This window comes from Pseudomonas sp. (genome assembly GCF_048269965.1).
Lineage (GTDB): Bacteria > Pseudomonadota > Gammaproteobacteria > Pseudomonadales > Pseudomonadaceae > Aquipseudomonas.
On record NZ_JBLWTV010000006.1, the window covers coordinates 115,044 to 226,905 of the forward strand.

The window sequence follows — 111,862 nt, forward strand, 5'->3', positions numbered from 1 at the left end:
CCACGCAGATGCTCGGACGCCAGCTCAGCCACACCGAACAACGAGTCGAAACCAAAGCTCGGGCCAAAGTTGTAGATCGTACCCAGCGAAGTATTGAATGCTTCGACGCGGGTGTAGTTGTGAATCTGATCGCCCAGCTGCACTTGCTGGCCACCGATATTCACAGCACCACCGCCCGCCAGTTGAGGCGCCTGGGTCAGCAGATCGCCGAGCAGGTCGTTGGTAGCGGCGATGCCAACCGGCAGGTTCGGACGGTAAGACAGCTCACCGAACACCGAAGCGTTGCCGACTGTGGTGTTGAAGCTGAAGCCGTACATGCGGATATCTTCGACATATTCGCGACGAGCATTGACATTGTTGGCAACGTCAATCGTGGCGAGACCACCTGCTGCCTCAGCAAAACCAGCAATTACCGCAGGGTTAGCACAAGCAGCGCCAAGGCCAGAAGCGACACATGCACCTTGCGCAATAGTGGTCAAATCCAGCCCCTCGTAGGCCCCCAAATCCGCATAAATGGTCGGTTCTTTGGCGTGGTAATTGACAAAGTAGAAACCAAACTCGGTGGAGTTCAGTTCTTCAGCGATATAACGGAATGCGACACCGAACTGACCATCGTTCTTGGCATTGATATCCTTACCAACACTGGCCACCTTGATATTACCGTTGGCATCAACAGTACGCCCCCCCGTCAAACCACCCGTCCCCGCATTACCGAGGCCAGAGTACAAGCCTGCGAGCGGAATGAGCGCCTCCTGAGTCGAGTAGGCAGTATTACCACCATCAGCAAACAGGTCGGTCTCGGAGAAGTAGGTCCCCACCGGGTCGATGGCGGTCTCTTTCCAGTTGAACTGGTAGAAAGTCTCCATCGACAGATTGTCAGTCAGGCCGAGGTTGAAGCTCAGCGCCTCCACCGGCACCAGCACTTCCTTCACCTCGGAGCCCGGCAAACGGAACTTGGCGGCGTCGACCGGGTTGGTGGTGTTGATGCCGTTGCGGTAGAACAGACCTTCACCCCAGTTGAACACCTGCTTACCCAGACGACCGGAAACCGGCATGTTGCCCACATCCCAGTTGCCATAAACGTAGGCGTCGAGGATCTGCGCATCACGGCCAGCCTTGTGGCGGGTTTCGCGGGTGAAGCTGTTGTCGCGAGGAGCGCTCTGGCTCGGCTGACCAGGCGAGTTGTTGTCGTAGTAATCGTTGCGCTTGTCCATGATCTGGGTGTCATAGAACGCAGTACCGCGAATGAACACCCCGTAGTTCTGGTAGGAAGCTTCCAGATCACTGGTGATCTTGAACACTTCGGAAACCAGGCCGGTATCGAAGTTGCGATTGCCGTCGTTGGTGTTGATGTCGTCGTTGGTCTTGTCCTGACCCTGTACGCGCCACAGCTGGCCGTAGGAGACGGTGGTGTCGATGGAACCGGTGATTTCGTTGTCGGCGAAGCTGAACTCCACCGCCTGAGCCTGAGCGGCGACCAGCAAAGGCAGAACGCCAGCGAACGCAAAGCCGGCCTTGGCCGGGGCAAAACGTAGAACGGGCTTGCGGGACTTAATTTCCATCGAGACTCACTCCGTGGACAGATCATTCTTTTGGGCGATCCCGTATCCGGGTCGCGATTGCCGTACTGACGACGGCTTCTGTTTTTATTTGCAGCGACATCTTCCTGCGACCAGCGCGCGCTCGCACGCGGTCAGATCCAGCTCGGTACTGCAACCATGGTGCCAATTCAAACAGGTGTATCAGCGCAAACAGGCTTGGAAGAGCTGTTGGCCAGTTTCTTTTCGTGACTGATCAGCCACCGACCAATGCGTCAGAAAAACTGGCGCATTTTGTCCTACGATCCGACGCTTTATGCCACTGACCACGCACCTTGCCGCGCAGCAGAGGGACGAAGATCGCCTCGCTGTCAAGCGACGAACCCCGAACTTAAGTGTGCAAAGGCATAAAGAACTGCATGCATATTTCATTGGGTAACAAAAAAGTGTTACCAACCAGAGATCGGTAACACTTTTCTTGGAGCAAAGCCCGTTCAGGCCTGATGCCATCCAGTCAGGCGTCGACATGCCGAATCTGCAGGAGCGGCGCCCCGAGGCGCGGCTCCCACGAAAGATCGCTTCGGCAGCCCTATCCGATCGGCATCGGACTCAGGCCAGGCTCTTGCTCACCACTTCATAGACATCGCTGGACAACTCACCGCAGGCGAGAATGCGCTCCAGCTCGGCCTTCATCAGCGCCTGGCGGGCAGGTGCATACTTGCGCCAGCGGGTCAGCGGCGCCAGCAGGCGCGAAGCGATCTGCGGGTTGAGGGCGTTGAGGGTGATCACCTGGTCGGCGAGAAAACGATAGCCCGCCCCATCCGCCCGGTGAAAGTTGATCAGGTTCTGGTTGGCGAAGGCACCGATCAGCGCACGCACCTTGTTCGGATTCTTCAGGGTGAAGGCGTCGTGCTGCATCAGCGCATGCACTCGCTCCAGACCGCCCGGCAGCGGGCAGCCGGCCTGCACGCTGAACCACTGATCCATGACCAGCGGGTTGTCCTTGAAGAAGTCGGCGAACATGGCCAGGGCCTTGCTCTGCTCCTCCTGGAACGGCGAGTTGACCAGCACGGCCAGGGCCGCCAGGCGCTCGGTCATGTTGTCGGCGTTCTCGAACTGGTCGACGCAGGCTGCCAGCACTTCAGGCTGCTCGCTGAGCATCAGGTAGGACAATGCGATGTTCTGCAGGCTGCGGCGGGCGAAGTGCGCCGCCTCGGCCACGTAAGGCGTGTCCTTGGAGACGTCGCGGTTGGCCTGGTAGCGCGCCCACAGCGGCGCGAACAGCGCGTCGGCCAGCGCCTTGCGGGCGAACTCGCGCGCGGCGTGAATGGCCTCGACATCGGCCACTTCGCTGATCTCGGTGAGATAGGCCTCGCCCGGCAGCGAGAGCATTTCCGCGACCATGGCCTGATCCAGCGACTCGTCCTCGAGCAGGGTGCGCAGCGCGGCGACCAGGCGCTGATCCAGCACCAGGGCTTCGCCACGCTGGTGCTGGCCGATCAGTTCCTGCAGCACTTGTACGGACAGCTGCTGGCCGGCTTCCCAGCGGTTGAAGCCATCCGAATCGTGCTGCATGAGGAACATCAGTTGGTCACGGCTGTAGGGGAAGCTGAGCTTGACCGGCGCACTGAAGCCACGCAGCAGCGACGGCAGCGGCTTCTCGGCAATAGCCTCGAAGGTGAAGGTCTGCTCGGCTTCGGTCACCGACAAAACGCGACTGGTGCCCTGCGCCGCGCTTTCGCCCTGCAGGCGCAGCGGCAGCTCGTTGCCTTGGGCATCGAGCAAACCGAGCGCCACCGGAATCACGAACGGCAGCTTTTCGCTCTGCCCCGGCGTGGCCGGGCAGCTCTGGCGGAAGCTCAGGCTGTAGCGCTGCGCAGCGGCGTCATAGGCCTCGCTGACCTCCAGACGCGGCGTGCCGGCCTGGGTGTACCAGCGCTTGAACTGGGTCAGGTCGATACCGCTGGCATCCTCCATGGCCTTGACGAAATCGTCGCAGGTCACGGCCTGGCCGTCGTGGCGCTCGAAGTACAGGTCCGAGCCCTTGCGGAACAGCTCCGGGCCGAGCAGGGTGTGGATCATGCGCAGCACTTCCGAACCCTTCTCGTAGATGGTCAGGGTGTAGAAGTTGGAGATTTCCATGTACGCATCCGGACGCACCGGGTGGGCCATGGGGCCGGCGTCCTCGGCGAACTGGTGGGTGCGCAGATAGGCCACGTCCTCGATGCGCTTGACGGTGCGCGAGTGGGTGTCGGCGGAGAACTCACTGTCGCGGAACACGGTGAAACCTTCCTTGAGCGACAGCTGGAACCAGTCGCGGCAGGTCACGCGGTTGCCCGACCAGTTGTGGAAGTACTCGTGTGCCACCACCGCCTCGACGCGCTGGTGCGCGGCGTCGGTGGCGGTCTCGGCCTTGGCCAGCACGCAGCTGGAGTTGAAGATGTTGAGGCCCTTGTTCTCCATGGCGCCCATGTTGAAGTCGTTGACCGCGACGATCATGAAGATGTCCAGATCGTATTCACGGCCGTAGACCTCCTCGTCCCACTTCATCGAGCGCTTGAGGCTGTCCATGGCGTGCTGCACCTTGTCGATGTTCTCCGGCTCGACATAGATGCGCAGCGCCACCTCGCGGCTGCTCATGGTGGTGAAGCTGTCTTCCACACACCAGAGGTCGCCGGCGACCAGGGCGAACAGGTAGGCCGGCTTCTTGAACGGGTCTTCCCAGGTGGCCCAATGACGGCCACCCTCCTCGCTGCCGCTGGCAATCGGGTTGCCGTTGGACAGCAACACCGGGTAGGCATGCTGTTCGGCGCTGACCGTGGTGGTGAACCTGCTCATCACGTCCGGGCGGTCGAGGTAGAAGGTGATCTTGCGAAAGCCCTCGGCCTCGCACTGGGTGCAGAACATCGTGCCGGACTTGTACAGGCCCTCCAGTGCGGTGTTGCTTTCCGGGTGGATGCGCACGCTGCTGTCGACCACGAAACGTTCCTGGGTCGGCTGCAGGGTCAGGTGGCTGTCGGTCAGGGTGTAATCACCTTCACCCAGCTCGCGGTCATCGAGCTTGAGCTCCAGCAGTTCCAGTTGCTGGCCATCCAGCACGAGCTTCGGCAGCCCGGCACCCGCTTCGGGGTTGCGCCGCATGACCAGCTGCGCATGTACCAGGCTGTGATCCTCGAACAGCTCGAAGGTCAGGTGGGTTTCGTCGATCAGGTAGTCGGGAACCTGGTAGTCCTTGAGGTAGATGGTCTTGGATTGTTCGGTGCGCATGGCGGTGGCCTCTTCGAGGCAGCTGCAAGCTTCAAGCCGCAAGCTGCAAGGTGGTGGTCAGGCGGCGATCTCGTGGACGGCCAGCTGATAGGCGGTGTACTTGCGGATATTGATCACGCCGGTGTCGAACATCAGGTACTGGCCCTTGATACCGAGCAGGGTGCCTTCGGCCAGGGGCTGCTTGTCCAGGTTGAAGCTGGTGATCTTGGCCGGATAGGCCTCGATGGGATAGCGAATCTCCAGCACCTCGGCTGCGCTCAGCGGCTGAATGGCTTGCAGGCCGAAACGCTGCTGCAGTTCGGTGATGCCCGCGCCACAGCTATCGAACAACTGCTCGCGAATAGTCAGCAGATCGACCGGCACAGCGTCGCCCTTGAGCAGCGCGCGCCAGTTGGTCTTGTCCGCCACCTGGCTGCGCAGCAGGTCTTCGACGAGACCGGACTGCTGCCGGGTAGCCACGCGCAGGATGGGCAACGCCTGGGTCGCACCCTGATCGATCCAGCGCGTCGGCACCTGAGTTGCACGGGTGATGCCCACCTTCACGCCACTGGAGTTGGCCAGGTAGACGATGTGATCGGTCATGCAGAACTGCTCGCCCCAGCTCGGTTCGCGGCAGGTGCCGGCGTCGTAATGACACTTCTCCGGACTCATGATGCAGACGTCGCATTGCGCCAGCTTCTGCATGCAGGGGTAGCAATAGCCCTGGCTGAAGCTGGTCTTGGTCCTGCGCCCACAGTGCGTGCAATGGATGGCGCCGAGGTATTCCAGGCGCAGGTGCTTGCCCACCAGCGGGTTGACCGGTACCTCGATATCGCCCAGGCGAAAGGCGTACTGCACCGGCGCGCCCAGGTGCGCCTTCATCTTGCTCAGCGAGCCACGTCCAAGTTCGGCCATCAGTGCAAGGTATCCGAGGACTTGAACAGCAGGTTCGGCACCGGCTCGGACTTGCTGCTGCACTCCTGCGGGCCCATGTAGCCGGTGCGCTCTTCCTCCGGCAGGTTCTGCACTTCCCAGGCGATCATCGCCTGCAGGCTCAGTTCCTTCTGTTCCTGGGTCAGCTTGCGGCCGTCCGGCCATTTGCCGATTTCCACGGCCAGCTTGAGGCTCTCGTAGATTTCCGGGGTGATGTTTTCAATCGCATCGAGAAAGGACGACATACAGGTCTCCAGGTAAATTTCAGGGCGGGTGAAACCCGCCAGAACTCCGCGTTGACGGGTTGCACCCGCCCTACAGTCGAATCAAGCGCTACGTCGGGCCAGCATACCGCCAAGCAGCCCGGTCAGGCAGCCGGTGAGCAAGCCGCCGACATGCGCGGCATTGGCGATGGCGCCGAACTGCAACAACTCGAAGATGCCGGTCATGCAGATCAGCAGCCAGGCCAGCATCATCACCAGCACGCCAGGCGGCAGTCGATAGGCAGCGTTCGGCGCCAGGCGCTGGTAGATCCAGCAATGCCCTAGCAGGCCATAAAGCACACCGGACAAGCCACCGAACAACGACGGCCCGGCCCACCAGTATTGGGCGAAGTTCGACGCCAGGCCGAACAGCAGGGTCAGCCCCAGCAGGCCGATGGCGCCCTGGCGAAATTCGATGCGCCGCCCCAGCTCCCAGTACCACAGGCTGTTCATCGCCAGGTGCAGCCAGCCGAAGTGGATCAGCATCGGCGTGATCAGGCGCCACCACTGACCGCTGCCCAAGGTGGCATCCAGATAGGTCAGATAGAGGTGCTCACCGTCGAGGCGAAAATCGACGAAGCTCAGCCAACGGATGGTGGAAAAGTTCTCGCCCGCCAGGGTCACGGCGAAGACGATGAAGGTGGCGAGCAACACCAGCGCCGTGACCGGGCTGCGCCGCAGTTGAGTGGCGAAGCTCTCGCGTACAGGGACGACGCTTGGCGGCAACTCTCCGGCGTCATCGCCCTGCGGATGACGCGCGTACAGTTCACGCACCTGCTCGGCAAGCTCCTGCCCCGGCACCCACAGCACCTGCTCGCCGCCCTCTTCCGCCACCCGGTGTGGCACGTTCAAGCGCTGCAGCAGAGCGACGAAACCACTCAAATCGCGATCCAGCGGCAAGCGCAACACAACCACTGCCGTCATCGCGGCGCCTCCAGCGGGTCGACATCGACCCAGACGAATTTACCCGCATCCAGACGCGTTTCCTGATCCAGACGATAAGCCACCAGGCGGCCACCGACCACCGCGCTGTAATCCAGGCAGGCCAGGTTGGGCCTGATCGGCGCCGGTTTGCCACGCCGCCAGTAATGGCCGACGAACAGCAACGGCTCGTGTGCGCCATACCTGAGCAGCTCGTCCTTCTGCAGCTCGGATAGCGGCGTCTGCGCAGCCATCTCCGGCAACGCATCGGGCTGGAAGACGATATCGCCGTAGGTCTGCGGATCCTCTTCCCAGAATTTGGTGCGAAAGTACGAGCGGGTGAAGCCGTCACCGCTGGTCAGCGTCAGACCGTGCGGCAAGCGCATGTCGGTGCCACGCAGCAGGCGATCGAGCGCCATGTTGGCGAAGCTGCCGGGCACGGCCGAGGCCTGCAGGAAGTGTTCGTCGATGCAGCCATCGGGAAATTGCGCCTTGAGCGGAGTGATCAGCTCGTCATCCCAGCAGGCGTGAACGACGCGAAAGCGTCCGGCATCGATGAACAACGGCATCTCGTAGAACCAGCGCAAAAATTCGCGCCACTCCTGCGAATGATCCTCGAACTGTGCCAAGGTTTCGCGCATCAGGCGCTGGTGCCGTGGGTTGTGCTCGCGCACGTACTGACGGCCACTGCCCGGCGGGGCTGGCGTGCTCCACCCCAACGCATTGAACTCGTGGTTGCCCATGATGCATAACGCCTGGCCGGCGCGAACCATGTCGTGCACCAGATGCAGGGTTTCGCGGATGCCCGGGCCACGGTCGACCAGGTCACCCAGGAAGATCACCATGCGCGTCGGATGGCGCCACACGCCACCCTGGCGGCTGTAACCCAGCCGCTCGAGCAGACGTTCGAGGGTTTGCGCACAACCGTGGATATCACCGATCAGGTCATAGCCACGATGGGGGTCGAGGGACATTCAGTCCTGCCCTCCCAGGCGGCTGCCCCATCCGAGCTTGGTGCGGCAGACCTCATAGTAGTTGTGATCCAGCGGATGGATCAGGCGCAACTTCTGCGCCTTCTTGGCCACGTGCAAGGTATCCCCCGGTGCACAGGTGAAGTGGTTCTGGCCGTCGCAGGACACTTGCGGGTAGATGGTCATGTCCGAGGACACCACCACCTTCAGCTCGCTGTTGCCATCGACCACGATGGGCCGACTGGACAGCGTATGCGGGTACATCGGCACCACCACGATGGCATCGAGCTTGGGATGCATGATCGGCCCGCCAGCGGACAGCGCGTAGGCCGTCGACCCCGTGGGTGTGGCGACGATCAGACCGTCGGCCTTCTGGCTGCAGACGAACTGACCATCTATATACAGCTCGAACTCGATCATCCGCGTCGACTTGCCGGGGTGCAGCACCACGTCATTGAGCGCGTCGCCCTGGCCAATGGCCTCGCCCTGGCGACGCACCTCGGCTTCGAGCAAGAAGCGATTCTCGGTCAGGTACTGGCCTTCGAGCACCTGCGCCACCTTGAGTTCCAGCTCGTCAGGGCGGATATCGGTGAGAAAGCCCAGGCTGCCACGGTTGATCCCCAGCACCGGCACCTTGTGCCGCGCCAGGGCGCGGGCGGCGCCGAGCATGCTGCCGTCCCCCCCGACGACGATCACCAGGTCGCAGACCTCGCCAAGCATCTTGCGCGAGGAGGTTTGCAGGCCGTGTCCCGGCAGCACGTCGGCGATGGTGTCCTCGAGGATTACATGCAGGTGGCGGTCGATCAGAAAGCGCTTGAGTCGCCGCACGGTTTCCAGCACCCGCGTACTACCCAGGCGCCCGATGATGCCGACATTGCGAAATTGCTCCATGGGACTCCCGCCAGACAGATAAGAAACGAAGAGGGATTATCGGCCAAAGGCCAGGGCGGCAGCAAACCAGCACTGTTACTGGGCTATGCTCGGCTCATGCACACACCCGACTCGCTCCATGATCTGCTGCTTGGCCTGCGTACCCCGGCCGTGCGTGACCTGGCCTGGGCGCTGTTCTCGCCACCCATGCTGGGTGAGACCACGAAAGTCCAGCGTCATCCGCTACAGGCCAGTTGCTGGACGCGGCAACCGCAGCGGCTGGCTGACTGGCTCGTTCAGCAGGACAACGATGCCGGTGGCCTGCATGCCTGGCTGGCGGCAAGACCGGTACGCCGCCTCGGCCTCTATTACGAACGCCTGTGGCAGTTCGCCCTGCATGCTGCGCCAGATGTCGAGGTGATCGCCGCCAACCTGCCGATCCGCCAGAACGGCCAGCCCCTGGGCGAGCTGGACCTGCTGCTGCGTGACGACGAAGGTGAACACCATCTTGAATTGGCGGTGAAGTTCTATCTCGGCACGGACGGCAGCGATGCCGCTGACTGGCTTGGCCCGGGCAGTCATGATCGGCTCGATCTGAAACTGAGCCACCTCGCGCAGCACCAATTACCCCTGTCTTCGCGCCGCGAGGCACGGGGAGCGCTGAACGACCTGCAACTGGGCGAAACCCGATCCGCCTTCTGGCTCGGCGGCTACCTGTTCTATCCCTGGCCCGACCACTGCTCCCCGCCTCGCGGCGCCACGCCCGAACACTGCCGGGGGCGCTGGCTGCATCAGCGCGACTGGAGTGACTTCGCCGCGACGAGGCCAGGCGCGCACTGGCAGCCGCTGCCGAGACTGGCCTGGCTGGCGCCGGCGCTGGTCAATGCCGATGAGCTCTGGCGTGATGAAATGTTCGAGCAGTGGCTGACCACGCTGCGCCCGGAGGCTCAGGCGCAACTGCTGGTACGACTGGAGGAGGATCAGGCCGGGGATTGGCGAGAGGTCGAACGACTCTTTCTGGTCAACGATCAGTGGCCGACGCACTCGTAGCCCGGATGCCATCCGGGACGCATGCGCCTGCAATTCGCGGATTCGACCCGGGCTAGGCTTGCCACGGAGCCAGCGCCGATCAACGGCTACGCTCGGTACGCCCGCCGGAACGAGCCAGATACCCTGCGCCGCTTTCGCAGAGCAGCGCATCGCGTTGCACCGCAGGCAGGGCGTTTAGGCCACCGCGCAAGGCGTAAACGCTGTAGCCCAGTTGCGAAAGCAGAAACACCGCGCTGCTGCTGCGCTTGCCACTGTCGCAGTAGCACAGGTAGGTACGTGATCGCTCCAGCAGGCGCGCCTTCAGGCGCAACAGTTGCAGCGGCATATGCAGCGATTGCGGCGCATGCGCCTTCTCGTACTCTTCCAGCAGCCGCACATCCAGCCATTGTGCACCCTGCGTCAACAGCCTGGCGCCCTCTCCCAGCGATACTTCGGCCACCACCGGCGCCTTGAGCAGGGCAAAGAAATCCTGACGATCCAGACGCAGCACACTGCCGGCCTCGACCATGGTCACCGTGGCATTTCGCGGCCGATCGGCAAGCAGGGCCTCCTCGCCGAAACAGGCGCCAACCTCCAGCCCCGCCAGCACCTGGTGCTCGCTACCAGCGCCCCGGATCACCTCGGCGCGGCCGCTTTCCAGGAAATAGCAGCAATCGCCAGCGGCACCCTCTTCGATAATCTGGCTGCCAGCCGCCAGCTCGACCTTATGCAGGCGAGCGAGCATGTTCTGCACGTTGGCCGGCGGCACCTTGGCAAACAAGGGGTTTTCCAGCAGCCGCTCCAGCCACTCGACATCGGCGCCACTGTGCTGCAGCGCCAGCAACAGGTCCTGATGCGCAAGGCGCCAGGTAAGCAGGCGATCGAGCGTGGCACTGTCGATCATCAGCACGCTGACATCGCTCAAGGCACGGGCGTCATGCAATCTGGGCAGACCGGGTGACAGGGGATGGCAACTGATCTCGCTGCCGGCCTGCACCCTCTGCGTCCTGCCCTCGGCATCCTGCAGCTGCAACTCGCCGGCCAGCAGATAGCAGGTCAGACGCGCCTGATCGCCCTGACGAAACAGCAATTGCCCGGCCAGCAGGGGCTGCGGCACCAACTGGCTCCGCAACTCGCGCCACTGCTGCGCGGAGAGCGCGTTGAGCGGCGTCAGGCTGCGCAGTTGTTCGGGGGTAAGGGGTTCGCTCATGAGGATTTCCAGGCTCCGCTGGTCAGACCTGAGTGTAGTCGGCGCTGGCGCCCATCAACACCCGACGCCCTTGCAAGCCGCCAGTATGAATGAATATCAGCCGACTGCCGCACGCAAGTTGACCGCTCTTGCAGAAGTCGCGCAGCGCCATGAGCGCCTTGCCGGTATACACAGGCTCCAGCGGTACACCGCTGGCCTGCTCGGTGTCCAGGATGAACTGGCGCAGTGGCTCGTCGAGGCGCGCAAAACCGCCGCGCGCGGCTTCGATCAGTTGGTAGCGCCGCGCCGACGTCCCGGCCTCGTTCAGCAATCTGCCGACCTGAGTGGCGACGCCGTGGTCGCCCGGTACCGCCTGTGCGCCGAACACGCTGCGCCGAACATCACCCAGCAGTACACCAGCCAGGGTGGTGCCGGTCCCCGTAGCCAGCCACCAGGCATCGAAATCAGACCAGCCGATATCCGCCAGCTGCGCTTCGGCCATCGTCACCAGGCCGCTGCAACCTCTGGCGCCCTGAAGCCCCAGACCACCCTCGCCGACCGCTTGGAACCCCGGATAGCGGGCGAGCCAGGGCGCCCAGAAGTCCGGCTGATGGCGCGCACGGTAACCGCCGTAACCCAGCCAGTGCAGCGCCATGCCCATGCGCTGCAGATCATCGACGGTCGGGGTCTGCTGCGGTTCACCACGCAACAGACCAACCGTGGCGAAGCCGAAACGCCGGCCCGCCGCAGCCAGCGCATGCAAATGATTGGAGTGTGCACCACCCAGACTGATCATCCCCTGCGCGCCGGCCGCAGCGGCCTGTTGAAGATAGGGCGCGAGCTTGAACCACTTGTTGCCGGACACCAGTGGATCGACAAGATCCAGGCGCAGACAGGCGAGCTCGACGCCAGCCGCCTCGAGCCAGTCCAGTTGCAGAGGTTGTAGCGGCGCCTGCGGGCGCCAGGGGGGAATGCGTATGGGCAAGATCAGCCGACAGTACGCAGACGGCTACTGGCCTTGTGCCGCGCGCAGCAGTTCGAATCACCCAAAGTGAAACGGCTGGGCGTATCGATGCGGTCGATGGGAATGGCGCAGCGCTCCCCGCTGGGCAAGGACGCGTCGCAGCTGGGCTGCTGATAATGTGCCAACCAGTGGCGATACTGCTCTTCGGAAACGAAGCATTTGCCCGCGGCGTAGGCCATGGGGTTGTCCTGATAGCGGGCGACATCCTGCAGGGGAATGGTCAGGTGCCCGGCGCCGGGGTGGTAGACCACGAACACCACGCCAAGCTTGGCCAGGCGATCGAGCACCTGGTCAGCGCCCTGACTGGCGAATGCATCGCGCTCACGCTTGAGGCGTTCGATTTCGGACTGCAACTGGGCATCCAGTTCATTGCGATAGGCCAGTTCGACGTCGCGTATGGCGATCTGCTCCTTGTACTCCGCCACGGCCGCCACGACCTTGGCGCGCATTTCGCCCTCGAACTGCGCGCGCAGGATATCGCCCTCGGTACGACCGTGACGCTCGAGGGCACGCAGTTGTTGAGTCATGTCCTCACGGCTGCTCTGGAAGCTCTCGGCCTGGGCGGCCAGTTGCGCCTTGAGGTTGGCGTTGAGCTCCTCCTGCTGGCGCAGCGCCTGATGCAGCCCATGGATCTGCGCCTGCAGATTCTTGCTCTGCTCCTCGCTGGCCAGTTTGAACTTGGCCAGTTCGTCTTCATGCTGCTGGGTCAGGCTGGTGATGCGCAGACGCTGCTGCTGAATCAGTTGCGCGGTCTTGGCACGATGCTCCTGATCCATCTTCTGCGCCAGTTGCTCGGCCACTTCCTTGGCCGGATCGGGCGCATACCATTTGTCTTCGGAAGCCACCTGCAAACGCTCGGCAACCACCGACTGAGCACTGTCGTCCTCGATCAGGAGCCCGAGCTGATTGCGCTTGACTGCATCGCGCAGCAATACCAGATCATTCTGTGCGGGTGCCAGGCTGGGGTCCCACAGATGCATCTGATGCCAGGACACCGGACACTGACTGCGACAGGCCAGGCGAATCGGCCCGGCGCCCAGGTCCGGGCCACGGCCGGCACGCTCGGCCAGGTGTTGCAAAGGAATGTTCCAGCCCTTGTCGGGGCGACCGTCCTCGTCGAAATCCAGAAAGAAGAATACCGCCGCCCTGACCAGCAGGCGCGGGTTGATCACCACGAATACCGCGCGCATCTGTTCGTCGGCGAACTCGGGCATGTTCACCACACCATCGAGCAAGGCTTCGAACTCAGGGAACATCATCTGTTTGCAGATACCGCGTTCACTGAAGAACATCACGGCTTCCACCATCTGCGGCTTGTTCTGCATGCTCATTGAGGACCCTCTGGACCAACCGGGAATACGCGCGCGCATAGTCGCGTGCCAGAGCAGCGCATACTCTGGCACTGATATCGTCCTTGATATCCGGGACAAGTCTAGGGGAAAACCCGACCACAGCAATGTGACTGGGTTGGCACTCACTCTGCGATCCAGACCGAATAGACCACCGCTTAGCGCAAAAATGTGACAAGGCCGGAAAGTACGAAAGCGGCCAGCGACCCGATCCGGCGGGATGAACCCTCGCCTGCCAGGCACGACAAGATCGGCGGATTCTTGCTTTTTACCCCCACCACATAAGCGAAATTTCGCCTATCTCAGTCAGAATCATTAGACCCACCCGCTCTAGACCGGTGGTCCGACAACCTGGCACGTCACCTGCTCTGCGACATGCAAGCCCGCGCGCATGTCGCGTGGTCGGACTGATAAAAAAGACAAGAGGTCAGCCATGTTCCGCCATCACTTCACTGCCAACCCTCATCCCTCTATCCGCTTCGCGGGTGCCTCTCCCGGCACCAGAAAACTGCCTGCGCCCCACTGACGCACCCTTGGCCCAAAAATAACAATAACGGAGAATCCTCATGCACTTAGCCAAGCGCCTTGGCCTGCTTGCCGCTGCCGCGATTCTGGCCACCAGCCCCAACGCTCACGCCGGCCCGACCTCGATCAACATCCTCACCGGCGGCACCAGCGGCGTTTACTACCCACTGGGCATGAGCCTGTCCGACCTTTATGGCGAGCGCATCGCAGACTCGACCACCAGCGTGCGGGCCACCAAGGCTTCGGTGGAGAATCTCAACCTGCTGCAGATCGCCCGCGGCCAACTGGCCTTCGCCCTTGGCGACTCCGTTGCCGATGCCTGGAAAGGCGATGAAGAAGCCGGCTTCAGAGCCCCGCGTGACCGCCTGCGCGCCATCGCCGGGATCTACCCGAACTACATCCAGATCGTCGCCAGCAAGGCATCGGGGATCACCAGCCTGGAAGATCTGCGCGGCAAACGCATTTCCGTCGGGGCGCCGCGCTCGGGCACCGAGCTCAACGCCAGGGCCATCTTCAAGGCTGCGGGGCTTAGCTACGCGGATATGGGCCACGTGGAGTTCAAGCCCTACGCCGAATCGGTCGAACTGATCGAGAAAGGCCAACTGGACGCCACCCTGCAGTCGGCCGGCCTGGGCATGGCGGCGATTCGCGACTTGGCCGAGCGCGTGCCAATCACCTTCGTCGCCATTCCCGAGCAAGTGGTGTCACGTATCGGCAGCAGCGCCTATCAGTCGGGCACCATCCCTGCCGGCACCTACAAGGGCCAGGCCAACGACGTGACGACGGCGACCATCACCAACGTTCTGGTCAGCCAGACCAGCGTTTCCGACGCCGTGGCCTATCAGATGACCAGGTTGCTCTTCGAGAACCTCGACCGCCTGGCCGAAGCGCACCCGGCCGCCAGGGACATCAGGCTGGAGCGCGCCACCCGTGGCCTGCCGATTCCGCTGCATCCCGGCGCCGAGCGCTTCTATCGCGAGGTGGGGGTTCTCAAGTAGAGCGCCCGTCAGCCCTTGGCGGCTGCGAGAAAGGGCGCCAGGCGCTGCGCCATTTCCGCGCCGAGCGCCTGCAGCCCGCTCATCGGGCGCACCATCACCTCGAACTCGACGATTCGTCCCGAGTCGTCGAAGCGAATCATGTCGATGCCCTTCAATTCGCGCCCGCCTACCTTCGCGGAAAACTCCAGCACCACGCTGAGGCCGTCGGCAGTAGCCAGTTCGCGGTGATAGACGAAATCCTCGAACACCTTGAGCACGGTATTGAGGATCAGATTGACCGCCTCCGCGCCCGGATACGGGGTGTGCGCCATGGGCGAACGGAATACGGCCTGAGGGTGCAGCAACTCGGGCAAGGCGCTCAGGTCCTTGGCGGCGACGAACTGATGCCAGCGTTCGAGGCTGGTCGCTGCGGCAGGTTGTAGCTGGGCATTGAGAGACATCGGCTTCTCCTTGTTGTTGTCAGGCCAGAAAGCAAACGCCCCGCACTAGGCGGGGCGTCGTCATTACAGCTCGGCCGCCAGGCGCGAACCCTGGTTGATCGCCCGCTTGGCATCGAGCTCGGCAGCGACATCCGCGCCGCCGACCAGGTGCACGCGCTGACCGGCGCTCTCCAGGCCTTCCTGCAGTTCGCGCAGCGGGTCTTGACCTGCGCAGACGATCACGGTATCGACCGGCAGCACCTGCTCCTCACCACCGGCGATGCGGATATGCAGGCCGGCATCGTCGATCTGCACGTACTCGACGCTGTTGAGCATCTGCACCTTCTTGTTCTTCAGACCGGTGCGATGAATCCAGCCGGTGGTCTTGCCCAGGCCATCGCCGACCTTGGACTTCTTGCGCTGCAGCAGGAACACCTGGCGCGCCGCCGGGTGCGGATGCGCCTCGATGCCCGCCACGCCACCACGCGCCTCAAGCGCGGTGTCGATGCCCCACTCCTTCCAGAACTCGTCACGGTCGAGGCTGGTGGCCTTGCCCTGGTGCGTGATGAATTCGGACACGTCGAAACCGATACCGCCGGCCCCGATCACCGCGACCGTCTGCCCGACCGGCTTGCGCTCGAGAATCGCATCCAGGTAGCTGATCACCTTGGCATGGCCGATGCCCGGAATATCCGGCGTACGCGGGGCGATACCGGTGGCCAGGATGATGTCGTCGAAGCCGCCCTTGAGCAGATCGCCCACCGACACACGGGTATTCAGGCGCACGTCGACGCCTGTGGTTTCCAGCTTGCGCTTGAAGTAGCGCAGGGTCTCGAAGAACTCTTCCTTGCCCGGCACGCGCTTGGCCACGTTGAACTGGCCACCGATCTCGCTGGCAGAATCGAACAGGGTCACGCTGTGGCCGCGCTCGGCGGCGACGGTGGAAGCCGCCAGCCCGGCCGGGCCGGCGCCGACCACGGCGATCTTCTTCACCTGCTGAGTGGGGATATAGTTCAGCTCGGTCTCGTGGCAGGCACGCGGGTTGACCAGGCAGCTGGTCAGCTTGCCGCCGAAGGTGTGATCCAGGCAGGCCTGGTTGCAGCCGATGCAGGTGTTGATCTCATCGGCACGGCCTTCGGCGGCCTTGTTGACGAAATCCGGGTCGGCCAGGAACGGGCGCGCCATCGACACCATGTCTGCATCGCCCTCGGCCAGCACCTGCTCGGCGACTTCCGGGGTGTTGATGCGGTTGGTGGTGATCAGCGGGATCGACACCTCGCCCTTGAGCTTGGCGGTGACCTTGGTGAAGGCCGCGCGCGGCACCTTGGTGGCGATGGTCGGGATGCGCGCCTCGTGCCAGCCGATGCCGGTGTTGATGATCGTCGCGCCAGCCTTTTCGATGGCCTTGGCCAGCAGCACGATCTCGTCCCAGGTGCTGCCACCCTCGACCAGATCGAGCATCGACAGGCGGTAGATGATGATGAAGTTCGGCCCGACCGCCTCGCGCACGCGACGCACGATTTCCACCGGCAGACGCATGCGGTTCTCATAGCTGCCGCCCCAGCGGTCGGTGCGCTGGTTGGTGTGGGCGACCAGGAACTGATTGATGAAATAGCCTTCCGAACCCATGATCTCGACGCCGTCATAACCGGCCTGCTGGGCCAGCGCGGCGCAGTTGACGAAGTCGGCGATCTGCTTCTCGATGCCCTCTTCGTCCAGCTCACGCGGCTTGAACGGGTTGATCGGCGCCTGGATGGCGCTCGGCGCCACGGACTTGGGGCTGTAGGCATAACGCCCGGCGTGCAGGATCTGCATGCAGATCTTGCCGCCGGCCTCGTGCACGGCCTGGGTGACGATCCTGTGCTTCTCGGCCTCTTCCACCGTGCTCAGCTTGGCCGCGCCGGAATACACGCCGCCCTCCTCGTTGGGGCCGATGCCGCCGGTGACCATCAGGCCGACGCCACCACGGGCGCGCTCGGCGAAGTAGGCCGCCATGCGCTCGAAGCCGCCCGGCTTCTCTTCCAGGCCGGTGTGCATGGAGCCCATCAGCGTGCGGTTGCTCAGCGTGGTGAAGCCGAGGTCGAGCGGGGCCAGCAGGTGCGGGTAACGAGCAGTCATGGAATTCTCCACATCGCGGTGCAGTTCACGGATTGCCGCGGTCTCATGGGCACGCGGTCGGTTATGGAGCCAGACGATAAAGAGGCTGCCAACCATGCTCAATGATCGAAACTAACAAGATAATGATCAAAACTAGCAACAGATCTTGGCAGCGCGGCTCGACCGACCTAACCTGCACCGCAATCAAGCCGAAAAAAACCATGCGCCTACTGATCACCCTCCTGCTCGCGCTCGCACTGCTGACCGGTCTCGGCAGCTACGTCCACTGGATCGAGCAGCGCCCCAGCAGCCATTACCTGTCCGACCTGCGCAGCCAGGTCGCGCTGGATATCGGCGAGCCCGGTCCGCGCGGCAACCTGCTGGGCATCCAGCCGGAACTGTTCGCCGCCGACTACCAGAGCCTCGCGCGCCTGCGCCTGAAGCTGGCCGCCTACCTGGACCACGCCCGCGACCTGGGCATGCTCAACGAACGCACCGTCGTCGTGCTGCCCGAACATATCGGCACCTGGCTACTGGCCGTCGGCGAGAAGCAAGAGCTCCACCGCGCCGCCGAGCGCCGCCAGGCCATGCGCTGGCTGGCGGCGAGCAATCCGCTGGACTTTCTCGCTGCACTGTTCAGTGCCGGCGGCGACGCACGCCTGGACGACGCCATGTTGCGCACCAAGGCCAAGACCATGGCGCGTGATTACCAGCAGCTGTTCGGCGATCTGGCCCGCGATTACCAGATCACCCTGGTTGCAGGCTCCATCGTCCTGCCCGCGCCGCGTATGGAGCGGGGTCGCCTGGAAGTCGGCCACGGGCCGCTGTACAACGTCAGCCTGGTATTCGATCGGGCCGGCAACCCGCAGGGCCAGCCACAACGCCACGCCTTCAGTGCCGGCGCACTGGCCACCGAAGCGGCGGATGCGCTGCAGGTAGTGGAAACTCCGGCTGGTCGGCTTGGCGTACTGCTGGGCGGCACTCTCGACCAGTTCCAGGCGAAGGCGATCGAGGGCGAGGCAGTAGAGCTGCTGGCCATGCCCAGCGACCTGGATGGCCTGACGGACGACGCCGACTTCACCGAACGACTGCAGGCCCACGGCATTCGCGCGGCAGTGAAAGTCCATCTGCGCGGCCGCTTGTGGGAGCGCAGCGGTCAGTCCCAGGCGCTCGCCTTCGATGCCGGACGCAGCGAACGAGGCGCCAGCGAGCGCGGCGCGCAACTGATCAATCTATGGCTATAAAAGCATCGCGTGTTCGCCTCGGCGATCTCTCCGTCGGCTTCACCCAGGCGCTGGCCGACGCACTGCGCGAACAGGGTCAGCGCCCCGAACCCCTGCTCGAGCAGTTCGGTCTGGATGCCGCACGCCTGAGCGAGCCGCGCGCGCGCCTGTCGATTCCACGCTTCATGCGCCTTGGTCATAGCGCCATTGCCCTGTGCAGCAACCCCGCGCTGGGGCTGGAAATGGGCCGGCACAGCCGCCTCAGCCAGGTTGGCCTGGCCGGCATCTGCGCCGCGCAGGCGCCCGATCTGCGCGAAGCGGCACGCACCCTGACCCGCTTCGAGCCGCTGTACGCCGCCAACTATCGCGGCCGCTCGGGCTTGCGCGAAGATGCCCGCGGCGCCTGGCTGCATTTCTATTCCATCAGCCCGTACAACGACTACAACCGTTTCGTGGTGGATTCGGTGCTGGCCGGCTGGCAGACCAACCTGAGCCAGGTGGTCGACCGCTGCATCACCCCGGAGAAAGTCGAGATCGAATTTCCCGCACCGGACTATGGCGAACGCTACGAAGCGCTGTTCGGCTGTCCCGTGGAGTTCGCCTCCAGCGCCAACCGCCTGCGCCTGAGCAACGACACCCTGGCCCTGCGCAACCCCCAGCACTGCCCAGGCACCTGGCGGCACCTACTGGAGCTTTGCGAACGCGAACTGGAGCAGCTGACTCGCACACGCAGCCTGCGCGAACGGGTCATCCAACTGCTCGGCCCGCTGCTGCACGGCCACGAGCCGGATCTGCAGGAAGTCGCGCACAGCCTGCAACTGCCGAGCTGGACACTGCGGCGCAAGCTGGCCGAGGAAGGCACGCAGTTTCGCACCATCCTCAACGACACCCGCCGCGACCTGGCCATGGCCTATATCCGCGATACCGAACTGGCCTTCGGCGAGATTGCCTACCTGCTCGGCTTCGCCTCGGCCGAAGCCTTCCAGCGCGCCTTCAAGCGCTGGCTCGGGCAAACGCCGGGCGACTACCGCCGCGCGCAGCGCAGAGCGAGCTGATTGCACGGCGACCTTGATCGCCAAGCGCTCGCAACTTAGAATCCTTTTCATCCGCGTTTGCGGTCGCTTCTTACTCCTTTCATTCCGCTCCGGCCCGCCGCGTGCGCCAACGACCCCGCGAACATGTCCAAGAAATCCCGCTCCAGACTCTGGTTTCTCGTCCACAGCTGGCTGGCCCTACCGGTCTGGTTCTTCCTGCTGATCATCTGTGTCACCGGCACCCTGGCCACGGTCAGCCAGGAGATCGTCTGGCTGGCCAACCCGGACGTGCGCGCCAGCAAGCCGTCCGATGATGCACAGCGCCTGAGCTTCGGCCAGGTACTGGAAGCGATCAATCGTGCCGAGCCGGAGCTGATCGTGCAGTCCATCGGCCGCCCGGACGAAGATCACTTCGCCCTTACCGCGCGCGTCAGCTATCCCGACGGCAGCTCGCCGTTGCTGTACGTCAACCCTTACAGCGGTGCGATCCAGGGCGTCAGCCCGGAGTTCGACTTCCGCCAGTTCACCCGCGCCCTGCATGGCTGGTGGCTGGTGCCGTTCACCAACGGCTACAGCTGGGGCTGGTACCTGGTGTCGCTGATGGGTCTGCCGATGCTGCTGTCGCTGATCACCGGTCTGGTGGTCTACAAGAAGTTCTGGAAAGGCTTCTTCAGCCCACGCCTGCGCGTGGGCCAGGGTGCGCGCATCTTCTGGGGCGACTTCCACCGCCTCTCCGGCATCTGGTCGATCTGGTTCATCGCGGTCATTTCCATCACCGGCGTCTGGTTTCTGATCCAGGCAATTCTCGGCGATACCCACGTGTCGATCTCCACCGAAGGCGTACCGCCGGTGGTGGCGCGCGAGGAAGTGCCGCTGGCGCCGAGCGCCGCCGAAGTGCCGCGTATCAGCCTGGACGCCGCCGTGCTCAAGACCACCGACGTCATCCCGGGCCTCGAGCCAAGTTTCGTCGGCCTGCCGGGCTATGCCTATGGCCATTATTCGGTCTGGGGCCGCGGCTGGTATCCGCTGATGTTCCAGTCCGCCTCGATCAACCCCTACAACGGCGACATCGACTCCACCCGCCTGCTCAGCGACCGCTCGGGCCTGGAGTTCGTCACCGAGTCCATGCGTCCGCTGCACACCGGCGACTTCGGTGGCCTGTGGGTCAAGTTGCTGTGGTTCGTCTTCGGCCTGCTACTGAGCATGATGGTGCTCAGCGGCCTGCTGATCTGGACCAAGCGCACCGCCCAGGCCACGATCGCTGCGGCCAAGCGCCCGGTGCGCGCGCCCAGGCCGGCCCCGATCATCGCCACCCGTGAAGTCTCGGAGAGCCGCCCATGAGCAAGGCCGCAATCGCCCCCGCCCCATCCGCTCTGGGCCGTTTTTGGTACAAGTGGCGCTTCCACATTAATGTGCTGCTGGTGCTGATCCCGCTGGGTTTCATGCCCAAGTACTTTCAGGATGTCGCGCTGTTCCGTGGCGCCAGCGGCCTCGGCGAGCGCGAGTTCGGCGAGGTCCAGGTCGGCCCCTGGAGCCTGCGCCTGGCCGAGTTCCGCAATCAGCCGCCGCAACTGGAAGGTCCGGCCGGCTATATGAAGAGTTTCAACGCCGCGCTGTGCCAGGCGTGCATCAGCCAGGTCAAGGTGGTCTACCTGCGCATCGGCAAGCCGCGCAGCCTGCGCGCCGCTGGCGGGCTGTTCTTCGGCAGCCCCTATCGCATGGGCACGAGCATTCCCATACCGCCACGCACCAAGCCAGACGCCGAGTTGTGGATCACCGCCGAGGGCTGGGACGGCACGGTGCATCAGGCATCCATCCCGCTGGCCGAGGCCTCGCCCGCCACCCTCGCCTGGCTGAAACAACAAGGAGACAAACCATGATCCATAGTGCCCGCATCGGTCTGCTGATGCTCTGTACCGGCCTGTCCCCTCTGGCTCTCGCGCACAACCCGATCTGCGAATGCGAGGAGCACGGCACCGGCGAAATCGTCTGCACCGGCGGCTTCTCCGACGGCAGTGGCGCCCCCGGCGTGACCCTCGACGTGATCAGCTACGAAGAACAGGTGCTGGTGCCCGGCAAGCTCGGCGAGGACTCCAGGCTCAGCTTCAAGCGCCCGGACGGCGAGTTCTACGTACTGTTCGATGCCGGCCCCGGCCACGTCGTGGAAATCGACCACACGGAAATCGCCAGCCAATGACCACCCAAGTGGTACGTCCGGCCGGCGCCGGGCATGAAAGCCTGTGGGTAGCCGTCCTCAGCCTGGTGATCATCCTGCTGGCCGCGACAGTGGTCAGCCTGCGCAGCGAGAGCCACGAGGAAGAAAGCGTCGCCGCCCACCAGATCGATGCCCGCCGCGACCTCAACGCCGCCGAGCAAGGCATCCATACCGAACTGGTCGTGGCCCTCGACGAAATTCTCATGCTGCAGGATGAACTGCAGGCCCTGCCCGAGCCGCAGCAACTGGCCGAAGAAGGCATTCCGCCCTTCACCAACGACTCCAGCACCGCCACCCGTGGTCACCACGTCTGGCAGCTGCTGCATGTCGGCGATGACCATGCCTACCAGGGCCTGAGCGGCGACAGCGCCGTCGCCGGCTCCTTCCTGCTGCTGGCAAGCCCAGCGGATGCCGACATCTGGCTCAACCGCTCCAGCGATGTCGTTGCCCCACAGAACCTGCATGCCGATGCCCTGATCGCCGCCGGCTGGCGCCAGGTCGCCAGCCAATACGACGCCGGCGTCACCCGCCAGCATCGCCACTGAATATCGAGACCCCTCCATGCCCTCTCGCTTCGTCTCCCGCCGCCTGCTGGCCAGCCTGCTGCTGAGCCTGGGCGCCGCCCTCGCCCCCGCGCTCGCCAGTGCCGACAACCACCGCCTGCGTATCGGCATCACCCTGCACCCCTACTACAGCTACGTCAGCAATATCGTTGGCGACCGCGCCGACGTGGTGCCGCTGATCCCGGCCGGCTTCAACCCGCACGCCTACGAACCGCGCGCCGAGGACATCAAGCGCATCGGCGGCCTCGACGTGGTGGTGCTCAACGGCGTCGGCCATGACGACTTCGCCGACCGCATGATCGCCGCCAGCGAGAAGCCGGACGTCCCCGTGATCGAGGCCAACGCCCGCGTGCCCCTGCTCGCCGCCACCGGCCAGGCCGCGCGCGGCGCCGGCAAAGTGGTCAACCCGCACACCTTCCTCTCCATCACCGCCTCCATCGCGCAGATCAACAACATCGCCCGCGAACTCGGCAAGCTCGACCCGGACAACGCCAGGCTCTACATCCAGAATGCCCGGGCCTATGGCAAGCGCCTGCGCGGCCTGCGCGCCGAAGCCCTGGGCAAGCTGACCGACGCCAAGGGCAGCGAGCTGCGCGTAGCCACCATCCATGCCGCCTACGATTACCTGCTGCGCGAGTTCGGCCTGGAGGTCACTGCGGTGGTCGAGCCGGCTCACGGCATCGAGCCGAGCCCAAGCCAGTTGAAGAAGACCATCGACCAGCTCAGGGAACTGGACGTGCAGGTGATCTTCTCCGAGATGGACTTCCCCTCCAGCTACGTCGACACCATCCAGCGTGAGTCCGGCGTGAAGATCTACCCGCTGACGCATATTTCCTATGGCGAGTACACCGCCAAGAAATACGAAGAGGAAATGGCGCGCAACCTCGACACCGTGGTGCGCGCCATTCAGGACGAAGGCGTATGACCGCCCTCGAAACCGCGCCGCCGCGCGTGCAGGGCCCCGGCATCGAATTCTCCGGCGTCGACCTCAACCTTGGCCGCACGCGGATTCTCGACAACGTCAGCTTTCAGGTACGCGCCGGCAGCGTGCACGCCCTGGTCGGCCCCAACGGCGGCGGCAAGAGCTCGCTGATCAAGACCCTGCTCGGGCAGATGCCGCATCAGGGCGAGCTGCGCCTGCACTGGCCGGCCAGCCCCGGCACCATCGGCTACGTGCCGCAGGCGCTGGAATTCGACCGCGGCCTGCCAATGACCGTGGACGACTTCATGGCCGCCATGTGCCAGCGCCGCCCGGCCTTCCTCGGGCTGTCGCGGCGTCACGCCCCGGCCATCGAGCAGGCGCTGGCGCGGGTCGGCATGCTGGACAAGCGCAAGCGGCGCATGGGCGCGCTGTCCGGCGGCGAGCGCCAGCGCGTGCTGCTGGCCCAGGGCCTGGTACCCGAGGCGCAGCTGCTGGTGCTCGACGAGCCGATGTCGGCGCTGGACGAGCCCGGCGTGCAGGTGTTCGAGCAACTGCTGCGCGACTGGCGCCAGGCCGGCACCACGGTGCTGTGGATCGAGCACGACCTGCAGGCCGTCGGCCGCCTCGCCGACCGCGTCACCGGGCTCAACCGCCGCGTGCTGTTCGACGATACGCCACAGCAGGTGCTGACTCCCGAGCGCCTGCTCGAACTGTTCTCCAGTCATCCGCGCCAGCAAGAGGCCTCGTCATGAGTTTCGAAGACATCCGCCTGGCGATCCAGGCCTGGGCCAGCGCCGGCTATTTGCCCGAGGCCCTGGCCTACGGTTTCGTGGTCAACGCCCTGCTCGCCGGCCTGCTGATCGGCCCGGTGCTCGGCGGCCTCGGCACGCTGGTGGTGGTCAAGCGCTTCGCCTTCTTCTCCGAAGCGGTCGGCCACGCCGCGCTGACCGGCGTGGCCATCGGCATCCTGCTCGGCGAGCCCTACACCGGCCCCTACGGCAGCCTGTTCGGCTACTGCCTGCTGTTCGGCATCCTGCTCAACTACCTGCGCAACCGCACCGGCCTGGCGCCGGATACGCTGATCGGCGTGTTCCTCTCGGTATCGCTGGCAGTCGGCGCCAGCCTGCTGCTGGTGCTCGCCGGCAAGATCAACATCCATATCCTGGAGAACGTGCTGTTCGGCTCGGTGCTGACGGTCAACGCCCAGGACCTGGCGGTGCTGGCGCTGGTCTCGCTGCTGGTGCTGGGCCTGGCACTGCCGCTGTACAACCGCATCATGCTGGCCAGCTTCAACCCGCAGCTGGCCAGCGTGCGTGGCGTCGCGGTGAAGCCGCTGGACTATCTGTTCGTGATGCTGGTGTCGCTGGTCACCGTGGCTGCAGTCAAGGTCATCGGCGCCATCCTGGTCGGCGCTCTGCTGGTGATCCCGGCGGCCGCCGCGAGGCTGCTGAGCCAATCGCTGAAGGGCTTCTTCTGGCTGTCGGTACTGATCGCCACCTGCAGCACACTGGCCGGCATCTTCCTGCCGATCGCCCTGGAACTGCCGGTCCCCTCCGGCGCCGCGATCATCATGGTCGCCGGCCTCACCTTCGCCCTCGCCGCCATTGCCCGTGGCACACTGCCTAGTCTGAAAGGGAACCTGGGATGACCCTGCAACGCCTGAGCCTCGCCCTCGCTGCCTGCGCCCTGCTCGCCGGCCCGCTGCACGCCGAAACACAGCCCGTGCGCATTCTCGCCAGCCTGCCGATCACCTACGGCCTCGGCGCCAGCCTGCTCGACGGCAGCGCCGTGCAGTTGCAACGCGCCGCCCCGGCCAACTTGCCGGCCAGCCGCCAACCCTCGTATTTCGCCGGCCGTGGCGCGGGGGCACTGGAAAAGGCCGCGCGCGACGCCGACGCCGTGATCGGCCTGCGCTCGCTGTGGCCGGACGACCCGCTCTACCCACTGGCGCGGCGCAGCAATATCCGCATCGTCGAAGTCGACGGCGCACGCCCGGTGGACGGCGCCCTGCCCGGCATCGCCCTGCGCAGCGACGGTGGTGACGCCCTGGCCAGCCAGCCCTGGCTCAACATCAACAACCTGGGGCGCATGGCCGATGTGATCGCCGCCGACCTGAGCCGCCTGGCGCCCGAGGCCAAGCCGCAGATCGAAGCCAACCTGGCGACGCTCAAACAGCGCCTGCTCAAACTCAGCGCCGCCAGCGAAAGCCGCCTGGCCGAGCTGGACAACCTCAGCGTGGCCAGGCTGTCGGATCACTTCGACTACCTGATCGACGGCCTCAACCTCGACCTTGTCGAGCTGAGCGTGGCGACGGACGCCGAATGGACGGCCGAAAACCTGGCGCAACTGAGCACCGAGCTGAGGGACAACGACGTCGCTGCCGTGCTTGTCCAGCGCCAGCCGCCGGCCGATCTGGCCAAGGCGATCAGCGACGGCGGCAGCCGTCTGGTGCTGATCGAAGACAATCAGCAAGCCCCCGTCGCCGAGCTGGAAACGGCCATCGGCCAGGTACTGGACGCCCTGTCACCCTGAGCGAAGCAACTCGGATGCAATTCAGGAATGCCGGCGATGCCGGCCCCGGATTGCATCCGGGCTACGAAAGCGAGCCACAACCGTCTGACCGCTGCCACATGGCCCGTTACAGCTCGGTAGCGTCCTCGACGCCATCCACTGCGCCCTGCTCAAGGGCACTCAGCTCCAGCAGTTCTTCCTGATAATCATCCATTACTCAGCCCTCCCGCATGATCCGTTCAACGACGACACAAGGTGCATGCCCATCAGGCTAGAGCGGCGGGATGAAGGCAATATGACGAAAAGTCGCGGGCAGGAGAAATGGCCATCGACACTGGCCAGGAGCTGTCTGCGTGGGAGCGGCCTTGGCCGCGATGACAAGCACGCAAAGCTCGCCGCTCGAGCGCCTGCCACAGCGAAGCAGATGCCCAGAAGACGGCCAATAAAAAACCCGCTGATCTCGCGATCAGCGGGTTTCGTATATGGCGCAGCGGACGGGACTCGAACCCGCGACCCCCGGCGTGACAGGCCGGTATTCTAACCGACTGAACTACCGCTGCGTGTCGGTTGGACTTTCGTCCAGAAAACTCTTGAAGCTTTATTGCATCTGATGGCGCCCTTGCGGACTCTGCCATCTCAAACCGATGAAACATCGATCTGGGAAATAATGGCGCAGCGGACGGGACTCGAACCCGCGACCCCCGGCGTGACAGGCCGGTATTCTAACCGACTGAACTACCGCTGCGCGTCGGTGGACTTTCGTCCTTCTCTCTAAGGCTATGGTGGGTGATGACGGGATCGAACCGCCGACCCTCTGCTTGTAAGGCAGATGCTCTCCCGGCTGAGCTAATCACCCATGTGCCTTAGCGAGGCGCGCACTTTATGCAGGCGGCGATGCTAAGTCAATACCCTGCTTGAATTTTTTCTGAAAAAGACGGATTCACCGCCCGCCTCATTCCATCTCTGAACACAACTCGGCCGCTCTCAATAGCGCTGCTGCCAGGCTATGGCGCTCCCACTCGGCCAGCGCGGCGAAACGCTGGTTGAATTCCGGCGGCATCAGCGACGGTGCCTGCCGGATCAGTTCGCGCCCGGCAGCACTGATCAGCAGCCACTGACGACGGCGGTCCTGATCATCGCGCTGGCGCTGCAGCAGGCCGTGCTCCTCGAGACGATCGAGCAGACCGGAAAGCGTCGCCGCAGTGAGGCTGACGCGACTGCTGAGCACGCTGGCAGTCATGCGCGTCTCGCTGGCCAGCACCTGCAGCACCATCAACTGCATGGGCGTCAGTCCGCCGAAGCGAGCCAGACGCTTGGCATGCACCTCACCGGCCTGCTGCAAGCGCCGCAGAGCCTGGAACAGGGGCATCTCGAAGGCCATGACAGATGACAAATCTATTTCAACAGGAACTTTTTTATCGGTCATAAGCACCAATTCATAACAACCAAAACTTTGACATGAAAGCATTTTTTTGTTTTGGTGTAAAAGGCTCGACCACGAGCCACTCCCCAACGGCAACACCGGTAAGGAACTATGTGCGGAATAGCTGGAGAACTACGTTTTGATCGACGCCCCGCGGACCTGGCGGCAGTCGAGCGCATCACCCACCACCTGGCCCCTCGCGGCCCCGACGCCCATGGCTTTCATAGCCAGGGCCCCATCGCCCTGGGCCATCGCCGGCTGAAGATCATGGATCTGGCCGAAGCCTCGGGCCAGCCGATGATCGACAGCGATCTCGGCCTGTCCATGGTGTTCAACGGCGCCATCTACAACTACCCCGAGCTGCGCGCCGAACTGGAGACGCTGGGTTATCGCTTCTTCTCCGGCGGTGACACCGAGGTGCTGCTCAAGGGCTATCACGCCTGGGGCGAAAAACTGCTGCCCAAGCTCAATGGCATGTTCGCCTTCGCCGTCTGGGAACGTGACAAGCAAAGCCTGTTCATCGCCCGCGACCGCCTGGGCGTCAAGCCCTTGTATCTGTCGCGTACCGGCGAGCGCCTGCGCTTCGCCTCGTCGCTGCCGGCCCTGCTGCAAGGCGGCGATATCGCCAAGACGCTGGATGCCGTCGCCCTCAACCACTATCTGAATTTTCACGCCGTGGTGCCGGCACCGCGCACCATCCTGGCGGGCGTGGAGAAGCTGCCGCCGGCCACCTGGATGCGCATCGACGCCGATGGCAAGGTCGAGCAGAACACCTGGTGGACGCTGCAATTCGGCCCGCAAGGCGATGAAACCGGCTACGGCCTGGAAGAATGGCGCGAGCAGGTGCTGGACACCATGCGCGAAGCCGTGGCGATTCGTCAGCGTGCGGCCGTGGACGTCGGCGTGCTGCTGTCCGGCGGCGTCGATTCGAGCATGCTGGTCGGCCTGCTGCGCGAAGCCGGTGTGGAGAACCTGCTGACCTTCTCCATCGGCTTCCAGGATGCCGGTGGCGAGCGCGGCGACGAATTCCAGTATTCGGATCTGATCGCCCAGCGCTTCGCCACCCGTCACCACCAGCTGCGCATCGGCGAACACGAGATTCTCGATCAGTTGCCGCAGGCCTTCCGCGCCATGAGCGAGCCGATGGTCAGCCACGACTGCATCGCCTTCTACCTGCTCTCACGTGAAGTGGCCAAACACTGCAAGGTGGTGCAGAGCGGCCAGGGCGCTGACGAGCTGTTCGCTGGCTACCACTGGTACCCGCAGGTCGATGGCGCAGACGATGCCTTCGCCGCCTACCGCGCCGCCTTCTTCGACCGCGAGCACGACGAATACGCGGCCTGCGTGCAGCCTGCCTGGCTGACCGGTGACATGGCCGGCGAGTTCGTTCGCGAGCACTTCGCCATGCCCGGCGCCAGTGCTGCGGTAGACAAGGCCCTGCGCCTGGACAGCACGGTGATGCTGGTCGACGACCCGGTCAAACGCGTGGACAACATGACCATGGCCTGGGGTCTGGAGGCGCGCACGCCATTCCTCGACTACCGCGTGGCCGAACTGTCGGCGCGCATTCCGGCGCAGTTCAAGCTGCCTGACGGCGGCAAGCATGTGCTCAAGGAAGCGGCGCGCAAGGTCATCCCCAGCGAGGTGATCGATCGGCCCAAGGGCTACTTCCCGGTGCCGGGTCTCAAGCACCTGGAGGGCGCCACCCTGGGTTGGGTGCGCGACCTGCTGCTCGACCCCAGCCAGGATCGCGGCCTGTTCAATCCGAGCATGCTCGATCAGTTGCTGACCAACCCGCAGAGCCAGCTCACCCCATTGCGTGGCTCCAAGCTGTGGCAACTGGCGGCGCTCAACCTGTGGCTGAGCGAACAGGGTCTGTAACTGCACAGGAGCGGCTGCGCGGCTGAAGCACCATGCCGCCCAGCCGTTCCTGCGAGCCAAAGAACGGTCGTAGCCCGGATGCAATCCGGGATTTGTCGCGACTCAATGACGATCCGGCTCAGACCGGACGTAGTGAACACGGACAGGGACTATTCCATGCGCTCCACTGCCTTCAACCAACGCCTGCTGCGCGGCCAGACACCCTCCTACGAGCGTCTGCAGGCACGCCTGGCCGAGGATCACAGCAGCCAGCCCAGTCAACCGCAAGCCATTCATTGCGGCTGGGGCCGCCTGCTGATCGGCCATACCTACCCCGATGCCACCGCCCTGGCCGAATCCCTGCTGGGCGAGCAGCCCGGCGAGCGCGATATCGCGCTGTACGTGGCCGCCCCGCATCAGGTGCTGGCCCATGCGCCGCAACAGCTGTTTCTCGACCCCTCCGACACGTTGCGCCTGTGGTTCACCGACTACCGCCCGGCGCGGCGCAGCTTCCGTGGTTTTCGTATCCGCCGGGCGCAGAACGACGCCGACTGGCAGGCAATCAACTGCCTGTACCAGACGCGCGGCATGCTGCCGATCGACCCGACCAAGCTCACCCCCTACAACGAGGGCGGCCCGACCTACTGGCTGGCCGAGGACGAAGACAGCGGCGCGGTGATTGGCAGCGTCATGGGCCTCAACCACCAGCGTGCCTTCCGTGACCCGGAAAACGGCAGCAGCCTCTGGTGCCTGGCGGTCGACCCGCAATGCAGCCGCCCAGGCGTCGGCGAGGTGCTGGTCCGCCATCTGATCGAACACGGCATGAGCCGTGGCCTGAGCTACCTCGACCTGTCGGTGCTGCACGACAACAAGCAGGCCAAGAAGCTCTACGCCAAGCTGGGCTTCCGCGAACTGCAGACCTTCAGCCTCAAGCGCAAGAACGGCATCAACCAGCCGCTGTTCCTCGGTCCCGGCCCGCAGGCCGAGCTCAACCCTTATGCACGCATCATCGTCGACGAGGCGCTGCGCCGCGGTATCGACGTGCAGGTGGACGACGCCGATGCCGGACTGTTTACCCTCAGCCACGGCGGCCGACGCATCCGCTGCCGCGAATCGCTGTGCGACCTGACCAGTGCAGTGAGCATGACCCTGTGCCAGGACAAGCGCCTGACTCATCGCGCCCTGTCGCGCGCCGACCTCAGCGTGCCGGCCCAGCGTCTGGCCGGTAGCGCCGAAGACAACGCCACCTTTCTCGCCGAACACGGTTCGGTGGTGGTCAAGCCGGTCGACGGCGAACAGGGCCAGGGCGTGGCGGTCGATCTGCGCACGCCGGGCGAGGTGCAGGAAGCCATCGAGCGCGCCCGTGTGTTCGACCAGCGCGTGCTGCTGGAGAGTTACCACGAAGGCCACGACCTGCGCGTGCTGGTGATCGGCTATGAGGTGGTGGCCGCAGCCATTCGCCGCCCGGCCGAAATCATCGGCGATGGCCGCCACAGCATCGGCAAGCTGATCGATGCGCAGAGCCGTCGTCGTCAGGCCGCCACCGGTGGCGAAAGCCGCATCCCCAAGGACGCAGAAACCCTGCGCACCCTGCACGGTGCCGGCCTCGACTACGACAGCGTGTTGCCAGCCGGCGAACGCCTGGCCGTGCGCAAGACCGCCAACCTGCACACCGGCGGTACCCTGGAGGATGTCACCGCGATCCTTCACCCGGCGCTGCGTGACGCCGCCATCAAAGCCGCGCGCGCCCTGGAAATCCCCGTGGTCGGCCTCGACCTGCTGGTGCCGGCTGCCGACCAGCCGCAGTACGTGTTCATCGAAGCCAACGAACGCGCCGGCCTGGCCAACCACGAACCGCAGCCAACCGCCGAGCGCTTCGTCGATCTGCTGTTCCCGCTCAGCCAGACACCGAGCTGAGCCTTCTCCCCCGGCCCTCTCCCACATTTGGGAGAGGGGAAAACCCAACGCCGAGGAGCTTGCATGCAACAACTACCCGAACCCGATCTCGACTACATGCAGAAGGTGCTGCTGGAGATGCTTGCCATCCCCAGCCCCACCGGTTTCACCGACACCATCGTGCGCTACGTCGCCGAGCGTCTCGAAGAGCTGGAAATCCCCTTCGAGCTGACCCGCCGCGGCACCATCCGCGCCACCCTGCGCGGGCGCCAGAGCGAGTACGAGCGTTTCGACCGTGCCGTTTCCGTGCACCTGGACACCATTGGCGCCATCGTTCGCGAGATCAAGGACAACGGCCGTCTCGGCCTGGCGCCGGTGGGCTGCTGGTCGAGCCGCTTCGCCGAGGGCAGCCGTGTCAGCCTGTTCACCGACAACGGCGTGATTCGCGGCAGCGTGCTGCCCCTGATGGCCTCGGGGCACGCCTTCAACACCGCCGTAGACACCATGCCGGTGAGCTGGGATCACGTCGAACTGCGCCTGGACGCCTACTGCGCCACGCGCGCCGATTGCGATTCACTGGGCGTTTGCGTCGGTGATTTCGTCGCCTTCGACCCGCTGCCGGAGTTTTCCGAGAGCGGTCATATCAGCGCCCGTCACCTCGACGACAAGGCCGGCGTCGCCGCATTGCTGGCCTCGCTCAAGGCGATTCGTGACCACGGCCTGCAACCGATGATCGACTGCCACCCGCTGTTCACCATCACCGAGGAGGTCGGCTCAGGCGCCGCCGCTGCGCTGCCCTGGGATGTCAGCGAATTCGTCGGCATCGACATTGCCCCGGTCGCGCCGGGCCAGCAGTCCAGCGAGCACGCCGTCAGCGTGGCCATGCAGGACTCCGGCGGCCCCTATGACTATCACCTGTCACGCCAGTTGCTGCGCCTGGCGGCCGAACAGGAGGTACCGGTACGGCGCGACCTGTTCCGCTACTACCACAGCGACGCGCAATCGGCGGTCACCGCTGGCCATGACATTCGCACGGCGCTGCTGGCCTTCGGCTGCGACGCCACCCATGGCTATGAACGCACTCATATCGACAGCCTCAAGGCCCTCAGCCGCCTGCTCACCGCCTACATGATGAGCCCGCCGGTATTCGCCAGCGACGCGCAGCCGGCACAGGGTTCGCTGGAGCGTTTCAGCCATCAACTGGAGCACGATGCGCAGATGGAAAGCGATACCCGTGTCCCACCCGTGGACAGCCTGGTCGGGCAACATGATCGGGACGCTTGAAGGCTTCAGCGCATAAAGGCAAAGTGACACGAAAGGACGACAGGGGAGCATCAGCTCCCCTTTTTCTGGCCTGCAGTCAGTGGCCAACCTTCGGGCCGTCGCCACGCGACGTTGAACATGACACTCCGGCCATCTCTCATGGCCTTCTGAGGTTCACGGATGCCTCGCGTCTTTCTGGCCTTGTTGCTGTTCTGGCTTGCCTGCCCAAGTTGGGCCCTTACGCCTGCGCCGCTCGATAGCGACGACATGCGTCTATCCCTGGGCCCTTACACCGGCTACTACGAAGACGTGGACGGCACCCTCAGCGTCGAGCAGGTGCGGGCACTGGATGACAATGCCTTCCGTAACCCCGGCGGCGAACACGCCAACCTTGGCAAGAACGCATCCGTATGGTGGTTCAAGGTTCGCCTGGTCAATGCGCTTGAGCATGAGCTGGGCGGCTATCTCGAAGTCAATTATCCGCTGCTCGATCACCTTCAGGTTCACCTGATCAGGCCCGACGGCAAGCGTCTGGAACAGGAAAGCGGCGATAGCTTCGCCTTCTCCCAGCGGCCGGTACAGGTACGCAACTTCTGGTTTCCCATGCAGCTGGAGCCGGGTGTCAGCACCCTGCTGATCCGCGTGGAAACCAGCAGCACGGTGTTCGTGCCGCTGTTCTTCGCCACCTACGGTGCCAGCGCGGCGGCGCAGGAAAACCTGATGGGCTTCAACGGCGCGTTCTACGGCGTGCTGTTCGCCATGTTCTGCTACAACCTGTTCCTCTACCTGTCGCTGCGCGAATCGGCCTATCTCTGGTACCTGGCCTACAACCTCAACGTCGGTCTGCTCGCGGCCTGCTTCGACGGCATGCTGTTCAAGCTGCTCCCCGAGCACGTGGCCTTGCAGTCGGTCAGCATCTACATCCTGATGTACCTGCACTGCCTCACGGCCATCCAGTTCAGCCGCCATTTCCTGCACGCGCGCCAGTATTTCCCGCGCCTGGATACCGGCCTGCGTCTGTTGATGCTGATCTGCGTCGGCTGCCTGCTGTCGGTGCCACTGATCGGCTTCGCCGCCTGGAACATCCTGGCCAGCGTTACCGTATCGCTGGTGTCGCTGATCCTGCTGCTCACCGGCCTCTACGTATGGCGTCGCGGCGTGCGTTATGGCTCTTACTACACCCTGGCCTGGGCCATCCTGCTGTTCGCCTTCATCCAGGCCACCACCGGCTCGCTGGGCCTGGAAGTGTTCGGCGTGTTCGGCGCCACGGTGGTGAAGATCGGCGTGACCATCGAGCTGATCACCCTGTCCATCGGTCTTGCCGACCGCATCAATTTGCTCAAGGAAGAAGGCTTCCAGTCGCGCCGTGCAGCCGAGCAGGCCGCCTTCGAGAGCCAGGCCAAGAGCCGTTTCCTGGCCAAGATGAGCCACGAGATCCGCACCCCACTCAACGGCGTGCTGGGCATGCTGCAGCTGCTGCGCGAAACGCCTCTGGATCGTAGCCAGCGCTTCTACGTCGACACCATTTCCAGCTCCGGCAGTTCGTTGATGGCAGTGATCAACGACATCCTCGACTACGCCCGCATCGAATCCGGCAAGCTCAGCCTGGAGCAGATCGAGTTCGATCTCGAAGACATGATTTCCGAGACACTCAGCCTGTTCACCGGCCAGGCCCTGGATAAACGCCTGCGCCTCTACATCAGCCTGGAGAACGGCGTGCCACGGCGCATTCAGGGTGATCCGACGCGACTCAAACAGATCCTGATGAACCTGCTCAGCAACGCCCTGAAATTCACTGCCGAAGGCCATGTGGCGGTTAGCGTCAGCCGCCGTAGCGACAGCCATGGCAACCCGCATCTGGTGATCGCCGTCAGCGACAGCGGTATCGGCATCAGTGAGCAGGCGCTGGCGCAGCTGTTCGAATCCTTCGCTCAGGGTGATTCCAGCACCACCCGCCGTTATGGCGGCAGCGGCCTGGGGCTGGCCATCAGCAAGGAGCTGGTGGAGATGATGGGTGGCCGAATCGAGGTGCAGAGCACCCTGGGCCAGGGCACTCGCTTCGCGTTCGACATGCCGCTGCTGGCCGAACAGGAAGCACCCGACGAACTCAGCCGCCTGCTCGCCGGACGCACCGCCCTGCTCGCCTCTCTCGATGGTCTGGGCCTGGATGCCATGAGTCGCCTGCTCGGACGCTGGGGCATGCGTACCGAGCGCTGCCAGACGCCGGAGCGCCTGCAGGATTACCTGGAGGATTTCGCGGCACCGCCGCTGCTGGTGCTGATGGCGCCCTGGCCAGGTGGCGTCAACCACTGGCTTGATTCACTCAGGCCCAAGCTGCAGGCGCAACAGCGCGTGCTGCTGGTCTGCCCGCCCGAGGCCTGCCAGCAACTGCCGACAAGCCACGCACTACGCCTGCAACACCTGGCCCAGCCGGTGGCGATCAACGCACTGCGTCAGGCCTTGAACGGGCTGTATGAAGAACCCAGAGCACAGGTACATCAGTTGGTCAGAGAAATACGCAGCGACAACAGCGAAGCCCCCTGCATCCTGGTGGCTGAGGACAACCCGGTGAACCAACTGGTGGTTCAGGGCTTTCTGAAAAAACGTGGCTACAGCGTGCGCCTGGTAACCGACGGCCAGGCGGCGGTGGATGAATATGATCGCGATCCGGCTGCCGTGCACCTGATCCTGATGGATTGCGAAATGCCGGTGATGGACGGCTTCGAAGCCACCCGGCAGATTCGCCGCCTGGAGCGCAGCCGGCAACTCGCTGCCGTGCCCATCATCGCGCTGACCGCGCATATCCTCGAGGAGCACCGCCAGCACGGCCTGGATGCCGGCATGGACGATTTTCTCGGCAAACCGCTGGATAGCGCGCTGCTCTACAGCACGCTGGAGCGCCATCTCAAGCGACCCGGCATGGTGCACTGAGAGCACTCGCAGCACGGCGCCCTATGGCTCTATCATGGGCGCCTAACAGGCCGCTGAAAAACGTAGGCGAGGCAGCCAGTGCAAGGCAAAAATAGGCGAAAAACGACCGAGGTCGCGCTCGACTTTACGAGCTGTAAATGAGCATTTTAAGCCTGTTTTTAACGCAGCAATGGCAACGCAGGTAGTTATTCAGCAGCCTGCTAAAACTGGAGTCATATGTTGTGCTGATCCCCGCTGACCTGCTGCAAGCCGACACCCTCACCGCCCTGATCGAAGATTTCGTCACCCGCGACGGTACCGATAACGGTGACGAAACCCCACTGGAAACCCGCGTACAACGCGTACGCCGCGCCTTGGACAAGGGCGAGGCAGTGATCGTCTTCGACCCTGAGAGCCAGCAGTGCCAACTGGCGATGAAGCGTGACGTGCCCAGAGAATGGCTGGACGCCCTCAACGACAGCCTCAGTGATTGACCGTGTGCGCCAGCATTACCGATAGCTGACACAGCGGCCGCCCGCTTTCGGCCTGCCACTGGTTGAACGCCGCCTGCACGGCAGCCAGGTCTTTCAAACTGGTCGGCGCCTTGTCGATCACGCCCTGCGCCTTGAGCGCGGCGACCATGTCATCGGTGGGGACGAAAGTATCCTTGCCCACCATGCGCAGCAAGCGCGGCGCCGACAGGCCCCCCAGTTGACTGCCATGCTTGGCCAGATACTTCCACAACCCGACGATGTCACTGACCGGCCAATCGGCGATCAGCGCGCCAAAAGAGAAACGGGCCGCAGGCCCAGTCTGATGCCCTTCTCCCTCAGGGAGGCAGCTCCCGCTCTCGAAAACGCTCCCGGCGTTTTTCCTACCTCCCCCATCCATGTAGTCGCCGGCGGGAGTCCTGCATTCACCACATCCCTGTGGATCAAGGTGGCGCGCAGCGCCGGATGAGGGACTGCCCAACAAGCGTCCAGCCCGCACATCGAGGATGAACTGCGCGTTGCGCGGTACGCTTTTCAGCTTGCCCAGGTGGCGAATCAACCGCGTATCCTGCATCAGGTTTTCCAGGCGTTCGGCGCCCATCAGCACCACCTTCTCCGGGTCGAAGCCGAAGAACACCTCCTCGAATGCCGGCCACTTGGCGTCCACCAGGCTGTGCTTGAGCCCGGCGCGGAAGATACGCAGGCTGATCAGCGACAGGTAGCGGTCATCGCTCAGCGCCCGCAGTTCGGCGTCGCTGCGCGGCTGCGGCAGCATGGCTTCCAACGCCTTCGCCGAGCCGAAGCGGTTGAGGCAGAACTCGTGCAGCCACTTGTAATCACGCATGAATCGAATCCTTCATGAAACGGACGACGAAGCCTGCACGCAGCGCGTCGAACACTCAAGTCCCCCACAGCGGCGACGCTCATGCAGAGCGGGTGCAACCCGCCAGTTCCGGATTGGCGGGTTGCACCCGCCCTACCCGCGCAAACGCTCGGCAGCCTGACGCAAAACAGCTTCGGTGCCGTTCCAGCCCAGGCAGCCATCGGTGATCGACACGCCGTAACGCAGCTCGCCAGACAGCGCCTGGCAACCGTCGAACAAATGGCTCTCCAGCATCACCCCGCGCAGGCTGGCATCGCCGGCCAGGCGCTGCTCGATCACGTTGTCCAGCACTGCAGGCTGACGCAAAGGGTCCTTGCCGCTGTTGGCATGGCTGCAGTCGACCATGATGCGCGGCGTTATACCCTGGCGCTCGAGTGCCTCACGCGCGGCGGCGACGCTTGCCGCATCATGGTTCGGCGCGCCGTGGCCACCGCGCAGCACCAGATGGGTGTCCGGGTTGCCCGCGGTATGCAACAGCGCCGGGTGACCAAGGTCATCGATGCCGAAGTGCTGATGCGGGTGCGCCGCCGAACGCATGGCGTCGCAGGCGATGCCAACGCTGCCGTCGGTGCCGTTCTTGAAGCCCACCGGCAGGTCCAGGCCGCTGACCATCTCGCGATGCACCTGCGACTCGCTGGTGCGTGCGCCGATGGCCGCCCAACCGAGCAGATCATCGAAGTAACCGGCAGCCATCGGTTGCAGCAACTCGGTGGCCAATGGCAGGCCGCGAGCGAGAATATCCAGCATCAGTTGCCGCGATTGGCGCAAGCCTTCGGCCATGTCGCCACTGCCATCGAGATGCGGGTCGTACAGCAACCCCTTCCAGCCCACGGTGGTGCGCGGCTTCTCCACGTAGGCGCGCATCACCAGCAGCAGTTGGTCATCGACCTGCGGGGCCAGCTCGGCCAAGCGCTCGGCGTATTCGAGGGCGCTGGTACGGTCATGCAGGGAACAGGGGCCGACCACCACCAGCAGGCGCGAGTCGCGGCCATCGAGCACGGCGCGAATGGCGTCACGGTCGGCGGCAATACGTTCGGCAAGTGTGGCAGGCAACGGCAGGCGCTGGCGCAAGACAGCGGGACTGGGCAGCGGCTGGGCGCTGCGGCGGGCGATGCTGGTGACGGTGGAAGCGAGTTGAGCGGAGCTGTTCATGATCTGGCGGTTCCTTGGCCGGCGCGGCCTGCGCCGCGCGGCGCTAACTGAGTGTTCGCTGCAAAGGTGTCAGGGCGGTGGTGACGTTGCTAAATCGCCAGTCGTAGCGGTAGTGGCGGTAATAACGGTTCATCTGCAAGTCCTCGATCTGTGGCCGTTCTCGGCCGGAAAAAACAAAACCCCCGGTCGGGTTGCCGACCGGGGGTTTTCTGGAAAACGTCTCTGGTGGCGACCCTGGTGTCTCAGGCCGCCTGTGGGGTATCAGACGCGCCTGCGGCTAAACCAATACCCAAAGAAATAATACGCTGCCGCCACAAGCGCCTGCGCACGAGCCAGCGCGGCGCTCGTGGCACCGGCTTGCAGCATGGACAGGAGGTTGAGGCTGGCGGACATGGAATTCTCCAAAGCGATGGCCGAACCATACTCCAGGCCTTTGCGGCCTGGCAAGGGCGAAAGCGTCGCGGCTAAAGCCCCTCCCACAAACGACGCGAACCGTGGGAAGGGCGTAGGGTGGATGTCGCTTTTTACATCCACCAATCCTTGCAAGGTGGATCGGTGAAGCGTGATCCACTCTACAGGATGCCTTACAGGCTCATTACATCGAGAAAACGCGGCGTGGCGCTGTCGTCGATCTTCAGGCTCTTGAAATCGAACAGGTTGCGGTCGGCCAGTTGCGAGGGGTGCACGTTCTGCAGGGCGCGGAACATGATCTCGACACGGCCTGGGCTCTTGCGCTCCCACTCCTGCAGCATCTCCTTGACCACCTGACGCTGCAGGTTTTCCTGCGAACCGCACAGGTTGCACGGGATGATGGGGAACTCCTTGAGCTGGCTGTAGGCCTCGATATCGGCCTCGGCGCAGTAGGCCAGCGGGCGGATCACCACGTTGCGGCCATCGTCGGACAGCAGCTTGGGCGGCATGGCCTTGAGCGTGCCACCGTAGAACATGTTGAGGAAGAAGGTTTCCAGGATGTCGTCGCGGTGGTGCCCCAGCGCCATCTTGGTCGCGCCGATCTCGTCGGCGTAGGTGTACAGGGTGCCGCGACGCAGACGCGAGCACAGCGAGCAGGTGGTCTTGCCCTCGGGGATCTTCTCCTTGACCACCGAGTAGGTGTCCTTCTCGATGATGTGGTAAGGCACGCCGACGGATTCCAGATAGGCCGGCAGCACATGCTCGGGAAAGCCGGGCTGCTTCTGGTCCATGTTCACCGCGACGATCTCGAACCTGATCGGCGCCACCTTCTGCAGGTACAGCAACACGTCGAGCATGGTGTAGCTGTCCTTGCCGCCGGACAGGCAGACCATCACCTTGTCGCCATCCTCGATCATGTTGAAGTCGGTGATGGCTTCGCCGGCCAGGCGGCGAATGCGCTTCTGCAGTTTGTTCTGGTTGACCGAAAGGGTGCCCATGGTGCGTCGAAATCCGAGGGAGTGGGAACGAAAGCGCGACATTTTACGCACAATGGCGCCGCGCCCCTACCCCGATAGCAATGAAATGCTAGTCTCGGCCGATGAACGACGACCTCGACCCCAGCCTGGACCTCGCCGAGCAGGTACTGCAACTGCTGCAGGCCGCACCGGACGGCATTGCCGAATACGCCCTGATCCAGCAATTGAAAGACCGCCACAGCGGCCATATCCCCAATCTGCCCCTGGCCGACAAACTGGTGCTGTTTCGCACGCATTTCCTGCTGTTCAACGCGCTTTATCGCCTGCGCGAGCGGCTATGGGAGGACAAGCGCAACCAGTTGCAGATCAGCCCGCTGTGTATCCGCCTGCAGCCCTATCAGCCAGGTAACGCAGCGCTCAGTGAGCGCGACGGACTGCGTGATTACTACCTGGACATGAGCAATCTGCAGGATACCGACGAACGCGACGTCGAGCGTCTGCTCACCAGCTTCTGGACGCGCATGCAGGGCGGCGAAGAGAAGCAGGCCGCACTTGAGCTGTTCGAACTGGCCAATGAACGGACACTCGACCTGCCACGAATCAAGCTGCGCTACCGACAGATGGTCAGCGAGCACCATCCGGACCGAGGCGGCAGCACAGAGCGGTTGCAGTCGATAAACCTGGCCATGGAAATTCTTGAGCGCTATTACCGCTGACGTCTAGAGAGCGATTTGCTCTAAAGCCAGACACCACGCCTGCGAAAGGCCCTGCCTATACTGCGACATAAGGTCGCATAGATTTCGGCCCGACACCCGGTGGCGCTGTACACGCGCCCCGGGCGTTCGCTGGGGGGCGACCGTCATAAGAAAGAGGAGGTGTCTGGCATGATCCACCACGTTTGGGGGCTCTTCACCCATCCCGATCAAGAATGGCAAGAAATCCGTGGCGAGGAAGAATCCATCAGCCACATGTACCTGACTCACGTGCTGATTCTTGCGGCAATTCCCGCCATTTCAGCCTATATCGGCACCACCCAGGTTGGCTGGGCGATTGGTGACCGAGCACCGGTCATGCTCACCGAAGGCAGTGCGATGGTGATGACCATCATGTCCTACCTGGCGATGCTCGCCGGGGTAGCCGTGATGGGCGCCTTCATCCACTGGATGGCACGTACCTACGACGCCAATCCCAGCCTGAGCCAGTGCGTCGTATTCGCGGCCTATACAGCCACCCCGCTGTTCATTGGAGGTCTCGCAGCGCTCTATCCGCATCTGTGGCTGGGCATGGTCGTGGGCACGGTCGCGATCTGCTACACCGTTTATCTGCTCTATGTCGGCATACCGACCTTCATGAACATCCCTGATGACGAAGGCTTCATGTTCTCCAGTTCCGTACTGGCGGTCGGCCTGGTCGTGCTGGTGGCGATGATCGCCAGCTCGGTCATTCTCTGGGGCATGGGCGTCGGCCCGGTCTACACCAGCTGATAGTCACTAGCAGCTAACCCACAGGCCGCCTTCGGGCGGCCTTTTCATTGCTCGTCCTGCACCGGGAAATTTGGGTTGAACCCTGCGCGCATCCGGCTGCCCGAGATTTAAAGGCAGTCAAGCGGATGGTCACACCATGTATGCGAACCTCTATACCCTCCTCACTCGCCCGGATCGTGCCTGGACGGTCATTCGCCAGGACGAGGAACGCAACAGCGCCAGTTACCTGCCCTACCTGCTGCTTTTCAGCTTGCTGCCAGCAGTTTGCCTGTTCATCGGCACCCACTGGGTGGGCTGGAGCCTGGTCGGCGACGAGCGCATTCGCTTGGAGCTCGCAAGCGCTCTGCAACTGAGCGGGCTGCTGTATCTGGCAACGCTGGTCGGTGTTTTCATCATGGGCTACTTCCTGCGCTACATGTCGCGCACCTTCGAGGCCAGGCCCACCTTCAACCAGTGCATCGGCTTCATCGCCTACGCCTGCACGCCATTCTTCCTGGCTGGTGTCGCCGCGCTCTACCCCGCACGCTGGCTGGCAATCAGCGTACTGCTGCTGGCCTGTGCCCATGCCACCTACCTGATCTATGTCGGCCTGCCGCGCTTCATGCGCATCGACAATCAGCAGGGTTTCCTCTATGCCTCCTCGATGGTTGGCGTGGGGCTGCTGGCAATCGTCACCATTCTGGTCAGCCTGATTCTGTTCTGGACCTACACCCTGGAGCCGGAGTATCAGCGCCCGGTGCAGCAGGACCAGAGCCGCGGCACGCAGGAACAGCGAATGCAGGCGCCAGGAGACGAGTGATACCTGCGCAGGCGGCCGGCTTGCGGCATAATCCACGCTCAGCCTGCACCTGCGCCTGTCCATGCCCGACCAGATTCACGCCCGCGTCGAAGCCTGCTACCAGCAGGCCGAGACCTTCTTCAAGCAACGCTTTGCCCGCCCCGAAATCAGCTTCAAGCTACGCGGGCAGAAGGCGGGCGTCGCGCACCTGACGGAAAACAAGCTGCGCTTCAACCTGCAGCTGTACCGGGCCAATCATGAGGATTTCCTGCGCCAGACGGTGCCTCACGAGGTCGCTCACATGGTCGCCCACCAACTGTTCGGACCACGCATTCAGCCGCATGGTGAGGAATGGCAGTTGATCATGCGCGGCGTCTACGAGCTGCCGCCGCATCGTTGCCACAGCTACGAAGTCGAGCGACGCAAGGTCAATCGCTTCATCTATCGTTGCAGCTGCGCGGAGGGCGAGTTCCCCTTCTCGGCCCAGCGCCACGCCCTGGTCGCCAAGGGCCGCCGCTACTACTGCCGGCGCTGCAAGGTGACGCTGACTTTCAGCGGTGAGCAGCGCCAGGAGTGATCGAGAGCGCCCACACACCGACAGCGAACTCGACTAACCTTCGAATGATTTCAGCCATGCACTGCGTGCACGTGCCTGCTCCGCGTGGCACTCCGACTCCCAGAACCCTGTCCAGGGCGAGCCTTGCACACGGCTGCGGGCATACAGACTGCAATCCTGTTCGCGCAGTTTGATCCACAGCCGCTGGGCATTGCGCAGGTCTTCGGCAAGCGCCGGATCATCCTGCTTGAGCGAAGCCATCAGGCGATCGTATGTGCGTTGCAGCTCCTGCTCGGCAGCCTTCCAGACCGGTCCCTGACACATGAACGCTGCCATGGCGCTGCCCTGCTGGCAGGGATCCTCCGGATCGTCAGCAGCCTGCACGGGTGCCAGGGCGCCGGACACGCCCATTACCAAGATCCATCCCATGGCGTTCGACGCCATCCGTGCGATTCCTTTCATACCTGATGCCCTGATGGGTAAAGGCGCACATCCTATGCGGGCGTCATGGCCGCTTCAACCGAATACACGCGCCGCGCGCAGCGCAGCAATACGCTCGGCGTCGTAGCCCAGCTCCGCCAGCACCTCGGCGGTATGCGCACCAACCGCTGCCCCGACATGCCGGGGCGGCGCCAAGCCCTCGGAAAACTTCAGCGGGCAAGCCAGTTGAGATTGCGCGGGCAAGCCCTCGCGCGGCACCTCGACGACCAGTCCACGGGCTTTGATCTGCGCATGCTGCACCGCCTCGGATAGCGGCAACATGGGTTCGACGCAGGCATCCAGCGCGGCGAAGACTTCGCACCACTGCGCGAAGTCGCGCTTCTCGAACTCGATCTCGATCTCGCGTTTGAGCGCGCGTTGATCCTCGGGCTTGAGTGACAGTCCGCGTGCTGCCAGTTCGGGGCGGCCAATGGCGGCGCAGAACTGCTGCATGAACTGTGGTTCCAGGCTGCCAACGGAGAACCAGCGGCCATCGCGCGTGCGGTAGTAGTCATAGAAGCTGCCACCATTGAGCGCCTGGTTTTCCATGTCAGGCTCGACGTCGGCGCCGAGGTAACCTGCGCCCGCCATGCCATGCAGGCTGAAGGCGCAGTCGGTCATGCTCACATCGACCTGCTGCCCCTGACCGGTGACCTGGCGCTGCACCACAGCCGCAAGCAGGCCGATCACCCCATGCAGCGAGCCGCCAGCCAGATCGGCCAGCTGCACGCCGAGCGGCAACGGGCCGCTGTCGCGGCGCCCGGTGTAGCTGGCGATACCAGCCAGCGCCAGGTAGTTGATGTCGTGCCCGGCGCGATCACGATAAGGCCCACTCTGGCCGTAACCGGTGATCGACACGTAGATCAGCCGTGGGTTGACCGCCTTGAGCGCTTCATAGCCGACGCCCAGCTTGTCCATCACGCCGGGACGAAACTGCTCGAGCACGATGTCGTACTCGCTGACCAGTTGCCTGACCACCTCCACCGCCTCGGGTCGCTTGAGATCGAGGGCGATGCTGCGCTTGTTGCGGTTGAGGTAGGCGTGGCTGGTGGAGGTTCCGCCCTCGTGCGGCGGTAGCACGCGCACCAGATCCATGCGCGTGGGCGACTCCACCCGCAGGACCTCGGCGCCCATATCGGCCAACAGCAGCGAGGCGAACGGCCCCGGCAGCAGCGTGGAAAAATCGAGAATCTTCAGCGATGACAACGGGCCAGACATGGTGACTCCAGATTGGCTTGTTTGACGTAGCCCGGATGCAATCCGGGATTGCACTTCCCGGATTGCATCCGGGCTACGAATTAACGCTCCCAGACGACGACCTCATCACTAGACAGGCTGGCCAGCGCCTTGGCATACCGCACTTCCAGCACATTGCGGCGAATCTTCATGGTTGGCGTCATGCTGCCGTTATCCACCGTCCAGGCCTCGCTGATCAGATAGAAATGACTGACACGTTCGTGCGCCTCCAGCCGTTGATTGACTGCATGCAGATGCTCGGACAACGACTGTTCGAGCAACTCGCGCGGCTGCTGGCGAGCGGCGGGCGACAGTTCGATCAGCGCCAGCGGTTGATCGAGATTGCTGCCCATCAGGCACACCTGCTCGACCCAATGGCTCTTGGCGATCTCACCCTCGATGGGCGCAGGCGCCACGTACTTGCCCTTGCTGGTCTTGAAGATGTCCTTCACCCGCCCGGTGATGCGCAGGTAGCCCGCCTCGTCCAGCTGGCCGCGATCCCCGGTGTGCAACCAGCCATCCTTGAGCGTTTCCCCGGTTTTCTCAGGCTCACGGTAGTAACCCTGCATCAGGGTCTCGCTGCGCAGCAGAATCTCGCCGCTGACGTCGATGCGCACCTGCAGATGCGGCATAGGCCTGCCCACGGTGCCGAAGCGCACCTGCCCGGGGCGATTGAAACAGCCATAGGCGAAATGCTCGGTCATGCCGTAGCCCTCGCAGATGGTCATGCCCAGGCGCCGATACCACTCCAGCAGCCCGGTGGAAATCGCCGCCGCGCCGGACACCAGAATACGTGCGCGATCCAGCCCCAGCCCCGCGCGCACCTTGCGCGCCACCAGCCGCCCCAGCAGCGGGATACGCAACAGGCGCTCGAGCTTGTGTGCCGGCAGTTTCTCCAGCACGCCCTGCTGAAAGCGCGTCCACAGTCGTGGCACCGAGAAGAACACGGTCGGACGCACCTGACGCAGGTCGCTGGCGAAAGTCTCCAGCGACTCGACGAAAGCCACCGGAGCACCGCAATAGAGGCTGTTGAACTCCACCAGAAAACGCTCGGCGGCGTGCGAGAGCGGCAGGTAGGAGAAGAATTGATCCTGCGGCGTCATGCTCAGCTCCGCCGTGGCGTTGGCCGCAGAGAACGCCATGGCATGGGCCGAGAGCATCACGCCCTTGGGCTGCCCGGTGGTGCCGGAGGTATAGAGGATCGACAGCAGATCTTCGCCGCGTTGCAGATGCGCGCCGAGCAGCGGCTCATGCGCCGCCAGCAAGGTCTGCCATTGATGCGCGGCGGGCATGGTCGGATAAGGCATGGCGATGCGGGTGATGTGCGGCGCGATGCCGCTGGCCAGTTTGTCCGGCTCATCCAGCTTGCCCAGCACAATCACCTTGCAGCCTGCGTGCTCCAGCACGTAGGCAATCTGTTCAGGCGCCTGCAACGGATACAGCGGCACACTGACCAGCCCGGCGTGCTGGATCGCCAGATCGCTGATGAACCATTCGGCGCAGTTCTTCGCCAGCAGGGCGACGCGTTCGCCCGGCACGCAGCCCAGCGCCAGCAGTGCGCTGGCCAGGCGGCGCGCCTGCTCGTCGACCTGGCGCCAGGTGAAGTCGTGCCATACGCCATTGACAGGCTGGCGCAGCCAGACCGCGTCGGGTTGTCGATCCAGCCAGTGGTTAAAGCGTTCGAGAGGCAGTTGCAGGGTCATGGAGGTTACCTTCTTGTCCTTGGGGTTCACCTGCTCATTGCAATACGAGCGTTACTGACGATAGGCCGCAGCCTCTCGCAGAGCGGACGCAACCCGCCAAAGAGCGCTCGTGGCGGGTTGCACCCGCCCCTACACCGTTACAACTTCATCCCACGACTGATGATCTCTTTCATGATCTCGGAGGTACCGGCGAAGATGCGCTGGATGCGCGCGTTCGCATACATCTTGCAGATCGGGTACTCCCACATGTAGCCCCAGCCGCCGTGCAACTGCACACCCTCATCGACCACCTTGCACAGCAGCTCGGTGGTGAACAGTTTGGCCTCTGCGGCAACTTCTGCACTGAGCTTCTTCTGGTTATGGTCGAGCACGCAGCGGTCGGTGAACACCTGGGCCACATCGATCTGCGTGCGCATCTCCGCCAGCTTGAAACGGGTGTTCTGGAAATGCGCTACCGGGCGGCCGAAGGCCTGGCGTTCCTTGACGTAATCGATGGTGGTCTGCAGCGCCGCCTCGGCGCCAGCCACCGCGCCGCAAGCATTGGTCAGACGCTCCTGGGCGAGCATATTCATCAGGTAGAAGAAGCCGCCCTTGGCATCGCCCAGCAGGTTGTCCTTCGGCACCTTGACGTCATTGAAGAACAGCTCGGCGGTGTCCTGGCTGTGCATGCCGAGTTTCTTCAGCCTCTTGCCGCGCTCGAAGCCGGGCATGCCGCGTTCCACCAGGAACAAGCCCATGGCGTGCTTGTTGGCCGGGTCGGTCTTGGCTGCGACGATCACCACATCGGCCAGATAGCCGTTGGAGATGAATACCTTGGAGCCGTTGAGCAGCCAGTGCTCGCCCTTATCCACCGCCGTGGTGCGCATGCCAGCCAGATCGGAGCCGGCAGACGGCTCGGTCATCGCCACCGCGAGGATGGTTTCACCGCTGATGATGCCCGGCAGCAATCGCGCCTTCTGTTCGGCATTACCGTACTCGGCGATATAGGGGCCGCACAGCGCCGAGTGCAGCGGGATCATGAAACCCGGTTCGTTGATGCGCGCCAGTTCCTCGCACATGATCTGCTCATAGCGAAAGTCCTTGAGACCCGCACCGCCGTATTGCTCATCCGCCCAGGGCAGCAGAAAGCCCATCTCGCCGGCCTTGCGCCATACGCTGCGATCGACCACCCCAGCGGCCTCCCACTCCTCCTGATGCGGTACCACTTCTTTATCGAGAAATGCCGCGAAGGCATCGCGGAACAGGTTGTGCTCGGTGTCGAAATGGTTGCGTTGCATGGGGCGGGTCCTCCGCTGTTGTTATGCACTGAGGTTAAGGGCCGCCCCGCTGCCTCTCAATGACCCATGCGCTCAGCCTCGGTTGACCCAATCGCTCGCCTGGCTTGCCCTGGTCGAGAGCAACTGCCTACCATCGACCACCCTCGCTATCGGAAACCCAGCATGCGCGAACGCACCATCGCCAGCCACTTCGTCCGCGCCGCTCTGCGCGGTGCGGATCGCCAGGGCCTGGCCTGCGACCCGATACTGCGTCAGGCCGGCATCCAGAGCGCCGTGCTGGTCGAGCCACGTGCACGCATCGCCCCCGAACAGTTCGCCCGGCTGATGCAGTTGCTGTGGGAAGCGCTGGACGACGAGTACCTGGGTTTCGGCCGCCAGCCGAGCAAACGCGGCACCTTCGCCATGATGGGCCACGCCATCATCCACTGCCGCAGCCTGGAAAAGGCCCTGAGTCGTGGCGCGATGTTCTACGGGCTGTTTCCCGACGCACCGAGCATCAGGCTGCAACGCGAAGGCGACTGGGCGCGGCTGAGTGTCGACGACAGCCCACTGTGGGACCCGGATCATTTTCTCGTGGAAAGCCTGCTGGTGATCTGGCATCGCCTCGGCAGTTGGCTGATTGGCCAGCGCATCCGCCTGGAAGAAGCCACATTCGCCTACCCCGAGCCCGAGCATGCAGCCGAGTACGAATTGCTGTTCCCCTGCAGCCGCCGCTTTGCCGCCGGGCAAACCAGCCTGCTGTTCCACGCCCGCTACCTGGCGATGCCATTGCTGCAGGACGAACGCACGCTCAAGCAGTTCCTCCAGCACTCCCCCGCCGACCTGCTGGCCCGCCCTGATGGCGGCGACAGCCTGATCAGCCAGATTCGCCGCCTGCTCGGCCGCGACTGCCGCACCTGGCCGGACCTGGAACAGGTCGCTCAGCACGTGCATACCAGCCCGCAAACCCTGCGACGTCACCTGCGCGAGGAAGGCACCAGTTTTCAGGAGCTCAAGGACCACCTGCGCCGCGACCTGGCCATCTACCACCTGGGCCGCGACGAACTGGCGATTCAGGATATCGCCGAGCAGCTCGGTTTCTCCGAGCCCTCGGCCTTTCACCGCGCCTTCAAGAAATGGACAGGGCTGACGCCGGGGGCTTATCGGGCGCAAGAGGGTTGAAACGGCGAATCGGCGGCGACGCTCAGCCTGTCACACGCCGTAACCTAAGCGTCGACCGCTCGGTCATTTCGCTCTAAACAATTGCCTTGCAGCGCCGACACAACCCTCAGCATCTACTCAGAGATCACGCCGATGTTCGCGACCCGCCTGAAACAAGAACTGCAAGCCCTGCGCGAAGAACTGTCCTCGGTCGAACAGGTACGCACCAGCCTCGACGAAGAGATGCTCGCGCTCGACCTCGACGCTCAGGGACGCATCGACTCGGTCAACGCCAACTTCGAGAAGGAAATGCTCTACCGCGCCGATCAACTGCGCGGCCGCCCCCTGCTGGAGCTGATCCCGGACCATGTGCGCAACCTGGACTTCCACCACCGGGTACGCCATGCCCTGGAGCGCGGCGAACATCTGGCCGGAGTCATCCGCCTGAAACGCGGCAACGGCGAAGAAGCCTGGCTGCGCTCGATCCTGCAGCCGCTACGCGACAGCCAAGGCCGGGTGCAGCGCTTCTCGATCTACGCCAGCGACCTGACGCGCACCATCGAGACCTCGCGCGAGCACGAAAACCTGATCAGCGCGCTGCAGCGCTCCACCGCCGTCATCGAATTCAACATGAACGGCGAGGTGCTCACCGCCAACCAGCGTTTCCTCGATTCGATGGGCTACAGCCTGACGCAGATTCAGGGCAAACATCACCGGATTTTTTGCGACCTCGCTGAAGCCAACTCTCCAGAGTACCAGCGGTTCTGGGAGCAACTGCGCCGCGGCGAATTCGCTACTGGTCGCTTCAGACGCCTGGATAGCCACGGACGCGAAGTCTGGCTGGAAGCCTCCTACAACCCCATCACCGACGCCCACGACAACCTCTACAAGGTGGTCAAGTTCGCCACGGTGATCACCGACCAGGTCAACCGCGAAACGGCCATCGCCGAGGCTGCCAGCATTGCCTTCGAGACATCGAAAGGCACGGATGACAGCGCCAAGAACGGTGCGTCGGTGGTGCAGCAGATGCTCGACACCATGCGCGAACTGGCCGCTCGCATGCAGGAGGCCGCACAGGGCATCGAGGCACTGGACAAGCAATCCCAACTGATCGGAGCCATCGTCAAGAACATCAGCAGCATCGCCGACCAGACCAACCTGCTGGCCCTCAACGCCGCCATCGAAGCCGCCCGCGCCGGCGAGCAGGGTCGCGGTTTCGCCGTGGTGGCCGATGAAGTCCGCCAATTGGCTTCGCGTACCAGCTCAGCGACGGAAGAAATCGCCCAGGTGGTCGGGCAGAATCAGCAACTGACCGAACGCGCGGTAGAGCTGATCGACCGAGGCAAGACCCAGGCCGAGTTGGGCCTGGAGCTTTCCGCCCAGGCCGGCCAGGTGATCACCGAAATTCAGGATGGTGCAAAGCTCGTGGTAAACGCGGTGGAGCGCTTCGCGACGCAACTCTAGAGACGTTTGCCCTTAATCGGCGCCCGCATGTTCTGCCAGCCCTCTGGCAGCAGCGGCCGTATTCAGTCGTACAGGCGTACCCTGAAGCAGGCGCCACCCAGTTCGGAGTCGTCCAGGCTCAGTTCGCCGTCGTAGCTTTCGACGATGTCTTCGACCACCGCCAGGCCGATGCCCTGCCCCGGGTTCTGCGCATCCAGACGCTCGCCGCGCTGCAGCACCCGCGCACGCTGCTGCAGCGGTACACCGGGGCCGTCGTCCTCGATGGTGATCAGACAACCGCCGGCCAGGGGTTGCAGCCTGACGCGTACGCGATTCAGGCAGAGGCGGTAGGCGTTCTCCAGCAGGTTGCCGAGCAGCTCCATCAGCGCACCACGTTCCATGGTGATCTGGCTGTGCTCGGCAACCTCCAGCGTCGCCTCGACGCGCTTGTCACGGTAGACCTTGTCCAGCGAGCGGCACAAGCCGTCGAGCACCGGCCAGACCTGCTCACGATGGCGGACCAGGCCGCTACGGCGCAGGCTGGCGCGCTGCAGTTGATAGCCGACCTGCTGGCTCATCCGTTCGATTTGCGCCTGCATCAGCTGCGCCTGCTCGCGATTCTCATGTTGAGCGGCGAGGGTTTCGCCGATGCCTTGCAACACGCTGAGTGGTGTTTTCAGGCTATGGGCGAGGTCTTCCAGCGAGTCGCGATAACGCTCGCGCTGACGTCGCTCGCTATCGAGCAGACGGTTGAGGGAATTGGTCAGGCGCAGCAGTTCGCGTGGATGCTCATCACTCAGGCGCTGGCGGGTACCCGCCTCCACGCCATCGAGTTCGTCACTGAGGCCGCGCAGGCTGCGAAAGCCCCAGGTCAGGCCGAACCAGAGCAGGCCCAGCAACACCAGTAGTGCGATGCCCAGCCACAAACGCAGCTGCCAGGCAAAGCCGTTGAACAGCCCCTGGTATTCGCGCGTCGGCTGCATGGTCACGATGCTCAGCGCGGTCTGGTCGCCACGCAGCAAATCCACTTCCACGTCGTATACGAAGTACTCCTGGCCGCTGTCGTCGCGAATGCGGATGAACTCGTGGCCGCGACCATCGTAATGCGGCAGGTAGCGCACCAACTCGTCTATGGAGGAGCGTGAGCGCCAGATCATCTGGCCTTCACCGTCGAAGATGAAGCCCAGCAGGTGCGAGTCGAGGTTGTCGAATTCCTCGTCGGGCATCTTGTCCGGCATGTGCAACTGGCCGTCATGGATGCGCGCAGCCGATATCAGTGCAGCCGCGTCGGAGGCCAGACGTTTCTCCACGGTCTGCTCCAGGGCCATGAGAAACACACCCTGCAGCACCGGCATCAGCAACAGCATGAACAGCATCGCCAACGCGGCGCTGACCAGCATCAGGCGCAGGCGCAGCGAAGCGAGACGCATACGCAGCTTGCGCAGAACAGCGCACGCTCGGCTCACTTGCAGCGCTCGTTGAACATGTAGCCCTGACCACGTACGGTTTCTATCGGCTTGCCGCCCAGCACGGCCTCCAGCTTGCGCCGCAGGCGGCCGACCAGTACCTCGATGACATTGGGATCGCGCTCGTCGTCGCCCGGATAGAGCTGTTCCATCAGGCGTTCCTTGGCCACCACCTGCTGGTGATGCAACATCAGGTACTCGAGGATACGGTACTCGTAGGCGGTCAGTTGCAGCGATTGTTCATCAACTGTGGCCTGCTTGCGATTGAGGTCAAGCACCAGAGAGCCGGCCTCGATGGTCGACTTGGTGAACCCGGAAGAACGTCGCAGCAGCGCGTTCAGGCGCGCTTCCAGCTCTTCGAACTGGAACGGCTTGACCACATAGTCGTCGGCACCGCAGGAAAGCCCTTCGACCTTGTCCTGCCAGTTGCCGCGCGCGGTGAGGATCAGAATTGGAAAGTTCTTGTCCTGGCTGCGCAGCTCACGAATCAGGTCGATACCGCTCATACCGGGCAGACCGAGGTCGACCAGGGCCAGATCATGATTGAAGGACTCAGCTCGGTACAGTGCTTCTTCGGCGGTGCGCACGGCATCCACCACATGTCCGTTTTCACTGAGGCGAGTGAACAGATGGTGACGCAGCAACGCCTCATCTTCCACCACCAGCAATTTCATGAGACTCCCCCTGATTTAAGTTGTGCGAGGGCCGGACTGATGCCCGGCCTGGTAACGCTGAGTCGCCATCAGAAGGCGAAGTTGGCGCCGAGGTAGAGCTGCGCGCTGCTATGCAGATCCAGCGACCCGACCTTGCCTTCAGCATGCGGTTTCATTTCCGTGCTGGCGTTGGTACGCAGGTAACGATAGCCGGCTTCGATCGATGCAGTGCTGTTGAGTTCCTGCAGGATACCGGCCTGCAAACCTGCAGCAAATCCGATGTCGCTGTCACGGGAGAAGCCGTGGCTTTCCTGCTCGAGCTTGACCAGGCCGGCGGTCACACCACCGAACAGCTTGGTGTTGTTGCTGCCCAGCGGTACGAACATGTCGTAGCTGCCGAGCAGATTCTGCTGACGCAGTTTGTAGCCATTGTGGCTGTCGGAGACATTCTCGTAAGTCGCGTAGTAGCGGTTATCGGCGGTCTTCTGGCCGGCACGCAGACCCCAGGTGCTCTCGCCATTGATCACCTTGTCCAGCTTGGGATTGCCGAGGTTGGCATTCAGCGAGTTGGACTTCTGGATGTTGTTGTCAGTCTGCCCCCAGGTCAGGCCGACGAAATTGTCGTTGGCCTGGGCAGCGGTTGCGCCCAGGGCCAGGCAGGTCGCGAATGCGAGACGGTTCAGGGTGATTTTCATTGCATCGTTCCTCTCGTTGCAGTTTTGATCAATTCGGCAACAAGTCTGCGGGAAGACTACTGAATCCCTGCTGAACCCTCCTTGAACCTGCACTGAACGAGCGGCAACCAGCCTAAATACGCCTTACCAGAGCGCTGGCGACGATAAATAACGAGGCCAGAACGCCGAGCAATGCCAGCCAGCCGGCGTGCTCCCAGACATAACCACCGACGTAGCCCACCAGGCTGGAGCCGAGGTAATAGGCACACAGGTACAACGCCGAGGCCTGCGCCTTGGCCCCCTGCGCATGGATACCGACCTGCCCGCTGGCAACCGCATGAGCCGCGAAGAAACCCAGGGTGAACAGCGCCAGCCCGATCACCACAGCGCTCAGCCACGGCCCTGTGCACAGGGCCACCCCAAGCAGCATCAGACCGATGCCGCCATGCAGCACCTGGCGTGCGCCGAAGCGTGGGACCAGGCGCCCTGCCCATCCGGCGCTGAAGATACCCAGCAGGTAGACGGTGAACAGCAGACCGATCACCGTCGCCGACAGGTTGAATGGCGCTCCGGCCAGACGAAAGCCGACATAGTTGAACAGCGCAACGAAGCCGCCCATGAGCAGAAAGGCCAGGGCGAACAGCACGCGCAGACGCGGGTTGCTCAGGTGCAAGACGAAGTTGCGCAGCAGCCCGCGCAAGGACAACGGCTGGGCGGTGAAATGCCGCGAAGGCGGCAACAGCCAGACGAACAGCCCCAACGCCAGCAAGCCGAGCCCGGCAATGCCGCCAAGCGCCCAGGGCCAGCCACCCAGGTCACTGAGCAGACCAGCCAGCAAGCGTCCGAGCAACCCACCCAACGCCGTACCGCCGATATACAGCCCCATCGCCGCCGGAAGCGCCTCGGGATCGAACTCTTCGCCGACATAGGCCATGGCCAACGCCGGCAATCCGCTCAGCGCCAGTCCCAGCAGCGCACGCAGAATCAGCAGGCTGCCCCACTCTTCTACCAGTGCGCAGGCGATCCCCAGCATCGCGGCCAGGCCCAGCGCCGCCGCCATGACCGGTTTGCGCCCCCAGCTCTCAGCCAGCGCACCGGATACCAGCAGGCATAGCGCCAGGCTCAGTGTGGTCAGCGACAGCGCCAGGCTGCTGCTGGCCGCAGAAACACGAAAGTGCGCCGCCAGCAGAGGGAGCAGCGGCTGCACGCAGTAGAGCATGGCGAAGGTAGCGAAACCGGCGCAGAACAGCGCCAGGGTGGCGCGCCGATAACCGGCGCTGCCACGGGTAAGATGGGTAGCGGACATCAGGCAGACTCATGAAGCACGGCGCAGGTTCGGCCGGAGCAAAAGCTTAGCATGCTACCTATTACTGCGACTGCATGTCGCCGCGATTTTTCTCGGCGTTACTGCCCGCGCAACCGCTTGAGATGCGCCTGCAAGCCCGCCGAGGTCTGCTCGCCCACCAGACGCTCGCGCAGCTTGCCCTCGGCATCGACGATGTAGGTCACCGGCAGCACGTCATTGTGCGGCAGCTCGAAGCGCGCCGCCGGGTCCAGCGCCAGCACGGTGAAACGAATGTCGAAACTGTCCGCTGCACGCTTGAGGTCATCGCCCTGCAGAGCGTCGAAATTGACGCCGATCACTCGCGCCGACTGGTTCTTCAGCTCTTCTTCCAGGGCGTTGAGCTCGGGAATTTCCGTGCGGCACGGTGCGCACCATTCAGCCCAATAATTAATGACTAGCCACTGGCCATCCAGGCTCTCAGCCGTTACCTTTCGTCCATGCTGATCAAGGCCGTAATCTTCGGCACAAGCCGTCAGCAGCAGAGCGGCGCAGATACCCATAACAGCCTTGCCGACATTCCGGAGCCCTAAGCCCATGTACTCGATCCTCGTCCACCCGGGGTTGATATGACGCTGGATGCCCTGCGCCTGGAAGTACCGGACATCCGCGAGGACAACAGCCTATCGCCGGCGGAAATCGTCCAGCGACTCGCGACTGCTCGCCACCTGGAGCCGGAACATGGCCTGCAACACCTGCTGGGCCTGTTGTTTTCGCTCAATCGCAGCGCTCTGACCTTACTGGAAAGGCAGCGTGCGCTGCAAAACTTCAGTGATGAGTATCGCCATTACGCCGGTCTTGCCAATCGCCAGCATCCGCCAAGCACTCTGTTCGTGCGTTTCTGCGGCGAGCTGGCGATCGGTTTCAAACGCCTGCTGCTGCAAATCCTGCAGGGGCGTCAACCATCGATGCCGCACCTGGCCTGGTGTCTGTACATGGCCCAGCATTTCCTTGCCCAGCAGTTGCTGCGCCACTATCAGCTGTACCAGGAGCCTCCCGCGGCGCTCTGGCGAGACAGCCACCTGCTGTACTGGATCGGCGAGCATCAGCAGTGTCTGGACGAGCCAGTGGCTGCTGCCTTCGAGCCGAAGCCGGCCAGCACCCTGCGCGGCCTCTACCAGCAGATGCTGTTGTTGGCCCTGAGCAACCCCTTCCACCTCGATGAAGGCGAATGCCTGACCCTGTTCAGCGCACTGGCACCTCTGGCGGCGCTGGCCAGGTTGCAAGCCTGGGATGAGGACGATGAAATCGAAGGTCCGGTAGTCGACCTCAGCGAATCACAGGCCTGCCTGAGTTTCGAACAGCGTATCGAAGGCGACGCCGCCAACCTGCGCCGTTTCGAACTGGGCGCGCTGCTGATCGCGCTGCATGAGCCAGCGCCGCTGCAAAGCACGCAGGAACGCCAGTTGCTCGAACGAGTACGTCAGCACTGGCTGGGGCGCCAGCAACGTCGCCATGAACGCGCCGAGCTGGACGGACAATGCAGCCTGGTGATCGGCCTGCCGGCCATTCATGCGCAGTTGCTGGACAAGCTGCCGCAGCGCACCGAGGCGCAGCTTCTCGATGCCAGCCCAGGCGGCGCGCGCCTGCTGTGCAACGCCAACGAGGGCGGGCAATTGCAGGTCGGTCAACTGGTTCTGCTGCTTACCAATGGCACACCGACGCTGGCATTGGTGCGCTGGCGTCATCTCAATAGCGAAGGCTTGCACCTCGGGCTGCGCTATCTGAAAGGCCTGCCACGGCCGGTCTGGCTGCGACGCGCGCCCAATGCGCAGACTCATCCGGGTGTATTGCAGAGTACCCCGGCACCGGGCAACGGCTGGCACCATGGCCTGTGGCTGCCCAACGGCCAGTTCGCCTCCGGCGAGCACCTTTGGCTGCAACTGGCCAGCGTGCACAACCAGGCGATCCTGCCACTGCCCGACAGCAACCTGCAGACCTCATCGGTTACCCGCCACCCGCTGCGCCTGGCCTGAAACGCGAAACTGCGACCCCAGTCACGCCGCCTGTCTGCCGAGTGCACAGTTTCGCCGGCAGGTGGCTGCTTATAATTCCAGACACTCAAGTCTCACCCAGCCTGGAATTTCACCATGTCCCAAGCGCAAGACAAGCTGATTGGCTCCGTGCCCTCGCGCATCGTCGACGTCGCTCACCTGCTGGTCACGCCCTACGAGGGGCGCGTAGCCGAATACAACGTCGCCACCTGGCTACAACTGCCGGGGCTGGCCAACCTGCCGGTGTCGCTGCTGGTGAGTTATCGCGACGGGGACAAGCGTCGCGAGGTCAATGTCGACCACGGCAAGGTCAATGCCCATGGCAAGATCCTGCTCTCCGGGATCGCGCGCATGCCGGTGCGGCTGAAGATCGAAGACATGCAGGTACGCCTGCGCTCGGCGGTGCCGGCGCAGAGCCTGGTGGTCGAGGAGTTCTTCGTTCAGGCCGTCGACTTGGCCAACAGCGAGAGCCGCCAGGCCATGGCCTGAGCCGGAACTGCACCAGCAAACCCCGCGCATCGACGCGGGGTTTCGCTTTCAGCCGGAGGAAACTCCGGAGCTGGGCGCAACCTGCGGATTTGAGTCGTCAGCGTCCGGCTGCAGGTTTTCGGCAGCAACATGCTCGAGCAGCGACTCCGGCCAGCGTGCGAAGTGCAGCCCCGTGATTCGTTTGAGCCGCGTCAACGCTTCCTGCGGATCGCGTCGATGAAGGTGGATTACCCTGTTTTTTACCGTCATTACTGCCTGCGTCCTCAGCGATCCCTGCCTTGCTGGCAGTTCGATAGCAACTGACCTTGCAGTTGCTAGAAGCGTGCCAGCCCTTCTACAACGCATTCATTGCCGCCACGCTTTTGCTCAGAGCGCATCAGGCCTGGGCAACGCCTGAAAGTGACGTTTTTCGTCACCCTCCGTTACGCTTCCTCAGCCCTTCCCCGGCAACCAGTCCGCCAGACTGGCGCCGAACTGCTCCTCGCGCTCCGCTTGCAGGCGCTCCATTCCCTCGCGCAATGCCGGATACCAGGGCTCGTCGAGCTGAGCGGGCAGTTGCGAGAGGCTCGGCAACGGCCAAGGGCTGCACTCGAGTAGTTGATGCAGGGAAAAAGCATGCAGGTCACGGCACAGCACCCAACCGCCACCACTGGCCTTGCATGCCAGGTGCTCGCGCTCGAGGACGTCCATCACCTGGCTCCATTCGTCCTCGGGCAAGCGCCAGCCAGCACGCTGCATATCGCCGTAATGCAGGACCTGACCCTTCTGCTGGCGCTTGAGCAACAGGCGCAGCACCACCAGCAGAATCAGCCCCTTGGGGATGGGTTCACGGCGCCAGTGCCGAGGTTGCGAGAGGCCGTACACCAGTTCGGCGCCCAGCAACACGATCAACCAGGACAGATAGATCCACAGCAGAAACAGCGGCACCGTGGCGAAGGCGCCATAGATCAGGTGGTAACCGGGGAACAGGCGCACGTATAGGCCGAACAGTGCCTTGGCCACTTCGAACAGCACGGCGCTGAACACACCGCCGAGCAGTGCATGGCGCAAGGGCACCCGAGTGTTGGGGACCGCCGCATAGAGCAAGGTGAAGGCTGCGATGCTCGATAGCAACGGCGCGAAGGCAAGCAGAGTCTTGGCGCCCACGACGGCATCCGGCCCGGAGATCAGCGACAGCGAGGCGATATAGGTACTGACCGCAAAACCTGCGCCCAGCAGCAACGGCCCGAGGCTGAGGATCGCCCAGTACAGCAGGAAGCTGGACATACCACGGCGCGGCTGGCGCACCCGCCAGATCACGTTGAAGGTCTTTTCGATGGTCACCAGCATGAGGAAGGCGGTGACAGCCAGCAGCCCCACGCCGAACCAGGTCAACTGCCGCGCCTGCGTGGTGAACTCGCGCAGGTACTCCTGCACCGTCTCGCCAGTGGAAGGCACGAAGTTGTTGAAGATGAAACCCTGGATGTCCTCGCCCACATCCTTGAATGCCGGAATCGCAGAAAGCATGGCGAAGGTCACGGTCATCATCGGCACCACGGCGAACAAGGTGGTGTAGGTCAAGGCAGCCGCATTGCCTGCGCCACGGTTCTCCACGAAACGCTTGTAGAGACTCACCCAGAACCCCAGCCAGTCCTTTAAACGAACCTGCATGACCTCTCCTTAGCCCTCAAACCTGAACAGACAGTGCGCCGCGGGAAAAGGTCGCAGCAAAGCGACCCAGCGGTTTGCGTGCATCCGCGCAGCAGGCGGTTAGAATAGCCGCCACCTCAAGCCGGATGCGAGCCACCATGACCGACCTGACCCTCTACCACAACCCGCGCTGCTCGAAATCCCGCAGCGCTCTGGAGCTGCTGGAAGCCCGCGGCCTGCAACCGCAGGTAGTGCGTTATCTGGAAGCGCCACCCAGCGCCGGTGAACTCAAGAGCCTGCTCGGCAAGCTGGGCATCAGCGCCCGCGAACTGCTGCGCAGCGGCGAAGACGAGTACAAGGCGCTGGGCCTGAGCGATGCCGGTCTGAGCGAGGCGCAGCTGATCGAGGCCATGGTCAAGCATCCCAAGCTGATCGAGCGCCCGATCCTGATCGCTGGCGACAAGGCCGTGATCGGCCGCCCACCGGAAAAAGTGCTGGAGTTGCTGGCATGAGTGCACCCTACATCCTCGTGCTCTACTACAGCCGCCATGGCGCCACCGCGCAAATGGCCAGACAGATCGCCCGCGGTGTCGAGATGGCCGGCCTGGAAGCGCGTCTGCGCACGGTGCCGGCGGTATCCAGCGAATGCGAGGCCGTTGCGCCGAGCGTGCCGGAGGACGGCGCCATGTATGCCACCCTGGACGACCTGAAGAACTGCTCGGGCCTGGCCCTGGGTAGCCCGACCCGTTTCGGCAACATGGCCGCACCACTCAAGTACTTCATCGATGGCACCAGCAACTTGTGGCTCACCGGCGAACTGGTTGGCAAACCAGCCGGCGTGTTCACCTCCACCGCCAGCCTGCATGGCGGCCAGGAGACAACCCTGCTGTCGATGATGCTGCCGCTGTTGCACCACGGCATGCTGGTCTGCGGCCTGCCCTACAGCGAATCGGCCCTGCTCGAAACCCGCGGCGGTGGCACGCCCTACGGCCCCAGCCAGCATGCCGGCGGCGACGGCAAACGCGCGCTGGACGAGCATGAAACAGCCCTGTGCCGCGCACTGGGTCAACGCCTGGCGCAAACCGCCAGCAAACTGGAGCGCTGAACGTGGCCCGAGCGAAGAAACCCCTGCCCAGCCTCGAATGGCTGGAGCCACGGGTCAAACTCAGTCGAGCGCTGAGCCTGTTCAGTTTCATCGCCCTGCTGACCCTGCTGCTGGTGTGGAATCTGGCCTTCGCCGATCTGCATGGCGCGCGGGTCGGCGTGGTGCTGGCCATTCAACTGCTGCCACTGGCGCTGCTCGCCCCCGGGATGTTGATGGGCAACGCCCGCGCCCACGCCTGGGCCTGCTTCGTGGTCAATATCTACTTCATCCAGGGCGTACTGGCCGCCATCGACCCGGCGCGTGCACTGTTCGGCGCGCTGGAGGCGGTAATCAGCTTCGGCCTGTTCTGCACGGCGCTGCTGTATACGCGCTGGCGCTTCCAGTACGACCGCAAGGTGGCGGGGGAATAAGCAACAGCCGTAAGCCGCGCTATCCAGGGGGTTATTGGTGCGCACGGCACACCCGACATGTTGCGTCGTAGGGTGCGTCGTGCGCACCGAGGGCCGCTCGGACGCTGAATCGGCCATGTAATGGGGCTTGGGGACAGGCAGAGCGACGCGTATTGGCTTGCCGCTACCAGCCCAGGGTTTCCTTGAGAAAGGGAATGGTCAGCTTGCGCTGGGCCTGCAGCGAGGCCTGATCCAGGCGCTCCAGCAGCTCGAACAGCGCGCTCATGCTGCGTTCACCACGGGTGAGGATGAAGCGGCCAACCTCGTCGCTCATCTGCAGACCACGACGCGAGGCACGCAGCTGCAGGGCGCGCAGCTTGTCTTCGTCGGACAGCTCGTGCAGCTGGAAGACCAGCGAAAGGGTCAACCGCGACTTCAGATCGGGCAGTTGAATCGGCAACTCGCGCGGCGACATGGTGCCGGCCAGCAACAGACGCCGGCCGCTGTCGCGCAGACGGTTGAACAGGTGGAACAAACCCTCCTCCCAATCGCTGCGCCCAGCCACTGCATCGAGATCATCGAGGCAGACCAGCTCACACAATTCAAGGTTGTCGAGAAGCTCCGGGCCATGCTGCACCACCTCGCCAAGCGGCAGGTACACCACCGCTTCGCCGCGCTGCTCGAAGCGCAGGCAGGCGGCCTGCAGCAAGTGGCTGCGCCCTGCGCCTTCAGCGCCCCACAGATAGATCAGGCTTTCCGTCCAGCCGGCATCGGCCTCGCACAGACGCTCGACATAGCCCAAAGCCGCGGCATTGGCGCCGGGGTAGTAGTTGGCGAAGGTGGCGTCGTCACGCAGACGCACCCCCAGAGGCAGCTGGATTGGTTTCATGCAGGGCTCGGCGGTTCGTCAGAACCGCTGTTGGACTCTCCGTAAAGACCGGAAAGTTTATACAAATCATGGGCATGGCGCAGCAGAACCATGATCACAGCGGCAACCGGCAGGGCCAGCAGCACGCCGGTGAAGCCAAACAGCTGGCCGCCAGCGAGGATGGCGAAGATCACCGCGACCGGGTGCAAACCGATGCGATCGCCCACCAGCATGGGCGTCAGGACCATGCCTTCGAGCAGTTGGCCGATCATGAACACCACACCGATGCCGATCAGCGGATAGGGCTCGAGACCGAACTGGAACAGCGCAGCGGTCAACGCCGCACCGATGCCGACGATGAAGCCCATGTAGGGCACGATGCTCGCCAGGCCGGCCAGTACGCCGATCAGCAACCCCAGCTCCAACCCCACCAGCATCAGGCCAGAGGCGTAGATGATGCTCAGCGCCAGCATTACCAGCAATTGGCCGCGCAGGAAGGCACCGAGCACCTCGTGGCATTCGCCAGTCAGCTTGACTATCAACCCTTCGCGCTGGCGCGGCAGCAGGCGACGCAGGCGCTCGACAAGCACATCCCAGTCGCGCATCAGGTAGAAGCTCACCACCGGAATCAGCAGCAGGTTGCCCAGCCAGGCCAGTAGCGCCAGGCCCGAGGACGTGGCCTGAGCCAGCACCATCTTGAGCACATCGGTGGTCTTGCCGATGTTATCGGCGAAGACCTGCTTGAGCTGGTCGACCTGCAGCAGGTCATCCTGCAACCCCAGATGTGATTGCGACCAGGGCAACGCCGTACTCTGCAGCCAGTCGAGCATTTCCGGCGCCAGCTGGTACAGACGCACCAGCTGTCGTCCCAGCATGGGCACCAGCACCAGCAACAGGATCAGCAGCACCAGCGCGAACAGCGTGAACACCACCACCACGCCGCCAGTGCGCGACAGGCGGTGCCGCTCGAGGCGGTCGACCAGCGGATCGCCCAGATAGGCCAGCAGGATGCCGATCAGGAACGGGGAAAGGATCGGGTGCAGCAGATACAGCAGCCAGCCAAGCAGAAACAGCCCAGCCATCCATAGCCAACGGGTGGAATCGGTCATGCTCGCGTCCTCGGTGCGAAACGGCGCCAGGAAGGCGCCGCAGAACTGGGCAGTGGTCTAGCCGACGGGGATTCTACCAGCGAAAGCGCAACTGATCGGTGCGCGGTTTCACCTGCGGAGCCTCGGTTGCAGCGGCCTGCGGATTCTCTACCGGCTCAGCGGCATCGAGCGGCTCACTGACTTCCTGCATCTGCCCCAATGCCAGTTGTGCACGCAGTTGCTCCGGGCTGGCGCTGACCTGATAGACCAGGCGCTGGCCGTCGATCTCCTGCAAACGCGCGGCGAAGGGTTCGAGCAAGCGCTCCAGCGCCGCGAAACGCCCCAGATCAGCACCTTCGATCACCAGCGTCAGGCTTTGCGCCGCACCAGGCTTGACCAGAAAACGCGGAGCCAGGCGCTCGGCCACCGCCAGCAGCACTGCATCGGCCAGCGCAGCCTGATCGGCGCCTTCGGCCTTGCCCTGTTCACGCTCGTCGCCCAGCCACAGGCGCCAGGTAGCCTGCCAGTTACCGCTGCTCTCGGTCGCCTGCACGGCCAGCAAGGCATCGGCGCCATAGCGCTCGGAGGCCTCGCGCAGTGCCTGTGGGTCATTGGCCAGCAGCGCGTCGGCATTGCCCAGCGCTTGCTCGCTCAGGTCCGCCAGCGGCAGACGCAGCGGCAGGCCACGATGCTGAGCAGCATCGCGCAGCAACGCCGATGCACTCTGGCTTTCGCCAACCAGTTGGCTGCCTTCCGGCGATTCGTTGAGCCACCAGGTGAGGATGGCCGGACGGTTGGCGCCCCACAGGGCCAGGCCTGCCTGACGCAGCTGCTGATCGGTGCTGGCCGGATCGAACTCGACCAACAGCGCGTCGCCTTCATAGCCGTACTGACTGACGATCTGTTGCGGGTCCTTGCGCAGACCTTCCAGCCCGGCGCTCTGCAGCGCCTTGGCATCACCGGTCAAACGCAGCACCAGAGTCTGCAAGACCTTCTGCATGGCCGCGTCACGGCTTTCCGGCTGCTGATCCGCCACGGGTTCACGCACCTGATAAAGACCGGTAACCGGCGCGGCCAATGCCGGCAGGCTCAAGAGCGACAGACAAAAGAACAGCAGACGGATGGGCAAACGCATTGGGGCGGACTCTCGCAAGGGATGGCTGCACGGAGGGCGGCCACAAAGGCCTATACCTTAAACAGCCGCTCAAGCCCCGGCAACCAGAGCCCGTGCCTGCGACGAAGCGCATGCACGCGAGTGGCCGCTACCGGGCAAGCCTGATAAAATCGCGCGCCTTCGCCAGCCGGTACGCGCGCCGGGCTCCTTGGATGAGCCTGCGCCACGTCGGCGCCTACACGAACTCCCCATCCAAAGGCCCGGATCTATGAGCAAGCAACCCTCCATCAGCTACAAGGACGCAGGCGTCGACATCGATGCCGGTGAAGCCCTGGTCGAGCGCATCAAGGGCGTGGCCAAGCGCACTGCGCGTCCGGAAGTCATGGGTGGCCTGGGCGGCTTCGGCGCCCTGTGCGAGATCCCGGCCGGCTACAAGCAACCCGTCCTGGTGTCCGGCACCGATGGCGTCGGCACCAAGCTGCGCCTGGCGCTGAATCTGAACAAGCACGACAGCATCGGCCAGGATCTGGTCGCCATGTGCGTCAACGACCTGGTGGTCTGCGGCGCCGAACCGCTGTTCTTCCTCGACTACTACGCCACCGGCAAGCTCAACGTCGATGTGGCCGCCACCGTGGTCACCGGCATCGGCGCAGGCTGCGAACTGGCTGGCTGCTCTCTGGTCGGTGGTGAAACCGCCGAGATGCCGGGCATGTACGAAGGCGAGGACTACGACCTGGCCGGTTTCTGCGTTGGCGTGGTGGAGAAGAGCGAAATCATCGACGGCTCCAAGGTCGTCACTGGCGACGCCCTGATTGCCCTGCCCTCCTCCGGCCCGCACTCCAACGGTTACTCGTTGATCCGCAAGATCATCGAAGTCTCCGGCGCCGACATCGAGCAGGTGCAACTGGATGGCAAGGCCCTGGCCGACCTGCTGATGGCGCCGACCCGCATCTACGTCAAGCCGCTGCTCAAGCTGATCAAGGACACCGGCGCGGTCAAGGCCATGGCCCACATCACCGGCGGCGGCCTGCTGGACAACATCCCGCGCGTACTGCCGCAGGGCGCCCAAGCGGTGATCGACGTCGCCAGCTGGAATCGCCCGGCCGTGTTCGACTGGCTGCAGGAACAAGGCAATGTCGACGAGCACGAAATGCACCGCGTTCTGAACTGCGGTGTCGGCATGGTCATCTGCGTCGCTCAGGATCAGGTCGAAACCGCCCTGGCCAGCCTGCGTGCCAGCGGCGAGCAACCCTGGGTCATCGGCCAGATCACCGCAGCGGCAGAAGGTGCAGCCCAGGTTCAGTTGAACAACCTGAAAGCCCACTGATGTCCTGCAATGTCGTCGTCCTGATCTCCGGGTCAGGCAGCAACCTGCAAGCGCTGATCGACAGCGTCGCCCACGACGGCAATCCGGCCCGCATCGCCGCGGTTATCTGCAACCGCGCCGGTGCCTATGGCCTGGAGCGGGCGAAACAGGCCGCAATCGCCACCGAACTGCTTGACCACAAGCAGTTCGACGGCCGCGAAGCCTTCGATGCCGCGCTGATCCAGGCCATCGACGCCCACCAGCCTGATCTGGTGGTGCTGGCCGGTTTCATGCGCATCCTCACGCCAGGCTTCGTTCAGCATTACTCAGGCCGCCTGCTGAATATCCATCCCTCACTGCTGCCCAGGCACAAAGGCCTGCACACCCATCAGCGGGCTCTCGAAGCCGGCGACAGCGAGCACGGCTGCAGCGTGCACTTCGTCACCGAGGAACTCGATGGTGGCCCTCTGGTCGTACAAGCTGTGCTGCCGGTCATGGCAGACGACACGGCCGAAAGCCTTGCGCGCCGCGTGCATCAGCAGGAACACCAGATCTATCCGCTGGCCGTACGCTGGTTTGCCGAAGGCCGCTTGCGTCTTGGCGCCCAAGGCGCAATGCTGGATGGCCAGCCGCTGCCCGCCAGCGGCCACCTGATTCGAACCTAGGAGACTCTATGCGTCGTGCCCTGCTGTTCGCCCTGACACTGTTCAGCCTGCCCGCCCTTGCCGAGGATCTGCAGCCCTTCTCCGCCAGCTACACCGCGGACTGGAAGCAGTTGCCGGTCAGTGGCAGCGCCGAGCGTAGCCTCAAGCGCGAAGATGACGGCCGCTGGACCCTCAACTTCGAAGCCTCGATGCTGGTCGCCGGCCTGACCGAAGAAAGCACCTTCCGGGTCGACAACCAGACCCTGATGCCACTGACCTACCGCCTCAATCGCAGCGGCCTGGGCAAGGGCAAGAAAGTCGAGCAGGACTTCGACTGGGAACAGAAGCAAGTGATCGGCACCGACCGTGGTGACGCCGTGCGCTTCCCGCTCAACCGCGGCCTGCTGGACAAGTCCACCTACCAGATCGCCCTGCAACAGGACGTCGCGGCCGGCAAGAAAAGCGTGAGCTATCAGGTGGTCGACGGTGACGAGATCGAAACCTACGACTTCCGTGTGCTGGGCGAAGAAGTGGTACGCACCAAGGCCGGCCTGATCGACGCAATCAAGGTCGAGCGCGTGCGCGACCCCACGCAGAGCACCCGCAAGACCGTGTTGTGGTTCGCCAAGGACTGGGGCCACCTGCTGGTTCGCCTGCATCAGGTGGAGACCGACGGCAAGGAATACCAGATAATGCTCAAGGAAGGCACCGTCTCCGGCAAACCGGTCGAAGGTCGTCGCGACTGATTGGCAAGCGCACAAAAAACCGGGCCGATGCCCGGTTTTTTATTGCCTGTTCCGGGCACTGGCTGGCAGCACCCGGTAATAGCTCAATCCTGACTCACCGCACCGATCTTGTGGATCGACAGATCGGCGCCGTTGTATTCCTCTTCCTGGCTCAGACGAATGCCCAGAGACGCCTTGAGCAGGCCGTACACCGCAAAGCCACCGACCAGCGCGACCACCACGCCCAGTACAGTACCAATCACCTGACTGACCAGGCTGACGCCCCCCAGGCCACCGAATACCTCGAGGCCGAAGATGCCGCAGGCGATGCCGCCCCAGATGCCGCACAGGCCATGCAGCGGCCAGACGCCCAGCACGTCGTCGATCTTCCACTTCACCTGAGTCGCGGTGAATGCCCAGACGAACAGCGCACCGGCAATCGCGCCAGTGACCAGGGCGCCAATCGGATGCATCAGGTCCGAGCCGGCGCAGATGGCGACCAGACCGGCCAGCGGGCCGTTGTGCAGGAAGCCTGGGTCATTACGCCCCACCAGCAGCGCGGCGACGGTACCGCCGACCATGGCCATCAGCGAGTTGACCGCCACCAGGCCACTGACACCTTCGAGCGTCTGCGCACTCATCACGTTGAAGCCGAACCAGCCGATGATCAGGATCCACGAACCCAGCGCCAGGAATGGAATGTTCGACGGTGCCATGGCCACCAGCTTGCCGTCGCGATAGCGACCATTGCGGCGGCCAAGCAGCAGCACCGCGCCGAAGGCCAGCCAGCCGCCCATGGCATGCACCACCACCGAACCGGCGAAGTCATGGAAGCCGGCACCGAAGCGAGCCTCGAGCCAAGCCTGAAAACCGTAGTTGCCATTCCAGATCATGCCTTCGAAGAAGGGATAGACGAACGCCACGATCAACGCCGTGGCGCATAGCTGCGGACCGAACCTGGCGCGCTCGGCAATACCACCGGAGATGATCGCCGGAATCGCCGCCGCGAAGGTCAGCAGGAAGAAGAACTTCACCAGACCGTAGCCATGGTTCTGCGTCAGCACCGCCGCCGGCTCGAAGAAGTTGATGCCGTAGGCGATCCAGTAGCCGATGAAGAAATACGCCAGGGCGGAGATGGCGAAATCCGAGAGAATCTTCGATAGCGCGTTGACCTGGTTTTTCTGCCGCACCGTTCCCACTTCGAGGAAGGCAAACCCGGCATGCATGGCCAGGACCATGATTGCACCCAGCAGGATGAACAGGGTATTGGAGCCGTGGATCAGCGTGGCCACGGCACTGTTGATGTTTTCCATCGAGAAAGAAAACTCCGGAGGCAGAAGAAAAAGCACCAAACAAAGGCACAAAACCGAAAATGCGCACCACAATGCAGCCAGCGCATGCAGCGCGCCCTCGAAAAGTGCTGTCTGACGGCCCCAAAATAGCGCCACCGAAGACTGACTGATCGATGCTTATTTCTTGTTAATCAAATGGTTATGCGCGAAATTGACCATCCTGAGCCGCACCGAGAAGGCCCCATCACAGGGCATTCTCCGAGCTTCGCGCACCAGCAAAATGCAATCGCTATACCAAGCGCCAAACCAGTCACTTCCCGACTATCAGGCTGCTGAAGAAACCACCTCGCTTTGGCCTCCTGCGTCGCTCTACCTCCTGCATCCATGCAGTCGTCGCCTGGGTCTTTCAGCGGCCTGCTATTCTTGCGGAACCCTCAGGCCGCCGCGCACTCGTAAACAGTACACACTCAACGCAGAGGACTGCTCACCATGCCACGCAAAGCCGCGACTCCAAGCACCAAGGACGCCCTGCTGGATGAATTCCAGGCTCTGGTCAGCGACACCGAGAAGCTCCTGCAACATTCCGCCAGCCTTGCCGGCGAACAGGCCGAAGCCCTGCGCGATGACATTCGCAGCAGTCTTGACCGTGCCCGTGACACCCTGCACAAGGCCGAGTCCGGCCTGCGCGAGCAGGGCAAGATCGCCGTCGACGCCACTGAGGATTACGTGCACAAGCACCCGTGGCAGGCACTCGGCCTGTCGGCCGCTATCGGCCTGGTGCTGGGCCTGCTGATCAGCCGCCGTTGACAGCGCCAATGTCCAACGGCCCCTCGCCACGGCGCCTGGGCGCGGCCCTGCTGGGCCTGCTCCAGGGCCATGTAGCGCTGCTGGCCCATGAACTCGAAGACCAACGAAACCAGGCACTGCGCGCGCTGCTCCTCGGCGGCCTGTGCCTGGCCTTCGCCCTGCTCCTGCTGATAGGTCTGTCCGCTCTGCTGCTGATCCTCTACTGGGATACTCACCGCCTGGCAGTCGCCACCGGCCTGTGCCTGTTTTACGGTGTGGGCCTGCTCGGTTGCGGCGCCTGGCTGCTGACCAGCCTGCGCAACGCCGAAGCGCCGTTCAGCGCCAGCCTGGAAGAACTGCAACGCGACCGCGAGCAACTGCTGCCATGACCCCTACCCTGCCCCCAGGCGCCTCGCGCCGTGAGTTGCGCAAAGCCGTGCTGCGCATGCGTCTGGAGATGCATCGCCAGGAACTGCGTCATGAAATGCTGCAGATCAGCCAGCCACTCAAACAGGTACGCGAGTACGGACAACGCCTGCGCCAGGGCAATGCACCCTTTTTGCTCACGGGCGGCGCACTGGCACTGGCCGGACTGCTCGGTGGCAAGCGCGGTTGGCGTCGCTGGCTGCGCCTGGCATTGATCATTGCACCGCTACTTCGGCGCCGGCAAAGCGGCATCGACTGAAGTGGAAGCTGGTCTAGACCTGGGCTGGCCGCGATCTTGCTAGGTTGAGCCACTCTGCCACCATCTGGTGGCTCAACCGCTGAGCGCTAAGGACATCCCAGGTGATCGACGGACTGCCTTTTGCCGTCTTCCAACCCTTCATCGACACCGCCACCGGCCGCATCGCCGGTGTCGAGGCGCTGGCTCGGCTGCGCGATGCCAACGGCCAGGCACACTCGGCCGGGCCGCTTTTCGCTGATCCGAAAACCCCGCCCGCCGCTCTGCGCCGCCTTGACCGGCACGTGCGCGAAGATGCCCTGCAGCGCGTCCATCAGGCCCCTGCGGACTGGTTCCTGAGCCTGAACATTTCACCACGCTGGATCAGCCGCCTGCGCCCGGCGCAACCACTGCCCAGCCTGATTCAACTGCAGCGCAGCGGTATCGACCCGGCACGCATCGTCTTCGAGATCACCGAGCTGGGCGGTGCCAGTCAGCGCCTGCCTGACGTGGTGGCGCGCTACCGTGAGGCCGGAGCACGCATCGCCATCGACGATTTCGGCGCTGGCTATTCGCAGCTCGACCGCGTGCTGGCACTGCAACCGGACATCCTCAAGCTGGACATGCGCCTGTTTCAGGAAGCCGCTCGCGGCGGCCCTAGCGGCGAAGTGGTCAAGGCCCTGGCACAGATGGCCGAGAAGACCGGTTGCTGGATCATCGCCGAAGGGGTGGAAACCGAAGCCGAGCTGAACTTCGCCCTCGAGTGCGGCGCCCGTTACGTCCAGGGGTTCCTGTTCGCCAGGCCGGAAGAAGAGCTGTTCGCCAGCGACGCCTTCGTCGGCCGTTTCGCGCGCCTACGCGACAGCTACGTACAGCAGAAACTCGCCGAGCGCGCGCGCCTGGTCAGCCTGCGCCAGCAACTGGCCGAGTTGATGTCCGAACTCAGGTTCTGGGCCGAAAGTGGCGCCCCGGCAACGAGCCTGAACGCGCCGGACAACTATCCCTGGCTGTTGCGCATCTATCAGTGCGACCGCCACGGCACCCAACTCACGCCGAACCTGCAATGGCGCCAGAACATCTGGCAGGCCGATGACCGCTACCTTGGGCATAACTGGTCATGGCGTCCCTACTTCTATCAACTGCTGGCCGAAGGCTGGGAAGAGCGCCGCCTGACGCTCTCCACCACCTACCGCGACGCCACCACCAACCAGTACTGCCTGACGGCGGGCCAGTTCATCGACAACGGTCGTCGCTTGCTGCTGGTGGACATCGACGCCGCCGGTTTCTGAGGACGCAGCTAGGCTTAGCAGCAGGCTATCGGACTTCTCTCGGCACAGTCGAACAAGGCGTTTATCGAATACACCCCTGCCCACGGAAGCCTCGCGCCGAACGACTGAATGATCCTCCCAGTCTCCGAGGCTGCGCTTATGCCCTGGCTAGCCCTGCGCCTGCTCACCCCGCTGCTGCTCAGCGCCAGCGTGCTGGCCGCCGCGTCCCCGACCTACCACGGCGACATCGCTGCGCTACTGGCCAACCGCTGCCTGGTTTGCCACAGCGGCGCGCAGGCCCCGTTGGGCCTGCGCCTGGACAGCCTGGAAAACCTGTTGCGCGGCAGCCAGCGCGGGCCGGTGGTCCACGCTGGCGATGCCGCCGGCAGCGAGCTGCTGCGCCGCCTGACAGGCAGCAGCCAACCACGTATGCCATTGAGCGGCCCGCCCTTCCTCGATGCCGCCGAGATCGCCATGGTCGAACGCTGGATAAACGCCGGCCTGCCAGCAGGCAAGGCAATCGCAACCCGGCCTGCCGCCCCCCTGCCGCCCCCTGACGAGGCGATCGACTACCGTCACGTCGAAGCCATCCTGCTGCGCCGCTGCGCTACCTGCCATTCCGCCAGCGGCCTGATGGGTGCGGCTCCCGAGGGTTATCTGCTGTCGAGCTACGCAGCGACCCTGGCCAGCGACGAGCGCGCCCGCGTGGTGCCCGGCAACCCCGCAGCCAGCGAGCTGGTGCGGCGCATTCGCGGCCAGGCGCGCCCACGCATGCCGTACGACGGTCCTCCCTATCTCACGGATGCGGAAATCGACCTGATCGTGGTCTGGATCGAGCAAGGCGCACGCGATGCTGCCGGACAGCCGGCGCCCGTGCCGGTGGGCGCCAGGGTGCGTCTGCATGGCCGCCTGGATGATGACGGCAAGCTGGACGGTCTGGCGCTGCTGATCGACGCCCGCACGCGCCTGGACGACGCGCCGCGTCCCGGCGCCTACGTGCAGGTACGCGGCCGCCTCGATGCCAGCGGCCGCGTGCGGGCAGAACGTCTACGCCTGCGCTAGCTGCGCGGCAGGCGCCTCACTCGGGCGGTAGGCGGTGTGCACCATCTTGCTGTCGACATGATTGATGGTGGACAGGATCTGCGCGGCATCGGTCAGCGACGGCGCCATGGTCCAGCGGTCCAGGGCGTCGTTGCCGATGCGCAGCATGCCGGTATGGCTGAGGTCGTTGAGGTCCACCACCGGGTCGACGTCATAAAAACCCAGGGCGCGACGCAGTTGCTCGATATCGGCGCGCGCGCCGGTGAGGAACTGCCAGCCCGGACCGATATGGTGGCGCTCGACGTACTCGCGCAGACGCTCGGGGCTGTCCAGCTCCGGCTGCAGCGTCAGCGAATACAGGTGCACATCGCGTCCGACACGTTCACCGAGCATCTCCTGCACCAGGCGCAGGTTGGCGGTGGTGGCCGGGCAGCTGTTGCTGCACTGGGCGTACATCATGTTGATCGCCACCACCTTGCCGCGCACCAGGTCGTCGTAGAAGCGCACTTCACGCCCCTCGTGGGTCAGCAGCGGGACATTGGGAAAGCGCGTGCCGCCCACCCCGGCCAGCGGCGCGGCCGGCTGCTGCAGACTACTGCCCGAGTGCCAGGCGGCCCAACCGAACGCAGCAACGCCAAGCCCTGCCAGCACCTTTCTTCGCGTATTCATGGCAAACCTCCGGCTGGCTCAGACGATGTCCCAACGCAGCATCATGGCGTGGTCTTCGTGGATCAGGTTGTGGCAGTGCATCACGTACTGGCCCTTGTAGTCGCGAAAACGCATCAGCACGCGCAAGACCGTACGGTCGGAGACATTGAATACATCCTTGCGGCCGCGCTCGTGCACCGGGATGACCACGTTGCGGCCATCGGTGGTCTTGCTCAGCAGACGGCCCTCCTCGAAATGGATATGCACAGGGTGATCCCAACCATCATCGACGCTGTACAACTCCCAGATCTCCATGGCTCCCATGGGCACCAGGGCACGCGGAACATTGAGGTTGATGAACTGACCATTGATCGCCCACATGTTCTGTCGGCGCTCGAAGAGGAACCTGCGCACCGGCAGTGCCGCCAGCTGGGCGGTCGTCGGCAAGGGCGGCAGCGGCCGCAGCGTGCTGGGCACCCGGCTCAGATCCTGCTCCGGCGGCTCACGGTCGACCACTATCTTCAGTACCCGCTCGCCTGGCGCCACCACCTGATAGGGCCGACGAGTGTCTTCGGGGCGATGGGTCAGGCGGTTGGCCAGGTACAGCTCAGTGCCCACCGGGTAACGCGAGAAATCCACCACGATATCGGCCCGTTCGGCCACGCCCAGGCGTACGTTGGTCTGGTTGAGCAGTGGTTTTTCCAGCAGGTTGCCGTCGTTGGCGATGTAGGTGAAAGGCTGGACCACGTTGTTCGGCCGCACCAGGTAGAACTGGTAGAAGCGGCTCGGCCCACCGTTGAGCAGGCGCAGGCGGTACTTGCGCCGGGCCACCCGCAGCACCGGCTGGATCTTGCCGTTGACGATGGTCTTGTCACCGAGAATGCCCTCAGGGCTGACCTGGTCGTAGTAGAGGATGCCGTTGGGGTCGAAACGCCGATCGCAGAAGCTCAGCGGGTAGTCGTAGGGATGGCTGGGCAGACGCAAGGCTGCGGGGTTCGGGTCCTTCTCGTTGCCCGAGTCGAGATGATCGAACAGCAGGAAGAAACCCATCAGCCCGCGAACGATGTTGGGCGCGGTGAAGTCCAGGGTATGGTCGTGGTAGAACAGCGTGCCGAGGGCCTCGCGGTAATCGCCGATGCCGTTCTGCAGTTCGTCGTAGCCAGCGTAGATGTTGGAGTAAAGGTGGTCCTTGAAACCGCCCGGCGCAGTCAGGCTGGGCCCGGCCTTGGTGGCGCTGTAGTAGTCGCCGGGAAAGCCGTCACTTTCCGAGCCGACGTGGGCATTGTGCAGGTGGGTGCTGATCTCCGGCGTACCAAAGCCGGTGTGGCTGGCCGGCAAGTCGTTGTAGATGCGGCACATGATCGGGTGGCCGTAGTGCGAGTGCACCACCGGGCTGAGCACGGACAGATCCGCAACGGCGGCCTGGTAGGTCCATATCGGCTGTGGCGGATAGGCCGGATTGAACACCCACCCCTCGCGCTGCGCTGCATGCAGCTCGTAGTGCTCGGCCTGCGGGCCGAACTCGGCCCAGCGCTGATGCGCCGGCCGCCCGGCCTCGCCGGCGACGGTGTTGGCAAGCTCGGTAGGCGGCGGGTTGAGCGTGCTGCCGTAAAGCAGCACGGGCTCGTTGGGCAGAAACTCCTGCCAGGCAATGGTCGGCGGGCTTGGCGGCACCACCGCCTCGCTGCGACTGGGAGCCAGAATCAGTGGCGCGGCGGCCAGCGCCGCACTCCCTTGAAGAAAACTGCGCCGTGATAGCTGTCCAGACGGCGCCAGCTCCCCATCAACAGGACACGCAAGGCTCTGTGCCTCGGCCGGACCCGAGCTGGGCAATATCGGTTTCATGCGGCATCTCCCCGACGCCCGGCTGTCGTTCCTGTGTGCACGCCTTATCCCGCACACGGGCGATATACGCACGTCGTCTGAAAAACGGTCGACTCGACTGAGGCCTCCAGGCCGGGACAACTACCAACGACCAGACAGCCCACAGGGCCAGCACGCCAGAGCGAGTCGACTCGGCTCCAGCAAGGTCGGTGCACGGGAAACAGGCAGATGAACAGTGAAGACGTGGCAACTGCGCCTCGCTGATACGGGGTGCATGGTCCGGCATAACGGCGAGCTGTCCATGACGTTCTCCCTAGCAATTTCTACTACCGGTATGCGGCGCCCTCTCCTTCATCGCACACCGTCAAATAACAAACGATCATGACTATTACTTAAGCCCTCTCATCGCAAACAGTCAAATACTCGTCACTGCATGTATAAGCCTCCAATATGAGCAATAAGTATATACTGAAAAAGCCAATAAATTGACGCACGAATGATTGCCACCCTTCTCCAACGCGCACCGAATGCAGCCACACCCCCAGAGCCATGCCAACATGGCGCAGCCCCGGGTTGCGCAGCGCGGCGCGAACGCCGAAGCTAGGAAGCCTGGATCAACTTGGCGAGGATCAGCCTTGGATTGGCACACCCTGCTTACCCGCGAACGTCTCGGCAAACCTGCGCCCGGCTCGGCAGAGCTGGGCCGCAGCCCCTTCCACAAGGATCATGACCGCATCATCTTCTCGGGTGCGTTCCGCCGCCTCGGGCGCAAGACGCAGGTGCACCCGGTGTCGAGCAACGACCATATCCACACCCGCCTGACCCATTCGCTGGAAGTCAGCTGCGTCGGCCGCTCGCTGGCCATGCGCGTCGGTGAGATGTTGCGTGACGACCTGCCGCACTGGTGCACGCCGAGCGACCTGGGCATGGTGGTGCAGTCCGCCTGCCTGGCCCACGATATCGGCAACCCGCCGTTCGGCCACTCCGGCGAAGACGCCATCCGCCACTGGTTTCAGCAGGCCGCCGGGCGTGGCTGGCTGGATGCGATGAGCGACGCCGAACGCGGCGACTTTCTCAATTTCGAAGGCAATGCCCAGGGTTTTCGTGTGCTCACCCAGCTGGAATACCACCAGTTCGACGGCGGCACACGGCTGACCTACGCCACCCTCGGCACCTACCTCAAATACCCCTGGACGGCCCGCCACGCGGATGCACAGGGCTACAAGAAGCACAAATTCGGCTGCTACCAGAGCGAGTTGCCGCTGCTCGAACAGATCGCCGCCAAGCTCGAACTGCCGCAACTGGAAACGCAGCGCTGGGCGCGTCACCCGCTGGTCTATCTGATGGAGGCGGCGGACGACATCTGCTACGGCCTGATCGATCTGGAAGATGGCGTGGAGATGGAGCTGCTCGACTACACCGAAGTCGAGGCACTGCTACTCGATCTGGTAGGCGATGACCTGCCGGAAACCTATCGCCAGCTCGGCCCCAAAGACTCGCGCCGGCGCAAGCTGGCGATCCTGCGCGGCAAGGCCATCGAACACCTGACCAACGCGGCCGCCAGCGCTTTCGTCGAGCAGCAGCACGCCCTCCTTGGCGGCGGCCTGCAGGGCGATCTGGTCGAACACATGCATGGCGCCGCCAAGCACTGTGTACAGAGCGCGAAGTCACTGGCGCGCGAGAAGATCTTCCACGACAAGCGCAAGACCTTGCATGAGATCGGTGCCTACACCACGCTGGAGATCCTCCTCAACGCCTTCTGCGGTGCGGCACTGGAGCTGCACAGTGGGCGCGCGCTGTCGTTCAAGCACCGGCGCATCCTCGATCTGCTCAGCTACTACGCGCCTGAACCAGGTTGGCCTCTGTATCGCTCGTTCATGCGGGTGATCGATTTCATCGCCGGCATGACGGACAGCTACGCTACGGAGATGGCGAGGGAGATGACCGGCCGTTCGAGCCCGATCTGACGAAAAAGAGCGCATGAAGAACCTGATTCGCAACAGTTTCACCTGGCATGCCGGCCCGCCGGCCTGGGGCCCGGCCGTGGTCGCCGGGCTGGGCTGTGCCTTGCCGCTGGTGCTGGGCCTGTTCACCGCTCACAGTGGTTTTCTCTGGGCCTCGGCTGGCGCCTTTCAGGCCGCCCAGGCAAATCCGCTGCACCGTTTCGGCATGCTGCGCATGCTGCTGCTCACCGGTCTTGGTGCCTGCAGCGCCGGCCTGGGTTTCTGGGCCGCCAGTCACCCACTGATCAGCCTGGGCATTTTCGCTGCCTTCGGCCTGCTGCTGGCCTGGCTGCAACGCTTCGGCAGCGAAGCCGGCAAGCTGGGCATCGGTCTGTGCATCTGCCTGTGCCTCGGCCAGGGACAATTCGGCATCGGCAACCTGCACAACCCCTATGCGGTGGCCATGCTGTTCATTCTCGGCGGACTCTGGGTCATGCTGCTGGCCTTCGGCCTGCGTGGCCTGCATGGCCTGCGCATGTGGCCGTACATGCCGCGCTTCCTGGCCATTCTCAAAGTACTCAAGCGCCACGCGCAGCGCCTGCCTCGCCAGCAATGGCGCCTGCATGCCCTGGCCTGCATGCTGGCGTTTGCCGCATCAGGGCTGATCGTCAATCTGGCCGGCCTGTCACGTGGTTACTGGCTGACGCTGACAGTCATCACCACGCTACAGCTGGAATTCCAGGGCAGCCTGGTGCGAGCGCTGCAGGCGAGCCTGGCCAGCCTCGCTGCCGCCGGCTTGCTGATCCTCTTCGGCCACAGCCTGCAAAGCCCGGCCACGATGGTCATGACCTTGCTGGTGCTGGTGATTCTCAGCCGTGCGCTGCAGGCCAATCACTACGGCTTGTTCGTGCTGCAGACCAGCCTGTGCTTCGTGCTCCTGGCCGAGAGCCTGGCACAGGACTGGCACCTGGCGCAGGTACGCCTGCTCAACGCGCTGATCGGCGTGGCCTTGAGCCTGACCGTGGCTCTGCTGGTGCACGGCCTGCGCCTGCAACTGAACAAACCGAGCAAGGCCGAGGACAGTTCTCGGCAGCCTTTATAGCGTTTAGGCAGATTCGTCCACTCTTCACTATGCTGTTCAAGCCTGCAGCGCCCGCAAGGAGTGAAGTGCGATGCCCAATACCGCTGTTCGCAGAGAACGCCGTTTCCCTCTGCACGTTCATATCAGTGTCTTGTTCACACTTCTGCTGCTTTTAACCGGTGTCGTGCTGGGGTTGTTCAATTACCAGCAGACCAGCCGGCTGATCTTCTCCAGCAGTTCGACACTTTTCGAGCGCATCCAGCACGACGTCCAGAGAGATCTGGACAATACCTATCGCCCCATACGCCACCTGCTCAGCCTGCTGGCGCTGCATCCGGCCACCGAGGCCGACACGCTCGATGAACGCCTGGAAATGCTGCCACTGTTCGTTCAGGCCCTGCGCGACAACCCCAAACTGGCCTCGATCTATCTCGGCTATGAGGATGGCGACTTCTTCATGGTCAGACCGCTGCGCAGCGACATGCTCAAGCAGCGCTTCGACGCGCCGGACAAAGCAGCCTATCAGGTCTGGGCCATCGACCGGAGCAGCGCCGGGACCGACAGCGATTACCTGTTCTATGACGGCTCGCTGAACCAGCTCAGCCGCCGGCAGAAACTCAGCGAGCCTTACGATCCCCGGCAGCGCGACTGGTTCAAGCGCGCGCGCGGCGATGGCGGGCAGATCACCACTGCGCCCTATCTGTTCTTCTCCACCCAGGAAATCGGCACCACGTTGGCCAGGCGCAGCGGCCTGACCACCGTGATCGGCGCCGACCTGACGCTCGATGATCTCTCGGCCACCCTGGCCAGCCACCGCGTCACCCCCAACAGTCAGGTGGTACTCGCCGACAACGACGGCAACGCCGTGGCCTACCCGGACAGCAACCGTCTGCTCAAGGAAGTCGATGGCAAGGCATCGCTGGTCACCGTCCGCGAACTCAATCCGGCCCTGGGTGAACTGCTGTCCGGCCAACTGAACGAACGGGACGAGGGCATCGTCGAACTGGCCAAGCAGCGCTGGGCCATGGCTCACCGGCACCTTCAGGAGGGTGGCCCGCAGGGGTTGCATCTGGCCCTGCTGGTGCCCGAGCAAGAGCTGCTGGCCGAGGCCTATCGCATCCGCTGGCAGGGCGCGCTGATCACGCTCACCACCCTGCTGCTGTGCCTGCCACTGGGCTGGCTGACGTCACGCCTGGTGGTCAAACCGCTGCGCAGCCTGGTGCAGGAGGCGCAGGCCATCCGCCGTTTCGACTTCGCCCATCCGGCCAGCGGCCGCTCGCCGATTCTCGAGGTCGACCAGTTGGCGGTGTCGATGAGCAGCATGAAGGACACCTTGTCGAGCTTTCTCGACATCGCTGCCAGCCTTTCGGCGGAGACCCAATTCGACGCACTGATCAAGCGCGTGATGGACGCCACCGTCTCCATCAGCGCGGCTCAGGGCGGCCTGCTCTATCTGCTGGACAACGACAGCGGCCGCCTGGAACCGCATGGGCTGGCCATCGACGGCCAGAGCCGCAGCCTCGCCGAGCTGGGCATCCAGGGACTGGCCCATGACGATCCGATCCTGCCTGCCTGGCTGCAACGTCCGGCCAGCGGCGGCGAAAGCATAGCCACCTCCATCGGCTTCGATCAGGCAGGTAAATTCCAGGGGCTCCTGTCGGCCATGGACAGTCCGCGCCTGCACCTGATCGCTGCCGGCCTGCATAACCGTCAGGGCGACACCGTTGGCGTGCTGGTCCTGTTGCAACGCGATACCGGCGAGGATAGCGAAAGCATGCTCAGCCCGGATCGCGTCGCCTTCGTCGACGCCGTCTCGGGCAGCGCGGCTCTGTGCATCGAGAGCCAACGCCTGCTGGCCAGGCAGAAGCAGTTGCTCGATGCCTTCATCCAGCTGATCGCCGGCGCCATCGACGCCAAGAGTCCCTACACCGGCGGCCACTGTCAGCGCGTACCGGAAATCACCCTGATGCTGGCTCGTGCTGCGGCCGAGAGTGACGCCCCCGAGTTTCGCGACTACAACCCCAGCGACGAGGAATGGGAGGCGCTGCATATCGCCGCCTGGCTGCACGACTGCGGCAAGGTCACCACTCCCGAGTACGTGGTGGACAAGGCGACCAAGCTGGAAACCCTGTACGACCGCATCCACGAAGTGCGCATGCGCTTCGAGGTACTCAAGCGCGATGCCTGGGTCGCCTATTGGCGTGGTCGTGCCGAAGGGGCTGAAGAAAGCGCACTGGCGGCGCTGCGCGACCAGCTGCTGAGCGATCTGGACGATGAGTTCACCTTCATCGCGCGCATCAATCTGGGTGGCGAGGCCATGGCCGATGACGACCAGAACCGCCTCAAGCAGATCGCCGAACGACGCTGGCTACGCACACTGGACAATCGCCTGGGGGTTTCCTGGGAAGAAGCCAAGCGCCTGGAACACTCGCCCCCCAGCAGCCTGCCGGTGGAGGAGCCGCTGCTCGCTGACCGCCTCGACCATCTGATCGAGCGCGTCGACCAGGAGGTGATCGCGCCAGACAATCGCTGGGGCTTCAAGCTGGAAGTGCCGCAATACAAGTTCAACCGTGGCGAACTGCACAACCTGAGCATCGCCCGCGGCACGCTGACGGCCGAAGAGCGCTACATCATCAATCATCACATCGTGCAGACCATCCTGATGCTCGACCGCCTGCCCTTCCCCAAGCACCTGCAGAACGTCAGCGAGATCGCCGGTGGGCACCACGAGAAGATGGACGGCAGTGGCTATCCCAAACGCCTGACGCGCGAACAGATGAGCCTGCCGGCACGCATGATGGCGATCGCCGATATCTTCGAAGCCCTGACGGCGGTGGATCGCCCCTACAAGAAGGGCAAGACGCTGTCGGAGGCACTGAACATCATGGTCGGCATGTGCAAGGGCGCGCACATCGACCCGCAACTGTTCGCTCTGTTCATCCGCGCAGGCATCTACCGGCGCTACGCCGAGCGCTTCATGCAGGCAGAGCAGATCGATCAGGTGGACGAGCAGGTGCTGCTGGAAAAGGCGGGAGCGCTGTAGGGTGCGCTCCACGCAGCGAGCTTCGGCATCAGGTCAACCGCTGGGTGCGCGCGGCGCCCTACCTGATGACTGGCGCCAGAGAACCCGGCGCCGAGTAGCGATCAAGCCTGGTTGATCGGGTTTTCCGGGTACCAGACGTCCTGCAACGGGCTGAGCTCGAACTTTTCCAGTTCGTCACGGCCTTTCAGCCAGGCCTCGACGGCAGCGCGCTGCTCCTCGTTGACCGAGCCACGCTTGGCCAGGCAGACCAGACCGAAGTCTTCACCACCTACGTAATCCAGACCATTGCCGGCAATGGCCTGATCGAGGAACTGATCGACGAAATCGTCGAGGGTCTGGTCGCTCAAGTCGGCCTTGAAGTTCAGGGTCAGCTCGAAGCCCAGCTCCTGAAATTCATCGACACAGAGCTTCTTGCGCAGACGGCGGGAACGGTTGGTCGCCATGAAACAATCCTCAAAGGTAATAACGCGCGGCACTCTAGCAGTTTCGCCGGCAGAGCGCCCGCTTTGTGTCGTCTTAGCGCACCTTCGAACATGTTGAACGCCAGCTGTTTGCCGTGACTGTTTTTAACCCGGCCGAGCCGACTGCAAGCAGATTCTTGCGGCATAATGCCGGCAACTTTTCCCCGAGTCGGACTGTCGTTTGTCTGTCTCCCTCGTTACTCCCGCCTGACAGCGGAAGGTTCTCGTCGATGATCCAGCGGTTTCGCCAACTGGCGCTGAGCGCCCTGCTTCTCCCCCTCGCCCTGTCCTGCCATGCTGCCAGCAGCGCACTCCCTGCCAAGGTCGAACAGGCACTGAAAGCCAACAAGATTTCCAACGACTCGCTGTCGGTGATGACCGTACCTCTGGGCGGCCAGACTGGCGGCCTGCAGTTCAATGCCGATGTCTCGGTCAACCCGGCCTCCACCATGAAGCTGTTGACCACCTACGCAGCATTGGAATTGCTGGGGCCCAACCATCAGTGGAAGACCGAGTTCTATGCCGATGGTCCGCTCAAGGATGGCGTGCTGCATGGCAACCTCTACCTCAAGGGTGGCGGCGACCCGAAACTGAACATGGAAAAACTCTGGCTGCTGTTGCGCGATCTGCGCATCAACGGCGTGCGCCAGGTTCAGGGCGATCTGGTGCTCGATCGCAGCTTCTTCGTGGCCCCGCAGTTGCCGGCATTCAACGACGATGGTGGCGACGCCAACAAACCCTTCCTGGTCAAACCCGACTCCCTGCTGGTCAACCTCAAGGCGCAACGCTTCATCACACGCGCCGAAGGCGGCGAGGTGAGCATCGCCATGGACCCGCCCATCGCGGCGATCCGTATAGACAATCAGGTTCGCCTGCTCAAGGCCGCAACCTGCCCGGCATGGCCTGACATCCGCTACGACGCGGTGGACCAGTTCGACGGCACGACCCTGATCGTCAGCGGCCAACTGGCTGAAGGCTGCAGTGCGCAGACCTACCTGTCGTTGCTCGACCACCCTAGCTATGCAGCAGGCGCAGTGCGCGGTATCTGGCAGGAGTTGGGCGGCAAGATTCTCGGCAAGGACCGTCTGGGCCCCGTACCGGAAGACGCCCGTATGCTGGTGCGCGCCTTCTCCCCGGATGTGGTGGAAATCGTCCGCGACATCAACAAGTACAGCAACAACACCATGGCTCGGCAGCTGTTTCTCAGCATCGGCGCACAGTACCGCACCGAAGCCGACAAGGACGACGCCATGGCTGCGCAGCGCGTCATTCGCAGCTGGCTAGCCCGCAAGGGCATCACTGCACCGCATCTGGTGATGGAGAACGGCTCCGGCCTGTCACGTGCCGAACGCATCAGCGCACGGGAAATGGCGCTGATACTCCAGGCAGCCTGGCGCAGCCCTTATGCAGCCGAATTCCGTAGCTCGATGCCGCTGGTGGCGATGGATGGCACCATGCGTCGCCGCCTGCAGCGCACGCCGCTGGTAGGCGAGGCGCACATCAAGACCGGCACCCTGAACAACGTGCGCGCCATTGCCGGCTTCAGCCGCGACAGCAATGGCCAGGACTGGGCCGTGGTGGCCATCCTCAACGACCCGAAACCCTGGGGCGCCACCTCGATTCTCGACCAGGTGCTGCTGGAAACCTACAAGCAGCCCAAACGCTGAATATTTGTGGGAGGGCCGTAGGGTGGATGACGCTTTACCCATCCACCGGCGATGAACTCATGGTGGATGAAAAGAGCATCATCCACCCTACGCTGGCCCGACAACCTCAGTCTAGCGCGCACTGAAACGCCAGGCGCGGTGGATCTTCGGGTTGCGGATGAAGTCCGGGTCCAGCGTCTGTGCACTGATTTCTTCGACCTGGTAGCGCGCCACCAGGCTCTCATCCAGCTGGAACTTGCGGAAGTTGTTGGAGAAATACAGCACACCGCCACGGGCCAGCCGCGCCATGGCCAGGTCGAGCAGTTCGACATGATCACGCTGCACATCGAACACGCCTTCCATGCGCTTGGAGTTGGAGAAAGTCGGCGGGTCGATGAAGATCAGCTCGTACTCACCGCGATCCTCTGCCAACCAGGCCATCACGTCGCCCTGCTCCAGACGGTGCTTGTCGGAAAAACCGTTGAGCGCGAGATTGCGCCGCGCCCAGTCCAGGTAGGTTTTCGACAGATCCACGCTGGTGGTGCTGCGCGCGCCGCCCTTGGCTGCATGCACGGTGGCCGTGGCGGTGTAACAGAACAGGTTGAGGAAGCGCTTGCCCGCGGCCTCGCGCTGCAGACGCAGGCGCAACGGACGGTGATCGAGGAACAGTCCGGTATCCAGATAGTCGGTGAGGTTGACCAGCAGCTTGACCCCGCCCTCGCTCACCTCCATGAACTCGCCCTGCGCAGCCTGACGCTGATACTGCTTGGTGCCAGCCTGGCGCTCACGACGCTTGATCACCACGCGGCTCTGCGCCACGCCCAGCGCCTGTGGAATCGCGGCCAAGGCATCGAGAAGTCGCGCCTGGGCCTTGTCCGGGTCGACCGAACGCGGCGCGGCATATTCCTGGACGTGTACGTAGTCGCGGTACAGATCGACCGCCACGGCATACTCGGGCATGTCGGCGTCGTACAACCGGTAGCACTCGACGCCTTCGCGGCGCGCCCACTTGCCCAGCCGCTTGAGGTTCTTCTGCAGGCGGTTGGCGAACATCTGTCCGCCTTCGGACAGACGCGCCTGCTGTGGTGCTTCGCTCACCGGTTGTTGATCGTCCTCGCGCGCACGCCGCTCACCGGTAACGAACTGCTCGGTCTGCACCTTGATCAACAACAACTTGCAAGGCAGTGCGCCGTTCCAGAACGCATACTGCTTGTGGCTGCGCAAACCCATGCGCTTGCCCAGTTCGGGCGCGCCTGTGAATACCGCTGCCTCCCAGCCCAGGCAGGCCTGGCGCAGACGCTCACCTAGGTTCTGGTAGAGGTACAGCAAGCTGGCTTCGTCACCCAGGCGTTCGCCGTATGGCGGGTTGCTGATCACCAGTCCCTTCTGATTCTGGTCCGGGCGCGGCTCGAAACTGCCCAGCTCGCCCTGATAGATCTTCACCCAGTCCGACAGGCCGGCGCGCTCGACGTTATTGCGCCCAGGCTGAATAAGGCGCGGGTCAGCTTCATAGCCACGAATCCACAGCGGCGGCTTGGCCAATCCTGCCACAGCGCGCTGCTCAGCCTCGGCATGCAGCTTCCTCCAGATTGCCGGCACATGGCCCAGCCAATTGGAGAAACCCCAGCGCTCGCGCTTGAGGTTGGGCGCGATGTCGGCAGCCATCAGCGCCGCCTCCACCAGGAAGGTACCCACGCCACACATAGGGTCGGCCAATGCGCCACCCTCAGCAGCAATGCGCGGCCAACCGGCACGAATCAGGATCGCGGCAGCCAGGTTCTCTTTCAGCGGTGCGGCGCCTTGCTGCAGGCGGTAACCACGCTGGTGCAGGCTGTGCCCGGAAAGGTCCAGGGAAAGCACTGCCTCACCGCGATCCAGACGCAAGTGCACGCGCAGGTCCGGGTTGAGCTTGTCGATGCTGGGACGCTCGCCACCGGCCGTCCGCAACCGGTCGACAATCGCATCCTTGACCTTGAGTGCGCCAAAGTGAGTGTTGTCGATCCCCGAACCATTGCCACTGAACTCCACCGCCAGGCTGCCGGACGGCTCCAGATGGTCGCGCCAGTCCACTGCCTGCACACCATCATAAAGCTCGTCGGCGTTGTTCATGGCAAAGCGCGACAGCACCAGCAACACGCGGTTGGCCAGGCGCGACCACAGGCACAGTCGGTAGGCCACCTCGATTTCGGCATGACCACGCACCGCGGCCGTTTGCTCGCGCGCCTCTTCCAGCCCCAGCGCCTTGGCCTCTTCCAGCAACAGGCCCTCGAGCCCCTTGGGGCAGGTCAGCACGATTTCGTAACGATCAGACATGGATGTTCCACTGCCTATGGCAATCAGGGAGGTGCAGCGGCGCACCTCGACTCAAAATAAGTGACAAAAGGTCACAGCGCGACCCTTCGTCGGAATAAGTAAGCACTCTCATTTGCACTAGCAAAATGACGGCATCAGCATGCACAGCCAGATACGACGGCGTCTGGCTTAAAAATGCTGGACGTATCTCCAGCGTCCTTATGGCCTCACCCGCATTTAGGTTACGCCCTTATGACAAATCGATCATTCACAGGCCCCGGTGCATTCGTTAGAACACTACCTAAGGCTTTCGCTGCAACGGCGCAGGCACAGAAAGTTCGCCACGCCGGCAGCGGACTTTCGTAGGCAGAAGATTTCTGCCCGGCCTTGTCACAAGGCCAACGGGACATAACAGTCAACAGTGAGGGCAACACCCTATGAGAAGACTTAAGCGTGATCCGTTAGAAAGAGCTTTTTTGCGCGGCTATCAATACGGCATCAATGGTAAATCCCGCGAACTCTGCCCCTTTACCCTACCTTCGGTTCGTCAAGCCTGGCTCAATGGCTGGCGTGAAGGCCGTGGCGACAACTGGGATGGGCTGACCGGCACCGCCGGTATTCATCGACTCAACGAACTTCACGCTGTCGGCTGATCAGGATCACACCCGACTTCACCATGCCGACCCCCTCCGGGCGGCGGGCGCAAGCCCAGGGGCTCCTTCGGGAGCCCTATTTATTTGTGCAGCGCGGCAATCGCATCCACCGCCTCGCGAATCAGCGCCGGCCCCTTGTAGATGAACCCCGAATAGATCTGGACCAGGCTCGCACCCGCCGCGATCTTCTCGGCCGCATGCTTGCCCTCGGTAATACCGCCAACGGCAATGATCGGCAGACGCCCCGACAGCTCACCCGCCAGCACCTTGACGATATGCGTGCTCTTGTCGCGTACCGGAGCGCCCGACAAGCCGCCGGCTTCATCTCCATGGGCCAGCCCTTCGACCCCCTCCCGGCTGAGCGTGGTATTGGTGGCGATCACCGCATCCATATCGGCACCCAGCAGCGCTGATGCCACCAGCACGGTCTCTTCATCACTCATGTCCGGGGCGATCTTGATCGCCAGCGGCACGCGCTTGCCATGCTCCTGGGTCAGGTCTTCCTGACGACGACGCAGCGCCTCGAGCAACTCTTTCAACGAGTCGCCGAACTGCAGACTGCGCAGCCCGGGCGTGTTGGGCGAGCTGACGTTGACAGTGACGTAACTGGCATGGGCATACACCTTGTCCAGGCAAGCCAGGTAATCGTCCACCGCCCGCTCGACTGGCGTATCGAAGTTCTTGCCGATATTGATGCCCAGCACACCCTTGAATTTCGCAGCCTTGACCCGTTCCAGCAGATGATCGACGCCATGGTTGTTGAAACCCATGCGGTTGATCACCGCCTCGGCCTCCGGCAGACGAAACAGTCGCGGTTTGGGGTTACCCGGCTGCGGACGCGGGGTAACGGTGCCGATCTCGACGAAACCGAAGCCGAGCTGGGCAAAACCGTCGATGGCATCGCCGTTCTTGTCCAGCCCTGCCGCCAGACCGACCGGATTGGCGAACTGCAACCCCATCACGCTTACCGGCAGGCTGGTCGGCGCCTTGGTCAGCAGGCCGTTGAGCCCCAGTCGGCCACCTGCACCGATCAGATCGATGGACAGCTCATGGGACGTTTCCGGGGACAGTTTGAACAGCAGCTCGCGGGCCAGGGAGTACATGATCAGGCTCAGCTCGACAGGTAGAGGATTGGCAGCCGGCGATTATAGCCGCGCAGGCGCCATCGGCGCGAGGCAAGCGCGCCAGATCAGTCCAAAGGGCGTAAACTCAGCAGTTCGCCGGAGCTACTGAATTCCAGTACGAAGGAACCAAAGATACCGGCGTGAGTCAGATACGGCCGCAGATGGTGAGCCGGCAAACTGACGCGGCGCCCGTCCCGGCTTTGCGCCATAATCCGGTTGGCCTGGCCACGATAGATGGCCTGCAATCGTTCGGCCGATAACGCAATATCCAGCACCAAGCTGGGCATGGAGGCATCCTCGCAAATGAATGCGGCTATTTTGCCACAGACCTGCAACGCGACAGGCACTCCCGCGTCGCGCTACGCTATATGGGCAATAGCCATCCGCGTCTGCCACACTGCAGCAGACGCCTCAGGAGCGATCTGCCGGCCATGAGCCTGTCCGAATCCTCAACACTCAGCAGCCGCCTGGCCGCCCTGGCTCAGCGCATGGGCCTGCTCGGCCGCAGCTCACGGCAGATATTCGCCAGGGCCAGTGCCCTGCGCCTGCCATTCAAACCGTTGCCTGCAGCGGTCGAAAGCATTGGCTGGCATGACGGCCCGCAATTGCAGCTTCTGCTCAACCTGCCTCGTGGCGCGCTCTCCGGCCCGGTGCAGGAAGACAAAGCCCACGCACATTCAGCGCTGACTCAAGTAGTGGAAGCCCAAACGCAGCAACTGCAGGCGTTCGACCTGCGCCTGATCGATGGCTTCGCCTGCCGTTGTCCGGCGCCAGGCTACGCGAGCTTCGAAGACTACGCGGCGAGCGAACACTGCAAGCAGGTGCGCATCATCAGCTACAAGGATTTCGTCAAAACCATCAGTCAGGCGTTGCCGCGCTTTCTCGCCGGCGAACCGATCGAGCTGCGTCAGGCCAACTGGCGCGGCTCGCGCACCTTCTGGTCAGGGGAAATGCACGGTGAAGCTTTCGCTGGAGCCATCGCCTATGCGCGCAGGCGCGAACTGGAAGTGCTGCTGCCAGCCAACCTGGTTCGCTATCGCTTGAATGAGGCGGGCCTGGACAACCTGCAACAGCGCTATCACGTACTGGCCATGCCAGAAGCGGCCTGGAGCGATCCCAGCTTCATGGGGCTGCTGCTGGACAACGGCATCCCCTATGCACGCCTGTCGCTACTGAAGAAAGCCGGCACCCCGGAGTTCCTCCTCCTGCCCAAAGAACATCAGGAAGCCACTGCGCTTGGCGAAGGATTGCGTCTGGCCGGCGCACCAGACGTACCGAACCATCTACGTCAGCTGGCCGTCCAGCCAGCCTGAACAGACTGACGAGCTATTCGTCGCAACCACGCAACAGACGCCCAATCATATCCAGCGAATAACCACGGTAGGCCAGGAACCGGCCTTGCTGAGCACGCTCACGAGCGTCCCCCGGAAGGCGACCGGCAAACTTGCGTTGCCAGGTTTCACGCAACTGCTCGAACCAGTCGATACCACTCTCACGCAGCGCCTGATCGACATCGCCACGCGCGAGTCCACGCTGGCCAAGCTCCTCGCGAATACGCAGCGGACCGTAACCCGCACGCGCCCGATAGGCAACGAAGCTCTCCAGATAGCGGGTCTCGGATAGCAAGCCCTCCTCTGACAGCCGCTGCAAGGCCGCGTCGATCAAGTCCTCGGGGGCGCCACGCTTGCGCAACTTGCGCACAAGCTCGACGCGTCCATGTTCACGTCGCGCCAGCAGATCCATGGCCGCCCGCCTGACGGCGAGCGGGTTATCCAGCACCACGGTCATGCTCTGAAGACTTAGAAGTCGACTTCGGCATCAGCCAGATCGGCAGCCGGCGCCTTGGCGGGAGCACTGCTGACCAGCAACTTCTCGCGAATCAGACCTTCGATCTCGCGCGCCACTTCCTGGTTGTCTTCCAGGTACTTGGCCGCATTGGCCTTGCCCTGACCGATCTTGTTGCCCTTGTAGCTGTACCAGGCACCCGACTTCTCGACCAGGCCCTGCTGCACGCCGAGATCGATGATCTCGCCATTACGGTAGATGCCCTTGCCATAGAGGATCTGGAACTCGGCCTGACGGAACGGTGGCGCGACCTTGTTCTTGACGATCTTCACGCGGGTTTCGCTACCCACGACCTCCTCGCCTTCCTTCACTGCGCCAGTACGACGGATGTCCAGGCGAACCGAGGCGTAGAACTTCAGTGCGTTACCACCGGTGGTGGTTTCCGGGCTGCCGAACATCACGCCGATCTTCATGCGAATCTGGTTGATGAAGATCACCAGACAGTTGGCGTTCTTGATGTTGCCGGTGATCTTGCGCAGCGCCTGGCTCATCAGGCGTGCCTGGAGTGGAAGCAGTACGGATTTGGGTTCATATAGGCTGGCGCCTGAGAAACCAACACGTTGCAAAGCCATACTGTTCATACACTTTACCCTTACGGAAGCCCTATCCCTGACTACACTGTCTATCTGAACCAATTTCAGGTAGGAAAGCGATGAGCAGGATGCGGGAAGATTTGGTCGATAGTATCAGGGCTTGCTGCCCTGAGGACATCCTAATCTGGGTAGAAAAGCATCCTCCGAAGCGCCGGGCGCCCCTCATCCGCGTTTTTTTCATGATCGCTCACGAACTTGATCCAGAGTGGTATCGGAACCCTGTGGCAATCACCAATGCTTGCCGCCAATTTCTCTCTCATCGACGCAGTGCAATATCCGAAATTACAGGCAAGCCAATCAAAGAAGTCACCGTCATCTCTGACTACACCGCCGTTCGTTATTACTTGAATAGGCTTCAAAAAGCCAAAAAGCTACCTAGCAATGCGCTGATCCTACCAGTCCCAAACTCGACAGACGTATTCTCAGAAAAAGAATGCAACATTCTTGGCTATCTGACCTTGGAACATGCCATTCAAGCGAATTCAATGGAAAACGCTCTTAACGAGATTGCCCATCAAATCGAAAAACATAGAACTGTCATTCTCTCCAAATGCAAGCGCATTGTAGCAGAGGGTTATGCACGGTTTTTGGAAGTTCCAGGCATGATTCGCAGAAGCGATGTGGCTGCCATCCGACTCACAAAAGACAACCTAGATCCTAACCTGAGAGGATCTCGCTCTGGTCAACATATAAGCTTTTTCTCACCATCACATCCAAATGGCTTCAGCAACTCTATTGCGTACCTAGCCACAGAACAAGACGGGCTATTTACACGCAAATCTTTCCCTGGCGCGCACCACATTTATTCCTGGTCTACTACGAAAATAAAATCCTACCTAGGAATTACCGAAGAGTTTGCTGTGGCGGCCATGTGCATCATTATTGACGAACTCGGGATAAATGTTTTCGACTTAGCAAATGCCCAAGTCAAGAAAACAAAAGATGGTCAATTTGTCACCATCCGGGAAGATGGCGGCATAACTATCACTACCCTTAAACCTCGGGCTAACAAGTTAATTGAGCGCCACGCACCAAAAGCTACGGACGAGATTGAAGTCGATGCAGAAAGTATAGACGCTCATACTGCGCTATGGATGCTATTGCAAATGAGAACCCAGCACTCCAAAGCCTTGAATTCCAACTATCTTTTCGTCATGGATGGTTCTAGCCCCACTCGCCACGGGGATGAACACCTCTACCGTATCTTAGACACGAGACGTAAAAATACTTTCAAAGCAATCATTGATTCGCTGCCTTCATGGGTAGCTGAAGCTGAACCAACCATGCCTAAAATTAGGGTTTCACGGGGACTGCTGAAATGGATTGAGAGTGGTGGAGACACTTTGGAAACGACCATTTACCTAGGAAATTCCCTGTTAACTGCCCTGAGAAATTACATCCCACCTTCAATTCAAGAATTTGTTTACCGAAAGAGAATACGTGACCATCAAAAAATTCAACTACTAATAGCAGAAGATATCTCAAACCCCTCCCCCCGCATTAAGAATAGTAATTACGAGCGCGCCAAGATGCAGTTTATCGAGGCCGTGAAATTTTTAAGAACCAACAGCCGCCACACGACAACTCACAAGCCAGGTCAAGTATTCTGTTTCCTTTGCTCACCAGAAGCAATTGAGTTGATAGTCTCTTACGCGACATATGGGACAAAACAAGAGCTCATCTCGACCTGCAAGAAAATCATCACAAAAATCCAAGACGAAGGCAGTCGAAAGATGATCAAGCTACTGGCGGATGCTACTCCGACACCAATGAACTTTGAGCTTCTTGAGGTACACGCAAATGAATAATGAAAAGATCAAGAATAGCTCTCCATCTACAGCAACCTCTCAAGCGATCCTTCCTAGTTGGATCCACCCCAACTCCTCAAATATGAAGTGGTATCTTCCTCGCACCGGCACCAAGGTTACAATTTCGGAAGATCCGAACAGCAGTCGCTATGTGAAGCTTAGCTTTGACTACCAGCTATTTGATGGGTCATCCACATCAGATCTGATATGGAATTTATTTGTCAGAGATTTACAATCATCAGCGATAGCTCTCATCGAAAGCTCAAAATCAAAACGACCGCGCGCATTAGTAGACTTTGTTAGAACGGCCTTTGAAATTGCCGACCATGTGTATGAGGCCAGACACCGCTTAAATCAGCCCCCTAAAATCGTCACCCTAGCCGATATCACCTTGGAAGACATAAAGACCTTCCTAGAAGCTCACGACCTCACGTTCATGGGCATAAATGCCCTAAATCTCGACACGCAGTTAGGGCCTACTCCAAGAGGCCGCAAAAACATTTTATCCTACATTTCAGGAACGCACATACCACCCATAACACAAAAGATTTTAATCCAAAAACTTAAAAACAACAGGTCTGACATCTGTCGGGAATTCACCTGTACGCATTCAGCAAATGAAGAGAATGAAGAGGACACACTCAGTATCTCCACAATCCAAAACAAATGCACTAACTTAACCTACCTACACTCCACTAAAGAATATCAATTTCACCCCTTTAAGGTTGGAGTGCACGAAATCTCGGATGCACTTAACAGTATGACCGGCAGATTTGTCGAGAAAAACCAAACCCCACTGATGCCTACAAATATTGCATTCCACTACATCAGCAATGCGATTGTTTTTCATCGCAATTATGCGCCACATATCCGAGCCTACATAAAGCAACTGGACAACTATTACAACAGAGAAATCATAGAAAAATATGCCACAAGCACAATTAGATCAAATGTGCACACCTTCAAGAGGCAAACCTTTGAGGCTGTACCAATCCCCAAGGCACTACAACATCTAAACATTAAAACATATGGTAAGTGCGGCAGCAACAGAGGTGGTATTTATTGCAACTCGATTATGCGCGATCACATCTCCACCGATGAACTAATTGATTTTTACGCTATCACAACACGCATCCTTATCCATACCTTTTCAGCTTGCCGAGTATTGAGTACCGCCTTGCTCGACGCTGACTGTCTTACAATTTCAAAACTGGATGGCTTATGGGATCTGAAACTTAAAATCCCGAAAGCCAGTAACAGCCATGAGCTTGAAATTATAAAGCGCCCAATACCTAAAGTCATTTGGGAATTCATTAACGAGTACATAGAGTTTATGGCGGATCGCCACCCAGGCATGACCTCCATCTGGCCCTCCAGCTCATTCAAAGGAAAAGATCGCAGTGAAATGACTCTACTAAAAAAACTGGACCAATACTCCGATTGGATTCAAGTACCTAAGATAGGCGAAACTAGATGGTATGCACGACCTCATCAGTTCAGGCGTTTCTTCGCCGCCTTTTTCTTTTACCTAAGCGGCAGTACAGAAATTGAACCATTGCGCTGGATGATGGGGCACATTGAACCTAACGTGACCCTTTACTACGCCAATATCGCGAACCAGCCCGGTTGGGAGCGAGAAACCTTAGAATTCTTAATAGACTACTTGGAGGGGCATGTAGACAAAAACGTATTAGTCGACGAAGATCTGCAAGAAAATTTTGCTGAGTGTGAGCTTGAAATCAAACTTGGCGACCACGCCTTACTATCTGAACACCTCCAAGAACTGGCAAACCATCGCGAAATAAGAATCCAAATCATCAACAACAAAAAAATCTTTGTCTACGCGAGTAAATAATATGAGTCGTTATTCAAAGGGTGAAACTTCAGCAGCCAAGCTTCAGGAGAAGCAAGCCAAAACACAAAGCCTGATTACCAAAATATTGCTGATTAGAAAAGCAATCGAAGACCGTCAAAGACTTCCTTCCCTAGACGCACTTAAGAGCAAAAGAGGCATACCGTTCAAGTCCGCCCTTAATTGGTCAGATGCCGACCTTGGAGTTATTTCTTGCTCTTATAATACATCGCGAGAACCCTACAACACTGAGTACTCAGATCAACTAGTAGCCGCCTTAGAAACATACAACAACCTCACACCCACCACACAAACCCTTCCACCTCAAAAGCGAACAACCCAGCGTTCACAGCAAGAAGAAATCTCCACTCTAAAAAATCAAGTCGACTACCTCACAAACACATTAGGCGAAGTCTACAGGGCGTACATGCAACTGGTTGCTAGAGTGGACGAACACACTCGCCAGGACATCAGATATCAGCAAGTTTTGAAAAGCCACACCCTGGCACTTGATAGAGCTCATCTCACCTTGGTGAAACCATGATACATGTAGCAAAAGCTCCGCGTCTTGACTTCCTTTTTAATCACGGCCACACCACACCTCCATCTCTTCCAATGCTTTTTGACTCCCGTGGAAACTTTTGCTGGGAGCTCAATAGCTACCTTACAAGTTTCGGCGGTGGTGCCAACAGCTATGGGGTCCGACCAGCAATTAAAACAGTGTTCAGCTATGCTGATACTCTAAATATCTTCCAAAAATACATAGAACGCAATAAGTTAACCATCTTTGATGTCACTGACGAAACCCTTTACGACTTCGTTAAGTACAAACAAAACTCTAGAACGGCAAACTCGACCACAATCAAGAAAATTGTCCGACGCATATTAGCTCTATTAGAGCACACGCAAAAAGAAAACAAATTCCAGAACCTAATTACCACTGACCCTCGCGCACATAATTTTCAAATTAATGCTACAGAGGATTTCTACAGACTTAACAGGCGGACGCCACTGCGTTTTTTAACCCATCCCTGCCTAGACGAACTAAGGGATACTCCGACCAAGCTAAAAAGCTTCATAAGAAACAATGAACTTAACGCATGGCATGAAGCAATTCACGACTACACATCCAACCAGTATCTAATTGATAGATGGTACATCCTTGCCACATTACTCGAACACACAGGCAGCCGAATAGAAGAAGCCATTAACATCCCAGCAAGCTCCATTATTAATGCCTATAAAAATAACGGCCCTGTAACAAACATCCCCGTTTTAAAAGGAAAATACAAGGGTTGCTTACGCCAGATACTAATACCGAGAGCCGAGCTTCAAGAAATCTACAAATTCGTTCTACTCACTCGTTCCAACCATCCTCACAGCGAGCTTCATGACAGGATATTCGTTAGCGAAGATACTGGATATCCTCTGGCGCGCACCACCTTTAACTCCTATTACAACGTAGTCATCAAGACTTCAAGACACGCAGAACTCCTCAAAGGTATCTCCTATCATAACTTCCGCCACCGGTACTTCACCATATTAGTCGCCAAGAACATCAGTACGCTTTCAAAAATGTCGAAAGCCAATATTCTAGACGTAGCGATGGCCATCGCTCGCAAAGACTCATATCATGCATCCAAGAGCACACTCTCTACTTATATCCACCTCACACAAGATGCTGAAATACAAGACATCCTGAAAGCAGAACCAAATGCGTCCACGACCCTCCATGCGATCCAAAACATTGTCGATGCAACTGACGACAGATCCCCTGATGAGAAGCTCACGGCAATAACGGCATTGATACAAGCCAAGCTCTCTTGAAATGCTACTTCTTCTATTTTCCTAACCCGGAGTGATCAGTGGAAGTGGCATCAAGCGAGAGGGGCATTTGTACCTTTGTACCTTTTCTGGACAGCGGTGAATCGGGGTTATGACAATAGCGTGCATTCTACGGCCCTCCAAATATGGAGCGCCGCTCCAGAAAAAGGACTCACGCTATGCTCTATCTCTCAGATGTCCAGCCTGCCTATTGCCCTAAGTGCGGCAAACCCATGGAGCCGAGGCTGCATGGTTGGTATCCCTGTGGTTTTTCACCAGGCAAAAGCGGTTCCGATCTCTGCTGTCGACTGGGATTGGCTCAAAGCAGGGATTCGAGCTTTGTACGATGCTGGTAACCATCACGGAGCAGTCATCCGCCATCTGGATGGAACCATTGGGACTGGATGCGTCGACAGAGGCATGACCGGCTTGCTAGTCCCCATTTCAGACCCAAGTGAGGAAGTGTACTTCTATGACAATCTCGCAGGGCACTCCCTCATGGCGAAGATCACGTGGCAGAAACTGATTGAAACGGTTACTTCCGATTAACGTGCTCACCTCTTTTTGGCCTGGACAGCGAGCCGCATTCAATTTCCCTAAACACGCTTCTGATCTAAACGGCGAACCACGTGTTCGTATCAAATGTCGATAATTGCCCAGCCTGCCTGCTGCAGTGCTGCCCTCCTCTTGGTCTCGGCTTTACCCTCACCCATCGTGCTTTTTCGCATGGCCAGACAGAGCATGTGGGTCGGCCTGGTCATCCCTACGTACATGAGCATCATGCTCTTCTTTGCGACCTCGTTCGGACGCTTAGCAGCTGAGGCTCTGCCTTCGAGCCACGGCAAGAGCTTGTTGACGAAGTGAGTGCGGTTGTACGTTTCCAGAATCAGGGTCGCAGCATGCGTTTTACCCTTCTCGGCGTGAATCGAAGACAACCGTATATTGACGTTCTCAGAACCGACCTCAAACCTGTATGTGTTGAGAAGCGCACCACCGTTGTCACCTGGGTCTTCTACTAGAGGGGCAGTTGACCAGGCGAGATAGGCTTCAGCATCCGCTGCTGCCTGCAGTTGATCAGAAAAGACCAAATCCGCAGCAAGATCCATCAAGCCTGAGGCAACCGTTGCATCCCATTCCGCCTGGGTAATATCAGCGGGGCTGAACAACAGCCGTTCGAGCCATCCGCGATAAGCGGCGACCACTCCAGCACGACCGGCAAGATGCTGTTCGACGCATTGATGACTGCGAGACCTTGCCACAATCGCGTCCCTGGGAAACGCCAGGCGCACCAGGGTTAACAGGCAGGACGCTATCAGTTCCACGCTTAGAGCCGCAGTTGCATCCCTAGCAACATAGCGACGAGCGATATGCACACCCTCTGAAAACGTACGCGGCTTGAACGAAGGCTTATTAACCTCTGACTGATACGGAGCCCAGTAATGCTCAACCGCTTTGGGGTAGTGCTCTGGCTTGTCATTCTCCAGTCGATGTACCGCTCCAACCGCATAGACACCTGATGTCCGGACATCTGCAGGTAGGTGCTGGATCAACAGCTGCCCATAGGCATCCAGGACATTGCTCACGTCGCCATCAGGGAAGACGATGATGGTGTTGGGAGCAAGCTGGTTTGCACCACTCTGCCGTAACCCTACCAGACCGCCAGTGATTGGCAGGTAGGCAAAGGGATTGGCGATGGACGCGATCGACTGATTGAAACGGAAGCTACTAGCGATTTCCATGGTGCTCGATTGATCAGGGAACGGCTCTGGTAGCTCCACCTCCAATTCGAAGATTTCCTGGTTGGGATCCCCAACCCTGATGACACAAACATCTGGATCCTGACGCGGGAAAACCTTGCTCAAGATGTTGGCCTGCTCATACCGCGTATCTTGCATCTCATCGACCATAACGCAGGGAAAGCGCGCTCGCAAAGCGCTCGCTACCTCAGGCTCGTCAACCAGCAGAGCATTAGCCAAGACGAACACTTCATCGAAGCAAAAATGCCCTGTCTTCGCTGCATGAGTCATCGCTTTGCAGGCATTTTTGTAGGTGTCCGTATGAGCCCCGAATTTCAGACTCCAACCGGTTAGCGGGTTGTCGAAATCGACAGTTTTTAAGCGCAAACTTTCCACTTTGATGAACGCCGATTCGAACGTTCTCTTCATGCCCGCGTATTCCCAGGGTTTTAGTGCTTTCCGGCGGACGGCATGCGTAAGTTCATCGTCGATGGCAGTGAGTGGAATGCCCTTCGAACGCAGCCACGGTGAAGCAAGGAATCGCCCAGTGAAGCCATGGATGGTATCGATGTAGTGTGGGTAGCGAAGCAGACGCTGCCCAATCTCCGAGCCTCCCAAGCGATGCTCAATTTCCTCCCGAGCTGCGTTGGTATGTGAAAGAACGCAGATACCCTGAGTTCGACTCTTCCAATGGCGAGCGAGGATAGCCAGCTTGGCCACCACCAACGTGGTCTTGCCGCTACCAGGGCAAGCAGAGACGTCTAGTGTGCTCATGGATTTCAGGAAGCTACGTCGAGGCTCGTCCAACGCCTCCAGCTTCATGAGTTTGGTGACCCACTCCACATCGCCATCGGTTATCGGATCGATGAGCTGGGCCAGGTTCATTCCTCGCTCTCCTCAACAGCCGCTGAGGTGCCGGCTACCGTGCCCATTGCAACCGGTGTGAGCGTAGACCCCGTCGGCGGTACAGCTGAGCCACTGGTGGCGTATTCAATCGCGTGAATCACAGATTTAGATAGCGAGCCACGCAGAGTTGCCACATCTAGCTTATTAGCCTCGAAACGCTCTTCTATCAGGTCGATCAGGTGCTGGGCAGTGATGGTTTTGGAGGCTTTCTTGACCAGCTTGTAGACAGCGGAACACCTAGCCTCCGTTGTGGAGTGGGCTGTCTCGATGGCCTGGAATGCGGTTTCAGCGTCAACCAAAAGAGCTGCTCTAGTCACCTTTCCCTGATCAACCTTTTCCTCGTTGATCGCGAGGTAAGCCGCTGCGTGCACTTCCCGCGCAAGACCGGAAAAGGCCAGGTCATATTCGAGTGTCCAGTGGTCAGCAACGAAGGTTCGAACGCACTGCCCGTCGCTTGCCATCCGCTTCTGGCGGTGCTCAGCCATACCGGCTTTTTGCTCTGCAGCAGTCGCGCCGAAATCTCGCACAGCCTTCCAGCGACGGGTAGTACTGTTCCACTTGGGATCTGTTGGCCCCGTTACCAATTCGTGAATCTCAGGCGCGCAGTCAGGCATGACATCCATGTCGGTAATGCAGGCCGTAGGAATGGAGATTTCACCCTTGCTCGTATCTCGGCGCTGCATAATCTTGGAGTAGCGACGCAACCCCACACCGCCCACATTAATCACCGACACACCATGCTTGGTCAGGTCTTTTCCAAGCCTACGCGCAAGGGCTGGCAGCAGGATCGCCTCAGCATCGCCCTCCACCACCAATAGTCCTTTGGCGAAGAACAATCCTGCCTTCGTGACGTCCAGGAAGCGGCTGAGGAATCGATAGTCATCGGCGCCCAAGCAGGTCTGATCTTCAGCCAGCGAGAACGCGCGCCCTCGATGCATGAGAACAAGATTCTGGATCGGAATCTTTGAGCTCAGATTCGGGCTGTGAGTGGTCAGAATCACCTGAACCGGTCTCAAACCGTCCGCAGGTTTCGCGGCCTTCTCAAGAAACTCCATGAGCTGCAGTTGCCGCTGCGGGTGCAGGTGAGCCTCAGGCTCTTCTACCAATAGAAGCGGCAGGCCGTCTGGCTCCTTTCCAAGCAGGAGGAGCTCGCAGGCCATAAACAGTACGTTGTTTGAGCCCAAACCATAAACGCCCCGGGACTCGCCCGAAGCGTGATCAAGCAACCCGAGCTCCAAGCGCTCAAGGATATGTTTGAGCCTCGCATCCTCGGTACCCCCCTCGCCGAAACTGATACGGCTTGTCAGGGGCTGCCCCACAAGAGAAAGCGGGGCCAGGTAGTTTTGGTTAATGGCATGTTCAGCACTGACGATAGCGCTGTGCTTTCTCACCAGATAGCGCATGTAGTCGCCCATGCCAGCAATGCTCAACGCTTCTGCATCGACGGGGCTAGCAGGCGGGGTCGCGGTATCGAAAGCGCTTCCGACATCGATGCTTGGGAAGCTGCTCAAGACCTGAGAGAGCCGGGAATTTCGGCCTGGCGACATCTCGCGCTCTGCATCACGTAATGGTTTCAAGTACGCAGTGGCGAGCAGAAGACGGGCCCCTGCATCCAGGGACGGCCCTTCCCCATTCTCACCAGAACGCACTGAAATATCCACCCATCTGCGGGTTAGAGTTGAGCCTTGGACACGCGTGGCAGACCAATGGATGTGTAGACGACCTACGCCGTTTTTGTAGGTGACATACTCAGCGAACGCTCCCAGTTCGGCCTTACTCAAACCATCTAATGTGCACCTCAGCGTGATGGTGCTGGCCTGAGCTCCGCTGTCATCGATATGGAAGTCTTGGAGTTGAAGCTTCAGGTATTCGGCATCACGGGTTTGCAGTACATACCGGATCGCATCGATGACGGCTGTTTTACCTGCGTCATTTTCCCCGACCAACGCGGTAACACCTGGGTTGAAGGTGACTTCCAAGCCACAGTTAGCCTGGCCAAACTGGCGGAAATTTTCTAGTTTCAAAACGGATAGATACACGATTAGGCTCCCTGTTACTTATGACGAGGCAGGGACGCCTATCTTGGCCGTTTCCGCCAACGCAGTATTCATCCCTGATGAAAGGTAGCTATATGATCTTGCCCAGCAACCGTGGACACAGTTTCAAGCACTCATCCGGGCCACGCACGCTCTCCAGGCCGGCAACGCCAATCAGGCGCTGAGCCAATGCCAGGTCGCCCCCTTTCAATTTTCGATTCCATGCGCGAGAGGCAGTCCAGACCGCATAGCGGTGCTTGTGCTGATGAATGTCGTACATGGGTGGCTTCCATTCCGAGAGATGGGGATGCTATCAGAGCTTTCGGCAATGACTACCAATTCCAGGACTGCGACGCGAAAACTTGCGCGGGCAGGCAATGGCACACGGGCCAGTACAACGCATGGGCTCGGGAGATCAAGGACAGCCAGCTGCTGTGGAGTTATCGTACAGCCCACGCTAGGCGTCGCTATCGTCGAAGCTGTCGGGCACTGCACTCTCTGCAACCGCCACACTCGGTTCCTGTTCTGCCTGCATCACGACATGGGGTTGACCATGATCGAGAATGGCCAGTGGCGAAGGTGGGAAGCGCGCCGGCGCTCAATGATCGGCCGGGCCAGGCTGCACCGGCTCATGCATACCGGCGTATGAGCCTCAGCGCGATGGCGCGGCTCCGAAGACTTGGCGAATATCGCCAAGTTTGCCCATCCCCCGCACCAGATCGAAGGCCAGCTGTGCTTCACTGGATTGCACCCTGGCAAAATCGCCAGCAAACGACTTCTCTGGAGCGCACCACTCGGCCGTTGGCGCCAGGCTGTGATGCCGACGGCAGGAATACGGCCTTGCCGTATAGATTGAGCACGCCCCGTTCATCAGGAATGGACATGGCTGCCCAGTGAAGTTGCCGGGCGCACTGGCCACTTTCAGACGTTTCTTCTTCGCGACTTGCTCGATGAACTGAACCTCAACCTCGGAAATTGAGACCGCATAGTGGCAGCAGCTGGAGCAGCCTTTCTTGCATGGCGTGGGTGCTATGTACTTGGCGAGGTCGTCCAGGAACTCATAGATGGCCGCCAGCTTCTTCAGTGGCGAAAGCTTCGATGCTTCCAACCTGGCCGTCAGGCCCGCCTCCTTCTTCAGGATGGCAGGTGGGAGGCTGGCGATGATGCGGGTGCAGTTCTCGCGTGCAAATTCTTGATCGTCTTGAAGGCTCATCAATACGGTCCCAACCTTGGTTGTCTGTCATATGCGGCTGTCTGCGCGGCCTGCACCTGTCCTTGCTCGGTCGCAATGAGCAATGCTGCAACTCGGGCCGTCGAACCATGGTATTGGATCGAACAGCCCGCGCGAAGACCGAGCCAACCACGATCAGGCCCCGGTGCTGGCGGCACTCAGTCGACCTTCTCCATCATTTTGAGAATGTGATCATAGGCTTGCTCGGACGCCTCGTCCTCATCGTCAGTGCCGAAGATCTCTTGGAGCGTATCAAGCTCATCGTCTCCGACCTCAACCTCTTCATCATCGAAGTCATCATCCATATGAGTTTCTTCCGTGTCGCTGGCAGGCATGCTTTGAGCGTCAAGCGTACTGCTTAGCCCAGGCTCACTCGAAGCCAGGCTGGTCGTGGAGGTGAACATTTTATCCACGAGAGAGTCAGTTTTTGCCTTGGCGTCCGTGAATTCTTGGCCCACATCTACGTCTCTCGTAACCATCGCTTTGCTGATCGCAGCCCAGCTTTTGACGCCCTCCTGGCTCTGCTCTACACCTTTTCTCTCCAATGACTTTCGCAGAAGACCAGAAGCCACATCGGCGTCGTACTCCTCTTCTATGGCCATGTAATTGGTGTAGTTGTGAAGCAGGTTTGCCGTGCCGTTGGGCTTGTGTGCAGGCTCACCTGCACCTGGAAGCCCCGAGCTTTCTTTGTCATCGTCCGCCATGTTTAATCCTTCGTCTGAGATGGCCGTTTGGGTCGGTTAACCTGCAATTCCCGAGGCAATGCGCAGGCAGAATTGTCAGCTTTGTTATTCAGGCATCGTTTGAATGGTAAAGGGTATATCGACATAAGCGCCTCCATCAGGCTGAGCAGTCACATTCAATCCCGCTCGGCACACGAGCGCATCTAAAACGCTGCTGATGGATAAAAAGGCGTCCATGTCTGTCCATTCACCATACCTGTCGGCAAGCCCGCTGCACGCCTCGCTGAGGTTTTGGAGAAATGGCTCAAACCAGTGGCCTACTATTACGGATGTCAAATCATCGTGCTCCCGCCAGTGGGTGTCCCTGCCTCGCAAATTCCCTATGCAGTAGCCGCCGAACTTCAGGAGATTTCCACAGTTACGATAGATCTCTGACAAAACTTGCTCAACATTCCCGTGGATGCGATAGGCGCGGATCAGCTCGTTGTTGCGGTCATCCAGAGTCTGGAGGTCGGCAAGGAGAGTCTGGTTGTATCCATCAGTTGGATCGGTGCCAAAAGGAGCCGAAATCCAGGTCACCGCATACTCATCCCACACAGCAAAAATGGTGTTCCACCGCAGGGTATCGAGCAGTGGAAACTGACGCTGTAAAATCACATTGGGAAAGCATCGGTCGAACTGCTGCGTAACCTCCACGTGACCGCATTCGTGAGCGAGTACATGGATGGCGGTGCGAATGCCTTCCTCGTCTGCATTATCAAGCAAAGGCAACAAAACAGGCGCTCGCACAAGTATATGGGACTTCAGCTCACCTTCACGGATCACCGACGGCGTCATGGCTACGCCATATACGTGGGATTTGGTAGCTTGCAACTGGTGCGACGAGTCATAGCCTCTATCGAGTTCAAGAAGCGCCTGATCGTAGTCAAAAGCAACAGTCACTCCGTCTAGCGTCTGGAGTCCTATGTGCCTCCCAAGCGCTCGAATGATCTCGCCTACGAGCGTCGCAAGCAGGGTCGCTGTTTCGGCCTCGGCAAATCCCCGAGCCTGTACTGAAAATGAAGGCGGAGCGGTAGACTCAGCTGCATCGTCACTGATGGATTGCTCGCGCCCCATACGCTCTCCTGTAGCTGACGCTATGCGCCACATTCTTTGCGGTTTTCGACAATATCACCCCGTCTACCGCTTTGGCGCATCCAGTTTCGGTACTTCAGTACTGGCCGCTTCTGGCCGGTTATAGCCTGCCGCCACCGGCAGCTGTGGGTCGCTTTCTGCCCCCCTCTATCGGCAGAGCTCGACCCAAAGCAGCCAGTCACCCACCGCATGCTAATTCACAGAGTGTACAAAGGAGCAATTGGGCTTTCCGCGGATAGCTTAAGCTTCTTCCGAAAGCGTGATAGCACAATTCAGGAACGTGATGGCACAATCCGAGAGCAGGGCGAACAATCCAATGTAGATGGCTGGCGAGTAAATCAGGCTAGGGAGGGTCTCAACTTTGCGCATCAACTATCTCAGCCCCCGGGGTGTCCTGGAGGTCGAACATGCTGCCTTACGCGAGCTCGAAGCGAAGTTACCACGCGAATGGGGTGCTTACGCAGCATTTCGATTGGTAACGCGTGGTTCCAAACAGCCGTTGGACATTGATCTACTGCTATTGACGACCAATAGAATCCTAGTCGTCGAATTGAAGAACTGGTCCGGCGACATTACATATTCGTCCGGTCAGTGGTTTCATCGCGGGACTCCCATGCCGTCGCCTGTCGATACAACAGACAACAAGGCTCGCGCTTTGAAGCAGCTCATTCAGGAGAAAATCCCTTCCCTGAAAGTGCCCTTCATTGAGTCGCTGGTAGTTCTGTGTCATCCAAAGTGCCGGTTGATTAGCTTTCCGGACGAGCAGCGCCGCTTCGTCACAACACTCCCCGAGTTCGTGCATGCGGCTTCCAACGGGACACGCTACAAGACGCGCTTCCCCGACATTCCCCCGAAATGGAGCTATCGCTCCGCAGACCCCTTGCCCCACCGTCAGCAGTACAACACCATTTTTTCTAATTCCAACCCATCGGTACTCAAACGTCGCACCGTGCTGCATGGCTTTGAGCAGATTGAGGATCAGGCGGACTACGTACACCCACGCAATATCTGGTCGGAGTTCCTCGCCGAACATCAGGAGAACCGAAGCTCAAAAGCGCTGCTGCGAAAGTGGAATTTCGAAGAGCTTGCCAGCGGCGGCACGTCCACCGTCGAGCGACAGACAATCGGTCTTCGCGAGCTACGCTTGAACGAGGCGCTGCGTGTCCAAGCTCCCGGACTTCATGAGGACCTGCTAGAACCGATCGGTTCCGCGACGGCAGACGACATCACTACCAACTTCGTCGAGGCGTACCGACTTCCAACGGGTATTGAACGTCTCTCCGAGCACTTAGAGCGCAACAGCAACAAGAGCGAGCTAGACCGACGCTTACTGGCAAAAAGCATTCTGGCACGCTTCTCGAAACTACACGCACTGGGGATTGCTCATCGCGACATCACTAAACGTACGCTGTGGGTACTCGAACCGTCCCGTGTGATCCTGTCTACATTTGCTGCCGCGCGGGTGCCCCAGGCACAGACCGTAGGCGTTCATCGTATCGAGCTAGAAACCGGGTCCATCGAACTGCCGGAAGATGAAGGCGTCGCCGCACAGGCTCGCTCAATCGATCCCTTCGCTCGCGACGTATTCCTACTCGGGGTGCTGGTCTACGAGATGCTGGAGAGCCACGAGTTAGAACGGCTCAACAACGTACCGGTCTATGACGATACAGTCACACTCGTCGTCCCAGCTCTGGCGCCGTGGTACGCCAAAGCCATGGATCTGGATCCTAAAACGCGCTACCGCAATGCTTCCGAGGCGCTTGACGCGTTGAACGACTGTTTGTCGGTTGATGCTGGACCAGACGTCTGTGCTGAAGATTTCGAGGGCTACGAGACCGACGCCAGTCTAATCACCTTTCCGATTAAGCATACTATTTCGACTCATCCCACCAAGATGGTTTACGAGTCGGAGCAGAACGGTGAGCGGGTACTGGTGAAGTGCTGGCCACAACTCAAGTACGACCCGAAGTATCTAGCGCGCAACCTACGTGTGCTCGCCTTCCTCCAGCAAGCCAGGTCTATGCGACAGTCAGGGTTCGATGCAGCCCCTGAAGTTTTGGATTTTGGCTTGAGCATGTTTGGTTTGATGCTGGTCACGCGATGGGCAGAAGGTCAGACGCTAACCGAGTGGCTGGCAAACAACCCAGAGGGGAGGCACCGCGCTCTCGTCGCGCACGCAGTGCTCAATGCCGTGCAGCGTCTCCACGTCTTGGGGCTGTCCCACGGCGATGTGAAAGCGGATAACATCATCGTATCGCAGACGGCGGAGGCACAGCTGCCGCAGGTCGTGCTGGTAGACATCCCAGACCTAAGCGCCGATGGAGACGAAGGAGTAACGGTTGGTATGGTGCCTCCGGCTCTGGAGTGCGCATCCCCGCTTCACCGTGACGCGTTTGCAGTGTGCACGCTTGTACTGACGCTGTTGCCTGACGCTTTCGCGGCCACGCGAAGCGACGTGAATCGGGCCATTGCGCTGGTAGACACACTGCCACCGCTGGACTTGCTGGCCGAGACGCTGCAGGACGAGCTTTACCCAAAACAGCGTTCAATCTCGACGTTCAAGGCAACCCTAAAGCGCCGCGGCCGTAGTGGTTCTTCGTCTTTGGATCTGGTCTCCAACAATGGCGAATACTCGGTGCGCGCGACCCGGCATGCCGAGACTGGACACGTTCGATTTAACATCGTCGGGGTGCGGCAAGAGCTCTACATCAAATACGACCCAAAAGAGGACGCTGTGCTTGGCTCCGCAGTTAAGGAGGTTGACCATATCGATTTCGTCAGCGCCCACCGCAGCAAGGCCTTTTCTCTGAACGGAGAGATTCACGTCACCTTTGCGGAGGAGGCCGACGTCACCGCACTCGCCGGTTTGCTGTACGAACTCTACCGCGCGAATGTGCTGGATGATCTGGAGGGCAATGAAGCGGCCGTAGCACTCGGTGCCGACCCCTACGCCCGCCAGTCCGGGGGCTCACCCTCGCAAAGAGTATCGGCAACAGCGCTCTGGACCGCGCTATCCGATACCGATGAGATGAACGTCACCAAGATTACTGTGCGGAAAGGGGCGAAGCAATTCTCGCCGGATAGCGAGGAGTGGGTCATCCCCTTCGACTGCGAGGCGGGCGTACTCGATTTCTCGGAGGGCGAAGGTATCGAGCTGATGGAGCGCGGTGTGGACGCTATCGACGGCAGCGACCGATGGTTTACTGTCGGCTGGGTCTCACCCGACCTCGGACGCGACGTGATGCGGGTGCGCTCCAAAAACATGCGCTTCTCGCCGAAGACAGGAGATACCTTGCACGTCCGCGGTACCTTCGAAAAGGCGGCGTCTGAGCGGCGGGTCGCAGCAATGAAGCGGGTGCTCGCTGGCGGAGGCCTCATTCCTTCGCTTGTTGACTACTTCGATCCGGACACCGAACGAATGCCGAAGTGCCACGTCGCGATTGACCTAGGTGACCTAAGCAACTACGAACTGAACCCCTCCCAGGAAGAGGCATTGCGGACCGCTCTATCCTATGGCCCAATTTCACTGCTGCAGGGGCCGCCAGGAACAGGGAAGACCAAATTCATTGCGTCGTTTGTTCACTTGCTGCTGTCGCGAGGGCTGGCTCATAACATCTTGCTGGTCAGCCAATCACATGAGGCCGTGAACAATGCCATGGACAAAGTGGCTGGTTCGCTGCGTGCGTCGTGCATGGATGTGCCTATGGTGCGCGTCGGCCTTCAATCAATGGTGTCGCCCGGACTCCGTAACGTCCAAGAGGATTCGCTACGTCAGCGCTACCGCGAGAGCTTCGACGCGGAAATCACGGATCGTGTGCGAGCGGCGGGCGTGGCTATGGGGCTTCCAGAAGGCTACGTGCGCTCCGCAACAAAGCTTCACATCACACTGGGTCCGATGCTCCAAAGCATTGACCGCCTCATACACACGATAGACGAGGCCGATAGTAAGGACCCCTCGGCTAAGGAGCATTTGCGACGGCTCAAGCGGGTATTCGTCGAGGTCGCGGAGCGTCAGTTCGGCATTCATGCATCGACCGGAAATGACGCGGCCAGCCTACGTGACTTAATAGGCCAAAAACTTGAATCGTTGGCTCAACAGCACGGTTCACCGAGTCCGGCTAAATGCGCTCGGCTGGAGCAGATCGCTCGTCTATCGACGGAGTTTTCCCAGGTGCTACGTAGCCCACGCTCCAACTACACTGCTTTCCTCGCGCGCAGCTCCAGCATTGTGGCAGGCACCTGCGTAGGCGTTGGAAAGCAGGCACTGGGTATCACAGAAGTTCCCTACGACTGGGTCATCGTCGACGAGGCCGCACGGGCATCGCCGATGGAGCTCGTTGTTGCGATGCAAGCGGGAAAGCGCGTGCTACTGGTGGGCGATCACCTACAACTGCCGCCGTCGTACCCCCGCGCCGTTGAGGACCAAGCGTCGGCCCTACTAGGAATGCAGCGCAAGGACTTCCGGCGGATGAACAATTTCCAACGCGCGTTCTCATCGAATTATGGCCAGTCGGTGGGAAGAACATTACGCGTGCAATACCGTATGGCGGAGCACATCAACCGACTCGTATCACACTGCTTCTACGCAGATGCACTTGAGGTCGGACGTGCGCCTCCAGGAGCAGAGTACGAGAAGCTGCCCGCATTTCTCGCTTCGCAAGTTGTGTGGATCGACACCCAAGATCAGGGCCGCGAGGCCTTCCACGCTCCGGCTGGTACCCACGAAGGTGCCCTCGTGAACGAGCAGGAAGCCTTGGCCGTCGTGGAAGTGGTTCGAGCAATCCTGACCTCAGCTGTTTTTTTGGAACAGGTCCAAGCGCAGGAGGATGACCATGAGCCCATCATCGGAGTCATCGCCATGTACTCTGATCAGCGCGACATGATCCGGGATAAGCTTGAGCAAGCTGAATGGGCATCCGGGCTTCGTCACTGCTTCTCCGTTGGTACAGTGGACAGCTATCAGGGCAAGGAGAACCGCATCATCGTGCTCTCAGTTGTGCGCAACGACACCAGCGAGAACATTGGCTTTTTGAGCGATCCAGAGCGCATCAACGTTGCCATGTCTCGATCAAAGGATCGGTTGGTGATCGTCACTTCCTCGGCCATGTGGCGTTCTCGGACGGGAACGCCGATGAAAAGCGTGCTCGACGAAGTCGAACGCCTCGCAGAGAAAAAACTGGCCACGTTCGTACCATCCAAGGAACTGAAGCGGAGCCTGTCCAATGCGTGAGCGTTTCAATACCGTCGCTGTAGCGATTCCAGCGCAGCTTTTCAACGTGCGCTGTCATGTCTCCATCGACCGCCAGGTTCCAGTCATGACGGACTTCGCCGTGCGCTTACTTCACCTGAGCGGTCCTCTGGAGGTCGGCGCGCTGCGGGAGTATTTCGGCCTATCCGCGAGCGATATACGGAATCTGCTTGAGCTCTTACGAGAAGAAGGTCTCGTCGGAGAGAGCAACGGCCGCATCTCGCTAACTTCCTATGCTGAGTCGCGCTTCGCGGGTTCATCAGAAGGAATGCCGCGCTTCTCGAGGATCGCTGAGCGGCAAAGCCGACCCGTCTTCGAGCTATTGAGTTACACGCCACTGCCCAAGGCGCTATCGAGTAGCTACTGGGACAACGCCTTGGAGCTAAATTGGAACACGGACGACCCCACAGCAGGCAAGACAATTGATAAGGCAGAGGCCGCGTTTCACAAGCATTTCCTCGATATCGAACGCTTCGAACAGGAAGATGAAAACAAGCGTGCTTACGCTTGTTACAAAGTGGACGAGATCCGTGCTGGGCGCCCGTTCAGCGTCCCCCTTCCCGTCCACTTCGAAGTAGATGTCGAGGGCAACGTCGCGTTTGAGATCGACACGCAACTCGAACTTCTGCCTGAGTCACTACGCTCGCAGGTGCGAACCCTAACATCCGACCGGATCGCCGCCCTCTCAACCCGGACCAATCACCTGCGCACTTTCATCGAGCTCTTCGACGATGAACTGCTCTCGCGATATTTGCTGACGGCGCAGGCTAGCGGGGAGAGGACCGCATTGATCAAACCCGATGGGCGGATCGGCCTGCGCAAAGACCAGGTGATCGACTTCGGGCGGTATGTACGCGATGTGCATGGCCAGGCGAATGGCGAAATGTACGATGCCGGCAATAGCCAAGCGCTTCTTGGCGCCCCCTATATGCCCAAATGCCAGTCGCGTTTTTTGAATGGACTGAGTAAGGCCCTCGCTGCATCCAAGCGGGCTACGAACATTGAGCGGCCAGCGGCTATCTTCTGGATGATCCCGGATTCTGATCTATGGGGGCGCACTAGCCTGGTTCGCGATCTTATCAACGACATCCAGGCCGCGCTCAAGGAGAGCTTGGGTACAACGCTGGAAGTCGTTGCCATTGCGCCCTGCCGCCAAGAGGAAAACAGGGATCGCCTCGTCAAGCGCGCACGTCATCTGCTTGATGCGGGTTTCAGTCGCGTATTTCTAGGTCCATACCAACCCAAGCAGGAGTGTTTCGAAGTTTTATTGATCCCTGGCATCTTCGGCGCGGCGACTTACCAATGGGTAGTGCCAAGCGCAGATCGATACAACGTGCCCTTGGGGTTTGTGAGCCAGTCCGATGCGAAACTGCAGAAGATGGCGGAGTTTACTCGGGCTATCTTGACGTCGTCGCTCTATGGCTCAGGTCGGAGGAACGGCAGCACACCTGAAGGACGCGGGTTTTGGTTCAACGACGCAGACGTGAGCGATTTCTCTTTCCTTGATCGCTATGTCAAGGCTGTTGGCCGATGAAGTGCGTGAACAGTTCGAACCGCAAGCAACTCGCCGATTGCCGACCTTCTATGCGCTGCAAGTTTTGGACGGGAATGGTCAGCAACGAGCCCGATCGCTCTGCACACTACCGATGACAGAGGCCAAAGAGCCCAAGGAATAGTGGCGAGCTATGCGAAAGCCTGTCGGTTTTGCATGCGACTGAACAGTATCGGCTGGTGCGCATGACTGGTGGTTTTCATGCAAATACTCATACGACAGGCGGTTTTGGATAAGACAATAGCTGCGAGACTGTCCAAGCTTGTTTGCATGCCGGTATTACTTGCTGGGATTAGATTCAGATGGCTGCGGCAAAAGGCTTGAAGGGTCGCAAGCGAGCTCGCCCGCGATACGGTATAACTTTTCGACAGTGATGTTGACCTCGCCACGCTCGATGCGACCTACATAGCTGCGGTCGAGACTGCACGCCAGCGCCAATGCGTCTTGGGAAATCCGGCAGGCCTTCCTCTGCATTCGGATGCGTTCCCCTAACGCTTTCGCCAACTTATCCATGACCGTCTCAATTCAACTTGAGCCGGCACTATCGTGCGTTTGCGGACGCACAGGCCACGGATTATAATCCGCATTTTCGCGCTAATTCTTCTGGTGCCTCAATGAAATCGGCCTCGTTTACCTTCGACAGGCGTCTGTATGAGCTGCTTCAGGAGCCAGGGCGTGCAAGGTTTACGACCCGTGAACTGCGAGATGCTTATGCCGCTCGCTTGAGTGGCACACATTTCCGTATCGCTGATGTGCGCCGCTATGTGTACGAGCAGATCCGCCGATTAGTACGCGCAGGCTGGGTTGTACTGGATGAGGATCGTCGTGTTCGAGGACAGGTCTACCACCTGCAGCCGATTCCGGTACATCTGCAACTGGAACTGATCGACAACGCTTTTGAGAACAGCCTTATGGTTGCCGGAGCTCCCCAACCAGATACGGCAGCACGCGACGTGGAAGCTTTGCCGCTTAAATCGTCAGCCAATACGGATTTGCAGTTGGAAGCGCTCCACAAGGAAATCCGCCTGGACTTTCTCACTTCAATGGGCGAAGCGGAGCGATTCAAGCTGCTTCTGGACGAGATGCCGCATTTGCGGGACAAGCTTGAAGGCGATTACCTGGAAGCCAGGGATCGCAGTTCTCGCCTCTTGGGGCATCTGCGCGCTATCGAAAAGACCCTCAAAACGCTTGCTGCACCACGATGAGCAGCTCGCTACGGAGCTGGCAGAACAGCTGCATCACCCGGGCGTTGGAGCACTTCTCCGTCACGCCGCACTTCTTCTGCCAGGCAACGCCGGGAGCCGGAAAGACGCGCATGGCTGCAGAACTGGCCAGCCGACTGCTTGAGCAGGACAGAATCGATTTGGTGCTGTGCTTTGCGCCGTCCTGCCAGGTCGTGGAGGGTTTTCGCTCGACCTTTGCGGCTGTGCTAGGCAGGCGTCTCGACGGCCAGATAGGTGCCGTGGGCGCGGCCCATACCTATCAGGCTATGGAATACCGTGATGAGGGATTCTGGCAGCTGCTCGATGATTACCGGGTGCTTGTGGTCTTCGATGAAATCCACCATTGCGCCGGCCACGATCCGCTGCTCAGCAATGCCTGGGGGCAGCAGATACTGCATCGGATACAGGATCGGGCTGCCTTCACGTTGGCCCTGTCTGGCACGCCCTGGCGTTCGGACGACAAGGCCATCGCATTGGCTCGCTACTCTTCGCCCGAGGGGTATCTGATCTGTGATTACCGTTATGGTTTGAAAGATGCCATTGCCGACGACGTGTGCCGATCACCTCGCATTGTGTTGCTCGACAATCAGAAGGTAAAACTTACGGAAGAGCTTGGCGCAGATAGCTCCGTGAGGCTGTTTCCCAGCATCGCCAAGCTTTTAGGGGAGTCACCTGTCACCTATGAGGAACTTCTGCGCCATGACGAGGTGATCAATCCAATCCTCGATCTTGGCTGCAGCAAGCTGAACGAGCTACGCCAGATCAAACTTGATGCCGCTGGTTTAGTGGTGGCCACAGACATCGAACACGCCCAGCAAGTTGCACTGGCTCTAGAAGCAATGGGTGAAGAGTGCCGCATCGTGACCAACAAAACCCCGGATGCGCAGCAGGTGATCAATGCATTCCGGAGCAGCGCCTGCCGCTGGATTGTGGCCGTCGGAATGATCAGCGAAGGCACCGACATTCCTCGCCTGCAAGTGTGCTGCTATCTCAGCCGTATCCGCACCGAACTGCATTACCGGCAAGTGCTGGGGCGAGTGCTGCGGCGCACAGGTGAGTCCGACGACCAGGCATGGCTATTCATGTTGGCTGAGCCAACGCTTCAGGGCTTTGCGGAGCGCATTTCGGATGACTTGCCTGATGACCTGGCAGTTTTGAGCGATGTGCAGATGCCTGGTTTTAATCCAGGCTCCGGGCCTGAGCCGATGAGCACTTTGGGTCATGTCGAAGGTTTCGACGGTGCGGGATTAGGTGGTGCAGAACCGAGTATTGGATCGCAGCCTACGAGCATCATTTCGCTGGGTGGCTTTGCAATTGAGCCCGCTTACCAGGTCAGCTTTTCCCAGCATTATCGGCAGCAGCTACTGGCCTGTTTTTGATGCTCAGCCAGTCGAGACTGATCTAATGATGTTGGTGTTCATGAATCCATAACCGGCCGGCGTCGTGTGGAACGTAATCGTGAGGTGTGCATGGAGATTAAGTCGCAGGCATTGGTTGATGTCGTTGAGAATGTGATCTGCGACGTGTGCCGCTCTGGAACAAGTACCCCTGGCTATGGCCTCCAATACGGCAAGCTTGAAGCCCAATGGGGATATGGATCACAGCATGACGGGGAGCACTATCGGGTGCATCTCTGCGAGCCCTGTTTCTTCAGGGTACTGAGTGGATTGCGGCGGGAGCGTATGGTCAATGGCATGTTCGATGATGAGCAGCCATTTGATTCCGAATATTTTGGTCTGGTCAGCAAAGACAACTACTGGGGAAAGAACTGATTGTAGGGTTGAAAATCCATCAGTCGCACCACGTCGAATCGCGGACAAATTAGGGGTAAGCGCGCGGCTTGCCCGTTCTGGTCTCGTAGATTGGAATAACTGAATAAGGAGGTAGCCGCTTTGACCCTTCCGCATGAAAGAACCCGGAGTGTCGTCAAGACCGAAGCTTTTCTCCGCGACCTCTCTCGTAACACCGAGCTACCTGATGACATTCGCAGCTATGCGAAAAGCCTGCTCCGACACTACCCGTCCGCCGATCAAGTTTTCTCGCTGGGGCGCCTCGAAGAGTGCCTGATAAACGGCGCTCAAGATGATGAATATCGGCGAAGGGTGATAGCGTTCCATCAGCCGCTTTTCAGTTCGTCGCTAGACTTCACGCTATAAGCGTGAACGCCACAATGCTCAGCACTGATAAAGTCCAATCGGTATCCGTCCAGGTTGCGCAACGAGTCAAGCGCCTACCTAAAGGGCAGCCGTTCAGTATTAGACGTTTCACAGGGTTTGGAACGAAAAGCGCCGTATCCAAAGCAATAGCTCGACTGGTCAACCGGGGCGAGCTCGAACGGGTGTATCGCGGGATTTATATGCGCCCGAAACCAGGACGTTACGTTGCGAGGGCTCGCCCCAATCCGTGGACATTGCTTAGCCTGATTACCAGGCAGAAGCGTTTGTATCTGCAGATCCATGGTGCAAATGCTGTCAGGAGGTTTGGGCTCAGTACACAGATGCCACTCATTCCTGTCTATTACACCAATGGGTCCAGCCGCTCAATATTCATAGGTAAGGCTGAAATCCGGCTGATACACGCGGCACCGATGGTCATGCAGCATGCCGGCACTGAGGTGGGTACGGCTATCAGTGCATTGTTTTATCTCGGTAAAGACGGCGTCACACCAGAGTGCATTGCAGCAATTCAAGCGCAGCTAAAGACCGATGATTTCACAAGACTTATGTTGTGCAAAATGCCGGGATGGATGCGTAAGGCATTGGTAACGCTCTGACTCATTGCCAGGCCCTGGAACCCAAATAGTGACCTAGAAGCCCTCCCCACCCATTTTCTTGAGTACATCCTGCCAACGTGAAAGCTTTTTGGTGTCCCCGGCACGCTTGACGCCATCGGCCTTGAACAAATATACGCCCTCCGCATTGAAGGCATACACCGGCAGTAGATCGTTACGTTGACTGGCCGGACGGATCTGATTGATCAGATTGTCCAGCACCAAAGGCTCGGCGCTGCTGCTGGCGTAATAGGTCACCACCATATGCGCCTGATTCAGACGCAAGGCTTTGACGTAGGTGATGCGTAATTTGTCTGCGGGAACCTGCAGTTGGCGCAAGCTGAAGTACTTGGCCAAGGAGTAATCCTCGCAGTCCGCCTTACCCTTTATCAGCGCTTCGATCGGTGTGGCCCAGTAATCCTGCTCCCTCCAGCTCTTGATGTCGTCAACAAAGCGCAGCACCCGATTGAAATGGCGATTGACGGCGTGCAACTTGTCCATCTCGCCGAGCCCCTGGCTTTGCAGTAGCAGCGCTTGCCAATCCAGAATGCGTTGGCGCGCATCCCCCAGTCGGCCATGGCGCAGCTCTGCACGGCGGATGACTTCCTGGAAGTCCCAACCTGGCTGACGATTAGCCCAGGATGGGCCGAAAAGAACAGCGCTTAGGCCACAGCCCAACAGTTGCAAGATGGTACGCCGGCTGTATGCCTTGGCTGCGGAGTCTTTGGCACCAGGCATCGGTTCCTGTCCTCCGCATACTGCTGCGCTAGCACAGCAGGCCGTTAAGGTAACGATGAGCCAGGGGATCGCGGCTGCTCTGGAACAGGTCCTGGGTGGGCCCACTCTCCAGCACACAGCCGCAGCCATCACGCACCCAGCACACCGCCACATGGTCGGCCAGACGTCGAGCCTGAGCCAGGTTGTGGGTCACCATCAACAACGTGTAGCGCCCCTTGAGGCTATCGATCA

At 61.3% G+C, this 111,862-nt stretch carries 101 protein-coding genes, 3 tRNA genes and 3 pseudogenes (2 of these 107 only partly in view); 55 read left to right on the top strand and 52 right to left on the bottom strand.

The genetic code is table 11. From position 1 onward, the window contains the following. The 7 genes from ACN0X6_RS09270 to ACN0X6_RS09300 all read right to left on the bottom strand — a co-directional run. On the bottom strand, positions 1–1,562 hold the 5' portion of the coding sequence (locus tag ACN0X6_RS09270) for a DUF1302 domain-containing protein (protein WP_417703396.1). Its footprint begins 385 nt before the window's first position; only the first 1,562 of its 1,947 coding nucleotides appear in the window; it begins with the start codon at positions 1,560–1,562; its stop codon lies beyond the left edge, outside the window. A 585-nt stretch (positions 1,563–2,147) separates the two neighbouring features. Continuing rightward, positions 2,148–4,805 carry an aminopeptidase N gene (pepN, locus tag ACN0X6_RS09275; protein ID WP_417703398.1) on the bottom strand — a complete coding sequence of 886 codons (2,658 nt, stop codon included), beginning with the start codon at positions 4,803–4,805 and terminating at the stop codon, positions 2,148–2,150. Positions 4,806–4,862: 57 nt separating this feature from the next. Next, positions 4,863–5,699 (bottom strand): DUF2797 domain-containing protein, encoded by an 837-nt coding sequence (locus tag ACN0X6_RS09280; protein WP_417703400.1) that lies wholly within the window; start codon positions 5,697–5,699, stop codon positions 4,863–4,865. Beyond that, the gene (locus ACN0X6_RS09285) at positions 5,699–5,962 is read right to left on the bottom strand and encodes a YeaC family protein (RefSeq protein WP_074681470.1); all 264 of its coding nucleotides are present in this window, start codon (positions 5,960–5,962) and stop codon (positions 5,699–5,701) included. Before ACN0X6_RS09285 ends, ACN0X6_RS09280 begins: the two co-directional genes overlap by 1 nt. 81 nt (positions 5,963–6,043) lie before the next feature. Beyond that, a complete protein-coding gene (locus ACN0X6_RS09290) occupies positions 6,044–6,904 on the bottom strand; it encodes a rhomboid family intramembrane serine protease (RefSeq protein ID WP_417703402.1) in 861 nt (286 codons plus the stop codon). Beyond that, positions 6,901–7,875, bottom strand: coding sequence for a metallophosphoesterase (locus tag ACN0X6_RS09295; protein WP_417703403.1), 975 nt, complete (start codon positions 7,873–7,875; stop codon positions 6,901–6,903). Before ACN0X6_RS09295 ends, ACN0X6_RS09290 begins: the two co-directional genes overlap by 4 nt. Then, positions 7,876–8,763 (bottom strand): NAD(+) kinase, encoded by an 888-nt coding sequence (locus ACN0X6_RS09300; RefSeq protein ID WP_160017516.1) that lies wholly within the window; start codon positions 8,761–8,763, stop codon positions 7,876–7,878. A gap of 96 nt (positions 8,764–8,859) precedes the next feature. Here ACN0X6_RS09300 and ACN0X6_RS09305 point away from each other — a divergent pair, with 96 nt between their 5' ends. Then, on the top strand, positions 8,860–9,792 hold the full coding sequence (locus ACN0X6_RS09305; protein WP_417703405.1) for a DUF1853 family protein: 933 nt from the start codon (positions 8,860–8,862) through the stop codon (positions 9,790–9,792). A 79-nt stretch (positions 9,793–9,871) separates the two neighbouring features. On the opposite strand, the gene ACN0X6_RS09310 is transcribed toward ACN0X6_RS09305, so the two are convergent. The 3 genes from ACN0X6_RS09310 to ACN0X6_RS09320 are packed head-to-tail and all read right to left on the bottom strand — an operon-like array spanning position 9,872 to position 13,315. After that, positions 9,872–10,981, bottom strand: a complete 1,110-nt coding sequence (locus ACN0X6_RS09310) for a cyclic nucleotide-binding domain-containing protein (RefSeq protein ID WP_417703406.1) — start codon at positions 10,979–10,981, stop codon at positions 9,872–9,874. A 22-nt stretch (positions 10,982–11,003) separates the two neighbouring features. Further along, positions 11,004–11,945 (bottom strand): 1-aminocyclopropane-1-carboxylate deaminase/D-cysteine desulfhydrase, encoded by a 942-nt coding sequence (locus tag ACN0X6_RS09315; RefSeq protein WP_417703408.1) that lies wholly within the window; start codon positions 11,943–11,945, stop codon positions 11,004–11,006. Positions 11,946–11,947: 2 nt separating this feature from the next. Beyond that, positions 11,948–13,315, bottom strand: a complete 1,368-nt coding sequence (locus ACN0X6_RS09320; protein ID WP_417703409.1) for a chromosome partitioning protein ParA — start codon at positions 13,313–13,315, stop codon at positions 11,948–11,950. Positions 13,316–13,899: 584 nt separating this feature from the next. Between ACN0X6_RS09320 and ACN0X6_RS09325 the strand changes: the two genes are divergently transcribed. After that, positions 13,900–14,856 carry a TAXI family TRAP transporter solute-binding subunit gene (locus tag ACN0X6_RS09325; protein WP_417703411.1) on the top strand — a complete coding sequence of 319 codons (957 nt, stop codon included), beginning with the start codon at positions 13,900–13,902 and terminating at the stop codon, positions 14,854–14,856. A gap of 8 nt (positions 14,857–14,864) precedes the next feature. Here the strand turns inward: ACN0X6_RS09325 and ACN0X6_RS09330 are convergent, their stop codons facing one another. Continuing rightward, complete coding sequence (locus ACN0X6_RS09330) at positions 14,865–15,296, bottom strand: nuclear transport factor 2 family protein (protein ID WP_417703413.1); 432 nt, start codon at positions 15,294–15,296, stop codon at positions 14,865–14,867. Between the two features lie 63 nt (positions 15,297–15,359). Then, positions 15,360–17,393 (bottom strand): FAD-dependent oxidoreductase, encoded by a 2,034-nt coding sequence (locus ACN0X6_RS09335; RefSeq protein WP_417703415.1) that lies wholly within the window; start codon positions 17,391–17,393, stop codon positions 15,360–15,362. A 200-nt stretch (positions 17,394–17,593) separates the two neighbouring features. On the opposite strand from ACN0X6_RS09335, the gene ACN0X6_RS09340 reads away from it, so the two are divergent. The 10 genes from ACN0X6_RS09340 (at position 17,594) to ACN0X6_RS09385 (ending at position 25,861) form a co-directional block, all read left to right on the top strand. After that, positions 17,594–18,616 (top strand): carbon-nitrogen hydrolase family protein, encoded by a 1,023-nt coding sequence (locus tag ACN0X6_RS09340; RefSeq protein WP_417703417.1) that lies wholly within the window; start codon positions 17,594–17,596, stop codon positions 18,614–18,616. Beyond that, positions 18,607–19,650, top strand: a complete 1,044-nt coding sequence (locus tag ACN0X6_RS09345) for an AraC family transcriptional regulator (protein WP_417703419.1) — start codon at positions 18,607–18,609, stop codon at positions 19,648–19,650. Before ACN0X6_RS09340 ends, ACN0X6_RS09345 begins: the two co-directional genes overlap by 10 nt. Before the next feature lie 123 nt (positions 19,651–19,773). Then, entirely contained in the window at positions 19,774–20,970 is a 1,197-nt protein-coding gene (locus ACN0X6_RS09350) for a PepSY-associated TM helix domain-containing protein (protein ID WP_417703420.1), read from the top strand. After that, positions 20,967–21,509, top strand: coding sequence for a thiamine pyrophosphate-binding protein (locus tag ACN0X6_RS09355; RefSeq protein ID WP_160017505.1), 543 nt, complete (start codon positions 20,967–20,969; stop codon positions 21,507–21,509). The genes ACN0X6_RS09350 and ACN0X6_RS09355 overlap by 4 nt, the downstream gene beginning before the upstream one ends. After that, positions 21,506–21,826, top strand: coding sequence for a hypothetical protein (locus ACN0X6_RS09360; protein ID WP_417703422.1), 321 nt, complete (start codon positions 21,506–21,508; stop codon positions 21,824–21,826). Before ACN0X6_RS09355 ends, ACN0X6_RS09360 begins: the two co-directional genes overlap by 4 nt. Continuing rightward, positions 21,823–22,389: a DUF6162 family protein gene (locus tag ACN0X6_RS09365; protein WP_417703424.1), complete on the top strand. Its 567-nt coding sequence runs from the start codon at positions 21,823–21,825 to the stop codon at positions 22,387–22,389. Before ACN0X6_RS09360 ends, ACN0X6_RS09365 begins: the two co-directional genes overlap by 4 nt. 16 nt (positions 22,390–22,405) lie before the next feature. Beyond that, the gene (locus ACN0X6_RS09370; RefSeq protein WP_417703425.1) at positions 22,406–23,332 is read left to right on the top strand and encodes a metal ABC transporter substrate-binding protein; all 927 of its coding nucleotides are present in this window, start codon (positions 22,406–22,408) and stop codon (positions 23,330–23,332) included. After that, entirely contained in the window at positions 23,329–24,081 is a 753-nt protein-coding gene (locus ACN0X6_RS09375) for a metal ABC transporter ATP-binding protein (RefSeq protein ID WP_417703427.1), read from the top strand. Before ACN0X6_RS09370 ends, ACN0X6_RS09375 begins: the two co-directional genes overlap by 4 nt. Continuing rightward, the gene (locus ACN0X6_RS09380) at positions 24,078–24,977 is read left to right on the top strand and encodes a metal ABC transporter permease (RefSeq protein WP_417703429.1); all 900 of its coding nucleotides are present in this window, start codon (positions 24,078–24,080) and stop codon (positions 24,975–24,977) included. The genes ACN0X6_RS09375 and ACN0X6_RS09380 overlap by 4 nt, the downstream gene beginning before the upstream one ends. Then, positions 24,974–25,861, top strand: coding sequence for a metal ABC transporter substrate-binding protein (locus ACN0X6_RS09385; RefSeq protein ID WP_417703431.1), 888 nt, complete (start codon positions 24,974–24,976; stop codon positions 25,859–25,861). The genes ACN0X6_RS09380 and ACN0X6_RS09385 overlap by 4 nt, the downstream gene beginning before the upstream one ends. Before the next feature lie 462 nt (positions 25,862–26,323). Here ACN0X6_RS09385 and ACN0X6_RS09390 read toward each other — a convergent pair. From ACN0X6_RS09390 to ACN0X6_RS09405, 4 genes are all read right to left on the bottom strand, one after another. Further along, a tRNA-Asp gene (locus ACN0X6_RS09390) sits at positions 26,324–26,400 on the bottom strand. Positions 26,401–26,508: 108 nt separating this feature from the next. Beyond that, positions 26,509–26,585: transfer RNA gene (locus ACN0X6_RS09395), tRNA-Asp, on the bottom strand. Between the two features lie 35 nt (positions 26,586–26,620). Continuing rightward, a tRNA-Val gene (locus tag ACN0X6_RS09400) sits at positions 26,621–26,696 on the bottom strand. Between the two features lie 96 nt (positions 26,697–26,792). Continuing rightward, positions 26,793–27,266: a MarR family winged helix-turn-helix transcriptional regulator gene (locus ACN0X6_RS09405; RefSeq protein ID WP_417703432.1), complete on the bottom strand. Its 474-nt coding sequence runs from the start codon at positions 27,264–27,266 to the stop codon at positions 26,793–26,795. 108 nt (positions 27,267–27,374) lie between these two features. On the opposite strand from ACN0X6_RS09405, the gene ACN0X6_RS09410 reads away from it, so the two are divergent. From ACN0X6_RS09410 to ACN0X6_RS09430, 5 genes are all read left to right on the top strand, one after another. Next, entirely contained in the window at positions 27,375–29,144 is a 1,770-nt protein-coding gene (locus tag ACN0X6_RS09410) for an N-acetylglutaminylglutamine amidotransferase (protein ID WP_417703434.1), read from the top strand. A gap of 156 nt (positions 29,145–29,300) precedes the next feature. Then, positions 29,301–31,040: an N-acetylglutaminylglutamine synthetase gene (ngg, locus tag ACN0X6_RS09415; RefSeq protein WP_417703436.1), complete on the top strand. Its 1,740-nt coding sequence runs from the start codon at positions 29,301–29,303 to the stop codon at positions 31,038–31,040. Positions 31,041–31,103: 63 nt separating this feature from the next. Further along, positions 31,104–32,303: an osmoprotectant NAGGN system M42 family peptidase gene (locus tag ACN0X6_RS09420; protein ID WP_064495976.1), complete on the top strand. Its 1,200-nt coding sequence runs from the start codon at positions 31,104–31,106 to the stop codon at positions 32,301–32,303. A 159-nt stretch (positions 32,304–32,462) separates the two neighbouring features. Next, positions 32,463–35,213: a 7TM diverse intracellular signaling domain-containing protein gene (locus ACN0X6_RS09425; RefSeq protein ID WP_417703438.1), complete on the top strand. Its 2,751-nt coding sequence runs from the start codon at positions 32,463–32,465 to the stop codon at positions 35,211–35,213. Between the two features lie 221 nt (positions 35,214–35,434). Continuing rightward, positions 35,435–35,686 carry a YheU family protein gene (locus tag ACN0X6_RS09430; RefSeq protein WP_192984922.1) on the top strand — a complete coding sequence of 84 codons (252 nt, stop codon included), beginning with the start codon at positions 35,435–35,437 and terminating at the stop codon, positions 35,684–35,686. Here the strand turns inward: ACN0X6_RS09430 and ACN0X6_RS09435 are convergent. The 4 genes from ACN0X6_RS09435 to ttcA form a co-directional block, all read right to left on the bottom strand. Beyond that, positions 35,676–36,527, bottom strand: a complete 852-nt coding sequence (locus ACN0X6_RS09435) for a DNA-3-methyladenine glycosylase I (protein ID WP_417703440.1) — start codon at positions 36,525–36,527, stop codon at positions 35,676–35,678. The two genes, ACN0X6_RS09430 and ACN0X6_RS09435, sit on opposite strands and share 11 nt — an antisense overlap. Positions 36,528–36,659: 132 nt before the next feature. After that, positions 36,660–37,718: a 3-deoxy-7-phosphoheptulonate synthase gene (locus ACN0X6_RS09440; protein ID WP_417703442.1), complete on the bottom strand. Its 1,059-nt coding sequence runs from the start codon at positions 37,716–37,718 to the stop codon at positions 36,660–36,662. A 261-nt stretch (positions 37,719–37,979) separates the two neighbouring features. Continuing rightward, the gene (locus ACN0X6_RS09445; RefSeq protein WP_417703444.1) at positions 37,980–38,111 is read right to left on the bottom strand and encodes a hypothetical protein; all 132 of its coding nucleotides are present in this window, start codon (positions 38,109–38,111) and stop codon (positions 37,980–37,982) included. Between the two features lie 191 nt (positions 38,112–38,302). Beyond that, positions 38,303–39,127 carry a tRNA 2-thiocytidine(32) synthetase TtcA gene (gene ttcA / locus ACN0X6_RS09450; RefSeq protein ID WP_417703446.1) on the bottom strand — a complete coding sequence of 275 codons (825 nt, stop codon included), beginning with the start codon at positions 39,125–39,127 and terminating at the stop codon, positions 38,303–38,305. A gap of 101 nt (positions 39,128–39,228) precedes the next feature. Here ttcA and ACN0X6_RS09455 point away from each other — a divergent pair, with 101 nt between their 5' ends. The 4 genes from ACN0X6_RS09455 to ACN0X6_RS09470 all read left to right on the top strand — a co-directional run bounded on the left by ACN0X6_RS09455 (position 39,229) and on the right by ACN0X6_RS09470 (position 41,945). Further along, on the top strand, positions 39,229–39,822 hold the full coding sequence (locus ACN0X6_RS09455) for a DNA-J related domain-containing protein (RefSeq protein WP_417703448.1): 594 nt from the start codon (positions 39,229–39,231) through the stop codon (positions 39,820–39,822). Positions 39,823–39,990: 168 nt separating this feature from the next. Continuing rightward, positions 39,991–40,590 (top strand): Yip1 family protein, encoded by a 600-nt coding sequence (locus ACN0X6_RS09460; protein ID WP_192984930.1) that lies wholly within the window; start codon positions 39,991–39,993, stop codon positions 40,588–40,590. A 136-nt stretch (positions 40,591–40,726) separates the two neighbouring features. Continuing rightward, positions 40,727–41,389 (top strand): Yip1 family protein, encoded by a 663-nt coding sequence (locus ACN0X6_RS09465; RefSeq protein WP_417703450.1) that lies wholly within the window; start codon positions 40,727–40,729, stop codon positions 41,387–41,389. A 61-nt stretch (positions 41,390–41,450) separates the two neighbouring features. Then, positions 41,451–41,945, top strand: a complete 495-nt coding sequence (locus ACN0X6_RS09470) for a SprT family zinc-dependent metalloprotease (protein ID WP_417703452.1) — start codon at positions 41,451–41,453, stop codon at positions 41,943–41,945. Positions 41,946–41,978: 33 nt separating this feature from the next. On the opposite strand, the gene ACN0X6_RS09475 is transcribed toward ACN0X6_RS09470, so the two are convergent. The 4 genes from ACN0X6_RS09475 to ACN0X6_RS09490 all read right to left on the bottom strand — a co-directional run bounded on the left by ACN0X6_RS09475 (position 41,979) and on the right by ACN0X6_RS09490 (position 46,620). Beyond that, positions 41,979–42,368 (bottom strand): lysozyme inhibitor LprI family protein, encoded by a 390-nt coding sequence (locus tag ACN0X6_RS09475; RefSeq protein ID WP_417703453.1) that lies wholly within the window; start codon positions 42,366–42,368, stop codon positions 41,979–41,981. A gap of 72 nt (positions 42,369–42,440) precedes the next feature. Then, positions 42,441–43,622 carry a CaiB/BaiF CoA transferase family protein gene (locus ACN0X6_RS09480; RefSeq protein WP_417703455.1) on the bottom strand — a complete coding sequence of 394 codons (1,182 nt, stop codon included), beginning with the start codon at positions 43,620–43,622 and terminating at the stop codon, positions 42,441–42,443. Between the two features lie 80 nt (positions 43,623–43,702). After that, positions 43,703–45,343, bottom strand: a complete 1,641-nt coding sequence (locus ACN0X6_RS09485) for an AMP-binding protein (protein WP_417703457.1) — start codon at positions 45,341–45,343, stop codon at positions 43,703–43,705. A 137-nt stretch (positions 45,344–45,480) separates the two neighbouring features. Continuing rightward, on the bottom strand, positions 45,481–46,620 hold the full coding sequence (locus tag ACN0X6_RS09490; RefSeq protein WP_417703459.1) for an acyl-CoA dehydrogenase family protein: 1,140 nt from the start codon (positions 46,618–46,620) through the stop codon (positions 45,481–45,483). A 162-nt stretch (positions 46,621–46,782) separates the two neighbouring features. On the opposite strand from ACN0X6_RS09490, the gene ACN0X6_RS09495 reads away from it, so the two are divergent. The 3 genes and pseudogenes from ACN0X6_RS09495 to ACN0X6_RS09505 all read left to right on the top strand — a co-directional run. Continuing rightward, a complete protein-coding gene (locus ACN0X6_RS09495; protein ID WP_417703460.1) occupies positions 46,783–47,781 on the top strand; it encodes an AraC family transcriptional regulator in 999 nt (332 codons plus the stop codon). Positions 47,782–48,069: 288 nt separating this feature from the next. Next, a pseudogene (locus ACN0X6_RS09500) lies at positions 48,070–48,642 on the top strand (PAS domain-containing protein); the annotation flags it as partial. Positions 48,643–48,795: 153 nt separating this feature from the next. Continuing rightward, positions 48,796–49,224, top strand: a pseudogene (locus ACN0X6_RS09505) (methyl-accepting chemotaxis protein); the annotation flags it as partial. A gap of 62 nt (positions 49,225–49,286) precedes the next feature. Here the strand turns inward: ACN0X6_RS09505 and ACN0X6_RS09510 are convergent. The 5 genes from ACN0X6_RS09510 to ACN0X6_RS09530 all read right to left on the bottom strand — a co-directional run bounded on the left by ACN0X6_RS09510 (position 49,287) and on the right by ACN0X6_RS09530 (position 53,877). After that, a complete protein-coding gene (locus tag ACN0X6_RS09510) occupies positions 49,287–50,633 on the bottom strand; it encodes an ATP-binding protein (protein ID WP_417703580.1) in 1,347 nt (448 codons plus the stop codon). Between the two features lie 32 nt (positions 50,634–50,665). Next, positions 50,666–51,343 (bottom strand): response regulator transcription factor, encoded by a 678-nt coding sequence (locus ACN0X6_RS09515; protein WP_017679011.1) that lies wholly within the window; start codon positions 51,341–51,343, stop codon positions 50,666–50,668. Positions 51,344–51,411: 68 nt separating this feature from the next. Then, positions 51,412–52,017, bottom strand: a complete 606-nt coding sequence (locus tag ACN0X6_RS09520; protein ID WP_417703463.1) for a hypothetical protein — start codon at positions 52,015–52,017, stop codon at positions 51,412–51,414. 112 nt (positions 52,018–52,129) lie between these two features. Then, positions 52,130–53,302 carry an MFS transporter gene (locus tag ACN0X6_RS09525; protein WP_417703465.1) on the bottom strand — a complete coding sequence of 391 codons (1,173 nt, stop codon included), beginning with the start codon at positions 53,300–53,302 and terminating at the stop codon, positions 52,130–52,132. A gap of 98 nt (positions 53,303–53,400) precedes the next feature. Then, positions 53,401–53,877, bottom strand: coding sequence for a TlpA disulfide reductase family protein (locus ACN0X6_RS09530; RefSeq protein ID WP_417703467.1), 477 nt, complete (start codon positions 53,875–53,877; stop codon positions 53,401–53,403). 30 nt (positions 53,878–53,907) lie between these two features. On the opposite strand from ACN0X6_RS09530, the gene ACN0X6_RS09535 reads away from it, so the two are divergent. Then, on the top strand, positions 53,908–55,314 hold the full coding sequence (locus ACN0X6_RS09535; RefSeq protein ID WP_417703468.1) for a PilZ domain-containing protein: 1,407 nt from the start codon (positions 53,908–53,910) through the stop codon (positions 55,312–55,314). 114 nt (positions 55,315–55,428) lie between these two features. Beyond that, entirely contained in the window at positions 55,429–55,821 is a 393-nt protein-coding gene (locus ACN0X6_RS09540; protein ID WP_417703470.1) for a hypothetical protein, read from the top strand. Positions 55,822–55,869: 48 nt separating this feature from the next. Here ACN0X6_RS09540 and ACN0X6_RS09545 read toward each other — a convergent pair whose 3' ends face one another. Beyond that, on the bottom strand, positions 55,870–56,070 hold the full coding sequence (locus ACN0X6_RS09545) for a hypothetical protein (RefSeq protein ID WP_417703471.1): 201 nt from the start codon (positions 56,068–56,070) through the stop codon (positions 55,870–55,872). 183 nt (positions 56,071–56,253) lie between these two features. After that, positions 56,254–57,471, bottom strand: a complete 1,218-nt coding sequence (locus tag ACN0X6_RS09550) for a YihY family inner membrane protein (protein WP_417703473.1) — start codon at positions 57,469–57,471, stop codon at positions 56,254–56,256. Positions 57,472–57,608: 137 nt separating this feature from the next. Between ACN0X6_RS09550 and arsC the strand changes: the two genes are divergently transcribed. Genes arsC through ACN0X6_RS09565 form a run of 3 tightly spaced genes read left to right on the top strand, consistent with a single transcriptional unit; the run spans position 57,609 to position 58,965 of the window. After that, on the top strand, positions 57,609–57,962 hold the full coding sequence (gene arsC, locus ACN0X6_RS09555) for an arsenate reductase (glutaredoxin) (RefSeq protein WP_417703475.1): 354 nt from the start codon (positions 57,609–57,611) through the stop codon (positions 57,960–57,962). After that, positions 57,959–58,555, top strand: coding sequence for an NAD(P)H:quinone oxidoreductase (gene wrbA, locus ACN0X6_RS09560; RefSeq protein WP_417703477.1), 597 nt, complete (start codon positions 57,959–57,961; stop codon positions 58,553–58,555). Before arsC ends, wrbA begins: the two co-directional genes overlap by 4 nt. A gap of 2 nt (positions 58,556–58,557) precedes the next feature. Further along, the gene (locus ACN0X6_RS09565; RefSeq protein WP_417703479.1) at positions 58,558–58,965 is read left to right on the top strand and encodes a DUF2069 domain-containing protein; all 408 of its coding nucleotides are present in this window, start codon (positions 58,558–58,560) and stop codon (positions 58,963–58,965) included. A gap of 163 nt (positions 58,966–59,128) precedes the next feature. Here the strand turns inward: ACN0X6_RS09565 and hda are convergent, their stop codons facing one another. The 3 genes from hda to ACN0X6_RS09580 form a co-directional block, all read right to left on the bottom strand. Then, positions 59,129–59,833, bottom strand: coding sequence for a DnaA regulatory inactivator Hda (gene hda / locus ACN0X6_RS09570; protein ID WP_417703481.1), 705 nt, complete (start codon positions 59,831–59,833; stop codon positions 59,129–59,131). Further along, positions 59,830–60,921 carry an AI-2E family transporter gene (locus ACN0X6_RS09575; protein ID WP_417703482.1) on the bottom strand — a complete coding sequence of 364 codons (1,092 nt, stop codon included), beginning with the start codon at positions 60,919–60,921 and terminating at the stop codon, positions 59,830–59,832. The genes hda and ACN0X6_RS09575 overlap by 4 nt, the downstream gene beginning before the upstream one ends. Before the next feature lie 73 nt (positions 60,922–60,994). Next, positions 60,995–62,035, bottom strand: coding sequence for a DUF2066 domain-containing protein (locus ACN0X6_RS09580; RefSeq protein WP_417703484.1), 1,041 nt, complete (start codon positions 62,033–62,035; stop codon positions 60,995–60,997). 247 nt (positions 62,036–62,282) lie between these two features. On the opposite strand from ACN0X6_RS09580, the gene purM reads away from it, so the two are divergent. Genes purM through ACN0X6_RS09595 form a run of 3 tightly spaced genes read left to right on the top strand, consistent with a single transcriptional unit; the run spans position 62,283 to position 64,710 of the window. Beyond that, positions 62,283–63,341: a phosphoribosylformylglycinamidine cyclo-ligase gene (purM, locus tag ACN0X6_RS09585; protein WP_417703486.1), complete on the top strand. Its 1,059-nt coding sequence runs from the start codon at positions 62,283–62,285 to the stop codon at positions 63,339–63,341. Further along, a complete protein-coding gene (purN, locus tag ACN0X6_RS09590; protein WP_417703488.1) occupies positions 63,341–63,985 on the top strand; it encodes a phosphoribosylglycinamide formyltransferase in 645 nt (214 codons plus the stop codon). Before purM ends, purN begins: the two co-directional genes overlap by 1 nt. Before the next feature lie 8 nt (positions 63,986–63,993). Continuing rightward, positions 63,994–64,710, top strand: coding sequence for a DUF3108 domain-containing protein (locus ACN0X6_RS09595; RefSeq protein WP_417703490.1), 717 nt, complete (start codon positions 63,994–63,996; stop codon positions 64,708–64,710). 83 nt (positions 64,711–64,793) lie between these two features. Here the strand turns inward: ACN0X6_RS09595 and ACN0X6_RS09600 are convergent, their stop codons facing one another. Beyond that, a complete protein-coding gene (locus tag ACN0X6_RS09600) occupies positions 64,794–66,002 on the bottom strand; it encodes an ammonium transporter (RefSeq protein WP_417703492.1) in 1,209 nt (402 codons plus the stop codon). Positions 66,003–66,470: 468 nt separating this feature from the next. On the opposite strand from ACN0X6_RS09600, the gene ACN0X6_RS09605 reads away from it, so the two are divergent. The 5 genes from ACN0X6_RS09605 to ACN0X6_RS09625 all read left to right on the top strand — a co-directional run bounded on the left by ACN0X6_RS09605 (position 66,471) and on the right by ACN0X6_RS09625 (position 69,758). Then, a complete protein-coding gene (locus ACN0X6_RS09605) occupies positions 66,471–66,788 on the top strand; it encodes a DUF883 family protein (RefSeq protein ID WP_003461988.1) in 318 nt (105 codons plus the stop codon). Between the two features lie 8 nt (positions 66,789–66,796). Then, a complete protein-coding gene (locus tag ACN0X6_RS09610) occupies positions 66,797–67,156 on the top strand; it encodes a phage holin family protein (protein ID WP_417703494.1) in 360 nt (119 codons plus the stop codon). After that, a complete protein-coding gene (locus ACN0X6_RS09615; RefSeq protein ID WP_192984986.1) occupies positions 67,153–67,452 on the top strand; it encodes a hypothetical protein in 300 nt (99 codons plus the stop codon). Before ACN0X6_RS09610 ends, ACN0X6_RS09615 begins: the two co-directional genes overlap by 4 nt. 101 nt (positions 67,453–67,553) lie before the next feature. Further along, positions 67,554–68,717 (top strand): EAL domain-containing protein, encoded by a 1,164-nt coding sequence (locus tag ACN0X6_RS09620; RefSeq protein WP_417703496.1) that lies wholly within the window; start codon positions 67,554–67,556, stop codon positions 68,715–68,717. 138 nt (positions 68,718–68,855) lie between these two features. Next, positions 68,856–69,758 (top strand): c-type cytochrome domain-containing protein, encoded by a 903-nt coding sequence (locus tag ACN0X6_RS09625; RefSeq protein WP_417703498.1) that lies wholly within the window; start codon positions 68,856–68,858, stop codon positions 69,756–69,758. Here the strand turns inward: ACN0X6_RS09625 and ACN0X6_RS09630 are convergent. Both ACN0X6_RS09630 and ACN0X6_RS09635 read right to left on the bottom strand, forming a co-directional pair. Then, a complete protein-coding gene (locus ACN0X6_RS09630) occupies positions 69,744–70,406 on the bottom strand; it encodes an SCO family protein (protein ID WP_417703500.1) in 663 nt (220 codons plus the stop codon). The two genes, ACN0X6_RS09625 and ACN0X6_RS09630, sit on opposite strands and share 15 nt — an antisense overlap. Before the next feature lie 18 nt (positions 70,407–70,424). Further along, positions 70,425–72,230, bottom strand: coding sequence for a multicopper oxidase family protein (locus ACN0X6_RS09635; RefSeq protein ID WP_417703502.1), 1,806 nt, complete (start codon positions 72,228–72,230; stop codon positions 70,425–70,427). A gap of 614 nt (positions 72,231–72,844) precedes the next feature. On the opposite strand from ACN0X6_RS09635, the gene ACN0X6_RS09640 reads away from it, so the two are divergent. From ACN0X6_RS09640 to ACN0X6_RS09650, 3 genes are all read left to right on the top strand, one after another. Further along, complete coding sequence (locus ACN0X6_RS09640; RefSeq protein WP_417703504.1) at positions 72,845–74,176, top strand: deoxyguanosinetriphosphate triphosphohydrolase; 1,332 nt, start codon at positions 72,845–72,847, stop codon at positions 74,174–74,176. A gap of 13 nt (positions 74,177–74,189) precedes the next feature. Next, on the top strand, positions 74,190–75,254 hold the full coding sequence (locus ACN0X6_RS09645; RefSeq protein WP_417703505.1) for an FUSC family protein: 1,065 nt from the start codon (positions 74,190–74,192) through the stop codon (positions 75,252–75,254). A gap of 70 nt (positions 75,255–75,324) precedes the next feature. Next, complete coding sequence (locus tag ACN0X6_RS09650; RefSeq protein ID WP_417703507.1) at positions 75,325–78,276, top strand: HD domain-containing phosphohydrolase; 2,952 nt, start codon at positions 75,325–75,327, stop codon at positions 78,274–78,276. Between the two features lie 101 nt (positions 78,277–78,377). Here the strand turns inward: ACN0X6_RS09650 and ACN0X6_RS09655 are convergent, their stop codons facing one another. Continuing rightward, positions 78,378–78,719 carry a YggL family protein gene (locus ACN0X6_RS09655; protein ID WP_045735171.1) on the bottom strand — a complete coding sequence of 114 codons (342 nt, stop codon included), beginning with the start codon at positions 78,717–78,719 and terminating at the stop codon, positions 78,378–78,380. Positions 78,720–78,967: 248 nt separating this feature from the next. On the opposite strand from ACN0X6_RS09655, the gene dacB reads away from it, so the two are divergent. Continuing rightward, positions 78,968–80,404: a D-alanyl-D-alanine carboxypeptidase/D-alanyl-D-alanine-endopeptidase gene (dacB, locus tag ACN0X6_RS09660; RefSeq protein WP_417703509.1), complete on the top strand. Its 1,437-nt coding sequence runs from the start codon at positions 78,968–78,970 to the stop codon at positions 80,402–80,404. Between the two features lie 111 nt (positions 80,405–80,515). On the opposite strand, the gene rlmKL is transcribed toward dacB, so the two are convergent. Beyond that, positions 80,516–82,696 carry a bifunctional 23S rRNA (guanine(2069)-N(7))-methyltransferase RlmK/23S rRNA (guanine(2445)-N(2))-methyltransferase RlmL gene (gene rlmKL, locus ACN0X6_RS09665; protein WP_417703511.1) on the bottom strand — a complete coding sequence of 727 codons (2,181 nt, stop codon included), beginning with the start codon at positions 82,694–82,696 and terminating at the stop codon, positions 80,516–80,518. 416 nt (positions 82,697–83,112) lie between these two features. Here rlmKL and rmf point away from each other — a divergent pair, with 416 nt between their 5' ends. Beyond that, the gene (gene rmf / locus ACN0X6_RS09670) at positions 83,113–83,328 is read left to right on the top strand and encodes a ribosome modulation factor (RefSeq protein ID WP_003244273.1); all 216 of its coding nucleotides are present in this window, start codon (positions 83,113–83,115) and stop codon (positions 83,326–83,328) included. An 80-nt stretch (positions 83,329–83,408) separates the two neighbouring features. On the opposite strand, the gene ACN0X6_RS09675 is transcribed toward rmf, so the two are convergent. Continuing rightward, the gene (locus ACN0X6_RS09675) at positions 83,409–84,431 is read right to left on the bottom strand and encodes a quinone-dependent dihydroorotate dehydrogenase (protein WP_417703514.1); all 1,023 of its coding nucleotides are present in this window, start codon (positions 84,429–84,431) and stop codon (positions 83,409–83,411) included. 86 nt (positions 84,432–84,517) lie between these two features. Beyond that, positions 84,518–84,739, bottom strand: a complete 222-nt coding sequence (locus tag ACN0X6_RS09680) for a DUF2835 domain-containing protein (RefSeq protein WP_072425434.1) — start codon at positions 84,737–84,739, stop codon at positions 84,518–84,520. 144 nt (positions 84,740–84,883) lie between these two features. Between ACN0X6_RS09680 and ACN0X6_RS09685 the strand changes: the two genes are divergently transcribed. Beyond that, the gene (locus ACN0X6_RS09685; protein WP_417703516.1) at positions 84,884–85,765 is read left to right on the top strand and encodes a DUF6685 family protein; all 882 of its coding nucleotides are present in this window, start codon (positions 84,884–84,886) and stop codon (positions 85,763–85,765) included. Between the two features lie 13 nt (positions 85,766–85,778). Here ACN0X6_RS09685 and recX read toward each other — a convergent pair whose 3' ends face one another. Both recX and ACN0X6_RS09695 read right to left on the bottom strand, forming a co-directional pair. Next, the gene (recX, locus tag ACN0X6_RS09690) at positions 85,779–86,240 is read right to left on the bottom strand and encodes a recombination regulator RecX (protein ID WP_417703518.1); all 462 of its coding nucleotides are present in this window, start codon (positions 86,238–86,240) and stop codon (positions 85,779–85,781) included. 11 nt (positions 86,241–86,251) lie between these two features. Further along, positions 86,252–86,803, bottom strand: a pseudogene (locus ACN0X6_RS09695) (DNA recombination/repair protein RecA); the annotation flags it as partial. Between the two features lie 266 nt (positions 86,804–87,069). On the opposite strand from ACN0X6_RS09695, the gene ACN0X6_RS09700 reads away from it, so the two are divergent. From ACN0X6_RS09700 to ACN0X6_RS09720, 5 genes are all read left to right on the top strand, one after another. After that, entirely contained in the window at positions 87,070–88,698 is a 1,629-nt protein-coding gene (locus tag ACN0X6_RS09700) for a hypothetical protein (protein WP_417703520.1), read from the top strand. After that, positions 88,691–90,553 carry a hypothetical protein gene (locus ACN0X6_RS09705; RefSeq protein ID WP_417703521.1) on the top strand — a complete coding sequence of 621 codons (1,863 nt, stop codon included), beginning with the start codon at positions 88,691–88,693 and terminating at the stop codon, positions 90,551–90,553. The genes ACN0X6_RS09700 and ACN0X6_RS09705 overlap by 8 nt, the downstream gene beginning before the upstream one ends. Position 90,554: 1 nt before the next feature. Further along, a complete protein-coding gene (locus tag ACN0X6_RS09710; RefSeq protein WP_417703523.1) occupies positions 90,555–91,094 on the top strand; it encodes a hypothetical protein in 540 nt (179 codons plus the stop codon). Then, positions 91,091–92,377, top strand: a complete 1,287-nt coding sequence (locus tag ACN0X6_RS09715; protein WP_417703525.1) for a hypothetical protein — start codon at positions 91,091–91,093, stop codon at positions 92,375–92,377. The genes ACN0X6_RS09710 and ACN0X6_RS09715 overlap by 4 nt, the downstream gene beginning before the upstream one ends. Before the next feature lie 246 nt (positions 92,378–92,623). Then, positions 92,624–92,923, top strand: a complete 300-nt coding sequence (locus ACN0X6_RS09720) for a hypothetical protein (RefSeq protein WP_045735162.1) — start codon at positions 92,624–92,626, stop codon at positions 92,921–92,923. Positions 92,924–93,012: 89 nt separating this feature from the next. On the opposite strand, the gene ACN0X6_RS09725 is transcribed toward ACN0X6_RS09720, so the two are convergent. The 6 genes from ACN0X6_RS09725 to ACN0X6_RS09750 all read right to left on the bottom strand — a co-directional run bounded on the left by ACN0X6_RS09725 (position 93,013) and on the right by ACN0X6_RS09750 (position 100,082). Beyond that, on the bottom strand, positions 93,013–94,995 hold the full coding sequence (locus ACN0X6_RS09725) for a UvrD-helicase domain-containing protein (protein WP_417703527.1): 1,983 nt from the start codon (positions 94,993–94,995) through the stop codon (positions 93,013–93,015). After that, positions 94,992–97,055 carry an ATP-dependent nuclease gene (locus ACN0X6_RS09730; protein WP_045735160.1) on the bottom strand — a complete coding sequence of 688 codons (2,064 nt, stop codon included), beginning with the start codon at positions 97,053–97,055 and terminating at the stop codon, positions 94,992–94,994. The genes ACN0X6_RS09725 and ACN0X6_RS09730 overlap by 4 nt, the downstream gene beginning before the upstream one ends. A gap of 88 nt (positions 97,056–97,143) precedes the next feature. Then, positions 97,144–97,332: a hypothetical protein gene (locus tag ACN0X6_RS09735; RefSeq protein WP_045735159.1), complete on the bottom strand. Its 189-nt coding sequence runs from the start codon at positions 97,330–97,332 to the stop codon at positions 97,144–97,146. Between the two features lie 372 nt (positions 97,333–97,704). Beyond that, positions 97,705–98,265 carry a YkgJ family cysteine cluster protein gene (locus tag ACN0X6_RS09740; protein ID WP_052716955.1) on the bottom strand — a complete coding sequence of 187 codons (561 nt, stop codon included), beginning with the start codon at positions 98,263–98,265 and terminating at the stop codon, positions 97,705–97,707. A 176-nt stretch (positions 98,266–98,441) separates the two neighbouring features. After that, positions 98,442–98,987: a hypothetical protein gene (locus ACN0X6_RS09745; protein WP_417703529.1), complete on the bottom strand. Its 546-nt coding sequence runs from the start codon at positions 98,985–98,987 to the stop codon at positions 98,442–98,444. An 84-nt stretch (positions 98,988–99,071) separates the two neighbouring features. Continuing rightward, positions 99,072–100,082, bottom strand: coding sequence for a hypothetical protein (locus ACN0X6_RS09750; protein WP_045735157.1), 1,011 nt, complete (start codon positions 100,080–100,082; stop codon positions 99,072–99,074). A 379-nt stretch (positions 100,083–100,461) separates the two neighbouring features. Here ACN0X6_RS09750 and ACN0X6_RS09755 point away from each other — a divergent pair, with 379 nt between their 5' ends. After that, positions 100,462–105,330 (top strand): AAA domain-containing protein, encoded by a 4,869-nt coding sequence (locus ACN0X6_RS09755; protein WP_417703531.1) that lies wholly within the window; start codon positions 100,462–100,464, stop codon positions 105,328–105,330. Further along, positions 105,323–106,882 carry a hypothetical protein gene (locus ACN0X6_RS09760; RefSeq protein WP_417703533.1) on the top strand — a complete coding sequence of 520 codons (1,560 nt, stop codon included), beginning with the start codon at positions 105,323–105,325 and terminating at the stop codon, positions 106,880–106,882. The genes ACN0X6_RS09755 and ACN0X6_RS09760 overlap by 8 nt, the downstream gene beginning before the upstream one ends. A gap of 297 nt (positions 106,883–107,179) precedes the next feature. Here ACN0X6_RS09760 and ACN0X6_RS09765 read toward each other — a convergent pair whose 3' ends face one another. Further along, entirely contained in the window at positions 107,180–107,413 is a 234-nt protein-coding gene (locus tag ACN0X6_RS09765; RefSeq protein WP_417703535.1) for a helix-turn-helix domain-containing protein, read from the bottom strand. Positions 107,414–107,514: 101 nt separating this feature from the next. Between ACN0X6_RS09765 and ACN0X6_RS09770 the strand changes: the two genes are divergently transcribed. The 5 genes from ACN0X6_RS09770 to ACN0X6_RS09790 all read left to right on the top strand — a co-directional run bounded on the left by ACN0X6_RS09770 (position 107,515) and on the right by ACN0X6_RS09790 (position 110,896). Then, on the top strand, positions 107,515–108,105 hold the full coding sequence (locus ACN0X6_RS09770; RefSeq protein WP_045735154.1) for a hypothetical protein: 591 nt from the start codon (positions 107,515–107,517) through the stop codon (positions 108,103–108,105). Then, positions 108,102–109,502 (top strand): DEAD/DEAH box helicase, encoded by a 1,401-nt coding sequence (locus ACN0X6_RS09775; protein WP_045735153.1) that lies wholly within the window; start codon positions 108,102–108,104, stop codon positions 109,500–109,502. The genes ACN0X6_RS09770 and ACN0X6_RS09775 overlap by 4 nt, the downstream gene beginning before the upstream one ends. A 90-nt stretch (positions 109,503–109,592) precedes the next feature. Then, positions 109,593–109,895 (top strand): hypothetical protein, encoded by a 303-nt coding sequence (locus tag ACN0X6_RS09780; protein WP_045735152.1) that lies wholly within the window; start codon positions 109,593–109,595, stop codon positions 109,893–109,895. Between the two features lie 120 nt (positions 109,896–110,015). Further along, positions 110,016–110,279 carry a BPSL0761 family protein gene (locus ACN0X6_RS09785; RefSeq protein ID WP_045735151.1) on the top strand — a complete coding sequence of 88 codons (264 nt, stop codon included), beginning with the start codon at positions 110,016–110,018 and terminating at the stop codon, positions 110,277–110,279. A gap of 14 nt (positions 110,280–110,293) precedes the next feature. Continuing rightward, complete coding sequence (locus ACN0X6_RS09790; protein ID WP_045735150.1) at positions 110,294–110,896, top strand: DUF6088 family protein; 603 nt, start codon at positions 110,294–110,296, stop codon at positions 110,894–110,896. A gap of 33 nt (positions 110,897–110,929) precedes the next feature. On the opposite strand, the gene lapG is transcribed toward ACN0X6_RS09790, so the two are convergent. Both lapG and ACN0X6_RS09800 read right to left on the bottom strand, forming a co-directional pair. After that, on the bottom strand, positions 110,930–111,631 hold the full coding sequence (gene lapG, locus ACN0X6_RS09795) for a cysteine protease LapG (RefSeq protein ID WP_045735149.1): 702 nt from the start codon (positions 111,629–111,631) through the stop codon (positions 110,930–110,932). A 28-nt stretch (positions 111,632–111,659) separates the two neighbouring features. After that, positions 111,660–111,862: the end of a phosphate ABC transporter ATP-binding protein gene (locus ACN0X6_RS09800; protein ID WP_045735148.1), read on the bottom strand. Its footprint extends 571 nt past the window's final position; 203 of the gene's 774 nt are visible here — the last part of the coding sequence; the start codon falls outside the window, past its right edge — the gene reads right to left on this strand; its stop codon occupies positions 111,660–111,662.

What these genes read in the sequence shown, in the direction of transcription:
- ACN0X6_RS09320 (WP_417703409.1), bottom strand. Translation starts at nt 13,315, where the DNA reads ATGAGCATGCAGAACAAGCCGCAGATGGTGGAAGCCGTGATGTTCTTC.
- ACN0X6_RS09310 (WP_417703406.1), bottom strand. Translation starts at nt 10,981, where the DNA reads ATGAGCGAACCCCTTACCCCCGAACAACTGCGCAGCCTGACGCCGCTC.
- rmf (WP_003244273.1), top strand. Translation starts at nt 83,113, where the DNA reads ATGAGAAGACTTAAGCGTGATCCGTTAGAAAGAGCTTTTTTGCGCGGC.
- ACN0X6_RS09760 (WP_417703533.1), top strand. Translation starts at nt 105,323, where the DNA reads ATGCGTGAGCGTTTCAATACCGTCGCTGTAGCGATTCCAGCGCAGCTT.
- ACN0X6_RS09495 (WP_417703460.1), top strand. Translation starts at nt 46,783, where the DNA reads ATGCGCGAACGCACCATCGCCAGCCACTTCGTCCGCGCCGCTCTGCGC.
- ACN0X6_RS09380 (WP_417703429.1), top strand. Translation starts at nt 24,078, where the DNA reads ATGAGTTTCGAAGACATCCGCCTGGCGATCCAGGCCTGGGCCAGCGCC.
- ACN0X6_RS09435 (WP_417703440.1), bottom strand. Translation starts at nt 36,527, where the DNA reads ATGCGTGATTACAAGTGGCTGCACGAGTTCTGCCTCAACCGCTTCGGC.
- ACN0X6_RS09705 (WP_417703521.1), top strand. Translation starts at nt 88,691, where the DNA reads ATGAATAATGAAAAGATCAAGAATAGCTCTCCATCTACAGCAACCTCT.
- recX (WP_417703518.1), bottom strand. Translation starts at nt 86,240, where the DNA reads ATGACCGTGGTGCTGGATAACCCGCTCGCCGTCAGGCGGGCGGCCATG.
- ACN0X6_RS09300 (WP_160017516.1), bottom strand. Translation starts at nt 8,763, where the DNA reads ATGGAGCAATTTCGCAATGTCGGCATCATCGGGCGCCTGGGTAGTACG.
- ACN0X6_RS09515 (WP_017679011.1), bottom strand. Translation starts at nt 51,343, where the DNA reads ATGAAATTGCTGGTGGTGGAAGATGAGGCGTTGCTGCGTCACCATCTG.
- ACN0X6_RS09675 (WP_417703514.1), bottom strand. Translation starts at nt 84,431, where the DNA reads ATGTACTCCCTGGCCCGCGAGCTGCTGTTCAAACTGTCCCCGGAAACG.
- ACN0X6_RS09335 (WP_417703415.1), bottom strand. Translation starts at nt 17,393, where the DNA reads ATGACTGCTCGTTACCCGCACCTGCTGGCCCCGCTCGACCTCGGCTTC.
- ACN0X6_RS09700 (WP_417703520.1), top strand. Translation starts at nt 87,070, where the DNA reads ATGATCGCTCACGAACTTGATCCAGAGTGGTATCGGAACCCTGTGGCA.
- ACN0X6_RS09530 (WP_417703467.1), bottom strand. Translation starts at nt 53,877, where the DNA reads ATGGGCTTAGGGCTCCGGAATGTCGGCAAGGCTGTTATGGGTATCTGC.
- ACN0X6_RS09295 (WP_417703403.1), bottom strand. Translation starts at nt 7,875, where the DNA reads ATGTCCCTCGACCCCCATCGTGGCTATGACCTGATCGGTGATATCCAC.
- ACN0X6_RS09385 (WP_417703431.1), top strand. Translation starts at nt 24,974, where the DNA reads ATGACCCTGCAACGCCTGAGCCTCGCCCTCGCTGCCTGCGCCCTGCTC.
- ACN0X6_RS09405 (WP_417703432.1), bottom strand. Translation starts at nt 27,266, where the DNA reads ATGACCGATAAAAAAGTTCCTGTTGAAATAGATTTGTCATCTGTCATG.
- ACN0X6_RS09790 (WP_045735150.1), top strand. Translation starts at nt 110,294, where the DNA reads ATGCTCAGCACTGATAAAGTCCAATCGGTATCCGTCCAGGTTGCGCAA.
- ACN0X6_RS09425 (WP_417703438.1), top strand. Translation starts at nt 32,463, where the DNA reads ATGCCTCGCGTCTTTCTGGCCTTGTTGCTGTTCTGGCTTGCCTGCCCA.
- ACN0X6_RS09440 (WP_417703442.1), bottom strand. Translation starts at nt 37,718, where the DNA reads ATGAACAGCTCCGCTCAACTCGCTTCCACCGTCACCAGCATCGCCCGC.
- ACN0X6_RS09370 (WP_417703425.1), top strand. Translation starts at nt 22,406, where the DNA reads ATGCCCTCTCGCTTCGTCTCCCGCCGCCTGCTGGCCAGCCTGCTGCTG.
- ACN0X6_RS09635 (WP_417703502.1), bottom strand. Translation starts at nt 72,230, where the DNA reads ATGAAACCGATATTGCCCAGCTCGGGTCCGGCCGAGGCACAGAGCCTT.
- ACN0X6_RS09445 (WP_417703444.1), bottom strand. Translation starts at nt 38,111, where the DNA reads ATGTCCGCCAGCCTCAACCTCCTGTCCATGCTGCAAGCCGGTGCCACG.
- ACN0X6_RS09460 (WP_192984930.1), top strand. Translation starts at nt 39,991, where the DNA reads ATGATCCACCACGTTTGGGGGCTCTTCACCCATCCCGATCAAGAATGG.
- ACN0X6_RS09475 (WP_417703453.1), bottom strand. Translation starts at nt 42,368, where the DNA reads ATGGCGTCGAACGCCATGGGATGGATCTTGGTAATGGGCGTGTCCGGC.
- ACN0X6_RS09735 (WP_045735159.1), bottom strand. Translation starts at nt 97,332, where the DNA reads ATGTACGACATTCATCAGCACAAGCACCGCTATGCGGTCTGGACTGCC.
- ACN0X6_RS09525 (WP_417703465.1), bottom strand. Translation starts at nt 53,302, where the DNA reads ATGTCCGCTACCCATCTTACCCGTGGCAGCGCCGGTTATCGGCGCGCC.
- ACN0X6_RS09715 (WP_417703525.1), top strand. Translation starts at nt 91,091, where the DNA reads ATGATACATGTAGCAAAAGCTCCGCGTCTTGACTTCCTTTTTAATCAC.
- ACN0X6_RS09600 (WP_417703492.1), bottom strand. Translation starts at nt 66,002, where the DNA reads ATGGAAAACATCAACAGTGCCGTGGCCACGCTGATCCACGGCTCCAAT.
- ACN0X6_RS09710 (WP_417703523.1), top strand. Translation starts at nt 90,555, where the DNA reads ATGAGTCGTTATTCAAAGGGTGAAACTTCAGCAGCCAAGCTTCAGGAG.
- ACN0X6_RS09325 (WP_417703411.1), top strand. Translation starts at nt 13,900, where the DNA reads ATGCACTTAGCCAAGCGCCTTGGCCTGCTTGCCGCTGCCGCGATTCTG.
- ACN0X6_RS09595 (WP_417703490.1), top strand. Translation starts at nt 63,994, where the DNA reads ATGCGTCGTGCCCTGCTGTTCGCCCTGACACTGTTCAGCCTGCCCGCC.
- wrbA (WP_417703477.1), top strand. Translation starts at nt 57,959, where the DNA reads ATGAGTGCACCCTACATCCTCGTGCTCTACTACAGCCGCCATGGCGCC.
- purM (WP_417703486.1), top strand. Translation starts at nt 62,283, where the DNA reads ATGAGCAAGCAACCCTCCATCAGCTACAAGGACGCAGGCGTCGACATC.
- ACN0X6_RS09580 (WP_417703484.1), bottom strand. Translation starts at nt 62,035, where the DNA reads ATGCGTTTGCCCATCCGTCTGCTGTTCTTTTGTCTGTCGCTCTTGAGC.
- ACN0X6_RS09615 (WP_192984986.1), top strand. Translation starts at nt 67,153, where the DNA reads ATGACCCCTACCCTGCCCCCAGGCGCCTCGCGCCGTGAGTTGCGCAAA.
- ACN0X6_RS09780 (WP_045735152.1), top strand. Translation starts at nt 109,593, where the DNA reads ATGGAGATTAAGTCGCAGGCATTGGTTGATGTCGTTGAGAATGTGATC.
- ACN0X6_RS09365 (WP_417703424.1), top strand. Translation starts at nt 21,823, where the DNA reads ATGACCACCCAAGTGGTACGTCCGGCCGGCGCCGGGCATGAAAGCCTG.
- ACN0X6_RS09340 (WP_417703417.1), top strand. Translation starts at nt 17,594, where the DNA reads ATGCGCCTACTGATCACCCTCCTGCTCGCGCTCGCACTGCTGACCGGT.
- ACN0X6_RS09290 (WP_417703402.1), bottom strand. Translation starts at nt 6,904, where the DNA reads ATGACGGCAGTGGTTGTGTTGCGCTTGCCGCTGGATCGCGATTTGAGT.
- ACN0X6_RS09750 (WP_045735157.1), bottom strand. Translation starts at nt 100,082, where the DNA reads ATGGGGCGCGAGCAATCCATCAGTGACGATGCAGCTGAGTCTACCGCT.
- ACN0X6_RS09575 (WP_417703482.1), bottom strand. Translation starts at nt 60,921, where the DNA reads ATGACCGATTCCACCCGTTGGCTATGGATGGCTGGGCTGTTTCTGCTT.
- ACN0X6_RS09410 (WP_417703434.1), top strand. Translation starts at nt 27,375, where the DNA reads ATGTGCGGAATAGCTGGAGAACTACGTTTTGATCGACGCCCCGCGGAC.
- ACN0X6_RS09350 (WP_417703420.1), top strand. Translation starts at nt 19,774, where the DNA reads ATGTCCAAGAAATCCCGCTCCAGACTCTGGTTTCTCGTCCACAGCTGG.
- ACN0X6_RS09470 (WP_417703452.1), top strand. Translation starts at nt 41,451, where the DNA reads ATGCCCGACCAGATTCACGCCCGCGTCGAAGCCTGCTACCAGCAGGCC.
- ACN0X6_RS09480 (WP_417703455.1), bottom strand. Translation starts at nt 43,622, where the DNA reads ATGTCTGGCCCGTTGTCATCGCTGAAGATTCTCGATTTTTCCACGCTG.
- ACN0X6_RS09485 (WP_417703457.1), bottom strand. Translation starts at nt 45,343, where the DNA reads ATGACCCTGCAACTGCCTCTCGAACGCTTTAACCACTGGCTGGATCGA.
- ACN0X6_RS09770 (WP_045735154.1), top strand. Translation starts at nt 107,515, where the DNA reads ATGAAATCGGCCTCGTTTACCTTCGACAGGCGTCTGTATGAGCTGCTT.
- ACN0X6_RS09625 (WP_417703498.1), top strand. Translation starts at nt 68,856, where the DNA reads ATGCCCTGGCTAGCCCTGCGCCTGCTCACCCCGCTGCTGCTCAGCGCC.
- ACN0X6_RS09610 (WP_417703494.1), top strand. Translation starts at nt 66,797, where the DNA reads ATGTCCAACGGCCCCTCGCCACGGCGCCTGGGCGCGGCCCTGCTGGGC.
- ACN0X6_RS09535 (WP_417703468.1), top strand. Translation starts at nt 53,908, where the DNA reads ATGACGCTGGATGCCCTGCGCCTGGAAGTACCGGACATCCGCGAGGAC.
- ACN0X6_RS09420 (WP_064495976.1), top strand. Translation starts at nt 31,104, where the DNA reads ATGCAACAACTACCCGAACCCGATCTCGACTACATGCAGAAGGTGCTG.
- ACN0X6_RS09280 (WP_417703400.1), bottom strand. Translation starts at nt 5,699, where the DNA reads ATGGCCGAACTTGGACGTGGCTCGCTGAGCAAGATGAAGGCGCACCTG.
- ACN0X6_RS09330 (WP_417703413.1), bottom strand. Translation starts at nt 15,296, where the DNA reads ATGTCTCTCAATGCCCAGCTACAACCTGCCGCAGCGACCAGCCTCGAA.
- ACN0X6_RS09545 (WP_417703471.1), bottom strand. Translation starts at nt 56,070, where the DNA reads ATGACGGTAAAAAACAGGGTAATCCACCTTCATCGACGCGATCCGCAG.
- ACN0X6_RS09355 (WP_160017505.1), top strand. Translation starts at nt 20,967, where the DNA reads ATGAGCAAGGCCGCAATCGCCCCCGCCCCATCCGCTCTGGGCCGTTTT.
- ACN0X6_RS09775 (WP_045735153.1), top strand. Translation starts at nt 108,102, where the DNA reads ATGAGCAGCTCGCTACGGAGCTGGCAGAACAGCTGCATCACCCGGGCG.
- ACN0X6_RS09605 (WP_003461988.1), top strand. Translation starts at nt 66,471, where the DNA reads ATGCCACGCAAAGCCGCGACTCCAAGCACCAAGGACGCCCTGCTGGAT.
- ACN0X6_RS09550 (WP_417703473.1), bottom strand. Translation starts at nt 57,471, where the DNA reads ATGCAGGTTCGTTTAAAGGACTGGCTGGGGTTCTGGGTGAGTCTCTAC.
- ACN0X6_RS09655 (WP_045735171.1), bottom strand. Translation starts at nt 78,719, where the DNA reads ATGGCGACCAACCGTTCCCGCCGTCTGCGCAAGAAGCTCTGTGTCGAT.
- ACN0X6_RS09360 (WP_417703422.1), top strand. Translation starts at nt 21,506, where the DNA reads ATGATCCATAGTGCCCGCATCGGTCTGCTGATGCTCTGTACCGGCCTG.
- ACN0X6_RS09305 (WP_417703405.1), top strand. Translation starts at nt 8,860, where the DNA reads ATGCACACACCCGACTCGCTCCATGATCTGCTGCTTGGCCTGCGTACC.
- ttcA (WP_417703446.1), bottom strand. Translation starts at nt 39,127, where the DNA reads ATGGGCACCCTTTCGGTCAACCAGAACAAACTGCAGAAGCGCATTCGC.
- ACN0X6_RS09345 (WP_417703419.1), top strand. Translation starts at nt 18,607, where the DNA reads ATGGCTATAAAAGCATCGCGTGTTCGCCTCGGCGATCTCTCCGTCGGC.
- ACN0X6_RS09765 (WP_417703535.1), bottom strand. Translation starts at nt 107,413, where the DNA reads ATGGATAAGTTGGCGAAAGCGTTAGGGGAACGCATCCGAATGCAGAGG.
- ACN0X6_RS09375 (WP_417703427.1), top strand. Translation starts at nt 23,329, where the DNA reads ATGACCGCCCTCGAAACCGCGCCGCCGCGCGTGCAGGGCCCCGGCATC.
- ACN0X6_RS09680 (WP_072425434.1), bottom strand. Translation starts at nt 84,739, where the DNA reads ATGCCCAGCTTGGTGCTGGATATTGCGTTATCGGCCGAACGATTGCAG.
- ACN0X6_RS09465 (WP_417703450.1), top strand. Translation starts at nt 40,727, where the DNA reads ATGTATGCGAACCTCTATACCCTCCTCACTCGCCCGGATCGTGCCTGG.
- ACN0X6_RS09720 (WP_045735162.1), top strand. Translation starts at nt 92,624, where the DNA reads ATGGTTGGTATCCCTGTGGTTTTTCACCAGGCAAAAGCGGTTCCGATC.
- rlmKL (WP_417703511.1), bottom strand. Translation starts at nt 82,696, where the DNA reads ATGTCTGATCGTTACGAAATCGTGCTGACCTGCCCCAAGGGGCTCGAG.
- ACN0X6_RS09685 (WP_417703516.1), top strand. Translation starts at nt 84,884, where the DNA reads ATGAGCCTGTCCGAATCCTCAACACTCAGCAGCCGCCTGGCCGCCCTG.
- arsC (WP_417703475.1), top strand. Translation starts at nt 57,609, where the DNA reads ATGACCGACCTGACCCTCTACCACAACCCGCGCTGCTCGAAATCCCGC.
- ACN0X6_RS09285 (WP_074681470.1), bottom strand. Translation starts at nt 5,962, where the DNA reads ATGTCGTCCTTTCTCGATGCGATTGAAAACATCACCCCGGAAATCTAC.
- ACN0X6_RS09740 (WP_052716955.1), bottom strand. Translation starts at nt 98,265, where the DNA reads ATGAGCCTTCAAGACGATCAAGAATTTGCACGCGAGAACTGCACCCGC.
- ACN0X6_RS09540 (WP_417703470.1), top strand. Translation starts at nt 55,429, where the DNA reads ATGTCCCAAGCGCAAGACAAGCTGATTGGCTCCGTGCCCTCGCGCATC.
- dacB (WP_417703509.1), top strand. Translation starts at nt 78,968, where the DNA reads ATGATCCAGCGGTTTCGCCAACTGGCGCTGAGCGCCCTGCTTCTCCCC.
- ACN0X6_RS09630 (WP_417703500.1), bottom strand. Translation starts at nt 70,406, where the DNA reads ATGAATACGCGAAGAAAGGTGCTGGCAGGGCTTGGCGTTGCTGCGTTC.
- ACN0X6_RS09650 (WP_417703507.1), top strand. Translation starts at nt 75,325, where the DNA reads ATGCCCAATACCGCTGTTCGCAGAGAACGCCGTTTCCCTCTGCACGTT.
- ACN0X6_RS09455 (WP_417703448.1), top strand. Translation starts at nt 39,229, where the DNA reads ATGAACGACGACCTCGACCCCAGCCTGGACCTCGCCGAGCAGGTACTG.
- ACN0X6_RS09510 (WP_417703580.1), bottom strand. Translation starts at nt 50,633, where the DNA reads ATGCGTCTCGCTTCGCTGCGCCTGCGCCTGATGCTGGTCAGCGCCGCG.
- purN (WP_417703488.1), top strand. Translation starts at nt 63,341, where the DNA reads ATGTCCTGCAATGTCGTCGTCCTGATCTCCGGGTCAGGCAGCAACCTG.
- pepN (WP_417703398.1), bottom strand. Translation starts at nt 4,805, where the DNA reads ATGCGCACCGAACAATCCAAGACCATCTACCTCAAGGACTACCAGGTT.
- ACN0X6_RS09725 (WP_417703527.1), bottom strand. Translation starts at nt 94,995, where the DNA reads ATGAACCTGGCCCAGCTCATCGATCCGATAACCGATGGCGATGTGGAG.
- lapG (WP_045735149.1), bottom strand. Translation starts at nt 111,631, where the DNA reads ATGCCTGGTGCCAAAGACTCCGCAGCCAAGGCATACAGCCGGCGTACC.
- ACN0X6_RS09490 (WP_417703459.1), bottom strand. Translation starts at nt 46,620, where the DNA reads ATGCAACGCAACCATTTCGACACCGAGCACAACCTGTTCCGCGATGCC.
- hda (WP_417703481.1), bottom strand. Translation starts at nt 59,833, where the DNA reads ATGAAACCAATCCAGCTGCCTCTGGGGGTGCGTCTGCGTGACGACGCC.
- ACN0X6_RS09520 (WP_417703463.1), bottom strand. Translation starts at nt 52,017, where the DNA reads ATGAAAATCACCCTGAACCGTCTCGCATTCGCGACCTGCCTGGCCCTG.
- ACN0X6_RS09745 (WP_417703529.1), bottom strand. Translation starts at nt 98,987, where the DNA reads ATGGCGGACGATGACAAAGAAAGCTCGGGGCTTCCAGGTGCAGGTGAG.
- ngg (WP_417703436.1), top strand. Translation starts at nt 29,301, where the DNA reads ATGCGCTCCACTGCCTTCAACCAACGCCTGCTGCGCGGCCAGACACCC.
- ACN0X6_RS09645 (WP_417703505.1), top strand. Translation starts at nt 74,190, where the DNA reads ATGAAGAACCTGATTCGCAACAGTTTCACCTGGCATGCCGGCCCGCCG.